The sequence below is a fragment of the Methylobacterium sp. CB376 genome, assembly GCF_029714205.1.
In the GTDB taxonomy this organism is placed as follows: domain Bacteria; phylum Pseudomonadota; class Alphaproteobacteria; order Rhizobiales; family Beijerinckiaceae; genus Methylobacterium.
Map to the genome: position 1 here is coordinate 3,659,008 of NZ_CP121648.1, position 115,343 is coordinate 3,774,350.

The 115,343-nt window shown below is 67.1% G+C and carries 92 protein-coding genes, 1 tRNA gene and 5 pseudogenes (2 of these 98 only partly in view); 53 read left to right on the forward strand and 45 right to left on the reverse strand.

What is annotated here, in order from left to right; translation table 11 throughout:
• Positions 1-757: the 5' portion of a molybdopterin-binding protein gene (locus QA634_RS16610; RefSeq protein ID WP_012333082.1), read on the reverse strand. 365 nt of this gene lie to the left of the window's left edge; only the first 757 of its 1,122 coding nucleotides appear in the window; it begins with the start codon at positions 755-757; its stop codon lies off the left edge, out of view.
• Positions 758-1,089: 332 nt separating this feature from the next.
• Between QA634_RS16610 and QA634_RS16615 the strand changes: the two genes are divergently transcribed.
• The 5 genes from QA634_RS16615 (at position 1,090) to QA634_RS16635 (ending at position 7,319) form a co-directional block, all read left to right on the forward strand.
• Positions 1,090-2,883, forward strand: a complete 1,794-nt coding sequence (locus QA634_RS16615) for an acyl-CoA dehydrogenase C-terminal domain-containing protein (protein ID WP_012333083.1) — start codon at positions 1,090-1,092, stop codon at positions 2,881-2,883.
• Positions 2,884-2,929: 46 nt separating this feature from the next.
• Positions 2,930-3,073 carry a hypothetical protein gene (locus QA634_RS16620; RefSeq protein ID WP_168169159.1) on the forward strand — a complete coding sequence of 48 codons (144 nt, stop codon included), beginning with the start codon at positions 2,930-2,932 and terminating at the stop codon, positions 3,071-3,073.
• Between the two features lie 97 nt (positions 3,074-3,170).
• Positions 3,171-4,379: an acetyl-CoA C-acetyltransferase gene (locus QA634_RS16625; protein WP_012333084.1), complete on the forward strand. Its 1,209-nt coding sequence runs from the start codon at positions 3,171-3,173 to the stop codon at positions 4,377-4,379.
• A 196-nt stretch (positions 4,380-4,575) separates the two neighbouring features.
• Positions 4,576-5,049: a hypothetical protein gene (locus QA634_RS16630; protein WP_012333085.1), complete on the forward strand. Its 474-nt coding sequence runs from the start codon at positions 4,576-4,578 to the stop codon at positions 5,047-5,049.
• Positions 5,050-5,117: 68 nt separating this feature from the next.
• On the forward strand, positions 5,118-7,319 hold the full coding sequence (locus QA634_RS16635; protein WP_012333086.1) for a 3-hydroxyacyl-CoA dehydrogenase NAD-binding domain-containing protein: 2,202 nt from the start codon (positions 5,118-5,120) through the stop codon (positions 7,317-7,319).
• A gap of 124 nt (positions 7,320-7,443) precedes the next feature.
• Here QA634_RS16635 and QA634_RS16640 read toward each other — a convergent pair whose 3' ends face one another.
• Entirely contained in the window at positions 7,444-7,824 is a 381-nt protein-coding gene (locus tag QA634_RS16640; RefSeq protein WP_012333087.1) for a RidA family protein, read from the reverse strand.
• Positions 7,825-8,647: 823 nt separating this feature from the next.
• Here QA634_RS16640 and oxlT point away from each other — a divergent pair.
• A complete protein-coding gene (gene oxlT / locus QA634_RS16645; protein WP_026190573.1) occupies positions 8,648-9,856 on the forward strand; it encodes an oxalate/formate MFS antiporter in 1,209 nt (402 codons plus the stop codon).
• A gap of 183 nt (positions 9,857-10,039) precedes the next feature.
• A complete protein-coding gene (locus QA634_RS16650; RefSeq protein ID WP_012333089.1) occupies positions 10,040-10,228 on the forward strand; it encodes a hypothetical protein in 189 nt (62 codons plus the stop codon).
• Positions 10,229-10,435: 207 nt separating this feature from the next.
• On the opposite strand, the gene QA634_RS16655 is transcribed toward QA634_RS16650, so the two are convergent.
• The gene (locus QA634_RS16655; RefSeq protein ID WP_012333090.1) at positions 10,436-12,025 is read right to left on the reverse strand and encodes a catalase; all 1,590 of its coding nucleotides are present in this window, start codon (positions 12,023-12,025) and stop codon (positions 10,436-10,438) included.
• 205 nt (positions 12,026-12,230) lie between these two features.
• On the opposite strand from QA634_RS16655, the gene QA634_RS16660 reads away from it, so the two are divergent.
• The 7 genes from QA634_RS16660 (at position 12,231) to QA634_RS16690 (ending at position 20,120) form a co-directional block, all read left to right on the forward strand.
• Positions 12,231-13,172 carry a LysR substrate-binding domain-containing protein gene (locus QA634_RS16660; protein ID WP_012333091.1) on the forward strand — a complete coding sequence of 314 codons (942 nt, stop codon included), beginning with the start codon at positions 12,231-12,233 and terminating at the stop codon, positions 13,170-13,172.
• Between the two features lie 88 nt (positions 13,173-13,260).
• The gene (locus tag QA634_RS16665) at positions 13,261-14,346 is read left to right on the forward strand and encodes an AbrB family transcriptional regulator (protein ID WP_012333092.1); all 1,086 of its coding nucleotides are present in this window, start codon (positions 13,261-13,263) and stop codon (positions 14,344-14,346) included.
• A gap of 94 nt (positions 14,347-14,440) precedes the next feature.
• Positions 14,441-15,985 carry a threonine ammonia-lyase, biosynthetic gene (ilvA, locus tag QA634_RS16670; protein WP_012333093.1) on the forward strand — a complete coding sequence of 515 codons (1,545 nt, stop codon included), beginning with the start codon at positions 14,441-14,443 and terminating at the stop codon, positions 15,983-15,985.
• Positions 15,986-16,091: 106 nt separating this feature from the next.
• Positions 16,092-16,982: a prolipoprotein diacylglyceryl transferase gene (lgt, locus tag QA634_RS16675; RefSeq protein WP_012333094.1), complete on the forward strand. Its 891-nt coding sequence runs from the start codon at positions 16,092-16,094 to the stop codon at positions 16,980-16,982.
• Positions 16,979-18,082, forward strand: a complete 1,104-nt coding sequence (locus QA634_RS16680; protein ID WP_012333095.1) for a class I SAM-dependent methyltransferase — start codon at positions 16,979-16,981, stop codon at positions 18,080-18,082. Before lgt ends, QA634_RS16680 begins: the two co-directional genes overlap by 4 nt.
• Positions 18,083-18,190: 108 nt before the next feature.
• On the forward strand, positions 18,191-18,958 hold the full coding sequence (pgeF, locus tag QA634_RS16685) for a peptidoglycan editing factor PgeF (protein WP_012333096.1): 768 nt from the start codon (positions 18,191-18,193) through the stop codon (positions 18,956-18,958).
• A gap of 271 nt (positions 18,959-19,229) precedes the next feature.
• Complete coding sequence (locus QA634_RS16690) at positions 19,230-20,120, forward strand: outer membrane protein (RefSeq protein ID WP_012333097.1); 891 nt, start codon at positions 19,230-19,232, stop codon at positions 20,118-20,120.
• A 146-nt stretch (positions 20,121-20,266) separates the two neighbouring features.
• On the opposite strand, the gene QA634_RS16695 is transcribed toward QA634_RS16690, so the two are convergent.
• Positions 20,267-20,701, reverse strand: coding sequence for a hypothetical protein (locus QA634_RS16695; protein ID WP_012333098.1), 435 nt, complete (start codon positions 20,699-20,701; stop codon positions 20,267-20,269).
• A gap of 139 nt (positions 20,702-20,840) precedes the next feature.
• On the opposite strand from QA634_RS16695, the gene QA634_RS16700 reads away from it, so the two are divergent.
• Together QA634_RS16700 and QA634_RS16705 are read left to right on the forward strand one after the other, a co-directional pair.
• Positions 20,841-21,332 carry a YciE/YciF ferroxidase family protein gene (locus QA634_RS16700; protein WP_012333099.1) on the forward strand — a complete coding sequence of 164 codons (492 nt, stop codon included), beginning with the start codon at positions 20,841-20,843 and terminating at the stop codon, positions 21,330-21,332.
• A 70-nt stretch (positions 21,333-21,402) separates the two neighbouring features.
• Positions 21,403-21,816, forward strand: coding sequence for a VOC family protein (locus QA634_RS16705; RefSeq protein ID WP_012333100.1), 414 nt, complete (start codon positions 21,403-21,405; stop codon positions 21,814-21,816).
• Here the strand turns inward: QA634_RS16705 and QA634_RS16710 are convergent.
• On the reverse strand, positions 21,810-22,808 hold the full coding sequence (locus QA634_RS16710; RefSeq protein WP_012333101.1) for a glucokinase: 999 nt from the start codon (positions 22,806-22,808) through the stop codon (positions 21,810-21,812). The genes QA634_RS16705 and QA634_RS16710 overlap by 7 nt on opposite strands.
• A gap of 74 nt (positions 22,809-22,882) precedes the next feature.
• A complete protein-coding gene (locus QA634_RS16715) occupies positions 22,883-23,833 on the reverse strand; it encodes a 3-hydroxyacyl-CoA dehydrogenase family protein (RefSeq protein ID WP_012333102.1) in 951 nt (316 codons plus the stop codon).
• Positions 23,834-24,133: 300 nt separating this feature from the next.
• On the opposite strand from QA634_RS16715, the gene QA634_RS16720 reads away from it, so the two are divergent.
• On the forward strand, positions 24,134-24,814 hold the full coding sequence (locus tag QA634_RS16720) for a GntR family transcriptional regulator (RefSeq protein ID WP_012333103.1): 681 nt from the start codon (positions 24,134-24,136) through the stop codon (positions 24,812-24,814).
• Between the two features lie 159 nt (positions 24,815-24,973).
• Here the strand turns inward: QA634_RS16720 and QA634_RS16725 are convergent, their stop codons facing one another.
• A complete protein-coding gene (locus QA634_RS16725; RefSeq protein ID WP_012333104.1) occupies positions 24,974-25,849 on the reverse strand; it encodes a LysR substrate-binding domain-containing protein in 876 nt (291 codons plus the stop codon).
• 95 nt (positions 25,850-25,944) lie between these two features.
• Between QA634_RS16725 and QA634_RS16730 the strand changes: the two genes are divergently transcribed.
• A complete protein-coding gene (locus QA634_RS16730) occupies positions 25,945-26,883 on the forward strand; it encodes a dihydrodipicolinate synthase family protein (protein ID WP_012333105.1) in 939 nt (312 codons plus the stop codon).
• 82 nt (positions 26,884-26,965) lie between these two features.
• Here QA634_RS16730 and QA634_RS16735 read toward each other — a convergent pair whose 3' ends face one another.
• Together QA634_RS16735 and QA634_RS16740 are read right to left on the reverse strand one after the other, a co-directional pair.
• Positions 26,966-27,757 (reverse strand): NAD(P)H-dependent oxidoreductase, encoded by a 792-nt coding sequence (locus QA634_RS16735; RefSeq protein ID WP_012333106.1) that lies wholly within the window; start codon positions 27,755-27,757, stop codon positions 26,966-26,968.
• Positions 27,757-27,885 carry a hypothetical protein gene (locus QA634_RS16740; protein WP_265576626.1) on the reverse strand — a complete coding sequence of 43 codons (129 nt, stop codon included), beginning with the start codon at positions 27,883-27,885 and terminating at the stop codon, positions 27,757-27,759. The genes QA634_RS16735 and QA634_RS16740 overlap by 1 nt, the downstream gene beginning before the upstream one ends.
• A gap of 223 nt (positions 27,886-28,108) precedes the next feature.
• On the opposite strand from QA634_RS16740, the gene QA634_RS16745 reads away from it, so the two are divergent.
• Positions 28,109-28,588 (forward strand): hypothetical protein, encoded by a 480-nt coding sequence (locus QA634_RS16745; RefSeq protein ID WP_012333108.1) that lies wholly within the window; start codon positions 28,109-28,111, stop codon positions 28,586-28,588.
• A 6-nt stretch (positions 28,589-28,594) separates the two neighbouring features.
• Here QA634_RS16745 and QA634_RS16750 read toward each other — a convergent pair whose 3' ends face one another.
• The 4 genes from QA634_RS16750 to QA634_RS16765 all read right to left on the reverse strand — a co-directional run bounded on the left by QA634_RS16750 (position 28,595) and on the right by QA634_RS16765 (position 34,497).
• Entirely contained in the window at positions 28,595-30,238 is a 1,644-nt protein-coding gene (locus QA634_RS16750) for a GMC family oxidoreductase (RefSeq protein ID WP_012333109.1), read from the reverse strand.
• A 347-nt stretch (positions 30,239-30,585) separates the two neighbouring features.
• Positions 30,586-31,614: a glycosyltransferase family 2 protein gene (locus QA634_RS16755; protein ID WP_012333110.1), complete on the reverse strand. Its 1,029-nt coding sequence runs from the start codon at positions 31,612-31,614 to the stop codon at positions 30,586-30,588.
• A gap of 236 nt (positions 31,615-31,850) precedes the next feature.
• Positions 31,851-32,861 (reverse strand): polysaccharide deacetylase family protein, encoded by a 1,011-nt coding sequence (locus QA634_RS16760; protein WP_265576627.1) that lies wholly within the window; start codon positions 32,859-32,861, stop codon positions 31,851-31,853.
• A 1-nt stretch (position 32,862) separates the two neighbouring features.
• Positions 32,863-34,497 (reverse strand): glycosyltransferase, encoded by a 1,635-nt coding sequence (locus QA634_RS16765; protein ID WP_012333112.1) that lies wholly within the window; start codon positions 34,495-34,497, stop codon positions 32,863-32,865.
• Positions 34,498-34,981: 484 nt separating this feature from the next.
• Here QA634_RS16765 and QA634_RS16770 point away from each other — a divergent pair, with 484 nt between their 5' ends.
• Together QA634_RS16770 and QA634_RS16775 are read left to right on the forward strand one after the other, a co-directional pair.
• The gene (locus tag QA634_RS16770) at positions 34,982-36,583 is read left to right on the forward strand and encodes an ABC transporter ATP-binding protein (protein WP_341850693.1); all 1,602 of its coding nucleotides are present in this window, start codon (positions 34,982-34,984) and stop codon (positions 36,581-36,583) included.
• 1,157 nt (positions 36,584-37,740) lie between these two features.
• Positions 37,741-38,121, forward strand: a complete 381-nt coding sequence (locus tag QA634_RS16775; RefSeq protein WP_150108671.1) for a hypothetical protein — start codon at positions 37,741-37,743, stop codon at positions 38,119-38,121.
• A gap of 489 nt (positions 38,122-38,610) precedes the next feature.
• On the opposite strand, the gene QA634_RS16780 is transcribed toward QA634_RS16775, so the two are convergent.
• From QA634_RS16780 to QA634_RS16790, 3 genes are read right to left on the reverse strand one after another with little or no spacing between them, the layout of a single operon-like run.
• Positions 38,611-39,699, reverse strand: a complete 1,089-nt coding sequence (locus QA634_RS16780) for an HlyD family secretion protein (protein ID WP_012333114.1) — start codon at positions 39,697-39,699, stop codon at positions 38,611-38,613.
• Positions 39,700-39,714: 15 nt separating this feature from the next.
• On the reverse strand, positions 39,715-40,839 hold the full coding sequence (gene wecB, locus QA634_RS16785) for a non-hydrolyzing UDP-N-acetylglucosamine 2-epimerase (RefSeq protein ID WP_012333115.1): 1,125 nt from the start codon (positions 40,837-40,839) through the stop codon (positions 39,715-39,717).
• Between the two features lie 22 nt (positions 40,840-40,861).
• Positions 40,862-42,190 (reverse strand): glycosyl transferase family protein, encoded by a 1,329-nt coding sequence (locus QA634_RS16790; protein ID WP_012333116.1) that lies wholly within the window; start codon positions 42,188-42,190, stop codon positions 40,862-40,864.
• A gap of 875 nt (positions 42,191-43,065) precedes the next feature.
• Between QA634_RS16790 and QA634_RS16795 the strand changes: the two genes are divergently transcribed.
• The 6 genes from QA634_RS16795 (at position 43,066) to QA634_RS16820 (ending at position 55,862) form a co-directional block, all read left to right on the forward strand.
• The gene (locus tag QA634_RS16795; RefSeq protein WP_012333117.1) at positions 43,066-44,151 is read left to right on the forward strand and encodes a methyl-accepting chemotaxis protein; all 1,086 of its coding nucleotides are present in this window, start codon (positions 43,066-43,068) and stop codon (positions 44,149-44,151) included.
• Between the two features lie 256 nt (positions 44,152-44,407).
• Complete coding sequence (locus QA634_RS16800) at positions 44,408-44,806, forward strand: hypothetical protein (protein WP_236728677.1); 399 nt, start codon at positions 44,408-44,410, stop codon at positions 44,804-44,806.
• Between the two features lie 383 nt (positions 44,807-45,189).
• Positions 45,190-45,540 (forward strand): helix-turn-helix transcriptional regulator, encoded by a 351-nt coding sequence (locus tag QA634_RS16805; protein ID WP_018260362.1) that lies wholly within the window; start codon positions 45,190-45,192, stop codon positions 45,538-45,540.
• Positions 45,541-46,295: 755 nt separating this feature from the next.
• A complete protein-coding gene (locus tag QA634_RS16810) occupies positions 46,296-47,984 on the forward strand; it encodes a type I secretion system permease/ATPase (RefSeq protein WP_445928386.1) in 1,689 nt (562 codons plus the stop codon).
• A complete protein-coding gene (locus QA634_RS16815; protein WP_012333122.1) occupies positions 47,984-49,327 on the forward strand; it encodes an HlyD family type I secretion periplasmic adaptor subunit in 1,344 nt (447 codons plus the stop codon). The genes QA634_RS16810 and QA634_RS16815 overlap by 1 nt, the downstream gene beginning before the upstream one ends.
• A gap of 55 nt (positions 49,328-49,382) precedes the next feature.
• Positions 49,383-55,862 carry a DUF5801 repeats-in-toxin domain-containing protein gene (locus QA634_RS16820; RefSeq protein WP_012333123.1) on the forward strand — a complete coding sequence of 2,160 codons (6,480 nt, stop codon included), beginning with the start codon at positions 49,383-49,385 and terminating at the stop codon, positions 55,860-55,862.
• Between the two features lie 488 nt (positions 55,863-56,350).
• Here QA634_RS16820 and QA634_RS16825 read toward each other — a convergent pair whose 3' ends face one another.
• The 5 genes from QA634_RS16825 to QA634_RS16840 all read right to left on the reverse strand — a co-directional run bounded on the left by QA634_RS16825 (position 56,351) and on the right by QA634_RS16840 (position 61,473).
• The gene (locus tag QA634_RS16825; RefSeq protein WP_083784688.1) at positions 56,351-56,563 is read right to left on the reverse strand and encodes a hypothetical protein; all 213 of its coding nucleotides are present in this window, start codon (positions 56,561-56,563) and stop codon (positions 56,351-56,353) included.
• Between the two features lie 452 nt (positions 56,564-57,015).
• On the reverse strand, positions 57,016-57,327 hold the full coding sequence (locus tag QA634_RS35560; RefSeq protein WP_322597460.1) for a helix-turn-helix domain-containing protein: 312 nt from the start codon (positions 57,325-57,327) through the stop codon (positions 57,016-57,018).
• A 203-nt stretch (positions 57,328-57,530) separates the two neighbouring features.
• Complete coding sequence (locus tag QA634_RS35565; protein ID WP_322597461.1) at positions 57,531-57,848, reverse strand: hypothetical protein; 318 nt, start codon at positions 57,846-57,848, stop codon at positions 57,531-57,533.
• Between the two features lie 112 nt (positions 57,849-57,960).
• Positions 57,961-60,882: an ATP-binding protein gene (locus QA634_RS16835; RefSeq protein WP_012333124.1), complete on the reverse strand. Its 2,922-nt coding sequence runs from the start codon at positions 60,880-60,882 to the stop codon at positions 57,961-57,963.
• Between the two features lie 396 nt (positions 60,883-61,278).
• The gene (locus QA634_RS16840) at positions 61,279-61,473 is read right to left on the reverse strand and encodes a hypothetical protein (protein WP_150108672.1); all 195 of its coding nucleotides are present in this window, start codon (positions 61,471-61,473) and stop codon (positions 61,279-61,281) included.
• 10 nt (positions 61,474-61,483) lie between these two features.
• Between QA634_RS16840 and QA634_RS16845 the strand changes: the two genes are divergently transcribed.
• Complete coding sequence (locus QA634_RS16845) at positions 61,484-61,822, forward strand: hypothetical protein (protein ID WP_012333125.1); 339 nt, start codon at positions 61,484-61,486, stop codon at positions 61,820-61,822.
• Between the two features lie 483 nt (positions 61,823-62,305).
• On the opposite strand, the gene QA634_RS16850 is transcribed toward QA634_RS16845, so the two are convergent.
• The 4 genes from QA634_RS16850 to QA634_RS16865 form a co-directional block, all read right to left on the reverse strand.
• Positions 62,306-63,037: a carbonic anhydrase gene (locus tag QA634_RS16850; RefSeq protein ID WP_012333126.1), complete on the reverse strand. Its 732-nt coding sequence runs from the start codon at positions 63,035-63,037 to the stop codon at positions 62,306-62,308.
• Positions 63,038-63,277: 240 nt separating this feature from the next.
• Positions 63,278-64,498, reverse strand: a complete 1,221-nt coding sequence (locus QA634_RS16855) for an HNH endonuclease (protein WP_043701294.1) — start codon at positions 64,496-64,498, stop codon at positions 63,278-63,280.
• 288 nt (positions 64,499-64,786) lie between these two features.
• On the reverse strand, positions 64,787-64,918 hold the full coding sequence (locus tag QA634_RS16860; RefSeq protein WP_012333129.1) for a hypothetical protein: 132 nt from the start codon (positions 64,916-64,918) through the stop codon (positions 64,787-64,789).
• Between the two features lies 1 nt (position 64,919).
• Positions 64,920-65,201 (reverse strand): hypothetical protein, encoded by a 282-nt coding sequence (locus tag QA634_RS16865; protein ID WP_150108673.1) that lies wholly within the window; start codon positions 65,199-65,201, stop codon positions 64,920-64,922.
• 134 nt (positions 65,202-65,335) lie between these two features.
• On the opposite strand from QA634_RS16865, the gene QA634_RS16870 reads away from it, so the two are divergent.
• The 6 genes and pseudogenes from QA634_RS16870 to QA634_RS16895 all read left to right on the forward strand — a co-directional run.
• Positions 65,336-65,569, forward strand: coding sequence for a helix-turn-helix domain-containing protein (locus QA634_RS16870; RefSeq protein ID WP_012333131.1), 234 nt, complete (start codon positions 65,336-65,338; stop codon positions 65,567-65,569).
• Between the two features lie 177 nt (positions 65,570-65,746).
• Positions 65,747-66,109, forward strand: a pseudogene (locus tag QA634_RS16875) (methyl-accepting chemotaxis protein); the annotation flags it as partial.
• A gap of 1,293 nt (positions 66,110-67,402) precedes the next feature.
• Positions 67,403-67,870 carry a hypothetical protein gene (locus QA634_RS16880; protein ID WP_168169160.1) on the forward strand — a complete coding sequence of 156 codons (468 nt, stop codon included), beginning with the start codon at positions 67,403-67,405 and terminating at the stop codon, positions 67,868-67,870.
• Between the two features lie 793 nt (positions 67,871-68,663).
• Positions 68,664-78,983 (forward strand): VCBS domain-containing protein, encoded by a 10,320-nt coding sequence (locus QA634_RS16885; RefSeq protein WP_012333133.1) that lies wholly within the window; start codon positions 68,664-68,666, stop codon positions 78,981-78,983.
• A 354-nt stretch (positions 78,984-79,337) separates the two neighbouring features.
• Entirely contained in the window at positions 79,338-79,727 is a 390-nt protein-coding gene (locus QA634_RS16890; RefSeq protein WP_012333134.1) for a hypothetical protein, read from the forward strand.
• Between the two features lie 147 nt (positions 79,728-79,874).
• Positions 79,875-80,204, forward strand: a pseudogene (locus QA634_RS16895) (helix-turn-helix domain-containing protein); the annotation flags it as partial.
• Positions 80,205-80,369: 165 nt separating this feature from the next.
• Here the strand turns inward: QA634_RS16895 and QA634_RS16900 are convergent.
• Both QA634_RS16900 and QA634_RS16905 read right to left on the reverse strand, forming a co-directional pair.
• Entirely contained in the window at positions 80,370-80,525 is a 156-nt protein-coding gene (locus tag QA634_RS16900) for a Flp family type IVb pilin (RefSeq protein ID WP_012333135.1), read from the reverse strand.
• Between the two features lie 692 nt (positions 80,526-81,217).
• Positions 81,218-82,429 carry a pilus assembly protein TadG-related protein gene (locus QA634_RS16905; protein ID WP_150108674.1) on the reverse strand — a complete coding sequence of 404 codons (1,212 nt, stop codon included), beginning with the start codon at positions 82,427-82,429 and terminating at the stop codon, positions 81,218-81,220.
• A 476-nt stretch (positions 82,430-82,905) separates the two neighbouring features.
• On the opposite strand from QA634_RS16905, the gene QA634_RS16910 reads away from it, so the two are divergent.
• The gene (locus tag QA634_RS16910; RefSeq protein WP_150108675.1) at positions 82,906-83,085 is read left to right on the forward strand and encodes a hypothetical protein; all 180 of its coding nucleotides are present in this window, start codon (positions 82,906-82,908) and stop codon (positions 83,083-83,085) included.
• A 447-nt stretch (positions 83,086-83,532) separates the two neighbouring features.
• Positions 83,533-83,682: a hypothetical protein gene (locus QA634_RS16915; protein ID WP_210161181.1), complete on the forward strand. Its 150-nt coding sequence runs from the start codon at positions 83,533-83,535 to the stop codon at positions 83,680-83,682.
• 435 nt (positions 83,683-84,117) lie between these two features.
• Here QA634_RS16915 and QA634_RS16920 read toward each other — a convergent pair.
• The 6 genes from QA634_RS16920 to QA634_RS16945 all read right to left on the reverse strand — a co-directional run bounded on the left by QA634_RS16920 (position 84,118) and on the right by QA634_RS16945 (position 91,041).
• A protein-coding gene (locus QA634_RS16920; RefSeq protein ID WP_085984467.1) for an IS3 family transposase occupies positions 84,118-85,259 on the reverse strand; the annotation gives its coding sequence in 2 pieces (ribosomal slippage) (positions 84,118-84,992 and positions 84,992-85,259; 1,143 coding nt in all).
• 791 nt (positions 85,260-86,050) lie between these two features.
• A complete protein-coding gene (locus QA634_RS16925; RefSeq protein WP_085984460.1) occupies positions 86,051-86,275 on the reverse strand; it encodes a hypothetical protein in 225 nt (74 codons plus the stop codon).
• Between the two features lie 343 nt (positions 86,276-86,618).
• A complete protein-coding gene (locus tag QA634_RS16930) occupies positions 86,619-86,825 on the reverse strand; it encodes a hypothetical protein (protein WP_236728750.1) in 207 nt (68 codons plus the stop codon).
• 748 nt (positions 86,826-87,573) lie between these two features.
• Positions 87,574-88,074 (reverse strand): DUF2165 family protein, encoded by a 501-nt coding sequence (locus tag QA634_RS16935; protein WP_012333142.1) that lies wholly within the window; start codon positions 88,072-88,074, stop codon positions 87,574-87,576.
• 418 nt (positions 88,075-88,492) lie between these two features.
• Positions 88,493-88,720 (reverse strand): hypothetical protein, encoded by a 228-nt coding sequence (locus QA634_RS16940; RefSeq protein WP_012333143.1) that lies wholly within the window; start codon positions 88,718-88,720, stop codon positions 88,493-88,495.
• Between the two features lie 1,829 nt (positions 88,721-90,549).
• Complete coding sequence (locus QA634_RS16945; RefSeq protein WP_012333144.1) at positions 90,550-91,041, reverse strand: MucR family transcriptional regulator; 492 nt, start codon at positions 91,039-91,041, stop codon at positions 90,550-90,552.
• A gap of 536 nt (positions 91,042-91,577) precedes the next feature.
• On the opposite strand from QA634_RS16945, the gene QA634_RS16950 reads away from it, so the two are divergent.
• Complete coding sequence (locus tag QA634_RS16950; RefSeq protein WP_012333145.1) at positions 91,578-92,282, forward strand: LuxR C-terminal-related transcriptional regulator; 705 nt, start codon at positions 91,578-91,580, stop codon at positions 92,280-92,282.
• A 361-nt stretch (positions 92,283-92,643) separates the two neighbouring features.
• On the opposite strand, the gene QA634_RS16955 is transcribed toward QA634_RS16950, so the two are convergent.
• The 7 genes from QA634_RS16955 to QA634_RS16985 all read right to left on the reverse strand — a co-directional run bounded on the left by QA634_RS16955 (position 92,644) and on the right by QA634_RS16985 (position 96,163).
• Positions 92,644-93,408 carry a CDP-diacylglycerol diphosphatase gene (locus tag QA634_RS16955; protein WP_012333146.1) on the reverse strand — a complete coding sequence of 255 codons (765 nt, stop codon included), beginning with the start codon at positions 93,406-93,408 and terminating at the stop codon, positions 92,644-92,646.
• Positions 93,409-93,696: 288 nt separating this feature from the next.
• On the reverse strand, positions 93,697-93,966 hold the full coding sequence (locus QA634_RS16960) for a hypothetical protein (RefSeq protein ID WP_012333148.1): 270 nt from the start codon (positions 93,964-93,966) through the stop codon (positions 93,697-93,699).
• Positions 93,963-94,313 carry a hypothetical protein gene (locus tag QA634_RS16965; RefSeq protein ID WP_150108676.1) on the reverse strand — a complete coding sequence of 117 codons (351 nt, stop codon included), beginning with the start codon at positions 94,311-94,313 and terminating at the stop codon, positions 93,963-93,965. The genes QA634_RS16960 and QA634_RS16965 overlap by 4 nt, the downstream gene beginning before the upstream one ends.
• Before the next feature lie 97 nt (positions 94,314-94,410).
• Positions 94,411-94,725 (reverse strand): SH3 domain-containing protein, encoded by a 315-nt coding sequence (locus QA634_RS16970; protein WP_012333150.1) that lies wholly within the window; start codon positions 94,723-94,725, stop codon positions 94,411-94,413.
• A gap of 44 nt (positions 94,726-94,769) precedes the next feature.
• Positions 94,770-95,006: a hypothetical protein gene (locus tag QA634_RS16975; RefSeq protein WP_018260331.1), complete on the reverse strand. Its 237-nt coding sequence runs from the start codon at positions 95,004-95,006 to the stop codon at positions 94,770-94,772.
• A gap of 242 nt (positions 95,007-95,248) precedes the next feature.
• Positions 95,249-95,524: a ribbon-helix-helix domain-containing protein gene (locus QA634_RS16980; RefSeq protein ID WP_012333152.1), complete on the reverse strand. Its 276-nt coding sequence runs from the start codon at positions 95,522-95,524 to the stop codon at positions 95,249-95,251.
• Between the two features lie 3 nt (positions 95,525-95,527).
• A complete protein-coding gene (locus QA634_RS16985) occupies positions 95,528-96,163 on the reverse strand; it encodes a ParA family protein (protein ID WP_012333153.1) in 636 nt (211 codons plus the stop codon).
• Between the two features lie 261 nt (positions 96,164-96,424).
• Between QA634_RS16985 and QA634_RS16990 the strand changes: the two genes are divergently transcribed.
• From QA634_RS16990 to QA634_RS17005, 4 genes are all read left to right on the forward strand, one after another.
• Positions 96,425-96,646 carry a hypothetical protein gene (locus QA634_RS16990; protein ID WP_012333154.1) on the forward strand — a complete coding sequence of 74 codons (222 nt, stop codon included), beginning with the start codon at positions 96,425-96,427 and terminating at the stop codon, positions 96,644-96,646.
• Between the two features lie 112 nt (positions 96,647-96,758).
• The gene (locus QA634_RS16995) at positions 96,759-96,992 is read left to right on the forward strand and encodes a hypothetical protein (RefSeq protein ID WP_012333155.1); all 234 of its coding nucleotides are present in this window, start codon (positions 96,759-96,761) and stop codon (positions 96,990-96,992) included.
• Between the two features lie 14 nt (positions 96,993-97,006).
• The gene (locus tag QA634_RS17000; protein ID WP_012333156.1) at positions 97,007-97,930 is read left to right on the forward strand and encodes a site-specific integrase; all 924 of its coding nucleotides are present in this window, start codon (positions 97,007-97,009) and stop codon (positions 97,928-97,930) included.
• Complete coding sequence (locus QA634_RS17005; RefSeq protein ID WP_012333157.1) at positions 97,930-98,205, forward strand: hypothetical protein; 276 nt, start codon at positions 97,930-97,932, stop codon at positions 98,203-98,205. Before QA634_RS17000 ends, QA634_RS17005 begins: the two co-directional genes overlap by 1 nt.
• Before the next feature lie 70 nt (positions 98,206-98,275).
• Here QA634_RS17005 and QA634_RS17010 read toward each other — a convergent pair whose 3' ends face one another.
• Both QA634_RS17010 and QA634_RS17015 read right to left on the reverse strand, forming a co-directional pair.
• The gene (locus QA634_RS17010) at positions 98,276-98,767 is read right to left on the reverse strand and encodes a DUF992 domain-containing protein (RefSeq protein WP_012333158.1); all 492 of its coding nucleotides are present in this window, start codon (positions 98,765-98,767) and stop codon (positions 98,276-98,278) included.
• Positions 98,768-98,846: 79 nt separating this feature from the next.
• Positions 98,847-99,176: a hypothetical protein gene (locus tag QA634_RS17015; RefSeq protein ID WP_198293003.1), complete on the reverse strand. Its 330-nt coding sequence runs from the start codon at positions 99,174-99,176 to the stop codon at positions 98,847-98,849.
• Between the two features lie 558 nt (positions 99,177-99,734).
• Here QA634_RS17015 and QA634_RS17020 point away from each other — a divergent pair.
• The 3 genes from QA634_RS17020 (at position 99,735) to QA634_RS17030 (ending at position 101,693) form a co-directional block, all read left to right on the forward strand.
• Positions 99,735-100,043 (forward strand): HU family DNA-binding protein, encoded by a 309-nt coding sequence (locus QA634_RS17020; RefSeq protein ID WP_012333159.1) that lies wholly within the window; start codon positions 99,735-99,737, stop codon positions 100,041-100,043.
• Positions 100,044-100,171: 128 nt separating this feature from the next.
• Entirely contained in the window at positions 100,172-100,423 is a 252-nt protein-coding gene (locus QA634_RS17025; protein ID WP_012333160.1) for a hypothetical protein, read from the forward strand.
• Between the two features lie 307 nt (positions 100,424-100,730).
• A complete protein-coding gene (locus QA634_RS17030) occupies positions 100,731-101,693 on the forward strand; it encodes an IS481-like element ISMtsp15 family transposase (protein WP_012333161.1) in 963 nt (320 codons plus the stop codon).
• A 540-nt stretch (positions 101,694-102,233) separates the two neighbouring features.
• On the opposite strand, the pseudogene QA634_RS17035 reads toward QA634_RS17030, so the two are convergent.
• Positions 102,234-102,529 (reverse strand): annotated as a pseudogene (locus QA634_RS17035) (recombinase family protein); the annotation flags it as partial.
• 294 nt (positions 102,530-102,823) lie between these two features.
• On the opposite strand from QA634_RS17035, the gene QA634_RS17040 reads away from it, so the two are divergent.
• The 6 genes and pseudogenes from QA634_RS17040 (at position 102,824) to QA634_RS17065 (ending at position 108,780) form a co-directional block, all read left to right on the forward strand.
• Complete coding sequence (locus QA634_RS17040) at positions 102,824-103,252, forward strand: potassium channel family protein (protein WP_012333162.1); 429 nt, start codon at positions 102,824-102,826, stop codon at positions 103,250-103,252.
• 177 nt (positions 103,253-103,429) lie between these two features.
• Complete coding sequence (locus QA634_RS17045; RefSeq protein WP_012330561.1) at positions 103,430-104,830, forward strand: IS30-like element ISMtsp4 family transposase; 1,401 nt, start codon at positions 103,430-103,432, stop codon at positions 104,828-104,830.
• 120 nt (positions 104,831-104,950) lie between these two features.
• Positions 104,951-106,063, forward strand: coding sequence for a PQQ-dependent sugar dehydrogenase (locus QA634_RS17050; protein WP_012333163.1), 1,113 nt, complete (start codon positions 104,951-104,953; stop codon positions 106,061-106,063).
• A 266-nt stretch (positions 106,064-106,329) separates the two neighbouring features.
• Positions 106,330-107,289 carry a hypothetical protein gene (locus QA634_RS17055; RefSeq protein ID WP_265576629.1) on the forward strand — a complete coding sequence of 320 codons (960 nt, stop codon included), beginning with the start codon at positions 106,330-106,332 and terminating at the stop codon, positions 107,287-107,289.
• Between the two features lie 284 nt (positions 107,290-107,573).
• Positions 107,574-107,750: pseudogene (locus QA634_RS17060) on the forward strand (IS256 family transposase); the annotation flags it as partial.
• Between the two features lie 64 nt (positions 107,751-107,814).
• Entirely contained in the window at positions 107,815-108,780 is a 966-nt protein-coding gene (locus QA634_RS17065) for an IS481-like element ISMtsp16 family transposase (protein WP_012333165.1), read from the forward strand.
• Here QA634_RS17065 and QA634_RS17070 read toward each other — a convergent pair.
• Together QA634_RS17070 and QA634_RS17075 are read right to left on the reverse strand one after the other, a co-directional pair.
• Positions 108,777-110,249: a glycosyltransferase family 2 protein gene (locus QA634_RS17070; protein ID WP_168169161.1), complete on the reverse strand. Its 1,473-nt coding sequence runs from the start codon at positions 110,247-110,249 to the stop codon at positions 108,777-108,779. The genes QA634_RS17065 and QA634_RS17070 overlap by 4 nt on opposite strands.
• 1 nt (position 110,250) lies before the next feature.
• Positions 110,251-112,020 carry an HlyD family efflux transporter periplasmic adaptor subunit gene (locus tag QA634_RS17075; protein ID WP_012333167.1) on the reverse strand — a complete coding sequence of 590 codons (1,770 nt, stop codon included), beginning with the start codon at positions 112,018-112,020 and terminating at the stop codon, positions 110,251-110,253.
• Between the two features lie 437 nt (positions 112,021-112,457).
• Here QA634_RS17075 and QA634_RS17080 point away from each other — a divergent pair.
• From QA634_RS17080 to QA634_RS17090, 3 genes and pseudogenes are all read left to right on the forward strand, one after another.
• Positions 112,458-112,532 (forward strand) — tRNA-Ile (locus QA634_RS17080).
• Between the two features lie 125 nt (positions 112,533-112,657).
• On the forward strand, positions 112,658-114,484 hold the full coding sequence (glmS, locus tag QA634_RS17085; RefSeq protein ID WP_012333168.1) for a glutamine--fructose-6-phosphate transaminase (isomerizing): 1,827 nt from the start codon (positions 112,658-112,660) through the stop codon (positions 114,482-114,484).
• 126 nt (positions 114,485-114,610) lie between these two features.
• Positions 114,611-115,343, forward strand: a pseudogene (locus QA634_RS17090) (IS6 family transposase); it runs 19 nt beyond the window's last position.

Consider the following 115,343-nt stretch of genomic DNA (forward strand, 5'->3'; position numbering starts at 1 on the left):
CGTGCGCCGCGACGGCGCCCGCCCGCGCCAGCCCCTCGGCGCTGCGGTCGCTCCGGCCGGGGCCGCTGCCGCCGACGAGGAAGGTCGCCGCGGCGCCCTCCGGCAGCGCCGCCGCGGCGCTGTCCGTCAGCGCCGCCGCCACCGCGCCCGGGTCGTCCGGCAGGCGCGCGGCGCGAACCACCCGGGCGCCCTCGCGGGCGAGGAGGGAGGCGAGGAGGGGCGAGAGCAGGTCGGGCGTCTCCGCCCCGGTGACCAGGAGGAGGACGGCCGGGCGGCGCACGGGCACCTCGGCGAAGCCGGCCGAGGCCAGGGCGAGCGCCTGCAGCGCGGTCGCGCGCTCGCCCGCCCGTCCCAGCAGATGGCCGGCCGGGATGTCTCCCCCGGCGGGGCGCGCGCCCTCGCCCGGGGCCGCGTCCGCCACGGCCTCGCCCTCCAGGACGGATTCGGGCGGCAGGACCGTGTCGCTCCCCTCCGGCAGGATCTCGCCGGCCTCGATCCAGGCGAGGCCGCGCGGGAGCCGCACCGGGGCCTGGGGCGCGGCGCCGGTGATCGCGGCCGCCTCGACCGCGTAGCCGTCGCGCAGGGCGAGGCGGCGCGCGGGGCGGCCCTCCGGCGCCGGGAGGTCGCGGGCGAGCGGGGCTCCGACGGCGTCGTGGACCGGCACGGCCTCGGGCGGCACCGGCGCGAGGCCGGCGAGCAGGAGGGCCCGCGCCTCGTCGAGGGGCATCAGCTGCGCGGAGGCGGAACGGCGCGTCATGGCTGCCGGCACCGGAGAGGGACGACCGTCGCGCGTCCCGTCGCGGACCCCGTCCGGGCGAAGGGGCTCGCCCGGATGCGGCATCGGCCGGCTGCGATCAAGCGCTGCGGCCCGCGCGCGGCCTCGGCGACGGCGTCGCGGGGCCCCGCGCTCATCGCTCGCCCGCGCGGCGCGGGGTGCGGGGCGCCGCCCGGAGGCGGGCCTGCGCGGAGCGGGCGCATCCAGGCGCCGCCGCAATCCTCCGCCCCTCCCCCTTCCGTTCCGCGCCGAGATAGTTTACATGTGAACTATCTTGCGGCGGGACAGCCGCGGGGGATCGCGGGAGAGGGTCCATGCCGAGCTACAAGGCGCCCGTGGAGGACGTCCTGTTCCTCCTCAACGACGTGTTCGGGTTCGAGCGCTACAGCAACCTGCCGGGTTTCTCGGACGCGACGCCGGACGTGGTGGAGGCGATCCTCAACGAGGGCGCGAAGCTCTGCGAGGAGGTGCTGGCCCCCCTCAACCTCCCGGGCGATGCCGAGGGCTGCACCCGCCACCCGGACGGCCGCGTGACGACGCCCAAGGGCTTCAAGGAGGCCTACGAAGCCTATGCGGGCGGGGGCTGGAACGGGCTCTCGATGCCGTCCGAGTACGGCGGCCAGGGCCTGCCCGCGACCCTCAACAGCGTGGTCCAGGAATTCATCTCCTCGGCCAACATCGCCTTCGGGATGTATCCGGGCCTGACCCAGGGCGCGATGGCGGCCCTGCTCGTCCACGGCACCGACGCGCAGAAGCGGACCTACCTGCCCCGGATGATCGAGGGGTCCTGGACCGGGACCATGAACCTGACCGAGCCGCATTGCGGCACGGATCTCGGCCTGCTCAAGACCCGCGCGGTGCCGAACCCCGACGGCTCCTACAGCCTCACCGGCACCAAGATCTTCATCTCGGCCGGCGAGCACGACCTCTCGGAGAACATCATCCACCTCGTCCTCGCCCGCATCGAGGGCGCGCCGGCCGGCACCAAGGGCATCTCGCTCTTCGTGGTGCCCAAGCTGCTGGTGAACGGGGACGGCTCGCTCGGCGCGCGCAACGGCGTGTCCTGCGGCTCGATCGAGCACAAGATGGGCATCCACGCCAACGCCACCTGCGTGATGAACTACGACGGCGCCAAGGGCTGGCTGGTCGGCGAGGCCAATCGCGGCCTCAACGCCATGTTCGTGATGATGAACGAGGCCCGGCTCGCGGTCGGCATCCAGGGCCTCGCCCTGTCCGAGGTCGCCTACCAGAACGCCGTCGCCTACGCCAAGGAGCGGCTCCAGGGCCGCGCCCTCACCGGCGCCAAGGCCCCGGACAAGCCCGCCGACCCGATCATCGTCCACCCGGACGTGCGCCGCACCCTGCTGTCGATCCGGGCCTTCAACGAGGCGGGCCGGGCCCTGGTGCTCTGGACCGCCCTGCAGGCGGACGTGGCGCACCGCTCGGGCGACGCCGCCGAGCGGCAGGCCGCCGACGACCACATGGGCCTGATGACGCCGGTGGTGAAGGGCGTGCTGACCGACCGGGGCTTCGCCAACGCGGTCGATGCCCAGCAGATGTTCGGCGGGCACGGCTACATCGAGGAATGGGGCATGTCGCAATTCGTGCGCGACGCCCGCATCGCCCAGATCTACGAGGGCGCCAACGGCATCCAGGCCATGGACCTCGTCGGCCGCAAGCTGCCGCGCGACGGCGGCCGCGCGATGATGCGCTTCCTCCAGGAGGTCGAGGGCTTCTGCAAGGAGAACGGCGCCGACGAGACCCTGAAGACCTACACGGCGCCCCTCGCCAAGGCCCTCGGCGACCTCCAGAAGGCGACGATGTGGCTGATGCAGAACGCCATGGCCAAGCCCGACAACGCGGGCGCCGCCGCCACCGACTACATGCACCTGATGGGGCTCGTCGCCCTCGGCTACATGTGGGCGCGCATCGCCAAGGCGGCCGCCGCCCGCAAGCGGGAGGGCAACGGCGTCGGGACGCGCATGGACGCCAAGCTCGCGACCGGCCGCTTCTACATGGAGCGCCTCCTGCCCGAGACCGCCACGCGGCTCGCCCGCATCTCGGCCGGCGCCGAGGCCGTCATGGCGGTGCCGGCGGAGATGTTCTAGGCTGCCGGCGGCCCGGCGCGCCGCGACGCCCGAACCCGGGACCCGCGTGCCGGAGCCTGGGCGGGCGATCCGCTCGGACGGTCTCGGGACGCGGCGCGACGGCCCGACGCGCACGGCCGCCGCCGGGTTCGGCGCCCTCGCCCGCCGCCGCGCCGCCCCCGGGGCGCGGGGCGAGGCCGACCGCGCCTGATCCGGGCCGCCCCGGCCCGCCGATCTCCCCCGCCGCCCGGCCCGCCCCGGACGGCCCGCGCCATCCTGGGAAGAAGCCCCCACTCGGAAGAAGCCCCATGCCCGACGCCTACATCTACGACCATGTCCGCACGCCGCGCGGCCGCGGCAAGCCCGACGGCGCGCTCCACGAGGTGACGGCGCTGCGCCTCGCCGAGACGGCGTTGCGCGCCCTCAAGGACCGCAACGGCCTCGACAGGGCCGCGGTGGACGACGTGGTGCTCGGCTGCGTCGACCCGGTCGGCGAGGCGGGCGGCGACATCGCCCGCGCGGCCGCCCTCGTCGCCGATTACGGCGAGCAGGTGCCGGGCGTGCAGATCAACCGCTTCTGCGCCTCGGGCCTCGACGCGGTGAACTTCGCCGCCGCCCAGGTGATGAGCGGCCAGCACGACCTCGCGGTCGGCGGCGGGGTCGAGTCGATGAGCCGCATCGGCCTCGGCGCCTCGGGCGGCGCCTGGCCGGTCGATCCCTCGATCGCCGTCAAGTCCTACTTCATGCCCCAGGGCGTCTCGGCCGACCTGATCGCCACCAAGTACGGCTTCTCCCGCGACGCCTGCGACGCCTACGCGGTGGAATCGCAGCGGCGCGCCGCCCGCTCCTGGGAGGAGGGCCGCTTCGCCAAGGCCGTGGTGCCGGTCAGGGACGTCAACGGCCTGACCATCCTCGACCGCGACGAGCACATGCGGCCGGGCACCGACATGCAGACGCTCGGGGCGCTCAAGCCCTCCTTCGCCCAGATGGCGCAGATGGGCGGCTTCGAGGCGGTGGCGGTCGCGGCCCATCCCGACGTCGAGGCCCTGAACCACGTCCACCACCCGGGCAATTCCTCCGGCATCGTCGACGGCGCCGCCGCGGTGCTGGTCGGCTCGAAGGAGGCCGGCGCGGCCGCGGGCCTCACCCCCCGGGCCCGGATCCGGGCCTTCGCCAATATCGGGTCGGACCCGGCGCTGATGCTCACCGGCCCGATCGACGTGACCCGCAAGGTGCTGGCGCGCGCCCGGATGAGCCTCGACGACATCGACCTCGTCGAGATCAACGAGGCCTTCGCCTCGGTGGTGCTGCGCTTCCAGCAGGCCTTCGACCTCGACCCGGACAAGGTCAACGTCAACGGCGGCGCCATCGCGATGGGCCACCCGCTCGGGGCGACCGGCGCCATGATCCTCGGCACCGTGCTGGACGAACTGGAGCGGACCGGCAAGGCGACCGCCCTGGTGACGCTCTGCATCGGCGCCGGCATGGGCACCGCCACGATCATCGAGCGGGTCTGAGCGTCATTCGCCGCAGCGATGGCCGGTTCGGCGGCGAACGCGATGGGAGACCGGGAGACCGAGCCGACTCGCGCCGTGCCGTTCTGCCCAGCGCCGGGTGCCGGACACGGCATCGTGTCCCAAGGGGGTGCTTGACGCTGGCGCCGCGGCCGGGCCTTCGGTCCCCGGCCTCAAGGCGCCTCATCAGGAAACGCTCATGACCCGAACCCTCCCGCTCCTCGCCCTCGCCCTCGCCCTCGCGGCCCCGGCGGCCCGCGCCGAGGAGCGCACCGACCTCGCCCGCAGCATCGTCGAGCGGACGGTGGCGCGGAATCTCGGCCTCGCCTTCAAGCAGGCCGAGGAGCGCTCGCTCGCCTCGCTCAGCAAGGAGCAGGCCGACAAGCTCCGGCCCGAACTCGACAAGGGCTTCGAGCAGGAGCGCGCCAAGCTCGTCGACGACCTCGCCAAGGAATACGCCCAGAAGTTCGGCGACGACGAGCTGAAGCAGCTGACCAGGATCTACGACGACCCGACCTACCAGAAGTTCCAGGCCCTCAACGCCGACCCGAACTCCCTGGTCTCCAGCATCACCAAGGATGCGGTGACCCGGATGATGAACATGCTGACGCTCGCGACCCTGTCGACGCAGCAGCCGCAGCCGGGCGCCGGCCCGGCCCCGCAGAAGCCCTGACCGGGGCGCCTCCCGCGGCCCGCCGCCGCGGGAGGCCGCACCCGGGATCCCGAGAAGAGGACGCCCCGATGGACCTCACGCATTTCCGCTTCGAGACCGATCAAGACGGCATCGCGCTCGCGACCTGGGACAGCCCCGGCCGCTCCATGAACGTGATCACCCCCGAGGTGATGGCCGAACTCGACCGGATCATCGACGCGGTCGCGGGCGACGCCGCCGTCAAGGGCTGCGTCATCACCTCGGGCAAGGAGGCCTTCTCGGGCGGGGCCGACCTCACGATGCTGCAGGGGCTGGGCGCCGAATACGCCCGGCTCAGCCGGGAGCGCGGCGAGGAGGAGGCGATGCGCTTCTTCTTCGAGGAGACCCGCCGCCTCTCGCTGCTCTACCGGAAGCTCGAGACCTGCGGGAAGCCCTTCGCGGCGGCGATCCACGGCACCTGCCTGGGCGGCGCCTTCGAGCTCGCGCTCGCCTGCCATCACCGCGTCGTCTCGGACGACGACAAGACCCGGGTCGGCCTGCCGGAGATCAAGGTCGGGCTGTTCCCCGGGGCCGGCGGCACTCAGCGCGTCGCCCGCCTGATGCAGACCGGCGACGCCCTGCAGATGCTGTTCAAGGGCGACCAGATCCGGCCGCTCATGGCCCGCAACATGGGCCTCGTCCACGCGGTGGCCAAGCGCGATTCCGTCGTCGCGGAGGCCAAGGCCTGGATCCGGGGCGGCGGCGCGGCGCTCGCCCCCTGGGACCAGCCGAAGTTCAAGGCCCCCTCCGGCAAGGTCTACTCGCCGGCCGGGATGATGACCTGGCCGCCCGCCAACGCCATCTACCGCCGCGAGACCCACGACAATTACCCGGCCGCGAAGGCGATCCTGCAATCGGTCTACGAGGGCCTGCAGCTGCCGATGGACCTCGCGCTCAAGGTCGAGAGCCGCTACTTCGCCAAGATCCTGCGCTCGCCGGAAGCCGCGGCGATGATCCGCTCGCTCTTCGTCTCGATGGGCGAGCTCAACAAGGGCGCCCGGCGCCCGGCCGCGATCGGCCCGGTCAGCCTCAAGCGGGTCGGGGTCGTCGGCGCGGGCTTCATGGGCGCGGGCATCGCCTACGTGACGGCGCAGGCCGGGATCGAGGTCGTGCTGATCGACCAGAGCGCGGAGGCGGCCGAGAAGGGCAAGGCCTACTCGCACAAGCTCGTCTCCGACCAGATCATGAAGGGCCGCGCCAAGACCGCCGACCGCGACGCGCTGCTCGCCCGCATCACCGCCACCGCCGACTACGCCGCCCTGTCCGACTGCGACCTCGTGATCGAGGCGGTGTTCGAGGACCCGAAGGTCAAGGCCGAGGTCATCGCCAAGGTCGAGGCGTCGATCCGCCCCGAGACGATCTTCGCCTCCAACACCTCGACGCTGCCGATCAGCGGCCTCGCCGACGGCTCCGCCCGGCCCGACCAGTTCATCGGCATCCACTTCTTCTCGCCGGTCGAGAAGATGCTGCTGGTCGAGATCATCAAGGGGCGGCAGAGCGGCGAGCGGGCGCTCGCCGCCGCCCTCGACTACGTGCGGGCGATCCGCAAGACGCCGATCGTGGTCAACGACGCGCGCGGCTTCTTCGCCAACCGCTGCGTGGGCGCCTACATCCTCGAAGGCCACCTGATGCTCGCCGAGGGGGTGCCGGCCGCCATGATCGAGAATGCCGGGCGGCAGGCCGGCATGCCGGTCGGTCCCCTCTCCCTCAATGACGAGGTCGGCGTCGATCTCGGCCTCAAGATCCTGAAGGCCACCAAGGCCCAGGCCGGCGAGGGCGCCGTGAACCCGCTCCAGGAGCGCCTGCTCGTCGCCCTCGTCGAGGGCGAGGGACGGCTCGGGCGCAAGAACCGCAAGGGCTTCTACGATTACCCGGAGAACGGGCCGAAGCGGCTCTGGCCGGGCCTCGCGGCGCTCGCCGGGACGCGCCAGGATCCCGACGCGGTCGACTTCCAGGAACTGAAGCACCGGCTCCTCGTCGCCCAGGCGGTCGAGGCGGCCCGGGTCTACGGCGAGGGCGTGGTGACGGATCCCCGCGAGGCGGATGTCGGCTCGATCCTCGGCTTCGGCTTCGCGCCCTTCACGGGCGGGGTGCTCTCCTACATCGACGGCATGGGCGCCCGCCGCTTCGTGGAGCTGTGCCGCCGCCTCGAGGCCAAGCACGGCGCCCGCTTCGCGCCCCCGGCGAACCTGCTCGCCATGGCGGAGACGGGCGAGCGCTTCTACGGCCGCGCGGAGGCCCGGGCGGCCTGATCCGGCGGGTCGCGGTCGCCCGCGGCGGCGCCATCGGGCTGCGACGACGCGCCGCCGGACTGCCCCTCCGGCGCCGCCGGGGGGGCGGCGACGGGCGGATCGGCCGGGGCGGCGGGGCGACCGCTCAGGGGAGCAGCGCCGTCACCTCGATCTCGACCTTCATCTCCGGCCGCAGCAGGCCCGCCACCACGACCAGCGTCGCGGCGGGCCGCACCGCGCCCATCACCCGTCCGCACACCGCCAGCACCGCCTCGGCCTCGGCCCGGTCGGTGACGTAGTAGGTCGCCCGCACCACCCGTTCCAGGGAGGCGCCGGCCTGCTCCAGCACCGCCGCGATCGTGCGCCAGCAGGCCTCGGCCTGCGCGGCGGCGTCCTCCGGCATGGTCATGGCGGCGTAGTCGTAGCCCGTCGTCCCCGACACGAACACGAAGCCGCCCTCGACCACGGCGCGGGAATAGCCGTAGGCCTTCTCGAAGGGCGAGCCGCCGTCGATCCGGCCCCGCATCCTGTCCTCCCGATTCGGTCCACCCAGTCCAGGCAGGATCGCACGGAGCAATCCTGCTGAGCCACTTGCTTGCGCATCGGCGGCGACCTCCTCGGACATGCGCCCGCGCGCGGCGGAGCCGACCGCCGCGAGGGGGCAGCGCTGCCCCACGCGCGCGGCGCCCGCTTAATCCCGATGACGGCGCGCAACGAACTCGCTGCTTCAGTAATCCCGGGCCACGATCAAGATTTGATGCGCGCTCACGCAGCAACCCTTCGCACCCGTCTCGCGGGCGACGTTGACAAAGCCGGGAAGGCGTGAGCACATTGTTATTGGTATACAGTCGACCTTAGAAGCAACCATCCCAGTTCCGCGTCGCCGTCGGCCCGACGGCGCGCGGTGGGGCAAGGTTCCGCCGCACCGGGATCGACGGCCAACACAACGAAGAACTGAGGAACGACCCATGCGCCGCCCCCGACCTGCCGCCCGACTGAGTCCGGCGCGGGCCCCGCCCCGCCTCCACTCGCCGCGCCATCGCTCGCCGAGACGCGGTTCGCCGAGCCGTGATTCACCGAGACTTGGCTCACCGAGACCTGGCTCACCGAGATCTGGCTCAGCGCGACACGCGCCCCGGCCGCCGGCCGGGGCCGCGCGGGCCGTCGCGCGGCCCGATTCGGGCCCGCGCCCGACACCTCACACGCCAATGACCGTCGCGCGCCGCCCGGAACCGGGGCGCCCGACACAGGAGGGAGGACTCCGCCCCATGACGTCCGTTGCCGCCACCCGGGCCCAGGCCCCCGCGATCGCGGGCCGCTGGCTCCAGCTGACCCTCGGGGTGATCTGCATGGTCGCCGCCGCCAACATCCAGTACGCCTGGACCCTGTTCGTCCCCGAGATCCAGAAGACCTTCGGCTGGGACCGCGCCGCCATCCAGGTCGCCTTCACCCTCTTCGTGGTCACCCAGACCTGGCTCACCCCGGTCGAGGGCCACTTCATCGACCGCTACGGGCCCAGCCGCGTCGTCATGGCCGGCGGCCTCTTCACCGGCCTGGCCTGGATCATCAACTCCTACGCCACGTCCCTCAGCGGCTACTACCTCGGCGCCGTGGTCGGCGGCATCGGCGTCGGCTGCGTCTACGCCACCTGCATCGCCAACGCCCTCAAGTGGTTCCCCGACCGGCGCGGCCTGGCCGTCGGCCTCACCGCGGGCGGCTACGGCGCCGGCTCGGCCCTCACCATCCTGCCCATCGCCAGCATGATCGCCGAGGGCGGCTTCCAGCAGGCCTTCTTCGTCTTCGGCCTGATCCAGGGCGCCCTGATCATCCTGGCCTCGGTCGGCCTGCGCGCCCCGGGCCGGAGCGAGGTCACCTACTCGGCGAGCGTGCTGCAGAGCCGGCGCGACTACACCCTGCCGGAGGCCCTGCGCACCCCGGTGTTCTGGGTGATGCTGCTGATGTTCACCTGCACGGTGACCGGCGGGCTGATGGCGGTGGCCCAGCTCGGGGTGATCGCGCAGGATCTCGGCGTCAAGAACTTCCAGGTCAACCTGTACTTCGTGACCATGGCGGCGCTGCCCTTCGCGCTGATGCTGGACCGGATCATGAACGGGATCTCGCGGCCGTTCTTCGGCTGGATCTCGGACCGGATCGGGCGCGAGAAGACGATGTTCATCGCGTTCTCGCTGGAGGGGCTCGGCATCGTGGCGCTGGGGTATTTCGGCTCGAACCCGTGGGCGTTCGTGATCCTGAGCGGGATCGTGTTCCTGGCCTGGGGGGAGGTCTACAGCCTGTTCAGCGCGACGGCGGCGGACACGTTCGGGTCGAAGCACATCGGGAAGATCTACGGGGTGCTGTACTGCGCCAAGGGTCTGGCCGCGCTGCTGGTGCCGGTGGGCAACCTGCTGATGCAGGCGACCGGGACCTGGGCGACGGTGCTGTACACAGTGGCGATCCTGGACCTGATCGCCGCGACGCTGGCGCTCGCGGTGCTGCGCCCGATGCTCAGGCGCCACCACGCCGCCAACGGGGTCGTGCTGCCCGAGGCCGCCCATTGAGGCCCGCGCCGCCCCGGACGTCCGGGGCGGCCTCCGAGGGGTCTATCGTGCGGGCCGCCCCGGGGCGGCCCCGTCCGTTCGGTCGGGCGCTCCCTGGCGGGAGGCTCGTCCCCGCCTCGACCACCACCGCCACGCAAGCCGAAAGCGCAACCACGTCCGTCGTCCCGCACAGAGGAGGTTCCGATGAGCATCGCCGCCGCGCTCGCCCTGCAGAGCATCCCCTTCGCCGGGCTGGTCATGGCGACGGGGTCCGGCCACCGCGACGTCTTTCCCCTCCTGTACGCCGCGGCACTCGGCCTCACCCTCTCCGCCATCGCCCTGATCGAGGGCCAGATCCCGATGTCGTTCGGGCCGCCCGAGACGCATCGCTGACCGGTCCGCGCCGAACGGAAACCCGCCCGGACGGGGTGCGTCCGGGCGGGCCCTCAGCGGAATTGCATCGGGCAAGTCTGGTTGGTCCCTTGGTGTCGCATCATGTCTCGCCGACGCGGTCCTTCGGTTCGCCGCCGAATCGGTGACCGCGTCGGCACCGGCCGGGACCGGCCGGCGGAATGATGCTGAGCGGCGCGGGGCGCCGGGTTACTCGGCCGCGACCTTGTGCGACGGCGAGCCGTCCGTGTAGGTCTCGGTCGCGAGCCGCTTGTGAGGGGCGGCGCGGCCCGGAAGCGGCGGCAGGGCCTTGGCCTTCTCGAGGTCGATGCCGGCCCCCTCGGCCACGCGCCGGCCGTAATCCTCGTCCGCGTGCCAGAAGTGCCAGACCATCCGCAGCTGGATCGGCTCGGGGCACTGCTTCATGTCGGCCACGAGGTTGGCGATCAGGTCCTCGCGCTCCCACGCCTCGAAGGAGCGGTAGCGCGCCCCGGCCTGGGCGTAGTCGTCCTCGGTCCGGCTCGTCTGGTAGCGGCCGAGATGGCCGGTCACCGGCTGGTGGTAGTCCCTGGCGGGCTTCGGCGCCTCGCGAACGCCCTCGGCCAGCGTGCTCGGCTCGTAGTTGATGTGCTTGTTCGGCCCGGTGCCGTCGACCGCGTAGGTCATCTGGCCGTCGCGCTGGTTCGAGAACACCTTCACGTCGGGATGCGGCGCGTTGATCGGCAGCTGCAGGTAGTTCGGGCCGACGCGGTAGCGCTGCGTGTCCGAGTAGGACAGGGTCCGGCCCTGCAGCATCTTGTCGTCCGAGAAGTCGATGCCGTCGACCAGCACGCCCGTCCCGAAGGCCGCCTGCTCGACCTCGGCGAAGAAGTTGTCCGGCACCCGGTCGAGCACCATCCGCCCGCACGTGAGCAGCGGGAACTGGTCCTCGGGCCAGCGCTTCGTGTCGTCGAGCGGATCGAACGAGAGCTGCTCGTTGGGCCCGTCCGGCATGATCTGCACGGCGAATTCCCATTCGGGGAAGTTGCCGGCCTGGATGTTGTCGTAGAGGTCGCGGGTGGCGTGACCGACGTCCTTCGCCTGGATCGCGGAGGCCTGGGCCGAGGTCAGGTTGCGCACGCCCTGCTTGGGGATCCAGTGGAACTTGCAGAGGACCGCCTCGCCCCGGTCGTTCACCAGCTTGTAGGTGTTGACGCCGGAGCCCTCCATCTCGCGGTAATTCGCGGGGATGCCCCAGGGCGACTTCAGCCAGGTCACCATGTGGATCGACTCGGGGTGCTGCGCCACGAAGTCGAAGAAGCGCCACGCCTCCTGGCGGTTCGTCACCGGATCGGGCTTGAAGGCGTGGATCATGTCCGGGAACTTCACGGCGTCCCGGATGAAGAAGACCTTGAGATTGTTGCCGACGAGGTCCCAGTTGCCGTCCAGGGTCTTGAACTTCACCGCGAAGCCGCGCGGATCGCGCTCGGTCTCGGGGCTCTCCTTGGCGCCGGCCACGGTCGAGAAGCGCACGAAGACCGGGGTCTTCACGCCGGTCTCGTTGAGGACGCGGGCGCGGGTGTACTTGGAGGCCGGCTCGTCGCCGATCTTGCCGTAGGCCTCGAAGTAGCCGTGGGCGCCGGCGCCCCGGGCATGCACGACCCGCTCGGGGATCCGCTCGCGGTCGAAATGCGTGATCTTCTCGATGAACTGGTAGTTCTCGAGGGTCGCGGGTCCCCGCTCGCCGACCGTGCGCAGGCTCTGGTTGTCGCGGACCGGGTGACCCTGGCGGGTCGTCAGGATCGGGCGTTGATCGCTCATGGAGCCTCCTCTCGCATCGAACAGCGCGGCGCGGGGTGCCCGGGGCACCACCACCGCGCGAGGACGTCAGACATAGGGTCGCCGGGCGCTCGCCCCAACCACGCGTGGACCCAACCACCCTTGGAACCGTTCTCGCTCGCCCTTATGACCCCCGCGTGACCTGCCGGCCAATGCATCGTTGCGAAGCTTGCGATAGACACAGCCTATGAATCTCGCCGGCCTGTCCCTCCGCGACCTCGAATACGTCGTCGCGGTCGCTGAGGAACACCATTTCGGCCGCGCGGCCGAGCGCTGCGCGGTGAGCCAGCCGACCCTGAGCGTGCAGGTGCGCAAGCTCGAACAGGCGCTCGGCGTCGTGATCTTCGAGCGCACCAACCGCCGCGTGCTGCTCACCCCCACCGGCCAAGCCGTGGTGCGCCAGGCCCGGGCGGTGCTGGCGGAGGCGCGCCGCCTGCTCCTGCTCGCCCGCGAGGGAGGCGGCGCGCCCCTGTCGGGCCGTCTCGTGCTGGCGGCGATCCAGACCCTCGGCCCCTACCTGTTCCCGCTGGTGCTGCGCCCGCTGCGGCAGGACTTCCCGCTCCTCGCCCTGGCGCTGAGCGAGGGGCGCACGGCCGGGATCCTGGAGGGCCTGCGCGAGGGGCGGCTCGACGCGGCCCTGATCTCCCTGCCGATTGCCGAGGCCGGGCTCACCGTGGCGCCGCTGTTCCGCGAGCCGTTCCTGCTCGCCTGCCCGGCCGACCACGCCTTCGCGGCAGGGGATCCGCCGAAGGCCGCCGACCTCGCCGGGCCGGACCTGCTCCTCCTCGACGAGGGCAATTGCCTGCGCGACCAGACCGTGGCGGCCTGCGGGGCCGGGCCCTCCGCCGGGCGCCACGCCACCAGCCTGGAGACCCTGCGCTCGATGGTGGCGGCCGGGGGCGGCTACACGCTGCTTCCCGCCCTCGCCGCGCCCAGCGGACCGGATCCGAGCGGCCTCACGGTCTGCCGCCGCTTCGGCGAGGAGGGTCCCTCGCGGGTGATCGCCCTCGCCTGGCGGGCGAGCGACCCGCGCGGCGAGGGTCTCGCGCGCCTCGCCGGGTTCTTCCGGGCCCATGCGCCCGCCGCAACCCTTCCTTGCGATCGGCCGGAGCGGCTCGCCCCGGCATGACAGGGCCACGATTCGCGGCTAGCGAGGCCCGTCACACGCCCTAACGCATTCGCCCGCGCGGCGCGCGGCCGCGCAACCGAAGCCTTCGATGAAGCCCGCCGATCTCGACCTCCGCCGCTCCACCGCCGTCGCGGCTCCGCAATGGGTCGGACTCGTCGCCGCCTCGGCGGCCCTCTCGGCGCTGCTGTCGGCGGCGGGCTTCCCGGCGGCCCTGCTCCTCGGGCCGATGCTCGCCGCGATCGGCTTCGGCGTCTCGGGCGCCGCCATCCGGGTGCCGAAGGCCGCCTTCCTGGCCGCGCAGGCGCTGATCGGCTGCCTCGTGGCCCACGCGGTCAACGCCTCGATCGTGCAGACCCTGATGGCGGACGGGCTCCTGATGCTCGCCGTCGTCGGCGTCACCGTGCTGGCGAGCGCGGCGGTGGGCTGGGTCCTCACCCGGATTCGGCTCCTGCCCGGCACCACGGCCGCCTGGGGCTCCTCGCCGGGCGCCGCCGCCGCCATGGTGGCGATGGCCGAGGAGTACGGGGCCGATCCGCGCCTCGTCGCCTTCATGCAGTACGTGCGCGTCGCCTGCGTGGCCCTCTCGGCCTCGATCGTGGCGCGGTTCCTCGTCGGCCACGCCGCGCCCGCCGCCCTGCCGGAACCGGTCGGGGCGCCGGAGCCCCTCGCCGTCCTGGTGACGCTCGCCGTGGCGGCGCTCGGCTCCTGGCTGGGGCGGCGCCTCAACATCCCCTCCGGCGCGATGATCGGCCCCCTGGTGATCGGGGCGACGCTCCACGCCGGCGGGCTCGCCAGCATGAGCCTGCCCGACTGGCTGCTCGCCCTCGCCTACGCGGCGGTGGGCTGGACGGTGGGCCTGCGCTTCACCCGCGCCACCGTGCGGGCGACGGTCTCGGCGCTGCCGGGCGTGCTCGCGGCGACGCTCGGGCTGATCGCGCTCTGCGGGCTCTGGGCCTTCGGCCTGACCTTCCTGCTCCCGATCGACCTGCTGACCGCCTTCCTGGCCACCAGCCCGGGCGGGCTCGATTCCGTCGCCATCATCGCGGTCGGCTCGAAGGCGGACGTCTCCTTCGTCCTCGCCGTGCAGACGCTGCGACTCCTCGTCGTGATCATCACGGGGCCGCTCGTGGCCAAGTGGATCTCGGCCAAGTGGAGCTCGCGCGCCGTCGCCTGATCCGCCACGGCCGCGCTCGCATCGCGGGCCGAAACCCGCTATGGGGCCGCCTCTGCGGAAGGCGCCAGCCCTCCCGCCATCCGGACCGCGCCCCGTGCACGACTACATCAGGAAGATCCTCACCGCCCGCGTCTACGACGTGGCGATCAAGAGCCCGCTCGATCCGATGCAGCGCCTCGCCGGGCGCCTCGGGGCGCCGGTCCTGCTCAAGCGCGAGGACCTGCAGCCGGTCTTCTCCTTCAAGCTGCGGGGCGCCTACAACAAGATGGCGGGCCTGCCGCGCGAGGTCCTCGACCGCGGGGTGATCTGCGCCTCGGCCGGCAACCACGCGCAGGGGGTGGCGCTCGCCGCCGCCAAGCTCGGCGTCGCGGCCACGATCGTGATGCCGCGCACGACCCCGGCCATCAAGGTCGAGGCGGTGCGGGCGCGCGGCGGCCACGCCGTGCTGCACGGCGACGCCTTCGACGAGGCCTACGCGCATGCCAAGACGCTGGAGGCGGACCGGGGCCTGACCTTCATCCACCCCTACGACGATCCCGAGGTGATCGCCGGCCAGGGCACGATCGGCCTGGAGATCCTGCAGCAGCATTCGGGGCCGATCGCGGCGATCTTCGTGCCGGTCGGCGGCGGCGGGCTCGCGGCCGGGATCGCCACGGTGGTCAAGTTCCTGCGCCCCGAGACCAAGGTCATCGGCGTCGAGCCGGAGGACGCGGCCAGCATGGCCGCCGCCCTCGCGGCGGGGGAGCGGGTGGTGCTCAACGCGGTCGGCCTGTTCGCGGACGGCGTCGCGGTGCGCCAGGCGGGGGCCGAGACCTTCCGGCTCTGCCGCGAGCATCTCGACGGGGTCGTGACCGTCGACACCGACGCGATCTGCGCGGCGGTCAAGGACGTGTTCGACGACACCCGCGCCATCTGCGAGCCCTCGGGGGCGCTCGCGGTGGCGGGCCTCAAGGCCTGGGCGGCGGAGCACGGGACCGGCGGCGGCGCGCTCGTCGCCGTCAACAGCGGCGCGAACCTGAACTTCGACCGCCTGCGCCACATCGCCGAGCGGGCCGAACTCGGCGAGCGCCGGGAGGTGCTGCTCGCCGTCACCATCCCGGAGCGGCGCGGCAGCTACCGGGCCTTCATCCAGGCGCTCGGCGCGCGGGCGATCACCGAGTTCAACTACCGCTACGCGGAGGGGGCGGACGCGCACATCTTCGTCGGCGTGCAGCTGCAGGGCCAGCCGGGCGAGAAGCGGGCGCTGATCGAGGGCCTCACGGCGCTCGGCTACCCGATCCTCGATCTCAGCGACAACGAGATGGCCAAGGTGCACGTCCGCTACATGGTGGGCGGCCGGGTGCCGGGCCTCGCCGACGAGCGCCTGTTCCGCTTCGAGTTCCCGGAGCGGCCGGGCGCCCTGCTCAGGTTCCTCGACAGCCTCGGCCACGCCTGGAACATCTCCCTGTTCCACTACCGCAACCACGGCGCCGATTACGGGCGGGTGCTGGCCGGGATCCAGGTGCCGGAGGCGGACAGGCCGCGCTTCCTCGAGGCGCTCGACGAGCTCGGCTACCCGTTCCACGACGAGAGCGACAACCCGGCCTACCGGCTCTTCCTCGACGGCAATGCCGCCGCCGAGGCGCCGGGGCCGGCCTGAGCGCCCGGAGCGCGAAGCCGCCGCGGCGGCGTTCGCCGCGTTGGCGTTCGCCGCGGCGGCGTTGCGGGTTGACGCGGCGCCCGGCCCGGTTCACCTCTCCGGCCCGATGCCGCCGCTCCTCGCCATTCCCTTCCCGGCGATCAACCCGGTCGCCATCGCGATCGGGCCGATCGCGATCAAGTGGTACGCGCTCGCCTACATCGCGGGCCTGCTCGGCGGCTGGTTCTACGCCAAGAGGCTGGTCGCGGCCGCCGCGCTCTGGGGGCCGGTGCGCCGCCCCAGCGGCGCCGACATCGACGACCTGATCGTCTGGGTGGCGCTCGGCGTCGTGCTCGGCGGGCGGATCGGCTACGTGCTGTTCTACAATCTCGGCGCCTATCTGGCCCACCCGTCCGAGATCCTGGCGATCTGGCGCGGCGGGATGTCGTTCCACGGCGGCTTCCTGGGCGCGGTCCTCGCCATCGTCCTCTTCGCCCGGGCGCGGGCGCTGAGCGCCTACGCGATCCTCGACCTCGCCGCCGTGGTGGTGCCGATCGGCCTGTTCTTCGGCCGCATCGCCAATTTCGTGAACGGCGAGCTCTGGGGCCGGCCCGCGCCCGACTTCCCCTACGCGGTGGTGTTCCCGAGCGGCGGGCCGCTGCCGCGCCACCCGAGCCAGCTCTACGAGGCCGGGGCCGAGGGCCTCCTGCTCTTCGCGCTGATGGCGCTGGCGGTGCGGCGCGTCGGCTTCCGCCGCCCGGGCCTGCTCGGCGGCCTCTTCGTCATCGGCTACGCGCTCGCCCGGACGGCCTGCGAGTTCTTCCGCGAGCCCGACCCGCAGCTCGGCTTCCTGTTCGGGACCGAGGTCTCGGCCCTCGGGGGTGGCATCACCATGGGGATGCTGCTCTGCATCCCGATGCTGATCATCGGGATCGTCGTGGTGGTGCGGGCCCTGCGGGGCGCGACGGCCCCGCGCGCGCACCTCGCCGACGAGCCCGCCGAGGCGCGGTCCGCGTGAGCGGGACCCCGCTCCTCGCGGAATTGCGGGCGCTGATCGCCCAGAACGGCCCGATCCCGGTCGAGCGCTACATGGCGCTCTGCCTCGGCCACCCGCTCCACGGCTACTACACGACCCGGGACCCGCTCGGCGCGGCCGGCGACTTCACCACCGCCCCGGAGATCAGCCAGATCTTCGGCGAGCTCCTCGGCCTGTGGGCGGCGGAGGTCTGGCACGGGATGGGCCGGCCCTCGCCCTGCCGCGTGGTGGAACTCGGCCCCGGACGCGGCACGCTGATCGCCGACGCGCTGCGGGCGATCCGCGCGGCGCTGCCGCCCTTCGCCGAGGCCCTCGATCTCCACCTCGTCGAGACGAGCCCGGTCCTGCGGGCCGCGCAGGCGGCGCGCCTCGCCGCGATCGGCCGGGAGGCCGCGTGGCACGCGCGGATCGAGGACGTGCCGGAGGGCCCCGCAATCGTCCTCGCCAACGAGTTCTTCGACGCGCTGCCGGTGCGCCAGTTCGCGCGCGGCGCCGGCGCGTGGCACGAGCGCCGGATCGGCCTCGACCCGGAGGGCGGGGGCCTCGTCGTGGGGCTCGACCCCGACCCGACGCCGGAGATCGCCGCCGCCGCGCCCGAGGGCGCGGTGCTGACCCTCCCCTCCGCGGCGCTCGCCGCCATGCGGGCGATCGCGGGCCGGCTCGCCCGCCAGGGGGGCGCGCTGCTCGCCATCGATTACGGCGAGGCGACGCTCGGCCTCACCGACACCCTGCAGGCGGTCTCCCGCCACCGCGCGGTCGGGATCCTCGACGCGCCCGGCGAGACCGACCTGACCGTGCCGGTCGATTTCGGCGCCCTCGCCCGCGCCGCCCGGGAGGCGGGCGCCGCGCTGCACGGCCCGGTGCCCCAGCGCGACTTCCTCCTCGCCCTCGGCCTCGCCCAGCGGGCCGAGCGCCTCGCCGCCCGCGCGACGCCCGATCAGGCGCGGGCCGTCGCCGAGGCCGCGGCGCGGCTGACCGATCCCGCGCCGACCGGGATGGGTCGGCTCTTCAAGGTTTTGGGCGTCTCTGATGCGGGGATGGCGGGCCTGCCCGCCCTGCCCCGCTCGACCCTGTCCCGTTGAGCAGGAGCGCGTGCTGCTCTCCTGCTTCGATCCTCGTTTCCGCATCATCCCTGCCACCGCACCGGTGCGCGTCGCGGCGGATGGTGCCCAGGCCCGAGAGGCGTCGCCATGCTCCTGGAAGCTCCCGCGCTGAGCGCGCTCCCCGGTCTCCGCCACGGCTTCTTCACGCGCGAGGGCGGGGTCTCGGGCGGGCTCTACGCCAGCCTGAACGGCGGGCTCGGCTCGGGCGACGACCCGGGCGCGGTCGCCGAGAACCGGCGCCGGATGACCGAGCGCCTCGGCGTCGCGCCGGACGCCCTGGTCAGCCTCTACCAGATCCACTCGGCCGAATGCGTCACCGTGGAGGCCCCCTTCCCCGACCGCCCGCGGGCGGACGGCATGGCGACCCGGGTCCCGGGCCTCGCGCTGGGCATCCTCACGGCGGATTGCGGGCCGATCCTGTTCGCCGATCCCGAGAACCGCGTCGTCGGCGCCGCCCATGCGGGCTGGAAGGGCGCCTTCACGGGGATCATCGAGGCGACGCTCGCCGCCATGGAGCGCCTCGGCGCCGAGCGCGGCCGCATCGTCGCGGTGCTCGGCCCCACGATCGGCCGCGAGAATTACGAGGTCGGCCCGGAATTCCACGCCCGCTTCGCGCAGGCCGGGCCCGCCCACGCGGATTTCTTCGCCCCGAGCCCGGGCCGCGCCGGCCACCACCTCTTCGACCTGCCCGCCTACATCGCCGCGCGCCTGCGCGCCGCCGGGATCGGCACCGTGGCCGATCTCGGCCTCTGCACCTACGCGGATCCGGACCGGTTCTTCAGCTACCGGCGCACCACGCACCGGGCCGAGCCCGATTACGGCCGCCTCGTCTCGGCCATTGCGCTGGTGCCATAGCGGGCATTCCGCCGGCGGGAAGCATTCGGGTCTAGGCGCAGCGAAAAATTTTTGTGGGCGCGTGAACCTTGGCCATACGGGCGCGTTGTCGGGGTAAGGAGCCAAGGGAGTCCGGGCGGCGAAACGCCGACAAGGCCGCGGTGAACCTCACCAGCGTTGTCGCCAGGACACAGCTTTCACAAGGCTGCCGGGATATGTCGAGGCACTGCTTCGGGAGAACGTTCGGCTGCGGCCGCAACGGCGCCGGGGCATCGTAGAGAGGACCAGAACCATGAAGTCGCTTCTCAAGAGCGCCACCGCCCTCGCGGGTGTTGTTATTGCCGGCTCGGCCATGGCGGCTGACCTGCCGCGTCGCGCGGCGCCGCCGCCGGTCTTCACGCCGGTGCCGGTCTTCACCTGGACGGGCTTCTACGCCGGTTTCAACGCTGGCTACGGGTTCGGCACCAGCGACAACAACAACTCGACCCTGATCGGCGTGAACGCCGCGACCGGCCTCGTGCCCCCCGGCACGACCGCGGTCCTCGGCTTCCGCAACCGCGACAACAACGACGGCTTCGTCGGCGGCGGTCAGGTCGGCTACAACTACCAGTTCACGCCGGGCGCCGGCGTCGTGATCGGCATCGAGGCGGACGCCCAGTACGCCGATTTCGGCCGTGAGCGGAACCGCTTCAGCCTCGTCACCAACAACCCGGCGGTGACCGGGCTGGCCGCCCAGCAGGTCTTCAACCCGAACGGCCTGTCGGGTCTGGACTACTTCGGCACGGTGCGCGGCCGGCTCGGCTACGCCTTCGACCGCACCCTCGTCTACGCCACCGGCGGCTTCGCCTACGGCGGCGGCGGCGGCACCAGCTTCGGCCTGCCCAACCGCGACGACTTCCAGACCGGCTGGACGGTCGGCGGCGGCGTCGAGTACGCCCTGCCCACCGACTCGTTCCTGAACTTCTTCAAGTCGAACGCGGTGACCCTGAAGGTCGAAGGTCTCTACGTGAACCTCGACCGCGGCAACGGCCTCAACGGCGCCTTCGCGGTCAACAACGCCGGCACCCTGATCACCGTGACCAGCCCCGGCGTGGTGCTGGTCCCGGGCAGCGGCCTGGTGCGTCGCGACACCGAGTTCGCGGTGGTGCGCGCCGGCCTGAACTACAAGTTCGGCACCTACTGAGCCTCGGCTCGGTCACCGGCCGGACTTGCCCCGGCCGGACTTGCCCCAGCCGAACCTGCCCCGGCCGAACCTGCCCCGTTCGAACCCGAAGCCCGGCCCACAGGCCGGGCTTCTTCCTTGTCGGTCGCCCCGGGCCGGGCGCGCGGTCAGTGCAGCGAGGCAGGATCGCCGGCAAAGCCGTTCGGCACGCCGCGGACGTCCGCCTCGCCCGGCGCCGACACGCCCGGCCCCTCCTGACCCGAACTCGCCTCCGCGAGGATCCGCCGCGCCCGGGCGATCCGCGCCTGCGACTCCGCGAGGCGGGCCTCCAGCCGGCGCACCCGCTCGCGCTCCGCGGCGAGCAGCGCCTCCGCAGCCCCGCAGCGCGCCCGCGCCTCCGCCGCCTCGCGCCGGGCCGCCGCCTCCCGGTCGGCCGCCTCGCGCAGAACCCTCTCCACCCGCTCCACCAGGGGCCGCACCTGCCCGGCGATGCGCCGCGCCCGCGCCTCGGCCGCCTCCGCGCGCGCCGTCGCGTGGCGCACCGTCTCGGTCGCCCGCCGCAGCAGGGTCAGGATCGTCTCGGGATCGGGCAAGGACGGCATGGCGGCACTCGGGACCGGCGGGGGATCGCCCTACGACGCCCGGCCGCGGCGGCGCGGTCAAGACGGCGGCGGGCGCCGCGCCCGGAACGATCGCGGCAGGCCTGGGTTTTCGGGGTGCGTGATACCGATCGGGAGTACCATGATGGCCGGGAAAGACCTCAGGACGCTGTTCCTGCACCAGCTCAAGGACACCTACTTCGCCGAGAACGCCATCCTGAAGGCGCTCCCGAAGATGGCCGAGGCGGCCCAGACCGACGCCCTGCGCGGGGCCTTCGGGGTCCATCTCCAGGAGACGCGCGAGCAGGTGAAGCGCCTCGACCAGGTCTTCCGCAGCCTCGGCGAGAAGCCCGAGGGCGTGACCTGCAAGGCCATCCAGGGCATCATCGCCGAGGGCGAGGAGGTGATGCAGGAATTCGGCGGCAGCGGCGCCCTCGATGCCGGCCTGATCGCCGCCGCCCAGGCCGTGGAGCATTACGAGATCACCCGCTACGGCACCCTGATCGCCTGGGCGCGCCAGCTCGGCCTCGCCGAGGCCGAGAGCCTGCTCAAGGAGACCCTGGTCGAGGAGGAGAACACCGACGAGGTGCTCTCGGAACTCGCCGAGGAGGCCGTGAACCCGGCCGCGGCGTGACGTGCGGGGGCCCGGCCCCCGCATCCCGGCCGGAGGGAGCCTCCCTCCGGCCTCCCTGGAGGGAAGGACGATGCCGGAGGTCGCGGGCGTCCTCGAGACCGTGCTCTACGTCGACGACCTGGAGCGGGCCGCCGCCTTCTGGGGCGGGCCGATGGGCCTGCCCTGCATCCACAGCGACCACCGCATGCGGGCCTTCGACGTGGCCGGGCGGGGCGTGCTGCTGCTCTTCCCCCGCGGGGGCTCCCTCCACCCGATCGAGACGCCCGGCGGCACCATCCCGCCCCATGACGGGCAGGGACCGCTTCACCTCGCCCTCGCGATCCCGGCCGAGGCCCTGGGCGCCTGGGAGGCCCACCTCGCCGAGGCCGGCATCGCGGTCGAGGGGCGGACGCACTGGCCGCGGGGCGGCACCAGCCTCTACTTCCGCGACCCGGACGGCCACCTCGTCGAGCTGGCGACGCCGGGCCTCTGGAAGGGCTACTGAGCGGGCGCCCGCCAGACCTGCCCGTCATAGGCGAAGCGCTCCGGCCTGGAGGCGAGCGCCGCCAGCCCGGTGAAGGCCGGATCCGCGATCGTGATCACGCAGGTCGGAATCCGCTCCATCATCGCCACGAAGGGCGGCTTGTGCACGAAGGCCTGCCGGAAAGCGCCCCGCCGCAGCACCGGCAGGAGGCGCGGCGCGATGCCCCCGCCGATATAGACGCCCCCGGTCGCCAGGAAGGTGAGCGCGAGGTCGCCGCACAGCCGCCCGAGCAGCTTGGCGAACAGCGCGAGGGTCTCAGCGGCGGCCGGATCCTCGCCGGACAGCCCGCGCGCGGTCACGGCCTCGGGGGCGAGCGCCCGCCCGCCGCTCACGGCGGCGTAGAGGCGGCACAGGCCGGGGCCGGAGAGCAGCGCCTCGACGGTGATGCGCCCCTCGATCCGCTCCAGGGCCGGCCAGAGGGCCGCCTCGGCGGCGTCGCTCGGGCCGAAATCGGTGTGGCCCGCCTCCGTCGACACGATCGCCAGCTGTTCGCCGAAAGGCACGAGCGCGGCGGCGCCGAAGCCGGTCCCCGGCCCGAGCACGAGGCGGCTGCCGCGCCCCGGTGCCAGGGCCGGCCCGACCGCGGAGAGCGCGGCCCCGTCGCCGTCGAGCGGGTCGAGCGCGGCGGCCCCGGCCGCGACCGGCACGTAGTCGTTGACGAGGACGCAGGCGCCGAGGCCGAAATCGCGGCCGATCCGCTCGCCCTCGATCACCCAGGCGGCGTTGGTGAGCGGCACCGCCGGGCCGTCGACCCGCCCCGCGATGGCGAGGATCGCCGAGCGCGGTGCCGCCCCGCCCTTGGCGAGGGCGTGCCGGATCGCCGCGCTCGGGTCCGGGAAGGCCCCGGTCTGCACGTGATCGAGCGGCAGGGGCGCGGCTCCCGGCCGCGGCACCAGCGCGAAGCGCGCGTTGGTGCCGCCGATATCGCCGATGAGGACGGGGAAGTCGAACATGGAGGGCCGCTTTCCGCCGGGTGAGGAGGGGAAACGGCCCCGTTATAGCGCCGCCCGCCCGGGAATCGACCGGGTCAGCGCCCCTCCATCCGCCCGATCTCGCGCATCGCCCGCTTCAGGGCGAGCAGCCGCCGGTCGCGGTCGCGAAACAGCTCGGCCGGGTCGCGCCCGCCCCAGTCGAAGAAGCCGTGCCCCGCCATCACGCCCGTGCGCCCCTCCGCCGCCAGCGCGTCGAGGGCCGGCGAGGCGGTGCGGGCCGGGGGCGGGCTGTAGCTCGCATTGGCCAGCGCGTGGCGCAGGAGCTCGATCCCAGTGAAGTCGGCCTTGGCGAGGTGGCCGAGGACCGGGATGCGCAGGGCCAGCCCGTGGATGATCGCGTCGTCGATGTCCCGCGGCGAGGCGAGCCCCTCGTCGAGGAGGTGGTAGACCTCCGCCGAGATCGCCGACTGGATACGGTTGGCGACGTAGCCCGGCACGAAGCGCTTGAGGACGATCGGGACCTGGCCGAGGCCGAGGACGAGCTCGCGCATCGTCTCGACCACGGCCGGATCGGTCCGCGGCCCCGGTACCACGTCGACGAGGTCGACGATGTAGGGCGGCGTGTACCAATGCGCGACGAGGGCCCGCGCCTGCCGGGCCTCCGGGATCAGCGGGAAGACGTCGAGGTAGCTCGTGTTGCTGGCCAGGATCGTGCCGGGGGCGCAGAGCCGGTCGAGTTCGGCGAAGAGCGCCCGCTTGGCCTCCGGGTTCTCGGTGATCGCCTCGATGACGAGGTCCGCCCCTGCCACCGTCCCGGCGAGGTCCGGCGACAGGCGCACGGCCGCCTCCAGCCGCTCGGGCGTCCACTCCGCCGCGACGGCCTGCGCCTCCCGCAAGGTGGCGAGGGCCGAGCCCATCAGGCCCGGCACCCGCTCCAGGGCCTCGGCCCGGCTGTCGGTCAGGCGCACCCCGTGCCCGCCGAGGGCCAGGACCAGCGCGATGCCGTGCCCCATCAGGCCGGCCCCGATCACCGCGATCTCGCTCATGCGTTCCTCCCCGGCGAGGTCTCCGCCGCGCTCCCGGCCCGCCGGGCACCGGCGCGGCGTCGGGGCGGTGGCGCGGTCCGCCCGTTCACCTCGCCCGCCCTGCCTCGCCCGCCCACCTGGCCCGAGCCGCCCGCCTCGCGCAAGGGGCCGCCTCGCGCAAGGACCCGCCTGGCGCAAGGGGCCGCTTGGCGCAAGGGGCCGCTTGGCGCAAGGACCCGCCTGGCGCAAGCGGGAATGCGGGCGCGAGCGCATCCTTGCGTGCGCGTTGACAGGTCCGGGGACCGATGCGACGGCTTGGCGATGAGCCGCACCGCCGACCCTGAGCGCAGCCTCGGCCCGACCCGCGCCGAGGAGATCCGCCGCCGGCTCGCGGACGAGATCGTCCGGGGCCTGCGCGCGCCCGGCACGCCGCTCGACGAGGCGGAGCTGGCGGCCCTGTTCGGCGTCTCGCGCACCCCGGTGCGCGAGGCCCTGCGGCAGCTCGAAGTGGAGGGCTTCGCCACCTCCCGCCCGCGCCGCGGGGCCCTGGTGAGCACGATCGCCCCGGCGGCGCTCGCCGAGATGTTCTTCGTGATGGCGGAGCTGGAGGCCCTCTGCTGCCGCCTCGCCGCCCAGGCCATGACCGCCGAGGAGGGCGCGGAGCTGGAGCGGGCGCGCCGCCTCTGCGAGGCGGCGGTCGCCGCCGACGCGATCGAGGAGTACCGCGAGGCCAACGACCGCTTCCACGACCTGATCTATCGGGCGAGCCACAACGGCTTCCTGATGGAGCAGACCCGGGCGGTGCGCCGCCGCGTGGCGCCCTTCCGGCGGGCGCAGTTCCAGTCCTCCGGCCGGCTGGCGAAGTCCCTCGCCGAGCACGAGCGCATCGCCGCCTCCCTGCGCGCCCGCGACGGCGAGACGGCGGCGCGCGAGGTGCGCGCCCACATCTTCACGGTGGAATACGCCTACTACCACCAGAAGGCCCAGGGGCCGGCCTCCTGAGCCTCATTCGCCGACGCGGTCGCCGGTTCGGCGGCGAGAATGATCGGCAACGAGACCCGAACGGGATCGCCCCGCGCCCCTCTGATACGCAACCCGACGGAGCGCTTCGCAATGCGGATGAGGGCGGCGCCGGCGACCCGCGGGGCGCGCTCCGTCCGCTCAGCCCGGACGCGCGCAGGAATCGCACAAGGCGGCGTGCAGCGCGTCGATCAGCGCGATCCGCGCGCCCCGGCGGTGCAGGATGCCGATCGACCGGACGAAGGCGCGATCCGCGATGGGGATCTTGCGGATCGGGCGATCGTCGCTCGACCGGAAGCCGTAATCCGGGAGCAGCGCGATGCCGAGCCCGAGCGAGACCAGGATGGTGATGGTGTCCGGCGCGTCCAGCTCGAACAGCTCGTTCGGCACGATCCGGCGGCTGTTCAGGTAGTCGGTGACGATGGCGCCGGTCGGCGAGCGGCGATCCATGCGGATCAGCGGCGCCGCCGAGAGATACGCGTCCGTCGTGTCGCGGCGGAGGCCGACCGGGCTGACCAGCGTCAGCGGCTCCCGCCGCACCGGCAGCCATCCCCAGCCCTTCGCGAGCGCGAAGCGCGGCTGGACGGTGAGGGCGCAATCGATCTCGCCCGCCTCCAGCATGCGCGCGAGCTGCGAGGAGGTGCCCGGTGCGATGTGGAGGGCGATCTCGGGGCTGCGCTCCGCCATAAGCTTCAGGGCCGGCGGCAGGATCGAGATCAGCGCGGTCGACACGGCCCCGACCCGCAGGCCGCCGCGCAGCCGGCCGAGCTGCGCGACCTGGGCCAGGTCCGCCACCCGCGCCAGGATGTCCCGCCCCGCGGCGACCACCGCGCGCCCCTCGTCCGTGAGGGTGACGGCCCGGCCCTGGCGCCCCACCAGCCGGACGCCGAGCTCCCGCTCCAGCGCCTGAACCTGCTCGGCCACCGTGGCGCTCGCCAGGCCGAGGGCGCGCGCCGCGCCGGCCAGCGATCCCGCCTCGGCGATGGCGCAGAGCGTGGCGAGGAAGCGGGTGTTCACGCGCCGGATTTTCCTGTTCCCGAACACGGGAGAACACGGGTATTTCCGCCGGCGCAAGTCCGTATCGTCCCGGGCAGGCCGCCAGGAGAGGAAGCATGTCGCTCACGCCGTCCGCGCAGGGTGTCTACCCGATCGCCCCGACCCCGTTTCACCCGGACGGCAGCATCGACGTCGCCTCGATCGACGGGCTGACCGACTTCTACGTGGGATGCGGCGCGACGGGCCTGACCGTGCTCGGCGTGATGGGCGAGGCGCCCAAGCTCGACCACGCCGAGGGGCTCGCGGTCGCCACCCGCTTCATCCGGCGCGCCCGCGGCCTGCCGGTGATCGTCGGCGTCTCGGCGCCGGGCTTCGCCGCGATGGCCTCGCTCGCCCGCGGCGCCATGGAGGCCGGGGCGGCGGGCGTGATGATCGCCCCCCCCAGCACGCTGCGCACCGACGACCAGATCGCGGCCTATTATCGCCAAGCCGTCGAGGCGATCGGGCCCGACGTGCCCTTCGTGATCCAGGATTACCCCCTCACCTTCTCGGTGGTGATGACGCCCGGGATCATCCGCCGGATCGTCACCGAGAACCCGTCCTGCGTCATGCTCAAGCACGAGGATTGGCCCGGGCTCGAGAAGATCTCGGCGCTGCGGGCCTTCGAGGCGGAGGGCGCGATGCGGCCCATCTCGATCCTGTGCGGCAATGGCGGCCTGTTCCTCGACTTCGAGTGCGAGCGCGGCGCCGACGGCGCCATGACCGGCTACGCCTTCCCCGACATGCTGGTCGACGTGGTGCGGCTGTCGAAGGCGGGCGAGCGCGACCGCGCCCACGACCTGTTCGACGCGCACCTGCCGCTCCTGCGCTACGAGCAGCAGCCCGGGATCGGCCTCGCCGTGCGCAAGTACGTGATGGCGCGGCGCGGGCTGATCGCCTCGGACGCGCAGCGCAAGCCCGCGGGCGGGCTCGGCCCGGCCGCGCGGGCCGAGGTCGAGTACCTGCTGGGCCGGCTCGCCCGGCACGATCCCCGCGCGCGGGTGCGGCCGCTCTGATACGGGATCCGCTTGGATCAACCGGATCCCGTGCGACGCGCCGCGGACGACCGGCCGGCCCCGCCGCGGGCGCGGCCGTGCCTCAGAGCGTCGTCGGCCGCGCGCTGCGCTCCGCCTCCGCGGTGCCGGGGACCCGGCCCTTCCCGGCGACGTGCCGGATGAACGCCGCCGCCCAGGCGTCGAAGCAGGCCATCGCGTCGGGCTCGCGAGCCATGTCGTCGGCCTGGTCGTCCGCGTAGGCCCTGCCCCGGCCCACCGTCGCGTGGCGCCAGAGCGCGTCCGGCACCTCGATCCCGCTGTAGCGGCACTGCCAGACGAGGCCCTGATAGGCCAGCCGCTCCTCGCCCTGGTAGGGCTGGGTCGCCGGATCGAACCACGCCTTGTGCCGCAGGATCCGGGGGCGGCCGTCGGCGTCGAGCTCGTCGCCGCCCTCGTTGCCGTAGCAGAAGAAGGCGGCGCTGCGCCCCTCCAGGTGGTTGCGGCTGAGCTCGCGCCAGAGCGGCGAGCGCTCCAGCGCCTGCGCCTTCGCGGTGCTCTTCTTGTCGATCAGGTCCGGGCGCGGGTTGCCGCCGCTCGCGCAGACGAGGCGGTCGAACAGCGCCTTGAGGTTCGTGGTGGGGCCGTACCACCAGACCGGCCCGATGATCGCCCAGGCGTCGGCCCGGGCGAGGCGCGCGTAGAGGTTCTCGTTCCAGAGCAGGTCCGGCTGGTGGTCGCTGCCCGGGGCGTAGCAGTTGCAGGGCCAGACGCAGAGCGCCATCGCGGAGCCGACGCAGCCGTTGCAGCCCTGGATCTTGGGCTTGCCGTGCTCGTTGCCGAGATCGACGTGGTCCGCCTGCCAGTCGGGCGGCAGCTGACCGAGCAGGCGGTGCATCAGGAAGCGCGCCTTGCCGTCGAGACCCGGGCAGCCGTCGAGCCGCGGGCCGAGCCGGCGATCACCAGCACGCGCAGCGGCCGCTCCTCCAGGGAAAGCGCGCCGGCCGCGGCCCTCAGCTCATCCATCGCGCCCTCCCCCCGGATGCGGGACCGCCACGCGCCGGCCCGGCAGGCGAAAAATCCCGGCCGCACCCGTTGTTCCCGGGGAGCTGTGCCGTGCGGCGCCCGGTCGCCGCGGCGGAACCGCCGTCCCGAGCGCCCATTCCCCCCACCGTCCCCGCAGGCCGGGGCGGGCGCCGCGTCGGCCGATCACGCGGCGCCGGACGGCTAGGAACCGGGAGATCCCCTCATGCGACGACTTGCTCTTCCCCTGCTGCTCGCGATCGGCGTCGCGACGTCCGCCGCGGCGCAGCCGCCCCTGTCCGGCCGGGAGCCGGCCCTCCTCTTCCACGGCAATTACTGCGGCCCGGGCAACAATGCCCCGCTCCTGCCGGTCGACGCGCTCGACCTCGCCTGCGCCCGCCACGATGCCTGCACGCCGGACGGAGGCCTGCCGTCCCGGGCCTGCAACGCGCGCCTCGCCCGGGAGGCCGAGGCGGTCGCCCGCGACGCGAGCCAGCCGCAGGACCTGCGGGCGCTCGCCGGGATGGTCGCGACCGGTGCCGCGCTCCTGCCCACCGCGCCGGGCGCCGCGCCGCGCCCGGCGCTGTCGATGCGGGCCGCGCCGCTCGCCGGTCCGGTCACCCTGATCGCGCCCCGGCCGGCCGCGGACCCGGACGCCCTGGAGCCGGATTCCCCGGACCTGGAGCCCGCGGACGAGGCCGAGTAGGCCCGGTCAGGCGCCGCGGGCATCCTCCAGGATCATCGCGGCCCCCTTCTCGGCCATCATGATGGTGGGCGAGTTGGTGTTGCCGGAGGTGATGCGCGGCATCGCCGAGGCGTCGACGACGCGCAAGCCCCGCACCCCCCGCACCCGCATCCGCGCGTCGAGCACCGCGCCGGGCTCGTGGTCCGGCCCCATCCGGGCGGTGCCGACCGGATGGAAGATCGTGGTGCCGAGGTCCCCGGCGGCGCGCAGCAGCCCCTCGTCGCTCGTCACCTCGGGGCCCGGCCGGTACTCCTCGGGCCGGTAGCGGGCGAGGGGCGGCTGCGCGACGATGCGGCGGGTGAGCTTGAGCGCGTCGACCGCGACGCGCCGATCCTCGTCCGTCGAGAGGTAGTTCGGCCGGATCGCGGGCGGCGCGGCCGGGTCGGGGCTCGCCGCGTGGACGCTGCCGCGGCTCGACGGGCGCAGGTTGCACACGCTCGCCGTAAAGGCCCCGAACGGGTGCAGCCCCTCGCCCCACTTGTCGAGGGAGAGCGGCTGGAAGTGGAATTCGAGGTTGGCGGTGGCGTAGTCCGGCGAGGACTTGGCGAAGACCCCGACCTGGCTCGGCGCCATGGTGAGCGGCCCGGTCCGGAACAGGGCGTACTCGATCCCCATCCAGGCCCGCTTGAACAGGTTCGCGTAGGTCAGGTTGAGGGTCGGCACGCCGGTCACCTTGTAGACCGGGCGGATCTGCAGGTGGTCCTGCAGATTCTCGCCGACCCCGGGGGCGTGGTGGACGAGGCCGATGCCGAGATCCCGCAGCCGCGCGCCGTCGCCGATGCCCGAGAGTTCGAGGAGCTTGGGCGAGGCCACGGCGCCGGCCGAGAGCACCACCTCGCCGCGCGCCCGGGCGAGGGCGCGCCGTCCGTCCGGCCGCGCGAAGACCACGCCCGCCGCGCGGCCCTCCTCGATCAGCACCCGCTCGACGTGGATCCCGGTCTCCAGCCGCAGGTTCGGCCGGCCGAGGGCGGGCTTGAGGAAGCCCCGCGCGGCGCTCCAGCGCCGGCCCCGGCGCTGGTTGACCTGGAAGTAGGACGAGCCCTCGTTGTCGCCGGTGTTGAAGTCCGGGATCTTGCGGATGCCGGCCGCCTCGGCGGCGTCCCGGATCGCGTCGAGCACCGCCCAGCGGATGCGGGGCGGCTCGACGCGCCACTCGCCGCCCGAGCGGTGGAAGGCGTTGGGCGGCGCGATGTGGTCCTCGTGCTTAAGGAAGAAGGGCAGGACGTCGTCCCAGCCCCAGCCGCTGAGGCCGAGCTGGCGCCAGCCGTCGTAATCGGCCGCCTGGCCGCGCATGTAGATCATGGCGTTGATGGCCGAGGAGCCGCCGATGACCTTGCCGCGCGGATAGGCGAGCTGGCGCCCGTTGAGCCCCGCCTCCGCCTCGGTGGTGAAGAGCCAGTCCGCCCGCTTGTTGCCGATGGCGAACAGGTAGCCGGCCGGGATGTGGAACCAGATCCAGTTGTCGCGCCCGCCCGCCTCCAGGACCAGGACCGAGCGGCGCGGATCCGCCGACAGGCGGTTGGCGAGCACGCAGCCCGCCGAGCCCGCCCCCACCACGATGTGGTCGTAGGTCCCGAAATCAACCGGAGCCTCGCCCTCGCTCGCTGTCATGTCTCCTCCCGGGCTTCGCGTCGTTTCCGCGCTGTGTAGCGCAAAGCGGGCGCGGGGCAGTAGCGGCTCCCGGCGGGGCCGGGCCGCTCCCGCCGCCTCGCAGGCCGGTCCGGCCGGTGTCTCCCGGGAGACTCCGCTCCGGGAGGCCGTCACGGAAGCGAAGCAAGCGCGAATGTGGTGTCATACCAAATCCGCTTGATCTCTTCGGGATGGCGGATTTGGGCTTCGCTCAGGCGCCGCGCGGGCTGGTGATCCGCTTGATCCCTTCGGGATGGCGGATTCGGGCTTCGCTCAGGCGCCGCGCGGGCTCGTGATACGGGACCCGCCTTGATGAAGCGGATCCCGGATCAGCTGCCCGGCTCGATCGAGCAGGTATCCGCTGCGCCCACCTTGAAGAATTGACCGATGAGAGGGCTCGTGGGGAGTTTTCGATCTTTGTTTCGACCGTGACCCTTAAATCCTCCGTAAACCACCCTATAATGTCTGAAAGATCGCACAACCGCGATCGGGGATCTCATCAGGAGAGAAAAAGCAAACTCCGCGGCCGTCAAGAACTTTCTGTCTCGTAGGGCAAGAGATAGCAGCCAGGAAAGAACATTAACGTTTGCTTCCCTCAGGAGCGCCGCGGAACCAGCATCACGTCTGAGGTGGTCCCGGGCGACAAGGAGGAACGATTTGTACATCCTCCTGTGATTGCTTGACATGTTGTCGGAGGCTTGCCTGTATCCGGTCAGAAACTCGGGAACCAGCGCGAAGTTGTACTTTCTGGAGATTGCCAGGTAGAGGGCCCAATCCTCGCATCCTTGGGCACCTCGGTCTCGCAAGCTCGCGTCGTAGCCCCCCACCTCACGAACGGCGGCGGTCCGCATCAGGGTGGCGCTTCCGTTGCCGATGAAATTCATCGTGCACAGCGCCTCGTAGACCCTTCCCTCGTGAGCTGGTTTCCAGTCGGCGACGATGATGATGCCCCGCTCGTCGATCTGGGCCGACCACGTATAGGCGAGCGCCGCATCGGCGCCGGCCGCCTCGATCGCGACCAGCTGCTTCGCGATGCGGTCCGGCGAACAGAGATCGTCCGCGTCGACGGGAGCGACGAAGGCGCCCCGGGCCTGCGCGATCCCCTCGTTCCGCGCCCGCGCAACCCCTCCGTTCGCCTGCCTGATCAACCGTATCCGTGCGTCGAGCGCCGCGTGACGCGCCACGATCGCGGTCGTGCGATCCGTCGAGCCGTCATCAACGACCAGGATCTCCAAATCACGATGGCTCTGTGACCTGACACTCACCAATGTAGCGTCGATCGTCTTCTCGGCGTTGTACGCTGGAATAACCACGGTGACCAAAGTGTGGCAGTTACACGAACTTGAATTCACGCTCATGCCACATCCATACAGCACGGAATCGCCTTATAGTGCACGATCTATGCGATATACCGGCAATCCGAACGGGCGCACTCGCCCCCGAGACGATACATTCACGTCTCGTATACATTGCGTGGTCGGATGAAGCAAATCGGCCGGCAATTCCGAGGTTGAAGCCTCGCCCGAACGGGCCGCGCTCGGTGTCGGCGGCGCCGAGAGCTGACCATGTGTCGGCCTGGACTGGGCGAGGCCTGTCATCCATCTCCGAGCGCCCGCGCGAGCACTGCCTTGCCGGCATTCGGTGCGGCGATCCTGGGCAGGGCGTAGCGCTGAAAGTCTGCGGGCTCCACCGCCGTCGCGACGGTCGAGCATGCCCACGCGAAGCCGCACGCGGCCACGGCGGCCTGAGCGGAGGCGTCCATCGCGCCGTACGGGTAGGCGAAGCCGTCGACGCGCTGCCCGCTCATCTCCTCCGCGGCGCGCTTGCCCTCCGCGATTTCCCATCGCTGCTCGGCGGGCGTGAGCGTCGGCAGCGCCGGGTGACTGAGCGTGTGGCCTCCGATGGTGAGGACGCCGCGCCGCGCCATCCCGCGGACCTCGTCCGGCGTCATCGCCCTCTCCTCCTCGCAGGCCGCCCCCGCTCCCCCCAGAGCCCGTCGCAGCGTCGCCATCGCGCCCTCGCGCTCGGGACGCGAGGCGTCGCGGATCACGCGCCAGAGGGCCTGGTAGGCCGCCTCCCGCGCCGTCCGGGGACTCTCCCACGCGCGCCACCTCCGCCGGTCGCGGTCGAGCCGGTCGGGTTCGCCGAATTGCAGGCGGTATCGCCCGTCCGCGATCCCGACCGAGAGGTCGGCCGGGGCGGAGCGGTCGAGGATCAGGTGGGCGAGCTCGTCCCACCAGAACGGCTCGGGACGCCCGATCGCGGCGGTCGTCAGGAAGAGGGTCGCCGGGATCCCGGCCGCCGCGAGCCTGGGCTCGGCCTGGCGCAGGTTGTCGACGTAGCCGTCGTCGAAGGTGAGCGCCACCGCGTCGCGCGGGAGGGTGCCGGCGGTGAGCGCGGCGACGAAGGCGGCGAGGTCCATGGGGGTCCGGGAGCGCCGGAGATGCTCCAGATGCGCCTCGAAATGGCGCGGGGAGACCGCGAGTTGCCAGGGATCGGAGTCGAGCTCGGCGACCCGGTGATACATGAGGATCACCGGACGCGGTCCCGAGCCGAACGGCCAGGCCCTGCGCAGCTGGCGCTTGAGGAAGCCCACGCCCCTCACCTCACGGCCTCCGCGCCGCCCGGGCGGCCACGATCACCGGGTAGGATGCGTCCGCGACGTCGAGCTTCGTCGGATCCACCTCCGAGAGGGCGAGCCCCTGGAGGAAGGCCGTCGCGGCGTAGACGTTGCCGTGGCTCCGGACCGTCGCCGCGCCGGCGCCGAACACCTCGTCGAGGAGGCGCGTCAGCGCGGCGGGGGTCAGGGACCAGAACCAGGTCCCGGACCACTCGCCGCGGTCGATCGGGCTGATGCCGGGCACGGTCAGCAGGAGCACGCCGCCGGGCCTGAGGGCGCCGTGCAGCTGGCGCAGGGCGCTCGCCATGTCGAAGATGAGGTGCAGCGTCTGGGTGAGGACGATGCAATCGAAGGCGGCCTGCGGCAGCGTGCCCGCCCGGCTGATGTCGCCGATGAGCGTCGCCCTGGGATTGCCGGCCTCGACGTGGAGGATGTCCTGCCGCTCGACCCGCGCGCCGCCGAAGCGCCGTGAGTAGGCGTCGTCGCCGATCTCGAGCACGCGGCCGCGGATGTCGGCGGCCGCCCCCTCCAGAAATCGCTCGATGTAGAACCTGTCCACCGGGAGCCCGCGATCCCAGCCGAAATCCTCGCTCACCGGCCAGGGCGTTCCGAAATCACCCCAATCAACCCGGCCGACCGGGGGCGAGGCGCGACCGACGAGGCGGCGGCGCAGCCGATAGCCCGCGCGGCGGGAGACGGCACCGCCGAGCCGGATCGCCGCCCGGCGCGCCAGCTCGCCCGCGGTCCACAGCGGGTCGAGACGCGCGGCGGCCGCCACGCCGCGCGGCGAGATGCGTCCGCCGGCCCGCAGCGCCTCGCCCGCGTAGTACCGGCGCCAGAAGCGGCGCCCCTCGGACCAGGTCTCCCTGCGCAGCGAGTCGGCCTCCGCCGCGGGCCGGTACCGCGCGTGGACGGCGAGGGCCGCGTCCCGCATCGCGCGGAAGTCGTAGGACATGTTGCTGTCGTGCCACCGATAGCGGGCGACGACCGTCGGGTGCGACGCGATCGCGTGGGCCTGCGCGAGGCGCAGGTAGACGTCGTAATCCTCGCATCGCCTCAGCCGGGTGTCGAAACCGCCCGCGGCCGAGAGGATGTCGCGGCGGTACAGGACCGTCGCGTGCATGCCGACGATGTTGTGGTGCAGCAGCGCGGCGACGGGATCACCGGCCATCGCGTGGTAGACGGCTCCTCCGAGGGGATTCCCATCGCGGTCCACCCTCTCGTGGGCACCGTACACGAAGGCGACGCCCGGCGAGCGGGCGAACGCGGCGAGGCCCTGCGCGATCGCGGCGGGGCGCAGCATGTCGTCGGCGTCCAGGAACAGGATGTAGGTCGTGCGGGCCTGCGCGAGCCCGGTGTTGCGGGCGGAGGAGAGGCCCTGATTGGGCTGACGGATGAGCCGCACCCCCGGCCACCGGGCCACGATCGCGGCCGGATCGTCGCTCGACCCGTCGTCGACGACGATCACCTCCTCCGGCACCCTGGTCTGCGCGGCGACGCTCGCCAGTGCCTCGCCCAAGAAGTGGGCGTGGTTGTAGGTGGTGATGACGACCGTGACGTCGCTCCCGGCGATGAGCTGGATCGACTTCTCATTCGACGGGGTGGTAATCGGCGCCTCCATGAGATCCTTGCTTCCCTTCATCCTGAGAGGCCCGCTCTGCATCGGCGCGCGTCGCGACGCGCGGACGGCGCCGGTCGTCGCCGGCCCGGGCACCCCGCGGCTGATCGTGGAACGGCGGCCCGCCCTCATCGCTGTTGCGCCGCCGGTCCGCGCGTTCGCGACGCCCCGCGCCGCGCCCGCCGCGCGAGGCGTCTTGGAGCGTCACTTCGGAAGCCCGCGTGATCGGGTACCGGCATGATGAGGGGAACGACCCGAGCCGCGGCGTCGGATCCGCCCATGCCTCCGTTCAAGATCCATTCGTCGCGACCGATCGAAGATTTGCATGTTTTTATTCGATAAGCATCGCCCGCTCGTCAACATCGCGCGCCGCTATCTGTGGTCGGTTCCAGCCGTCACGGTTCTCGGCCTCATCTCCACGGGACTCGAGGGCATCGGGGTCGGCCTGATCGCGCCCCTGGTCGTGAGCTTGACGTCGAGCGAGTCGGTGGCCTCGTCCGGCCCGTTCCGCGTGCTGATGCAGTTCGGGGCGGATTTGCCGGCGAATACACGCCTCGTTTACATCTGCGCAGGGATCGCGGGTCTCGTCATCCTGAAGAACGCGGTCGCGTTCCTCAACACGCTCCTGATCTCGTTCGTGGATGGTCGGGCCAGCCACGACGTGCGCGTCGCTCTCGCGCACCAGCTTCTCACGGTGGAGTACGGCTTCTTCCTGGTCGAGCCGCCGGGCCGGATCATCAACATCCTGGCCAATGAATCGTGGCGGGCGTCGGAGGCCATACGGGCCTTCTTCCAGGCCCTGTCCAGCGCCGCGTCCCTCATCCTGTTCGGGATCTTCCTGCTCTGGAGCGAGTGGCGGCTGGGATTGGCGGTCGGACTGGGCGTCCTGGCCATCCGGCACGCGATCGCCCGGATCACCCGTCGGGTGAACGACCTCAGCAGCCAGATGTCGGCGGAGAACGAGTCGCTGGCGAGCGCGATGATGATCAGCGTCCTGGCCATGCGCCCGATCCGCATCTTCGGGCAGGAGGCGCGGGAGGAGGCCCGCTTCCGCGACGCGTCCGAGAAGGTTCGGGCGCTCATCTTCGCGATGGAGCGGAAATCGGCGCTGATCCAACCCCTGAGCGAGAGCCTGCGGACCTGCGTGCTGGTCCTCCTGCTGGCCGGCACCGTCCGGGTCGCGGCCGACGTTCCCCTGCCGGTCCTCGCGACGTTTCTGGTCCTGCTCCAACGCACGCAGCCGCACCTCGCCACGTTCGAGGCCGCCCGCGCCAAGATCTCACAGACCTCCGGCGCCGTGCAGGAGGTGGAGTGGCTCCTGGCGGTGACGCGCAAGGCTGCGCCGCGATCGCTGGGCCAGGTCAAGCCCAGCTTCGACAGGGATATCCGTTTCGCCGACGTGAGCTTCCGGTATCACAGTTCCTCCGAGATCCGAACGATCGACAGTGCCTCTTTCGTCATCCGCGCCGGCTCATCGACGGCGCTGATCGGACCGTCCGGCTCAGGGAAGTCAACGATCATCAATCTCCTGTGCGGCCTGCTCGAGCCCACATCGGGTGAGATTCTGGTGGACGGGACCTCATTGGACCGGCTCGATCGTTCGGAATGGCTGAATCTGATCGGCATCGCCGGACAGGACACCGAGATCATCGAGGGGACGATCGCCGAGAACATCGCCTACGGCGCCCCGCATGTCGGCCAGGCCGAGATCGAGGAGGCCGCGCGAGTGGCGGACGCCGACGCCTTCGTCCGGTCCCTGCCGCTGGGCTACGCGACGAATGTCGGCAGCAGGGGACTCAACCTGTCGGGAGGCCAGCGGCAGAGGATCGGCCTCGCACGCGCCATCGTCCGCAAGCCCAGATTGCTGATCCTGGATGAGGCGACGAGCGCGGTCGACGGCCTGTCGGAGAGGACGATCATGGATCTCCTCGCGTCGTCGCGCCGGTCCTGCACGATGCTCGTCGTGAGCCACCGCATGAGCACGCTCTCGCGATGCGACAGCGCGATCGTGCTGGAGGGGGGCCGGGTGGTCCGGGCGTCACCGATGACCGACGTCATGCGCGACCGCGAGGCGATCCCGATCCCGTAGCGCGGCGGCGCGTCACCTCGCGTCCGGCCCATCCGGGCGGAGGGGTGCTCCGAAGGGCAGCTCCGCGGCGTGCCGGCGATCCACTCGACCGGGAGCCGCAGGCCCGGGCGATCGTCGCGGGCGGCGCGTCGCGCCCGGTGCCGGCCAGCAGTTCGGGGGCTCACGCTCCCTTCCGATCCCGCCCCCGCGCAGCGGTTGCTCGTTGAGACCAGCCCGATCGAGATCCTTGTCACGGCGCGAGCCGAGCGTCGAAGCGGGAGCCGCCAACGATCGGCCGGACCGACTCAGACCGAAGACATCGTTGCATCAGGGCTGCTACCAGCGGAACGGCGGCTCCGGTTTGTAGCAAACATACCCGTAGGGACCGTACCAGCGGCTTCCGACGGAGCAGGGTGGCAGCCCTCGCAGGCAGCGCCCCAAGCAGAACGGCGAAATGACGTCACCGTAAACCGGGCTCATGGAGGTGGCGCGGACGACGGCAACTCCTCGACCTCGAGCCGAGGCCGGCATGGCCGAAGAACTCATGGCAATCGCGATCAACAACGCAGCTGATCCTGTAGCCTTGCAGACTTTCATGGTCAGACCTTCCGTCGCAGACGTGCTGGATCCGCCCGTGTCGATTCAGCACGCACGTTCTGAACGTCTCAGAAGCGCAACGGTTCTCATGTACTCCACGCGGAGTGGCGCTGCCTCCGTTCCTAGAGCAGCACCCGGTCACGTTGCAATCGGGTACTGCTCTAGGTCTTTGATCTTGCCGCATTTTCTGCGACGAACCGGCATCCACTTCGTCGGAAAATGCTCTAGGATAACGGCTGCCGGCCTCCCGGCACCGCGCGCGACGACGGTGCGGCCGGAGTCGGGCCGAAGCAAGTGCCCAAAGCTTCCTCTGAGGCTCCTTGAGGGCCTCAGCCGGACGCTGCCGATGGATTCCTGCGACATCACGCATTCCGCCTGGCCGGCGAAGCGGGGAGACGATGGTGAGGGACCGGCAACGGACTCGGCACGAGGCGCGTCTGCATGATGTCGTTGCGCGGGCGGAGATGGACGAGGCGTGAACCGTCGCGTTCGCGGCAGACGCCTTCGGGCTCCCTCCTCCGGCACGCCCTCATCGCGTGACCGGCCCTCCGCCGCATCGGTGCCGCCGGATCACAAGTCGCTTGCCGGTTGAGGCGCTCCCCTATCCAAACAACCAGCCGCGCTTGAGTCATAAAGATAAATCTTCTACCGTTGCCACCTGCGATCCGTTCAGAATAAAGGCTCAGCTTCGGAGGAGAGATTTGACCTATTATCTAACATCAGTGCAAATCGCAAACATTCAAAATCAGAACAAAGAAGCCCCTCGCCGGCGCGCTGAGGTAGTATTTACAGTCGAAAACGACGAAGGTCACCCAACAGTCGCGACGACCATGCTTGTTGATATATCTTACGAGGATGGGATTACATTTGGCGAACTGAAGGAGGAGGCAATTGCGCAAGCCACTAAGATAATTGAGGTTATTCATGGCAACTTGAGCGCGAAAAGCGCTTCGCCGGCCTGACAAGAAATGCGCATCGACATTCTTGCGCGCTGAAACCTGCGGCGGTTCACGAGGTCCTTGCGAAGCGGTGCGGTGGCCTCGGATTGCGCGCCGGCCATGTGAAGCGCGCCATCGAACCCCGGGATCAAGCGTCGAAAGGCCGTCGGCATCCGGCGCTCGATCGTGATGAGGGCGCGACAGCGCTCACACGGGAGTTCAACCGCCCTCACGGATCGCGGTCGACCTTTCCATCCAGCCCTCGAGGCGGCTGGCTCGGCCGCAAGCCTCATTCAACGATTTGCGGCCACTGCCCTTGCCGGACCTTGGGAGCACGCGGCGCAGCGTCCGATCCCGCGCCCCGCTCACAGATGCGGCTGGAATGCGCCGCACGATCCTGCCACCGACGCGCCGGCGTGAACCTATTCACAGTCTGATAGAGGCGCGGGCTTCGATTTTCATCAAATATATCTTTCAAAGGATCGTATATTTCGCCCAACATGTATTGTCCTTTCATGGCTTTACTGATGCTTCTCGCTTAATCCGCTCAGCGTGAGCTGGGCTGGACAGCAAATTTCCGAATGTCAGGATCACGCGAGCCTTGGCCTGCTCGACGTAGCTCTCTTTACATCCGGTCACGATGCAACTTGAGACGCGAATTTTCTGATCCACCGCGAAGCGGTCAGCATCGTTCAATGAGATTTTGACGACCTGCCCGCGATCGCGCGCCCTGTTCGGGGGCTGAAACTCGGGGGGCAGCGCGTCGGTGACCGGAAGGATGCGGGCGATCTGGCCCGACACACTCTGGCGATGGGCGGAGACCTGCACCGACTGGCCCTCGGCAGCTTCGAAGAGATAGCTTTCAGGCATGTAGGCGAGCACGAAACTCGTGCCGGTGTAGATCGAGGCCAGCCGATTCGAGCCTGGCGTGAGGACCTCGCCGGGGCTCGCGATCGCGCTTCCGACGACGCCGGAGACCGGCGCGGTGAGCACGCCGTCCGCGTAGACCCTGCGCAGGTTGTCGGAAGCACTGGTGATTTCGGCGAGCGCCGCCCGGTTCGACGCGAGTTCCGTATCGAGCGAGATCTTCTCGGAGATCATCGTGAGCAGGCGCTCGGTCGCGGTGAATGATGCGGCGGTGACCTCATGCAGCGAGCGGTTGAGGGCAAGACCCGAACTCTTAGCCTTGTTCAAGTCGGCCATGAACTCGTTGGCCTGCTTCGCGCCGGCACGGGCGACAGGGACCATCGCGGCCACGATCGTCGTGCGGGCCTCGAGTTGAGCGACGCGCGAGGAGATCTTCGCGCGCTCAATGGAGAATTCCGCGAGCGTCTTCGAGATCGAGGGAGAGTCGACCACAGCAATCTTCTGGCCGGCGACGACCGTGTCGCCCGGGCGCACGAAGACCTCACGGACGCGGGCATCATAGGGCGTCGCCACGTAGACTCGGTCGCGCGTGACCAAACCGTCCGCATTCAGAACCAGAACGCCACTTGAGTAATAATAGAAGCCTATCGCTCCGCTGCCGATCACCGCAGTACCGGTCACGAGAACTCGGAACAGCTTGCCCCAGCTCATCTGGCTCACCTTGAGTTCAGACATCTTGCTCTCCCAAGCTCAGGCGGCAGCCGACCGACGGAGCGTGCGCGCGATCAGCGCGTCAGCGATCCGGACCGATGCATGCCCGTCACCGAACGGGTTCGGCCCGCCCAGCCGGTGAGGCGTCCTTCCGCGCGTGCGTTCGCGGGCCATCGCCGTGATGACGTCGTGGTCGGACCCGACGAGGCTTCCGAAGCCGGCCGCCACCACTTCCGGACGCTCGGTCGTCGTCCGGGTAATGAGGATCGGCAGGCCGAAGGTCGGCGCCTCCTCTTGCACACCTCCCGAATCGCTGATCACCAGCCACGCGCGGCTGAGGAGATGGACGAAGTCGAGATACTGAAGCGGCGCGAGCAGACACACATTCTCGATTCCACCGAGAATTGCTAAAACCTCGCGACGCACTTCGGGGTTGAGGTGAACCGGCAGCGCGACGACCTTGTCGCCGTCCTCGGCCAGCGAGCGGAGCGCCCGAAGCACCTCGCGCATCGGGCTACCGATGTTCTCGCGGCGATGCATCGTCGCGAGAATCAGCTTCTTGTTGAGCGGAATGCCGGCAATGCCCGAATCGACCGGCGCGTAGTTCGGGGCGGTATTCTCGCGAGCGTAGAGAAGCGCGTCCACCACCGTGTTCCCGACCGTGATCACAGACTTCGGATCAACGCCTTCCCTGAGCAGATTCGCCGCACTCTCCGCGGTCGGCGAAAAATGCAGGCTGGAACTCACCGAGATGACACGTCGGTTGTACTCCTCGGGCCAGGGTGACGAGAGGTCACCGGTGCGCAAACCAGCCTCGACATGGGCGACGGGTACCCTGGACAAGAACCCAGCGCTCGCGGCGGCGGAAGCAGTGGCCGTGTCACCCTGGACCACGATCCAGTCGTAATGGGTCGCTCGAAGCGCCGCGGCGATCTGGTTCGTCATCAAGCCGAACTTCTCGGCCAGGCCGGGTTCGCTCATCACCGCTTCGCCATGGTACCTGACGGTGATGTTGAACAACTGCAACAGGCCGGCCGCCAGCTCAATGTGCTGGCCGGTCCAGTATGCGTCCACCTGAATGCCAGGCTGCGCCACAAGGGCCCGATACACCGGTCCAAGTTTGATGATCTCGGGACGCGTCCCAAAGGCGATCAGAATACGCATGTACTTCTTCCTTTAATTTTTTTTACCGAGTGGCTTTCCCGAAATCCTCAGGAAGATCGTGCGCCGTTTTCGACCAGCCGATCGGCTTGGTCGCGAATTCCGACTCACCGATGTAAGTCTTCCACGCGCGGAAGACGGCTGCCGCGTTGATATAGAGTCCAACCGGCCAACGATACGCGATGCCGAGCAGATCATACGTACCGTAAACTTCGCGGCAAGCTGCGACCCTGACCACATAACGGGTGAACAGCGCAACGAGGTTCACGGTGACAGACGCCGACAAAAACGGCTCCAAAGACTCAGGTACACCAGAAAGATCGATGATGCCGCCTGCGATCAGGAGTAAGATCATCAGCGAGACAGGTGGAAGCAAATTCGTGACAACGCCCTTCCTGTCACGCACAAAAAAGTACTTATCCCAAGCATCACCCTTCCAGCCCAGCTTGTGCGTGGCTTCGAAGTTTATGCCGTATACCCAGCGCGTCTTCTGCTTTATACTTGCCGACAAGCTTTTTGGGAAAAACTCCCGTGTTGCGACGTAGTTCAGACCGCGCTCATCGTCGGCAGAAACCGCCGCGAAAGCCGATCTGAAGCCTGCGCGCTTGGCTTCTACGCCGAGGATGTAGTCTTCCGTGACCGTCCCGGACATGAGGACCTGACCCCGCGTTGCTAGGAAGTGCTGCAGCAGCTTCCTGGTCATCGCGGTGCCCACCCCGGCCGACGGGATGGCCGCACCCACCGCGTTCCTCACGATCATCTCGCGAGTGTGCCTTTCAGCGAATTCGTCCATGTAGGTCGACGCGACGGGAAGCCCCTCGCCCCGATCGAGCGAGAACACGGGGACCTGAATAAAGTCGTGATCTTTGCTATATTCGGCATAGATAGAAAAGGTGCGCGGATCAATGACATCCTCGCTGTCATGCAGGACGGCGATGTCCGGGCAGTCCTCGCGCTCGAAGACCTGTCGGAACATTTCATTCAGCATCTGGCCCTTCGAGGTCGGACCGCTGAGCGTATTGACGATGACGGTGACGCGACTCGGGTATTTGCACTCGAGTTCCCTGGCGACGCGCAAAGTACCCGTGTCGTTCGGGTAAACGCCAAGGTACAAGCTCACGTCGGGGCAGGTAATCCGCGCGAGATTGCCTTCGACCATCCGCCCGAGGACGTCCTCCTCATGCCAGTTTGCAACAAACACGGCGATGCGGGGGATAGCGGACTTCCCGGACAGGCTCGGGAGACCCCTTCTCGAAATCCCGAATGCCATCAAATCGATGAACGCATCGTCGAGTGAGGAGATATTGATCAATGAACTAACGGCAAACATAGCTATTGGAATGACTTCACTCATAGCACCACACTCAATACGCTCACGATAAGCGCTGCGCTCCGCGCGTCGCTGATCGGTGAAAAATGTCTTAACTGGCGTGCTTTGTAAATTCGAAGGGTATCGGTATGAGTACGTACGTCGTCTGATTTATAGTGAATAAGAGCAGTTACTCGGATCCAAGGCCCCCGTTAACCATCTATATTCGAATTGATAATGAGAAAAAGTTTCTGTCTTCGCTCCTGACAAGCGATTTCATATCCGACCTTGAGCCGGTTTTATGGTTAAGTTCTAGTTCATTTCGTGCATGCCTTGCGACGCTTGGAACCTCGTGCCAGCCGGTTCGTCGGTCACGACTTAAATCCCTGGTGACGCCCTCGAGCGCATACGGACCGGCCGGCCGGATGGTTGCCGGCTCGGCTTGGGTTCACTTGATCGGGGTCAGCCTGCGTTGCGCGCGGTCCGCCCCGAGGACCGGCTCTCGAACCTGTTGACGGCCTGCGGGTCTCAGTCGGGCCCGAGGGCCCGAGAGCGGCGCGCGACGGCCCTTGTTCACGGGCCCGACGGCCCCCGACAACGCCGCCGGGGGAGACGGTCGCTCCTCGCACGCCGTCCTGCTGCATGCGCAGTCGCTCCCGACGCCGCGCGGTGCGATCCGATCCGCGCGGCCCAGCGACCATCCGCCCCGCGGCACGAAACTCGATCTGGCGCACTCAACTTCGACGCGCAAAATCCAGCAAGGTTTCCGTCGTACCGGCGAGAGCCAAGAGCCTCGCCCCAACTGTCTCAGCACAATATTTAGGCAGCATCTGTCCTTACGGCATCTTTGTAGGATTTAATGCTTTCGCAATCCGCCCCAATCATATTGCCCGACATGCGAGCAAGGGGCGCGCGGCGCGATGAAGGCCAGGACGACGGAAATCCGACCCGGCGAGTCCGCCCGGGTTAGCCTGACGCAGGTCGCGGGCGAGACGGAGTCCGTCCGCCAGATCGTGACCGACAAGACGCGCGCCATCCAGGCGGTCACCGCGCAGGTCAAGATCCTCGCCCTCAACGCGCTGATCGAGGCGGCCCGGGCCGGCGAGCAGGGGCGGGGCTTCTCGGTCGTCGCGCAGGAGGTGCGGGCGATCGGCGCGCAGATCGAGGCGATCGCCGGAGCGCTCGACGCGGAGCTCGCCGGACGCATCACCGGCCTGCAGGGCATGATGAAGGACCTCGCCGACGCGGCCCAGGGCGAGCGCCTGGTCGATCTGGCGCTGAACGCCATCGAGCTGATCGACCGCAACCTCTACGAGCGCACCTGCGACGTGCGCTGGTGGGCGACCGATCCGGCGATCGTGGCCTGCGCGGAGGAGCCGACGCCGGAGCGGGTCGCCTACGCGACGGAGCGGCTGGGCGTGATCCTCTCGGCCTACACGGTCTATCTCGACCTCTGGGTCTGCGACGCGGCCGGTCGGGTCGTGGCGAATGGCCGGCCCGACCGCTTTCCCGCGATTCGCGGCGCGAGCGTCGCCCACGAGGAGTGGTTCCGGCGCGCGGCGGCCCTGCCGAACGGCGACACCTACGTGGCGGCCGAGGTGGCGACGCGCCCGCTCCTCCAGGGCGCGCAGGCCGCGACCTACTGCGCCAGCATCCGGACGGACGGGCGCTCCGACGGGCGGCCGCGCGGCGTGCTGGCGATCCACTTCGACTGGGAGCCGCAGGCCCGGGCGATCGTCGCGGGCGTGCGCGTCGCGCCCGAGGACCGGGAGCGGACGCGCGTCCTGCTGGTCGATGCCGGCGGGCGGGTTCTGGCCGCCTCGGACGGGCGCGGCCTGCTGACGGAGACGCTCCGCCTCGACGCCCGCGAGCGCACGGGCGGTTTCGACCAGGATGCCGGGGGCGCGGTGACCGCCTTCCACCGCACGCCGGGCTACGAGACCTATGCGGGGCTCGGCTGGTACGGCGTGATCACGCAGCATCCGGCCCGGCGGGCGGCCCGCTGAGCCGGGCCCGGACCCGGACCGGGCGAGGCGGCCGGGCGACCTCGGCGAAGCGGCCGTTGAGGACGGAGATGAAGCGCTGAAACCTGTGCCGGGGCCGGCGCCAGAACCGGGGCGCCCGCACGCGAAGGTTGTCCTGGGGAGAGACCCGCCGGGCGCGCACTCCGATTGGGCGCCGAGGGGCCGAACACCCGACATGTCCAGGCCGGCAGGGCGCTTCCTGCCCAGGCACCCGCCGCGCGTCTCATCATGGTGGTCGATGATCACCCTCAACGCCGACGCGGCCCGGAAATCCTCAGCGGAAACCCGCACTCTTGCCCGAATAATCCGTTTGGATGATGCTGGCCTTCTCCTGGCGTTTCTATGCTGCGGAAGCGGACGCGGCATTCGCGTGCCGTCTCCCAGGCTTCAGGTGAGCAAACCACTGATGTCGGTCCCGATCGAGGTCGCGCGCCCACAGGGCCACGAGGAGGCACGCCTGATCATGGTCAGGGATGTGCTGGCAGCGATCGTGGTGCGCGTGCATGCCGACCCGGATCTCGGCATCGACGAGGGATGGTTCCTGAAGGTCGGATTCGGACCGTGCGATCACGAAGGTGTCATTTTTAGCTGTGTTGAGGAGTCCCAATCCTGGGCCGAGAAGCTGCTCGGCGGGTGAATACATATGTATGTATGGTCGGGCACGGTCCGCGATGGATCGGTCGGCCTCCTGCTGCATTGCCTTATAGTTAAAACCGCATCCGGGATAGGCAGTTTATACGCACTTGTATGTCGGCAAATTTGATGCAAAGCTCATCACTAGTGAAGCTTTCATCTCTTGGTTGCATAATGTTGTCGGGAGAGACCCTCCTCCTCGTCCTACAACGACTCGGCTACTGCGCATTCCTTCTCGACGAATCTGGTCATGTGACGGCGGGCAATGCTCTGGGAGCAGTCCTCCTGAAACACGAGGCCGTGGGGAATGAGGAGATCTTTCGGCCGCCCCACGAAGGCAACGGGGCGTTGCGGCAGCTTCTCGGTCAGCCGACGAGACCCGCCGCGATGCCCAGGCGCCCCTGGATCGTCCAGGACGGGACACGTCGCCTGCTCTGCTCCTTCGAGCAGCCCGCGGGCGCAGAGAGCTCCTCGCCGCACGTTCTCGTCATCATTGACCTTGAGGAGCGTCAGCGGCCGAAAGGGACCACGCTGCAGGAACTGTTCGCCTTAACCAACGCCGAGGCGAAGCTCGCGCTGCAACTCGCGAAGGGCGGAACGCTCGAGGCCTGCGCGGAGGAGAACGGCACGAGCGTGAACACCGCTCGCGTTCAGCTCCGGTCGATCTTTGCCAAGACCGGCACGGCGCGGCAATCGGATCTCGTGGCCTTCCTCAACCGCGTCGCCATGCTCGGCTGACCCGTGAGGGCGGGCCCGTCGGACAGGGCGGCCTGAGGCCGGGCTCGACATCCGCTCGACCCGAGCGGAGGCGACGCCGGATCCTGTCGGAAGCTCGCCGCCGTGGCGTCGGCCCCAGAGGCATTTCGACCCCGACCCGGAGGCTTGGCGACACGCCGAGAGCGGCGCCAGAGGCTATGTCCACCGTTTCGATGATCTGGCCGGGAGGGCCGCCACACCCGCGCCCGCGCCGACCACGGGACGAGACCCGCGCGACCCCGTCGCGGACGCGCCGTCCGGCCAATACGGCCGCTGCGGTCCCCGACGAGAAGGCATCCGGGCCCCTGCCCGGCAGCTGCCGCACCGAGTTCGTCATCGCACCCGCGAGCAGGATTGCCGGACGCGAGCGGCTCCCCGGCCGAGCCTAATCCATTCGATCTAGTTCTTCACGGTTAAAAAATCGTTGCCGCATAATCAAAACCGATGATGTGCGCTCATGTTTGGCTGAGATATACGATGGTCATGTGTACCAAAAGCGCTTCGGGCAGAACGTACTTATACTGAAATCGAGCTGTACCACTTGGTGTTTTCAAACCCAAGACTTTGGCTAAAGATCTGCACATTGGACAGCAGTCGAGCGCTCATTCCACAAAGAGGCATCCATGAGTTCAGATGCTAACAATGCCTGCTCACCATCAGGAGCCGCACGCAGCATCCAGATGGATCCGGCATCTGCGCTGTCACGCTGCAAGTACGCGCTGTTAGGGGTCGCTCTGATGAGCGGTTTGGTCAACATCCTTTACCTGACCGGCTCGTTCTTCATGCTCGAAATTTACGACCGCGTCATTCCGAGCCGCAGCGTGCCGACGCTCGTCGGGCTGATGACGCTCGCCCTGGTCCTCTACGTGTTTCAAGGAATGCTCGAGACCCTGCGCTCACGCGTCCTGACCCGGATCGCGATGAGCCTGGACGAGTCGCTCTCGGATCGGGTGTTCGACCTGATGGTGCGTGCGCCGCTCAAGGGGGCAGCCCCGAGCGACGGCCTGCTGCCGATGCGCGACCTCGACCAGCTGCGGGGTTTCCTCGCCGGTTCGGGCCCAGGGGCGTTCTTCGACCTGCCCTGGATGCCGATCTACCTGGCGATCTGCTTCCTGTTCCACCCGCTCGTCGGCGTTGCCGCCGTTGCGGGGGGCGCCGTCCTGGCCTGTGTGACCCTGGCGACGGATTGCCTGACGCGCCGCTCCACGAAGAAAGCGATGGCGCACGCCTCGCAGCGCTACGCGCTCGCCGAGGCCGGTCGCCGCAACGCCGAGGTGCTCGCCGCCATGGGCATGCAGGAGCGCTTCGCGACGCGCTGGGCCGTGGCGAACCACGGCTACCTCGTCGAGCAGCGGCGTTTGGCGGACGTCACCGGCGGGTTCGGCGCGGGCTCCAAGGTGTTCCGGGCCGCGCTGCAATCGGGCGTGTTGGCGCTCGGCGCCTGGCTCGTCGTGAACAACCTGGCCACGGGCGGCATCATCATCGCGAGCTCGATCCTGGTCTCGCGCGCCCTCGCGCCGGTCGAGCTCGGCATCGCCAACTGGAAGGGCTTCGTGCAGGCGCGCCAGGCCTGGCAGCGCCTCGGCACGGCGTTCGAGCGGATCCCTGCGGTGCGCGAGCCCCACGGGCTCCCCGCGCCGCAGCAGGCGCTGAGTGTCGAGAGCGTCAGCGTCGCGCCGCCCGGCACGCCGCGGGTCGTGGTGCAGGACGTTTCGCTCGCCCTCGAGGCGGGCCATGGGCTCGGCGTGATCGGCCCCTCGGCCTCGGGAAAGTCCTCGCTGGTGAGGGCGATCGTGGGCGTGTGGTCGCCGCTGCGGGGCAAGGTGCGCCTCGATGGGGCCGCGCTTGACCAATGGACGAGCGCCGCGCTCGGCCGGCATATCGGCTTCCTGCCGCAGGAGGTCGAGCTATTCGCCGGCACGATCGCGGAGAACATCGCCCGCTTCGAGCCGCAGGCCGCCCCCGAGCACGTCATCGCGGCGGCGCGGGCGGCGGGCGTCCACGAGTTGATCCTGCGCCTGCCGGAGGGCTACGACACCCCGATCGGCGAGGGCGGGGCTGGTCTCTCGGCTGGACAGCGCCAGCGGGTAGGGCTCGCGCGCGCCCTCTACCGCGATCCCTTCCTCGTCGTCCTCGACGAGCCGAACGCGAACCTCGACACCGAGGGCGAGAACGCGCTGACGCAAGCGATTCTGGGCGTGCGCCGGCGGGGCGGGATCTGCGTGGTGGTGGCCCACCGGCCCAGCGCGCTCGCCGCCGTCGACATGGTCCTGATGATGACCGACGGCCGCGCCCAGGCCTTCGGCCCGAAGGACGAGGTGTTGAAGCGCGTGCTGCAGCCGGTCGCCGCGCCAGTGCAGGCCCCGGCCCAGCCTCACCTGCCCCGGGCGGTGCCACTCCCCGAGACAATGCGGGAGACTGCGTGATGGCCGCGAGCCTCGATCCCGTCAGGATCCCTCTGGTGCGCCCGCCGGCGACCGCCGACGCCTCGATCCGGCGGCACCTCCGAGCCTCTCTCCTCCTCGGCACCGTCCTGGTCGGCGGGGTCGGCGGCTGGGCAACCTTCACGCAGATCTCGGGCGCGGTGATCGCCCCGGGCCAGCTCGTGGTCGAATCGGACGTCAAGAAGGTGCAGCACCCGACGGGCGGCGTCGTCGGCGAGCTCCTGGTGCAAGACGGCGACCCTGTCAAAGCGGGCGACGTCCTCATCCGTCTCGATGAGACGCAGACCCGGGCGGGCCTCGACATCCTGCTCAAGGCCCTCGACGAGCTCAGCGCCCGGCGCGCCCGCAACGAGGCGGAGCGCGACGGAGCGGGAGGCATCACCTTTCCGGCTGACCTGCTGCAGCGCGCCAAGGCTGACGCCACGGCCGCCCGCCTGATCGACGGCGAGACGAAGCTGTTCACCTCGCGGGTGAACGCCCGGGAGGGTCAGAAGGCGCAGCTGCGCGAGCGCCTCGCGCAACTCCAGCAGGAGATCGGCGGGCTCACCCAGCAGGCGAGCGCGAAGGAGCGCGAGATCGCCTTCATCGGGAGCGAGCTCAAGGGCGTGCGCGAGCTCTACGCCAAGAACCTCGTGCAGCTGCCGCGGCTCAACGCGCTCGAGCGCGACGCAACCCGGCTCGAAGGCGAGCGCGGCCAGCTCCTCGCCTCGACCGCGGCCCAACGAGGCAAGATGTCGGAGATCGAGCTGCAGATCCTGCAGATCGACCAGGACATGCGCACCGAGGTCGGCAAGGAGCTCGCCGAGATCCGCAGCAAGTGGTCGGAACTCGTTGAGAAGCGGGTCGCGGCCGAGGACCAGCTCAAGCGGGTCGAGCTGCGCGCCCCGCAGGACGGAATCGTGCACCAGATGACGGTGCACACGATCGGCGGCCTCGTCACCCCGAACGAGCCCGCGATGCTGATCGTCCCCTCCTCCGACCGGCTGGCGCTCGAGGTGAAGATCCAGCCCCACGACATCGACAACGTGCGTTTCGACCAGAAAGCGGTGCTGCGCTTCTCCGCCTTCAACCAGCGCACCACGCCCGAAATCGACGGCCAGGTGACGCGCGTCTCGGCCGACGTGACCACCGATCCCAAGACGGGGGCGAGTTTCTACACAGCCCGCATCAGCGTGCCCGACGACCAAAGGGCACGCTTGGGCGCCGTTCGCCTCGTGCCCGGCATGCCGGTGGAGAGCTTCATCCAGACCGGCGAGCGCACCGTACTGTCGTACCTAACCAAGCCGCTCACTGATCAGATCACCAAAGCGTGGCGGGAGCGCTGAACGGCCTCAGCGCTGTTTCCGACTTCAGAAATAAATCCAAAAGGGAGTACGAGTCATGGCTATCTCGCTCACGTCCGGCATTCTGGAAGTCGATGAGGGCTCCTTCTCGACGGCGGACGAGCTTCTCTACGCGGGCAACACCGTGACGTTCTATGATACCGGCTTAGGCTCGCTTTACGCCAACTTGGCGGCTCAAGCGGTGACCGGCGCAGCAGCCCTGTCCACCCCCCAGAAGGCGGTGGACCAGGGCATGTTCAACATCGCGACGAACACCAAGGATCTGCTGCTCTCGTCGGCGGGCACGCTGTCGAGCGGCGCGGTCCAACAGTTCAGCACAAGCATCGGTGTCGACAGCGGCCTCACGACCGTCGACGGAAAGAAGATTTTCTTGTTCGCCGTGTCGGGCGACGACGACATCGTGGTCGGTCGCGTCGGTGCCGATGCGACCTCGGCGAAAGATGGCGGCATTGCCTTCTCGATCGCGCTCGACGAGCAGGTTGACCAGACGACCGGCTACGTCACGAAAGCTCAACTCTGGATCACACAATACGCAGCGATCACGAACGTGGGCGTTGACAAAATTGACGCCAATGATTTCCAGGCGCTGACACAGAAGCTGTTCGTCGCCTCCAGCGAGTCGGTCACTAACGAGAACACGACCTTCAGCACAGCGTCATCCGGCGCGCCCGTTTACGCCATCGTCACGCCGCCATCCAACTCACAGGACCTTAGCGTCCTGGTGACCGCGTTCAACAGCGACGACCCGAGCACAACCATCCATGAGGACTACCTGTCCCAGCGGTTGAACATCAGCACGACCGGCTTTGGCGTCGGCAGCCAATCGGTCACGGCACCACCCAACGGGGCCGGCATCCGACTCGACTACGTGCGAAACGGCGTCGCCGGCGCAGGATCGGACCCGACGGGTTCCTTCTCTAGCCACAATCACAACATCACCAACGCTGGATTTGGGATCACTCAGATCCAGGGCGGAGGCACCACGGCCGATGTCAAGGTGACGGCGATCCAGGCGAATGCGCCGGATGATGATGCAACCAATTTCTTCGCTGATCTTGGCAAGAACGACACGGTGGTTACGATCGAGGCGGTTCGCGTCAAGGACGCGAGCGGCAATGTCGTCTACCTGGGCGGCAATGTCGCCAATGCGAACGGCCTGACGATCTCCGGCGTCGGCTCGGCCTCGGCCGTGACCGTGAAGGGCGTTCAGCTGAACTGGACGGTCGAAGTCGTGAACAAGATCGGGACCTTCGACCGCCTTACGGTCGAAAATGTCGGCTCCAAGGGGTTCGATGTTGGCCACCTGATCTATACAGCACCGCCGACGGTCCAGAATACGGTCGTCGAACTCGGCTCGCATGTTCACTTTCTCGACGGGGGGCCGTCTGTCACGACCGACGCAACGCAGGTCGGCGCCTGGATCGTGGACGAAAGCACCCCGAATTCCAGTGATCACCACAGCGTTGCGGCGGCGTTCACCGCGAGCGGCGGCCCCGACGGGACCGATACGATCGCTTACGCGCTAAGTGCCACGGCCGGCAAGAGCGGCTTGAAGAGCGGCGGTGAGGACGTTCTGCTGCGCCTGTCCAACGGCGTCGTGGAAGGCTATACGGCGAGCAACAATAAGGTCATCTTCTCCGTCAGCGTGAATTCCAGCACCGGCGATGTGACGGTCACGGAGAGCGGTCATCTCGACCATCCGGGCACCAGCGATCCCGACGACGCCGTGGCGATGGCCGCCAGCCTGATTCAGGTGAGCCAAACGGTTACGGACAAGGACGGCGACCACGCGACCGGCTCCGTCTCGATCTCCGACAAGATAAGTTTCAAGGACGACGGTCCGACCGCGGTCGCGGGCTCCGACGTGAGCCTCTCCAGCACGGACGGCAGCAGCATCGCCGGCCAGGGGACCGCGTCGTTTACCATCGGATACGGCGCGGACGGCGCCGGCACTACGACCTATGCCCTTACGATCAACACGGCTGCTACCGGCCTGACGTCCGGCGGCAAAGCGATCACCCTGTCCATGAGCGGCGCCGACGTGGTCGGCAAGACCAGCGACGGCGTCCTGGTGTTCACGGTGTCTTCGACGGGCAGCGGTGCCTTGACACTCGTCCAGTCGGCCGCGCTCGACCACAGCGGCGGGACGGCGCGCACCCTGAATGGGGCGATCTCCCTGACGGCCACCGTGAAGGACGGGGATGGCGACGCGGCGTCGGCCAGCGACAAGATCAATCTGTCATTCGCGGACGGTGCTCCGACCATCACCGGCTCAGGGCCAGTCTCGCTCGCCACCAGCGATGCGAATCTCGGGCCCTCGGGCCACGACGTGAAGGCGGCCACGTTCACGCCGGACTACGGACCGGATGGAGCCGGCTCGGTCAGCTACAGCCTAATCGGCACGGGCAGCACGAGTCTCACGTCGGCCGGCAAGGCGATCAGCCTGTCGAAAGATGCCGGGGGCGTGATCCATGGCGCGACTTCGGACGGTAACGTGTTCACCGTGTCGGTCGATCCGTCAGGTCAGGTCACGCTCACGCAGTTCAAGGCCATCGACCATGCCGCGGGCTCCGACACGGCCAGCCTGAACGGCGCGATCAGCATCAGCGCCGTCGCGACGGACGGTGACGGCTCGACCTCAGCTCCTGCGTCGCAGGGGGTCAATCTGACCTTCGCCGATGACAAGCCGACGATCACGGCCGATGCGTCGGCCTCGCTGAGCACCAGTGACGCGACGCTCGGGACGGACACGAAGGCGGTGACCATCACGCCGGCTTACGGTGCCGACGGTGCGGGTGCGACCCACTCGGCGCTCGTCATCAATGCCGCCACCACGGGTCTGACGTCCCACGGCTCCGCGATCACGCTCGTGGCGGATGGCGCCGACGTGGTCGGCAAGGCCGACACGACCGAAGTCTTCCGCGTCTCGTTCAGCGGAGGGCAGGTTACGCTCAAGCAGTCAGCCACCATCGACCACCAGGTGGGCTCCGACACCGCATCGCTGACCGGTGCGATTTCGCTCTCGTCCTCAGCGACCGACTCGGACGGCGACGTCTCGTCGGCAGCCACGACGGCCCTGAACCTGGCATTCGGCGACGCAACGCCCACCGCGACGGCCGCCGCACCCTCGGTGACCCTGACCACCAGCGATGACAGCCTGGGCGGCGCCGGGGCGGCAAGCCAGGCGACGGCCTTCATCACCGCCTACGGCAACGATGGTGCGGGCAGCACGGCGTTCGCGCTGGCGCTGACCGGCGGCAGCAGCACCGCCCTGACCAGCGGCACGAAGCCGATCAAGCTGTCGATCGACGGGTCAGGGGTCGTCCACGGCGCGACCGCGGATGGGGACGTGTTCACCGTCTCGGTGGATGCTGGTGGCAAGGTCACCCTGACGCAACTCAAGGCCGTTGATCAGGCCGCCGACGCGGTTGATCTGACCGGTGCCCTCACCGTGACATGCACCGTCACCGATTCCGACGGCGATAAGGCCAGCGCCTCGGAAGGCGTGAACCTGTCATTCACCGACAGCAAGCCCTCGATCACCGCGACCGGCAGCACGGTTGCGTTCGCGGTGGATGAGTCGAGCTTGAACGTCGGCGACAAGCACTCGATCCTGGCCCTGTTCGACGGCAAGTACGGAGCCGACGGCGCGGGCACTACGACCTACGCTCTGACGGCCACCACCGGCACGGCGACCAACCTCCTGGACACGCTCACCGGGGAGCAGGTCACGCTGAAAGCCGTCAGCGGCACGGAGGTCGATGGCGTGAACGGGCACGGCGACGTCGTGTTCACGGTCACGCTCTCGGGCAGCGATGCCACCCTCACTCAGCTGCGCGCCGTCAAGCATGGGGACACGTCAAACCCGAATGACACCGTCACGCTGACCCCGCAGCTGATCACGGTCACGGCCACGATCACTGACGCGGACGGCGACGCGAAGGCGGCGGGCGCGGATCTGTCGGCGAGCATGACCTTCAGCGACGACGGTCCGTCCATCGCGCTGAAGCAAGGCGCGACGGCGGTGGCCCTGGCCAGCAGCGACGCGGCGCTCAACACGCCTTCCGTGTCGGCGAGCGACTTCGCCGCGGCCCAGTACGGGGCCGATTCCAACGGCACGACCACGTACAGCCTGACCTGCTCGGCCGGTGACAGCGGCTTGATGTCGGGCGGTGAGGCCGTCCAGCTCAAGACGGAGAACGGCAGCGTCGTCGGCTACACGTCGAAGGGCAGCGTGTTCACCGTGTCGGTCGACGTGACCGGCAAGGTCAGCCTGACCCAGGCGGCCGCGATCGACCACGACGCGAACTCGGATACGGCATCGCTGACTGGCAAGATCCAGGTCACCGCGGCGGCGACGGACGGGGACGGCGACAAAGCCGCGGCATCGGAGGCGGTCAATCTGACCTTCGCCGATGACAAGCCGACGATTGCGCTTAGTGGCACCAAGGTGTCGTTCATCGTGGATGAGAGCGGCCTCGGCACGGGCTCAACGCCGAACTCGGCTCTGGTCACCTCGCAACAGGACATCACCGGCCTGTTCATCGGCAAGCCGGGTGCCGACTCGATCGGGGCCACGACCACCTACAGCCTAGCGGCAGCGTCAGACGGGACCCCGACCGGCCTGGTCGATACGCTCACGCAGTCGGGTGTGGCGCTGAGGACCATCAGCGCCACGGAAGTCGACGGCGTCAACGCCAACAACGACGTCGTCTTCACCGTCACCCTGGCGAGCGGCAAGGTCACGCTGACGCATGCGCGATCGGTGGTCCAGAACAACAAGCTTGACCCGAACGATGGGGCGACGCTGGCGGCGGGCCTCATCAGCCTCTCCGCGACGATCACGGACGGAGATCACGACTCAGCCTCACGGACGATCTCAATCTCCGACCTCATGACCTTCAACGACGACGGCCCCTCGCTCGCCACGAAGTCGGGTACAGGCTCGGTGACCGCCGATGACGCTCAGCTGAAGCAAGCGTTCACAGGCAGCTTTGCCGACTACTTCGCCACCCCGACCTTCGGTGCGGACGGCGCGGGCTCTCTGGACTACAAATTCGCGATCAAGAGCACGAACAGCGGCCTCACCGATGTGAACGGAAAGCAAGTGTTCCTGACCCTGTCGGCGGATGGAAAGACCATCACCGGCAAGGAGACGGACGCCGCCGGCACCACGGTGTTCACCCTCGCGCTGGATAGCTCCGGAAACGCCTCGCTGACGCAGAGCATCGCGATCAAGCACGCCGTTAACACGTCCCTCGCCACGCTGTCAGCCAATGCGCTGCACCTCATTGCGACGGCGACGGATGGCGACGGCGACACCAAGACTCAAGAAATCGACGTGAGCGGCAACATCGGTTTCAAGGATGCGGCCCCAGAATTCATTGAGACAACGGTGGCTGGCGGCACCAAAGCCGTCGATGACATGATCTTGCAGTATAGAAATGGCATCCAAGGCAACGACACATTCAAAGTTGACTTCCACAACGACGTCCCTGGCACGAGCGTAACGATCTCGAGCTTCGATGCATCGTCGCACGAGGGCCTCCTTGCAAATCAAACGAGTGCAACTCACGTTGACTACGTCAAGAGCCTCGACCCCCTTACCAAGCCGATTTACTCACTTGATGTAACGGACACGGGATACACCGTCAGTGTTGTGAATGCACCGGACGGCCTGCCGCAGAAGATTGCCTTCGAGAAGCTGCCTTCAGGCTCCCCCACGGAGACCGTGACGGCTACCTTGACCGGCGACTACGGCGGCTCGGTCAAGATCGACGGTCTGATCTTCGACCCGAGCAAGGCGATCAAGGCAACGAGTTCGGTCGTCGGTGGCGTGACGGTCTGGAAAGCTGATTACACCGCCGCCCTGGACCCCAAGCAGAATGGCGCGGCCTCCGACGCGGATGACGTCAACACCAACAACATCGGCTTCGGTATCAAGGGAGGGCAAGCGTCCCAGATCAACCCCAATGAGGGGTTCCGGGTGGATTACCTGGCGCCGACGCACCCGGATCAGACAGGCGGTCTCGACCACCTGAAGCATCTCAGCTTCGATGTCTATGGCATCGGGAATATCCCTAACGTCAATATTCACTACTGGCTGTATCGCACCGACGGCAGCCTTGTGGACGAAGGCTGGCGGAAGACCTCGGAGCACATCACCAACGGCGCGGTCGACAAGACTGGGCTCACGCTGACGGACAACAAAGCGCACAACATCGACCTGTTCGATGATGGCACAGCAACTGGCACCGCAGGCCTGCAGGGGGCGAACGACTACTTTGATTACGCTGTCGTCCAGTTCGATTTCTCGCCCGCTGCAGCGAAGAACGGGTCCATCCCTGATAACATCGGTGTCCGAGTGGGCACGTTCTTCACCGAGATCATCCAAACGCCGGAGAAGGACAGCTTTAACTTTGAAGTAAAAGCCACAGACGTAGATGGCGATGTGGCGCTGGGTGGAAGCACGCACGTTGCGCTTGATCCCGCTCATAGCGGCTGGCACCTCGTCTGAAGACCTGCGGGGGAACTGCAATCGCGGCTCCCCCGCGACCACCTTGCGAATGAATGCTTCTTTCTGACAAGGTCTACGTCCCTGATGACCTTGCATGCACTTGAGTTGCAGGGCGCTTCTCGACGGCGTCCGCGAGCGCCGGAGCGTCGAGCCCATCCACGCCCTCGAACGCGGCGGGGCCGATGATCTCACCACCGTGGATCCAGCGCACGAAGCCGGCGGCCGCATCAAACTCTGGGATCAAACATCAGGGTGGCTCAAGAGAGACGGTCCTGCTTCGGGAAAGTGGAGAGCGGTTGAGGAGCCGCCTCTCGAACTGGACGGGGCTGAGGAAGCCGAGCGCGGAATGGCGCCGGCGGGGATTGCAGACGCCGTCGATGTCGCGGGTAGAGCGGCACCCGATCACGTTGCAACCGGGTGCCGCTCTCGATCTTTGATCTTGCCGCATTTTCTGCGACGAACCGGCATCCACTTCGTCGGAAAATGCTCTAGTGAACCGTCGCACAGTTGGTGATCATCCAAGTGGCGCGCTCGGCACGCAGGAAATCCATGATCTCCAGCGATGCGGCGAGCTGCGAGGCAACCTCAAGCGAGAGTCCTGTTTGAGGCTGCCCATCGAGCAGGACTGGTTTCCCCGTCCGAGAAGCACAAACGCTCCAACCTTCACGGTCCTTTTGTATACCGTATACCAGCGTCTGCATGGCGCTTCTCCGGCTGTGCTTTTCCTCTTAGTTTAGACATGACGAAGCGCGCAGCAACAGCAAGCTTCCCGGGCCAAATGGCGCCGGTCGCGCTTGGGGCGGAGGACCGGCGCGAGCCGAGCATGATGCGCCGGGGCTTCCCGCCCCCGCCAAAGCTCGGCACGCCGCCCGCCACCAAACGGTTGCCGAGCAGTTGGAGCGGTGCCGCACGGCAGGCCGGGGCAGGCGCCCCCGGAGTGGGCTCCGTCGAGGAAGCGCGGCCGGCCGCGGCGGCATCAAGGCCCGGTGCAGCTCGACCTGTTCGCCATGCTCTGACGCGAAGAAGGCCCCGCCGCGGGCGAGGCCTTCTCGACGTCGCTGTCTCTGTAGGTCCGGGACGTTGCCCGGCCGCCCCGGGTTCTGCCTCCCAGCCCCGAAGTCGTGAGGGCAGAGTAGGAGACCCGATGATCAGCCTACCGCGCCCCGGCAATACCCGTACTCGGTCTCGTCCTGGCGATCGCGTCCTCGCCGCTCAGGTGTAGGTAGTCAGGGCCGAATAGCGCGATGCGCTGAATCGCCTTGAAGTTTGGGATTGTGCGGGTCCGACTCCTCAGCACAATCAGCCCTCGTGCGCGCATTTTCCGCAGGGTGCGGTTCACGTGGATGTTGGTGAGCCCGAGCGCGTCGCCGAGATCGAATTGGGTCAGTGGCATTGAGCAGCTTGAGCCGTCCGTGAGACCAACGGAGCGTAAGCGCACGAATAGCTCGCAGAAGAGGTGGGCCATGCGCTCCGAGGCGACCCGCTGCCCCAGGCATAGCAGCCATTCGCGCCGAATATCCCCCCCTCGCCAACGTCTCGCGCCAGAGCGCCTCGAGCACTTGCGGGCGATCCCGTGTTGCTGCGCCGTCGATGTCGGTAGGGATCTCTGCCAGGGTCACAGCGGCAAGCGTCGCGAGGGAGTGTCCATCGGACGCAGGACTGGCACGTTCAGATCGCAGAGGTCCCGGGAAGGACGAACGCGACGGTCGCGCGTCGACCGTCCTCCAGCATCATGTAGCGGCACGCCCAGCCGGACAGCTCCAGACGCAGCACATTCGGTGGCTCGCCATCCCGGACGATGTCTACGCCTGGGGCATAGTCCCTCTGACGGAGGGACGCGAGATGACCGAGGACGGGCCCGTCCTGCGCCGAGAAGCGGCTGCCATTCGCAAGTTTTCTGGTCAGCGGGTTCACTGACCGGATCACCTCCACGATCGACCCGCCAGCGACGCTCACTCTTGCGTAAAGTTCATCGACATGGCTCAAGAGCACGATCGCCTCGCCGCTTGATTCTCGCTGCGGCCGCTACGCGCACCTCACGCTTCAAGGCCCTCGCGGCGTAGCCGCCGAATTCGCCAGAAGTGTCCGGTCGTTTTCATTACATTCCGATTTGCAAGTGAGGTGCAGGTGGCGTGTCTCGATTGGGCGCGGAACACAGCTGCTCAATGACATCGAACAGTTCCGTCCACTTGATCGGCTTGCCGACGTGGGCGTCCATGCCACCGGCCCGGCACCGCTCTGCATCCTCGTTCATGGCATTCGCCGTGAGCGCCACGATCGGCATCGGAGGCCGACCCTGCGCACGCTCCCACGCCCGCACCGCAGCCGTTGCACCAAGCCCGTCGAGCACCGGCATCTGCACGTCCATGAGCACGATGTCGAAGGCCGGTCCTGTCTTGATCGCCTCCACGGCTTGAGCCCCGTCCTCAACAAGCACGACCTCGTAGCCCCGGCGGCTCAGCACGGCGCGGATCACCTCCTGGTTTATCTCGTTGTCCTCGGCAACCAGGATCCGGTGGCCGCGGGCAACAGGACCCGCGAGGACTTGCGGCGCGGCCTGACCCTGTCGATCCGACTCGGCCAAGGGCAGCGGCAGTTCGAACCAGAAGGTCGAGCCTCGCCCAGGAACGCTCTCCACGCCGATCGTGCCCCCCATGAGTTCCACGAGACGCTTGCAGATCACCAGACCCAGGCCCGTGCCGCCGTAGCGACGGGTGGTCGAAGCGTCGGCTTGACTGAACCGCTCGAACAGCAGGGGCAGCTTGTCGGCCGGGATGCCGATGCCAGTGTCCGTGACCGCGACCCGCACTCGCCCGGTGCTCGCCGCGAAGCCAACCCGCATCGTGATCTCACCTCTCGGCGTGAACTTCACGGCGTTGCTGGCGAGGTTGAGCAGGATCTGGCGCAAGCGGGTCGGATCGCCGACGAACCGGTCAGGCGCGTCACCCTCGATGTCCGTGACCAGCCGGAGCGGCTTGTCCTTGGCGCTCTCCGCGACCAGGGCCCGACAGCTCTCGACGAGCGCCCGCAGAGAGAAAGGCACGCTCTCGATCGCCATCTGGCCGGCTTCGATCTTGGAGAAGTCCAGGATGTCGTTGACGATGGCCAGGAGCGAGCGCCCGGCCTCCTGCGCCAGCCCGACCAGGTGCCGCTGGGCGTCCGACAGCGAGGCGTCGCCGGCCAAGAGATCATGCACGCCGAGCATGCCGGTGAGCGGCGTCCTGAGCTCGTGGCTCATGTTGGCCAGGAACTCGGCCTTGGCCCGGGCGCCAGCCTCCGCCTCGACCCTGGCCCGCTCCAGATGGCGTTCCTGACGGACCCGCTGGGTGACGTCCCGGATGGCGGTGACGATGGTGACCTCGTCGGCGTCCTCGATCCGCTTGTACGCGGCCTCGACCCAGACGTAGTGCCCCGCCTTGTGCTTGAGGCGGAACACGACCGAGGCGGTCGGCCTCTCCCGGGAGAGGCTCGCTGCAGCCGCCGACACCCGGTTCAGATCATCCGGGTGAAGGCAGTCGCGCACCCTGATCCGGTGCGCCTCCTCGACCGCGTAGCCGAGCATGGCGTGCACCGAGGGCGAGATGTAGGAGCGGCGCCCGTCGGCGTGGCCGAGGACGATCAGGTCGGAGACGTTGTCGGCGAGAACCTTGTAGCGGGCCTCGCTCTCACGCCGGGCCCGCTCCGCGCCATGCCGGGCGGTGATGTCGGTGTAGGTTCGCACCGCACCACCGCCCGCCAGGGGCACGGTGCGGATCTCCAGAACGGTGCCGTTCGGACGCTCGCGCTCGTAGGTGTGCTCCCTGGGCTCGAGTCCCGCCGTGGCCACCCAGGTGCGGAAGGCCTCGTCGGAATGGGCGAACTCGTTGTGCGCGAGCTGGTGATTGCGCACCGCCGTGAAAGTTGGCTTTCGCGCCATGAAGGCAGGGGGTAGATCGAGGAGTTCCAGGGCGCGCCGGTTGCAGACCTGGACCCGATCGTCGGCATCGATCATCATCAGACCTTGGTCCATGTTCTCGAGCGTCACAGCGAGCAGGTCCGCGCTCGCGCGCGCCTCGGCTTCGGCGGCCCGCACGCGCCGGTCGCGCCGCCCGAGGCCGACACCGAGCCCGACGAGAGCGAGCACCGCCGTGCTGATCGCGCTGGCCTGGACGAGCGCCTCCCGCCGCCAAGCCGCGAGGGCGTCATCGGTCGCGATCCCGGCCGTGACCACCAAGGCGGGGTACTTCACCAGCCGCTCGTAGGCGACGATGCGCTTGACGCCATCGATGGGTGCCGGTGGCGCGTCGTAGACGCCGGTCGAGATGCGTCTCAGGTTGTGGAAGAGAGGCGTGGACGAGAAGTCCTTGTCCTGGCTCTCGGTCGGTGCCGCTGGGTCTCGCGAGAGGAGCCTGCCGTTCGAGCTCCACAACCCGATCGTCCCTCGCTCGCCTAGGCCGAAGGTCGCGTAGAACTGTGCGAAGTAGTCCGGCTCCAGTTCGGCCACAACGACGCCGGCGAACGAGCCATCGAAATTGTTCAGCCGCCGCGCGAGAGGGAGGATCGGCTTCTGATCGTAATGGCTGCGGATCAGCGCACCGATGAACATGGCCCGATCTTCCGGGTGATCTCGGAGCCAAGCGAAGTAAGGCCGATCGGCGCTGCTGAGGGGGGGATGCGGCGAGAGGGAGTCGGCAATCCACGAGCCGCTCGCATCGGTGATGGCGATATTGCGCACCTGCGCAATGGTCCCGGTGCGGCGGACGAGAAAACTCCCCAGGGTTGCTCGATCAGGGTTGCCCTCGACCCACTCGGTCGTGCCCGAGAGGATGAGGTCCACGGCCTCGATGGTGCGCTCGGCGTGCTGGGCCAGTGAACGGCTGAGATTGCGGGCGTCCTTGCGCGCGTCCGCGAGAGCAGCGTCGCGTGAGCGCATGATCTGCCACGCGCCGAGGGTCACCAGGAGCAAGGCAGTGAGCAAGGTGATGCCGACCGCACCGCGCAGGGGATAGGCAGAACGAGGACGGAGGGGCACGAACTGCATGGGGTGTCTCGAGGGACGCTGGACGATCCACGTACGACCGCGAGCATAGCCAACAGTGCTCTCCCAAGCTGAGGCCAGAGTGCGGTCCTACCCAGCTTACATCCCGCATGGCTCTCTCGGCCGCTCCACTTGCAGCGGGCGCGCAGCCGATCAGATTGGCACTTCGCTCAGCAAAAATCTCCCATTGTCCAGCGTATTTCGTAGGGTCAGACTCTCAATTTTGTAGATAAAGAGCCGAAATCTCAGGTGCACAGAGAATAATAGTGCCCATGTGCACATCCAGACAAGCGATTTCTAAATTAATTCTGGATGGACGGATCGATGTATTATCTATAAGTTTTTCCCTCGCTTGGGCACGGAACAAATCTCGTCGCAGGGTGCAGCCTCGCTTGAGGGCTAGTCTCGCGAAGCGGCGGACATGGCTGGTTCCATACGCCGCCCCGCTGTGGCTCCGGCTCTTCTCGCCTCAGCGCGCCGGGCGCGCTCTTTCGCCGCCTGCATGCGCTGCTCGCTGACTTTTCGAGCCTCGGTCAGCTCGTGCACGTTGCTGAGCGCCATCGACGAATCATAGCTCTCGTTCGCGTAGATCATGCCCGATTCGATGACCCACACCTCGGCGAGCACTGGTTGCGGGGCCTCACTCGCACCGTGGGAGGGGCTGTGGACCGCGCAGCAGGACCACTGCGCCACGGCCAAGGCGGGCGTCGCCACCCCAGACATCGCGGCGATCAGGATCACGTCGACCGAGGTGCAGGGGCACGACATGCGCTGCAGGGTCGCGAGCAAGCGCCCTCAGGGCGACGAGGTCGCGGTCACGATGCAGTGCGCCTCCGGTGCGGATCGCTGGAACCGCACTGCCCGCTGGCAAGTCGGCGCAAGCGGCACGATGCTCGTTCAGACCGAGGACGGGCAGAAGATGTTCTTCTATCGCTGCCGGTGACGAGGCGGTCCGTGGCATGCCCATGGCGTTGGACAAGGCCTTCGCCAAAAGACCCTGCTCGACAGTGTCGGCAGGGTAAGTCCTTTTGGGGCGCTCTTGCGAGCGGTTGGTGCATAGGCGCCTAAGCTTGTGCCAGGCTGAGGATCGAGGGCGTAAAAAGGTCATTTACACGCGGAGACAGCACACCAAGCGGTTGAGTTTCGCGGTTGTACTGTCCCATCTGCTGCCCGCCCCAGGTGGCGGAAACTGAACTCCGGCTTCGCCAGGAGGGGCCATTCTCCTAACGCGGTCGTCCTAAGAGGCCTGCCGCAGCCCCGCCGCGCCTCTGACGAGCGGGGCCGCGAGAGCCCGCCGCCTGTGATCGGCTGGCTTCGGTCTGAAGCCGGCCGCACAGCCTCAGAGCTCGGCCGGCGCTTCCTCCTCACCCCTGAAGTCTGACAAGCTGTCATTCTCGCCAGTGACGCTACGTCATTTACTCCCGATCTAGATGTCTTCCATCCAATCAACATCACCATCCGCCAAGCTATAGCGCGCGGCAACGATCTTCAGCTTGTTCTCCTGGCGGAGACGATCCTGTATGACCGTGCTCTGCGTCTTGAGGCGAGCGGCAACACGCCGTGCGTTCGAGCGCACGGCCGCATCCAGGAGGTCACTTGACTGGCCCCGGGCCGCGAGCACCGCTGGAATGATCGGCTGGACCATCTCGCCGATCACGCCCGGAAAGGTTGCGTTCTTCTCCACGACATCGACCGCCGCAGCGACAGCCCCGCATGACTGGTGACCGAGGACGACGATCAGCGGGCAGCCGAGCACGCCCACGCCGTACTCAATGCTGCCGAGCGCGGCCGTGTCGACGGTGTTGCCCGCGTTGCGAACGATGAACAGTTCACCCAGGCCGCGGCCGAAGAGCAGCTCGGGGGGAACGCGACTGTCAGAGCAGCCGACGAGCACACAAAACGGCGCCTGGCCGCGCGCGAGTTCGACGCGCCGCTCGCGGCCCTGCTGAGCACGGTAGGGCGCCTCGGTGCGGAAGCTGTCGTTGCCCTCCTTGAGGATCTGCAACGCTTGGTCAGGGGTGAGCGTGGTCTTCGAAACGGGATCCGCAGCGAACGCCGGCTTACCGCCTCCCGAGAATGTGGCAGCCGCGGCAATAGCACCGCCGAGGAAAGCGCGCCTGGCAAGCGGAATGCAACACGAGCATGAGGCCTTCAGCATTGAGCGCTCCTCTCAGGAGGCGGGCTTCTGTGTCCCGCCCTAATCGGGGTCAACACGCGGCGAGCCTCCACAGGTTCCTTGACGCGGCGCGGACTGCCTCGATCGCCAAGTGGCCGCCGGCTGGCCCGCAGTCCGTGCTTGCGGGCGTTCTGGCTCGCGCGCGCCTTGCCCTCCGCCGTGCGCGGGCCGCCGCCCCTCGGGGTCCCCGGCGTCGACTGCCCTGTCCGGCACGAGGTCATCTCAGCCTTGAGGGAGCGAAGCCCCCTCCCCCGCCACGGGCTCGACATTGAGCACGTCCGTCGAGGCGGCGCGCAGCTGTTGGCCAACGCTGGTGCGGCTGCGCTCGATCTCGCGAAGCAGGGCATCGCGCCGGTGGTCGGCTGCGGCTGCCATGCGGTCGATGCGCTCCATGTCGGAGAGCCGGAGGTGGAACGCCGCCGCGGTCACGTCAGCAGTCGTCGAGCCGCGTGATGCAAGTCTGTTGTCGACCTCGGCTCGGCTCTCTGCTTCGCCTCCGAGCCAGCCGAGCGCGAGCTTCCTGGCTCGGGCTTCCGCAGACTTGATTTCGAACGTTCCCCCATATTGGCTCCCCAGAAACGTCGGGTGCAGCAAGTTCGTTAGGGCCGCAAAGTGACCCTGCTTGAGGATCTCGAGTCGCATGCGCCGCAGGCGCTTGGCTTCCCAGATCAGGTCGACGACGTCTTTAACCCAGATCGCCTCGATTGCGTCCGCCGGTCTGACCTTCCGCACGATCTCGCGCAGGAGCGCGTCGTACTGATGCGGGCTCTCACCCGGGAGAACCGGCCGGTCGTCGAACATGAAACCGAGCTGGTGCGGGACGGCGGGCAGGATGTCGGTCGTGGGGGCCGTCTCGGACGCCTGTGCCTGTGAGGATGGGGTGGACGGCTGGTCGTGCGGGGCGGGCATGATCTGATCTGTTCGATGTTCGTTCACCATGCCAGGTGGGTTGTTGCCCGTGCAAGGAGGATGTGGATCAGATGGTTTGTTGTGCACGCGTGAGCGCGTCCCGGAGATCGGGGCCCGGCAGGCGACGGCGTCCGGGCTGTCCGTCTCGGGCTCCTCGCCATTTCGCATGACCACGCGGCCGTTGATCTTGCGCTTGAAGCGTGTGCCGCGCGAGCCGGGGACGGGGCGGCTCGGCTCTGCGGCCCCGAGGTGCTGGATCTTCTGCCGCTTGGCCTGCGCCGTGCGGGCGTGGTCGTCGCGGGTCTTGGTGCGCCCGCAGGCCTCGTGGGCTGGCCCCATGTTGGCGAGATCATCGGCCCCGCCGAGCTCGAGGGCCCGGATGTGCTCGACGATCCAGCGCTCGCGGACGCCGTCGATCGGCGCTTCGCAGATGACGCAGACGCCTCCGGTTCTCTCCCAAGCCTGCAGGCGGCGGTGGGCGGAGAGGGAGCGGCGGGGCATGGTGCCGACGTCCTCAGGGGCGACGTACGGCATGGCGGGACTCGGTGGCGGCGGGAGAGCGGCGGGAGAGAGCTCTAAGCGCGCGGTGGGAGAGACTCTCCCACTCGCAGAGGAGGCGCTCGTAGCGCTCGATGAGGGCGCGGAGCTCTGCGTCGTCCTCGCGGGCGACGAGGGTCGCCGCGAGTCCGAGGGAGGCGACAGTTGGGCGTGCGGGATCGGCCGCACGTGAGCGCGGTGCTTTCTTGGTCATCGGAAGCGTCGCCTGTCTCGTGAGAGCGAGGGGTGAACGGCTGAGAGCCTTTAGGTCCGGGCCGGGGATGGTTACGGCGGCAGCGCGCCCTCACCACAGCGGGCGAGCTTCAGGGCGAAGCGGTCGCGCAGCAGACGGGCGGCCTCGGTGGCAAGAACAGAGCAGGAGGCGGCGTGGTCGGTCTGGGCGGCGATGCCGACCATGTCAGTGCGCCCAAGCGAAGCGAGCAGCCTTGGCGACCTGCCAGACGCCCTTGAGGGCAGCAGAAAGACAGACGCTCCACGCCTCTCCCGTGCAGGCGCGGTGGCTGCGTGCCGCAGCAATGGCAGCGGTCATGAGGGCACGGCGATTGTAAGAGCCGGCGACGACAAGGGGGGCGGTGGTGCGAGCCCGATCAGCGGCCAGCTTGACGAAGACAGTAGCCCGCGCGATGGCCTTTCTCTCGCCCGGCCTAAACGCGCGGCGCGGCGCGTCGAGGTCGTGCATCACTTGTGACCACGAGAAGGAGCGCCGGGCGGACATTAACGAACCTCTAGCATCGCTTCTGCTACTATTCGGATCATAGCTCGTCTCGACGAGCCGTCAACCCATTACGCATCATTTTCGAGCCGAAAAGCATCATGTATCGATCGCAGCTTCGTGCCGCTCGAGCGCTCATTGGCTGGTCCCAAGACGCGCTGTCAGAAGCGTCTGGCGTGTCAGTCGCCACCATCAAGAGATTAGAACCGGGAGAGGGCTTATTGCAGACCCGTCTGGAGACGCTCGAGAAGCTGCGGCGTGCGCTTGAGGCGCAAGGCGTGGTATTCACCAACGGCGGAGAGCCAGGCGTCAAGCTAGTTAGAAGGTTAGAATGACACTGGTCAACATCTCTTGCCGAAGCGATCGACCGGTGAAATCTGTTAAGGTGGAGGCGTCGCATGGCCGAAGCTGCTATCTGACCGTGCGAGTTGGACGCCTTTGCACGGGACCTCGAACGTGTGGTCAGACGCAAGACGCTGGGGTCGAGATGCTCAAGAAAGCGCTGCCCGTAGCGCACCTGCGACATGCGCTGGTGGGCGACCGATCCGGCGATCGTGGCCTGCGCGGAGGAGCCGACGCCGGAGCGGGTCGCCTACGCGACGGAGCGGCTGGGCGTGATCCTCTCGGCCTACACGGTCTATCTCGACCTCTGGGTCTGCGACGCGGCCGGTCGGGTCGTGGCGAATGGCCGGCCCGACCGCTTTCCCGCGATTCGCGGCGCGAGCGTCGCCCACGAGGAGTGGTTCCGGCGCGCGGCGGCCCTGCCGAACGGCGACACCTACGTGGCGGCCGAGGTGGCGACGCGCCCGCTCCTCCAGGGCGCGCAGGCCGCGACCAACTGCGCCAGCATCCGGGCGGACGGGCGATCCGACGGGGGATACGCAGATCGGACCGCCCTCGCCGTCGCGGCTGCCCTCTGGTGCGCCTCCTCTCCGCTGGCGGGCGAGATCTGGCTCCATGACGTCGCGGCGACCAGCTTGAGCGAGCCGGGATCCGCCCGGTCCGGTGCCGGATTGCTGATCCGGCCCCCCTTCCTCAACAAGCGGTAGCGCCAGCGCAACGGTCCTTTTCGCCACCGGATCCAGAGGCAAGGCTCACGTGATCTCGTCCGGGACGAGACTGCGGGGTCCCGGCGACGGTCTCCCAATCGCCTCAACACGACAGAGGAGAGTCGTCGTCGGGCGCCCGGCTGCGCACTCCTGAAAGCAACCGGTCAGTTGTAATGCAGGAGGGCAAACACCTGCTGGTTATCGCCTTCCGAACAGGATCGCGGAACGCGGCAGATCTGCAACAGCGTGGCACGCGTGACACGGTCACCGCCCAGCAGAGCGGCGTTGGCAATCGCGTGGTTTCAGTGCAGATCGGTTCCGGCCGGTATTTGACGTTGCGTCATATCTAACGTGGCCGCATCAGTGCGCGAATTACGCTGGCCATTTAAAGCAAAAAGTCCGCATTTGGCACGACAAACGCACCAACCAGCAACATTGCATTATGGTTATCTGAACCGTAAAACGAGTTACAGAGCGTTGATACCAGCATGACAATCGTCAACGCACCGCTCGTGCGCCCATTATTCCTCGGTAAAAAACCGCATAATCCTAAATTTGCTAGCCCATATGTTGCTACAGAGGGTGATCAACGCCCCCGCCGGCCCTGTCATCAAATACACACATGTGGTCGAAAACGGCCGCTCCTTGCGCCCCAACACCACCATTGAGCGGGAGAGCGCCGCGGTTCCGACAGGCTGCATTTTAAGATCTGCCAGACGTCACCTGCCAGTTCCTGCTGCAAAAACTGCGATGCTCGGCCAGACATAACGGGGCCGGCGCGGACCTGCTGCTCAGCTTCAAGATAGCAACCGTGGCCGTTTCCCAGCGGCGAAGGCTTGCCCCAGGATGCCGAAATCGCTTGCCTGGCGATCTCGGGATCTTCCATGTCATTTGACCGACCCCCGATCTTATGAACGAATACAGGCGCAGACAGGCAACTAATTCAAATGCATTATGCGCATTAGCTACAATGCACAGCAGATTGCGCAGACCGAATTATCGTCCTCGACAGGCTGACAGATTGGGTTATGAAGTCGCTAAGGTCGCAGCAGGACGGCAGGCCCGCTTTGAGACCCCGCCGCGGTCGGATCAATCGGGTGATACCGATCCGGTTCCACAATGGAGAACAATGTGAGAAAGCATTTGTTCGCCCTGTCGAGTCACGTCCCTAGCTTCGCGCACGCGGCGGCGGCCTATGCGGACAAGAAATGCGCCTACACGGGCCAGAGCAGCTCTAACGGCGGCGATAGTCTGACGACTAACAGGAGTGACGACGGTAACGGAGCCTGCAGAGTGACCGCGGGTGCGGGCGGCGGTAACCCAGTCGGCGACGACGGGACCCCATTCCTGCAGGGTGAAGACGCTGGCAACGTGACCGTCATTCAGACCGGCACAGGAGATCAGCTCGGCGTCGCCGGGCGAGGCAAGCGGGCCGGTTCGGGCAACACCCCCAACGTGACGCAGGCGGGCCCGAATGGCCGCGACGAGCTGCAGGAGATCAGCAGCAACCATGGTGTGGCACCGGGTCCTGGGATGCTCTCGTATTTTGGGCGCGAACGACCACACCGGGCGGATCAGCGTGCCTGAGGACCGGAAGGCGCGGCGCGGGAGCTTTCGGCTTGTGCCCGCATGATGGTCGAGAGCTTCATGCAGCTCGAGCATCGCTTAGTGCTAGGTCATCTGGCAAAGCCGCTCGCTGAGCAAGTCGCAAAAGCGTCGAGCACGCGATGAGACGACGCAATTTCGCGCCGTGCGGACGCTGAAATGTCCGTGCTTCTTTGTGCTGCGGGATGTGCGGTATGACTTTTCTAGTGCCAAAGCATCAAAGGAGATGGGTTCAGGGCCGGGGCAAACTACGTAGCATAGTCCATCTGGACGATGCGTGATCGGTAGTCAGTCGTGTATGACACCGGAAAGCGGGGGGCAGACTGGAGTCTGCTTGCACAGAAGGCTGGTAGGGGGATTGAATGACATCTGATGCCGGCTGCATCGAGCGCCCTGTTCGGCAGGAGCGCTCCCCTGGCGTCCAGCTTGTTGGTCATTTGATATCTCAACCTGACGACAGCTGTGACATGCTTTCCGACCAGCAGGCGGCGCCGCGCTTCTCCGCTTTCTCCAGCGCACGACGCCCGACATCGGCGGCTAGGCAACGCGAGTCTCGGCTGATGTCGCCGCCGGCTATGACGTTCCGCGTCAGCGTGTCAGGCGCGCAGAGAGCCCGACTACGCAACGTGCCCGCGTCCTCGGCCTGTCCTTTGTGAATGTCGCGCAGCTCAGGAGCGATCCGTCCTGAGCTACCTCACCCAATCCTCGCCAATCATGCCGCCAAATCTTGGTGTGAGCACTGATCTGGCTTGAAGAATTTGATCGGAACAGCAAGATGGCTACCATCGCGAACACCTCGACCGCTTCGGTGACTTTTTCTAACTCCACGGCTGCCGCGAACATGGCGCAGTCTATTGTGGAGGATAATGCGCTTATATTCTCATTTGATGTTCTAAAAGCGAGCGGCGGCGGCACTAACACGACCGTGTATTCCGTTGATGACGGTATTAAGAACGATGATGGTGGGGCAGCCATCACTGTCACCAACACGGCGTTCGCGAATTACAACAAAGATCTTCTCATAGCTGATCAGGTGGGTGGCGCCTGGGAATATAAAGACGTAAATTGGAACGGCAATAAGTACACAATTGCATTCAGAATCGGATCCGACAACAAGATTGTCGTTGATGCACGCAGCATGGCTTCTGCAGTCGATGCTATGGCGGCAGGCGACATTTTCAGCGACTCGATCCAATATACAATAAAGATGGCGAACGGCACGCTGAGCGTTGGAACGCTCACGTATACGATCGTTGGTCAGAACGATGCGGCGGTGATTGGGAACGCGACCAACACGAGCGTGATTGAGGACGTGGGTGTCACCGCCGGCAAGTTGGTCGCGAGTGGCACCATCTCGGTGTCCGACGCTGATCACGATCAGTCTTATTTCCAGACCACCGTCACGCCTGGCGCAGTGACCGGTACCACGAATGGAGCGGCTGACACGGCTCCGCTGGGCACGCTCATCATCAGCGCGAACGGGAACTACTCCTACTCAGTGGACAACAGCGCGGTGCAATACCTGCGCAGCGGTGAAAGCCGGATTGAGAGCTTCACGATCAAGTCGGCCGACGGCACATCCAAGGTGGTGAGCTTCACCGTCAACGGCGCGAACGACGTGGCGGTGATCGGAAACGCGTCCAACACGAGCGTGACCGAGGATGCAGGTGTCACGGCCGGCAAGTTGGTCGCGAGTGGCACCATCTCGGTGTCCGACGCTGATCACGATCAGGCCTCGTTCCAGATGACCGTCACCAAGGCGGACGGCACGCTGGGCGATCTCGTCCTGAACACGGACGGCACCTACACCTACTCCGTGGCCAACAGCGCCGTGCAGTACCTGGGCGCCAGCGACAGCAAGGTCGAGACCTTCACGATCAAGTCGGCGGATGGCACCACCAAGGACGTGAGCTTCACGATCCACGGTGCCAACGATGCCGCGGTGATCGGCGACCCGACCGTGGCGGACGTCACGGAAGACGCCAACGTCAACGGCTCGGGCAACCTGACTGCCGCTGGCTCGATCTCGATCAGCGATGCGGATCAGAACCAGGCCTCGTTCCAGACCACCGTCACCAAGGCGGACGGCACGCTGGGCGATCTCGTCCTGAACACGGACGGCAGCTACACCTACTCGGTCGCTAACAGCGCCGTGCAGTTCCTGGGCGCCAGCGACAGCAAGGTTGAGACCTTCACGGTCACGGCTCAGGACGGGACGACCAAGCAGGTCAGCTTCACGATCCACGGTGCCAACGATGCCGCGGTGATCGGCGACCCGACCGTGGCGGACGTCACGGAAGACGCCAACGTCAACGGCTCGGGCAACCTGACTGCCGCTGGCTCGATCTCGATCAGCGATGCGGATCAGAACCAGGCCTCGTTCCAGACCACCGTCACCAAGGCGGACGGCACGCTGGGCGATCTCGTCCTGAACACGGACGGCAGCTACACCTACTCGGTCGCTAACAGCGCCGTGCAGTTCCTGGGCGCCAGCGACAGCAAGGTTGAGACCTTCACGGTCACGGCTCAGGACGGGACGACCAAGCAGGTCAGCTTCACGATCCACGGTGCCAACGATGCCGCGGTGATCGGCGACCCGACCGTGGCGGACGTCACCGAGGATGTTGCCATCAACGGCTCGGGTAACCTGACCGCCAGCGGCACGATCTCGATCAGCGATGCGGATCAGAACCAGGCCACGTTCCTGACCTCGGTCACCAAGGCGGACGGCACGCTGGGCGATCTCGTCCTGAACACGGACGGCAGCTACACCTACTCGGTCGCTAACAGCGCCGTGCAGTACCTGGGCGCCAGCGACAGCAAGGTTGAGACCTTCACGATCAAGTCGGCGGATGGCACCACCAAGGACGTGAGCTTCACGATCCATGGTGCCAACGACGCCGCCGTGATCGGCACGCCCACCGTGGCGGACGTCACCGAGGATGTTGCCATCAACGGCTCGGGTAACCTGACCGCCAGCGGCACGATCTCGATCAGCGATGCGGATCAGAACCAGGCCTCGTTCCAGACCACCGTCACCAAGGCGGACGGCACGCTGGGCGATCTCGTCCTGAACACGGACGGCAGCTACACCTACTCGGTCGCTAACAGCGCCGTGCAGTTCCTGGGCGCCAGCGACAGCAAGGTTGAGACCTTCACGGTCACGGCTCAGGACGGGACGACCAAGCAGGTCAGCTTCACGATCCACGGTGCCAACGATGCCGCGGTGATCGGCGACCCGACCGTGGCGGACGTCACGGAAGACGCCAACGTCAACGGCTCGGGCAACCTGACTGCCGCTGGCTCGATCTCGATCAGCGATGCGGATCAGAACCAGGCCTCGTTCCAGACCACCGTCACCAAGGCGGACGGCACGCTGGGCGATCTCGTCCTGAACACGGACGGCAGCTACACCTACTCGGTCGCTAACAGCGCCGTGCAGTTCCTGGGCGCCAGCGACAGCAAGGTTGAGACCTTCACGATCAAGTCGGCGGATGGCACCACCAAGGACGTGAGCTTCACGATCCATGGTGCCAACGACGCCGCCGTGATCGGCACGCCCACCGTGGCGGACGTCACCGAGGATGTTGCCATCAACGGCTCGGGTAACCTGACCGCCAGCGGCACGATCTCGATCAGCGATGCGGATCAGAACCAGGCCACGTTCCTGACCTCGGTCACCAAGGCGGACGGCACGCTGGGCGATCTCGTCCTGAACACGGACGGCAGCTACACCTACTCGGTCGCTAACAGCGCCGTGCAGTTCCTGGGCGCCAGCGACAGCAAGGTTGAGACCTTCACGATCAAGTCGGCGGATGGCACCACCAAGGACGTGAGCTTCACGATCCATGGTGCCAACGACGCCGCCGTGATCGGCACGCCCACCGTGGCGGACGTCACCGAGGATGTTGCCATCAACGGCTCGGGTAACCTGACCGCCAGCGGCACGATCTCGATCAGCGATGCGGATCAGAACCAGGCCTCGTTCCAGACCACCGTCACCAAGGCGGACGGCACGCTGGGCGATCTCGTCCTGAACACGGACGGCAGCTACACCTACTCGGTCGCTAACAGCGCCGTGCAGTTCCTGGGCGCCAGCGACAGCAAGGTTGAGACCTTCACGGTCACGGCTCAGGACGGGACGACCAAGCAGGTCAGCTTCACGATCCACGGTGCCAACGATGCCGCGGTGATCGGCGACCCGACCGTGGCGGACGTCACGGAAGACGCCAACGTCAACGGCTCGGGCAACCTGACTGCCGCTGGCTCGATCTCGATCAGCGATGCGGATCAGAACCAGGCCTCGTTCCAGACCACCGTCACCAAGGCGGACGGCACGCTGGGCGATCTCGTCCTGAACACGGACGGCAGCTACACCTACTCGGTCGCTAACAGCGCCGTGCAGTTCCTGGGCGCCAGCGACAGCAAGGTTGAGACCTTCACGGTCACGGCTCAGGACGGGACGACCAAGCAGGTCAGCTTCACGATCCACGGTGCCAACGATGCCGCGGTGATCGGCGACCCGACCGTGGCGGACGTCACCGAGGATGTTGCCATCAACGGCTCGGGTAACCTGACCGCCAGCGGCACGATCTCGATCAGCGATGCGGATCAGAACCAGGCCTCGTTCCAGACCACCGTCACCAAGGCGGACGGCACGCTGGGCGATCTCGTCCTGAACACGGACGGCAGCTACACCTACTCGGTCGCTAACAGCGCCGTGCAGTTCCTGGGCGCCAGCGACAGCAAGGTTGAGACCTTCACGGTCACGGCTCAGGACGGGACGACCAAGCAGGTCAGCTTCACGATCCACGGTGCCAACGATGCCGCGGTGATCGGCGACCCGACCGTGGCGGACGTCACGGAAGACGCCAACGTCAACGGCTCGGGCAACCTGACTGCCGCTGGCTCGATCTCGATCAGCGATGCGGATCAGAACCAGGCCTCGTTCCAGACCACCGTCACCAAGGCGGACGGCACGCTGGGCGATCTCGTCCTGAACACGGACGGCAGCTACACCTACTCGGTCGCTAACAGCGCCGTGCAGTTCCTGGGCGCCAGCGACAGCAAGGTTGAGACCTTCACGATCAAGTCGGCGGATGGCACCACCAAGGACGTGAGCTTCACGATCCATGGTGCCAACGACGCCGCCGTGATCGGCACGCCCACCGTGGCGGACGTCACCGAGGATGTTGCCATCAACGGCTCGGGTAACCTGACCGCCAGCGGCACGATCTCGATCAGCGATGCGGATCAGAACCAGGCCTCGTTCCAGACCACCGTCACCAAGGCGGACGGCACGCTGGGCGATCTCGTCCTGAACACGGACGGCAGCTACACCTACTCGGTCGCTAACAGCGCCGTGCAGTTCCTGGGCGCCAGCGACAGCAAGGTTGAGACCTTCACGATCAAGTCGGCGGATGGCACCACCAAGGACGTGAGCTTCACGATCCATGGTGCCAACGACGCCGCCGTGATCGGCACGCCCACCGTGGCGGACGTCACCGAGGATGTTGCCATCAACGGCTCGGGTAACCTGACCGCCAGCGGCACGATCTCGATCAGCGATGCGGATCAGAACCAGGCCTCGTTCCAGACCACCGTCACCAAGGCGGACGGCACGCTGGGCGATCTCGTCCTGAACACGGACGGCACCTACACCTACTCCGTGGCCAACAGCGCCGTGCAGTACCTGGGCGCCAGCGACAGCAAGGTCGAGACCTTCACGATCAAGTCGGCGGATGGCACCACCAAGGACGTGAGCTTCACGATCCATGGTGCCAACGACGCCGCCGTGATCGGCACGCCCACCGTGGCGGACGTCACCGAGGATGTTGCCATCAACGGCTCGGGTAACCTGACCGCCAGCGGCACGATCTCGATCAGCGATGCGGATCAGAACCAGGCCTCGTTCCAGACCACCGTCACCAAGGCGGACGGCACGCTGGGCGATCTCGTCCTGAACACGGACGGCAGCTACACCTACTCGGTCGCTAACAGCGCCGTGCAGTTCCTGGGCGCCAGCGACAGCAAGGTTGAGACCTTCACGGTCACGGCTCAGGACGGGACGACCAAGCAGGTCAGCTTCACGATCCACGGTGCCAACGATGCCGCGGTGATCGGCGACCCGACCGTGGCGGACGTCACGGAAGACGCCAACGTCAACGGCTCGGGCAACCTGACTGCCGCTGGCTCGATCTCGATCAGCGATGCGGATCAGAACCAGGCCTCGTTCCAGACCACCGTCACCAAGGCGGACGGCACGCTGGGCGATCTCGTCCTGAACACGGACGGCAGCTACACCTACTCGGTCGCTAACAGCGCCGTGCAGTTCCTGGGCGCCAGCGACAGCAAGGTTGAGACCTTCACGGTCACGGCTCAGGACGGGACGACCAAGCAGGTCAGCTTCACGATCCACGGTGCCAACGATGCCGCGGTGATCGGCGACCCGACCGTGGCGGACGTCACGGAAGACGCCAACGTCAACGGCTCGGGCAACCTGACTGCCGCTGGCTCGATCTCGATCAGCGATGCGGATCAGAACCAGGCCTCGTTCCAGACCACCGTCACCAAGGCGGACGGCACGCTGGGCGATCTCGTCCTGAACACGGACGGCAGCTACACCTACTCGGTCGCTAACAGCGCCGTGCAGTTCCTGGGCGCCAGCGACAGCAAGGTTGAGACCTTCACGGTCACGGCTCAGGACGGGACGACCAAGCAGGTCAGCTTCACGATCCACGGTGCCAACGATGCCGCGGTGATCGGCGACCCGACCGTGGCGGACGTCACGGAAGACACGAACGTCAGCAACGGCAACCTGACCGCCACGGGCTCGATCTCGATCACCGATGCGGATCAGAACCAGGCCACGTTCCTGACCTCGGTCACCAAGGCGGACGGCACGCTGGGCGATCTCGTCCTGAACACGGACGGCACCTACACCTACTCCGTGGCCAACAGCGCCGTGCAGTTCCTGGGCGCCAGCGACAGCAAGGTCGAGACCTTCACGATCAAGTCGGCGGATGGCACCACCAAGGACGTGAGCTTCACGATCCACGGTGCCAACGACGCCGCCGTGATCGGCACGCCCACCGTGGCGGATGTCACGGAAGACGCCAACGTCAACGGTTCGGGCAATCTGACCGCCACGGGCTCGATCTCGATCACCGATGCGGATCAGAACCAGGCCACGTTCCTGACCTCGGTCACCAAGGCGGACGGCACCCTCGGCAGCCTGACCCTGGCAGCCGACGGCACCTACACCTACTCGGTCGCTAACAGCGCTGTGCAGTTCCTGGGCGCCAGCGACAGCAAGGTCGAGACCTTCACGATCAAGTCGGCGGATGGCACCACCAAGGACGTGAGCTTCACGATCCACGGTGCCAACGACGCCGCCGTGATCGGCACGCCCACCGTGGCGGACGTCACCGAGGATGTTGCCGTCAACGGCTCGGGTAATCTCACCGCCAGCGGCTCGATCTCGATCACCGATGCGGATCAGAACCAGGCCTCGTTCCAGACCACCGTCACCAAGGCGGACGGCACCCTCGGCAGCCTGACCCTGGCGGCCAATGGCACTTACACCTACTCGGTCGCTAACAGCGCCGTGCAGTTCCTGGGCGCCAGCGACACCAAGGTCGACACCTTCACGGTCACGGCCCTGGACGGGACTACCAAGCAGGTCAGCTTCACGGTCCAAGGCGCCAACGACGCCGCCGTGATCGGCACGCCTTCGGTGTCGACGGTGACCGAGGATGTTGCCGTCAACGGCTCGGGCAACCTGACCGCCACGGGTACGATCTCGATCAGCGACGCGGATCAGAACCAGGCCTCGTTAAGCACCACGGTGACCGCGGCCCAGGGCACCCTCGGCAGCCTGAGCCTGGCGGCCAATGGCTCCTACACCTACTCGGTCGCCAACAGCGCCGTGCAATACCTAGGAGCCGGTCAGACCAGGGTCGAGACATTCACGATCAAGTCAGCTGACGGCACAACCAAGGACGTGAGCTTCACGGTCCAAGGCGCCAACGACGCGGCCGTGATCGGCACGCCGTCGGTGTCGACGGTGACCGAGGATGTTGGCGTCAACGGCTCGGGCAACCTGACCGCCACCGGCTCGATCTCGATCAGCGATGCGGACCAGAACCAGGCCTCGTTCAGCACCACGGTGGCTGCGGCCCAGGGAAACCTCGGCACCCTGAGCCTGGCGGCCAACGGCACCTACACCTACACGGTGGCCAACAGCGCCGTGCAGTTCCTGGGCGCCAGCGACACCAAGGTCGACACCTTCACGGTCACGGCCCTGGACGGGACTACCAAGCAGGTCAGCTTCACGGTCCAAGGCGCCAACGACGCCGCCGTGATCGGCACGCCTTCGGTGTCGACGGTGACCGAGGATGTTGCCGTCAACGGCTCGGGCAACCTGACCGCCACGGGTACGATCTCGATCAGCGACGCGGATCAGAACCAGGCCTCGTTAAGCACCACGGTGACCGCGGCCCAGGGCACCCTCGGCAGCCTGAGCCTGGCGGCCAATGGCTCCTACACCTACTCGGTCGCCAACAGCGCCGTGCAATACCTAGGAGCCGGTCAGACCAGGGTCGAGACATTCACGATCAAGTCAGCTGACGGCACAACCAAGGACGTGAGCTTCACGGTCCAAGGCGCCAACGACGCGGCCGTGATCGGCACGCCGTCGGTGTCGACGGTGACCGAGGATGTTGGCGTCAACGGCTCGGGCAACCTGACCGCCACCGGCTCGATCTCGATCAGCGATGCGGACCAGAACCAGGCCTCGTTCAGCACCACGGTGGCTGCGGCCCAGGGAAACCTCGGCACCCTGAGCCTGGCGGCCAACGGCACCTACACCTACACGGTGGCCAACAGCGCCGTGCAGTTCCTGGGCGCCAGCGACACCAAGGTCGACACCTTCACGGTCACGGCCCTGGACGGGACTACCAAGCAGGTCAGCTTCACGGTCCAAGGCGCCAACGACGCCGCCGTGATCGGCACGCCTTCGGTGTCGACGGTGACCGAGGATGTTGCCGTCAACGGCTCGGGCAACCTGACCGCCACGGGTACGATCTCGATCAGCGACGCGGATCAGAACCAGGCCTCGTTAAGCACCACGGTGACCGCGGCCCAGGGCACCCTCGGCAGCCTGAGCCTGGCGGCCAATGGCTCCTACACCTACTCGGTCGCCAACAGCGCCGTGCAGTTCCTGAACAGCGGTGAGAGCCGGGTCGAGACGTTCACCGTCAAGGCGCTGGACGGCACCACCAAGGACGTCAGCTTCACCATCAACGGTGCAGATGAAGCGGTCGTGGCAGGGACAGCCACGATCAACGCAACTCCTGGAACTCCAAGCAATAAAACAACGGTAACTGTTCAGTTTTCAAAGTCAGTCTTCGCGCCGGGCGAAAGCACAGATGCAAATTCTGTCTTCGACATTAACGATTTCAGATGGAATGGCCAAGCTCTGCCAGGCAATTTCAACGTAACTGGATCGCTTTCATCGGACGGCAAAACGTGGACTGGAACCTTCGACGTTCCAGAAAACGCAAACGATGCGGCAGGAACACTCTCGATCGCGTCGACATATAAATTTAAGGATGGGTCTGCCGGTGCGACCGCGAGCCAGGCAACCACAATTCAGCCCGCCGGAGCGACGGGGGAGCCATTAAATCTGGCTTTAATGGTCCCCTCAAGTGCGCAGGGTGAGGTTACAGTTACGATCAAGGGGATACCGTCCGACTGGACCCTGAGCAGCGGCATCAAGAACGCCGACGGCTCTTGGACCGTGACGACGACCGATGTCGCGTCCCTGAGCGTCACCACCCCTGCAACCTACGTTGGGGCCGCCGTCCTGAACGTGGCCCTGGCCTGGACCAACACGGACGGGACCACCGGCACGACGACCATCGCGGACAACGTCGAGGCCTACGCCAAGGGCTCGCCGATCTTCGCCTGGTCCGGACACGACACGCTCACGGGCAGCACCGCTGCGGACCTGTTCGTGTTCGGCAACCCGATCGGAGAGGACAAGATCTACAGCTTCGACGCCGCGGCGGATAAGATCGACCTGATCGGCTACGGCGGGTTCAAGAGCTTCACGGACGTCCAGGCCCACTTGGCCGACGACGCGACCGGGAGCGCCGTGGTCACGCTCGCCGACGGCCAGACGATCACGCTCGATCACGTCCACGCCTCGGACCTGAGCGCGGCGAACTTCGTGTTCGACCAGACTCCGGCGGTGACCAACAGCGCGGCCATGGTCCTCAGCGACGGCGCGATGCTGCCGCTCAGCGGGGCGGTGACCAACACCGGCACCATCGCGCTCAACTCGACCGGCGGCGGCACCCTCCTGCAGGTCATCGACCAGGGCATCACCCTCACGGGGGGCGGCACGGTCAAGATGTCGGACGACGATGGCAACACCATCGCGGGCACCAAGGGTTCGGTCACGCTCACGAACCTCGACAACACGATCTCGGGCGCGGGCCAACTCGGGGGCGGCGCCCTCACGCTGACCAACCAGGCGTCCGGCAAGATCACCGCCGACGGCAGCCACGCCCTCGTGATCGACACCGGCACGACCGTGGTCGAGAATGCCGGCACCCTCGCGGCGACCGGAAGCGGCGGCCTCGTGGTGAAGGGTGCGCTCGACAACACCGGCACAGTGTGGGCCCACGGCGGCAACGTGACGGTCGAGGGCGCGGTGACCGGCTCCGGCACCGCACTCATCGACGGGAACGCGACCATGGAGTTCGGCGCGGCCTCCTCGGCCCACGTCGATCTCGGCCACGGCGACGGCACGCTGAAACTGGACGACAGCCTCCACTTCAATGGCAGCATCACCGGCTTCGGCGCTGGCGATCACGTCGACCTCGCCGACCTGCTGTTCGGATCGAGCACCTCGGTCTCCTACGCGGCCAACGCGCAGGGCACGGGCGGTCTCCTGAACGTGAGCGATGGGGTGCACACGGCGGCTCTGGCTCTGCAGGGCACCTATGACGCCGCGGCCTTCTCGCTCACCAAGGACAGCGACGGTCATGCTCTGGTCTCCTATGACCCGCTGCATCACGGGCTGGCCTGAGGGTCTCCGCCACTCCTGATTTCATGATCGTCTGAAGAAGGGGCCCGGTTCGCCGGGCCCCTTCGCTTTTGCAATCCGCCCCGGGCCCGACGGACGCCACCGAGGGCAGACGGGCCGTCCCTCGACGAAGCGCGGGCTGCAGGAGGAGCACCGGCACGGTTTCCGAGTTCGCCGGACCCTGCCCAGTTGAGAGTCGGCGAGGGCCCCGCTAAAGGATTCCGTCTCTGGCGCTGCCGGTGGATGCGGGACCGACAAAGCGAAGTGGTCGCGCCGAGGGGGCGAGGGCCGCGGGGGCACAACGCGCCGGTTTGGGCTTGTTCCTCCTTGAGCCGGAAGTGAAGCGGCGATTGAGCCATGTCCGACGCAGACACACCCCAGGTCAGCTTCACGGTCGAGGTGGGCCCTCACGTCAGCCCGCTCATGAAGGTGCATGCGGGTGGCCGCGTGATCCCGATCGCCCTCACCGCGGCGCAGGCCGGCGAGCTGGGCCGGGCTCTTCTCGCGGTGAGTGCAGTGTGCAGCAGCACCGCCCCGCATCCCGAGGGCACCCGGGTCGACAACTGCCACTTCCCGGTCGAGGCCTGGGCCGCCGGCCAGTCTCAGAGCAACGGGTTGCCGATTCTGCTCATTCAGGTGACGGGCGGCACCCAGCTGGCGCTTCAGTTCTCCCCCACGGCGGCCGAGCAATGCGCGGCGAGCCTCGCCGGCGCTGCCGCCGCACGAGCGATCGCTCGCCCCTCATAGCGCTCGACGGCGGCGAACTGCTTCACGACAACAGCGATGCGCGCTTGGGGCTCTGCATCCCGAGCGGCTCGCACGAACAAAGGATGATCAGCCCCCACAGGGTGGCCCGAGTGGAACGTTAGTGGACCGTCGGCCGGGTCATGACCAGTGCACTTCCGCTCCCTCACCGAGCAGTTCGACAGCGACACCGCCCACGGCCGCTTCGCCCTGCAGTTGCACGAGGCCATGGCCGAGTACTTCCTCGACCTCAACCGCGCGCGGACCGTGGAGGGGCTCAGGGCCGCCCTGGCACGGGGCCGCAAGGGCGGGCGGCCCAAGGCCCTGTCCGCGGCGGACCTCGAGGTCGGGCGGGCGCTGCTGGCGTCGGGCACCGTCTCGGTGACGGCGATCGCCCAGCGGCTGGGGGTGAGCCGGATGACCTTCTACCAGTACTTCCCGCAAGCGCGGGCGCGCAGCCAGGTGGCGCGGGAGGGCTGAGGGGATGCCGATCGGTTCTCAGCACCGCGGCTTCTACCCGATCGACTGGCCCCAACTCTCGGCCGTGATCCGTTTCCGGCGCGCGGGCGGGCGCTGCTAGAGCGCTTCAAGGCAGTGATGCCTAGAACAATTTCTCCGGAGCCATCGTCCAGCACTGCCGTTTGATTACCTTAGATTACCGGCGACGTTCTGGAAGGCAGTGCCTAAGTTTGTTCCAACTGAAGAAGCAGCAGCAATAAGAGCAATAGCAATCAAGGCAGCAAGCAGTCCATACTCGATCGCCGTCGCACCCGACTCGTCGTAAAAAAAGCTCTTGATCATAGCTCACAACCTTGAACTGTATGCCACCTGATTAGGCAGGAGAGCGTAGTCCGAAGAGACACTTACTGCGGAGTTTTTGCAAGATGCGGTCTGTATAAATGGATAATACATGATTTATTTTGGACCATAGTATGTTGCGCACGAGCTGGTTGATGCACGCGGAGGGGCACCTTCGCATAGTGGCCCGATGGGGCCTCTGGGCGGTGTTCCGGAGATCTCGCGCGGGCCTAGAACTCACCGTTGGTCGAGAGGCAGGCTATCGGCCTTCGGCTAGGTCTTGCGGACCACTGCTTCGACTGTGCTAGTCTTCGGCCGTCCGCTCCAGGCCCGCACGCCCGGGGCAGGGCCGCGGGCTGGGTCCTCGTCCACTGCGGGGCCCGGCCCGCACTCGCGTCCAGTCGCGTTTAGCGTGGGTGACAGACGGCCGGCTCATCCAGGGGCACGCTTCGGGTGTGACTGCCTCCTGCCCCTCGACGTCGCCTTGGAGGCGCCACCCGCGGGCCGCGGCATCTTCCCGCCCTACCTGAAGCGCGGCCCGCGGCTCTCTTCGCGCACAACAGAAGCTCGCCGCGAGCCCCCATGGCGGGCTGTCGCCTGGGAAAAGCGGCGGCCGGGCACGTCGTGGGGGTGGAGCCTGGCCGCTGGCTGCAACGACCGACCACAGTAACGAGAGGACCAGGACGCTGAGGTGCCTAGTTCGCGAGCCTCGCGCTGCTGCGTCCGCGCGGCAGCGGGGCGGCCGGCTGCATGGCTCTCAGATCAGCTGACGCCATCGCGTTGCCCGAGAACGTGATCGTGTCGGCAATGATCGGCATGAAAGCACTCTGCTGCCCGAAGCTGCCGTTGCCGCGGATCTCGACCGACTGGGTGGGGGTGTAGATCGCACCCGTGAGCTTCAGGCTGGCCCCGCCATTGATCAGGTTGCCGGTGCTCCCGCTGACCTGCCGGTCCTGCATCAACAGGATGCCGGCGTAGCTGCCGGTTGACATGGCGCTCAGGTCGAGACTCGCTCCGCCGTTGATCGTGAAGTTCGCATCGCCGCCCGTCAGGTACAGCGTCACGCCTTGGCCCGAGACACTCGCCTGCGCGCCGATGTCGAGCGGTCCCTTGATGAGGTACAGGCCCGGGTTGAGCGTCACCGTGCCCTTCAAGGTCAGGCCGCAGTAGACCCCGGGGTCGAGCGTCTGCGTGCGGTTGGGTTTGTCCGCCTCGCCGGCATCCTTGCAGCCCGAGCCGGAGGCGAGTGGCAGGTTGCGGAACGGGTCGTCCAGCCGGGGACAGCCGCTCTGCGGACGGGGGGTCGTGCTCGTGGGCAGGTTGGTTCCGCCCACGGCGCAGTAGCCCGTCGCCTGCACGCTGGCGGAGCCTTGCCGCGTCAAGGCGTTGGCGGCCGACGAGTTGCTGTAGATCACGCAGTTGCTCGCGACGACCGTGGCATTGCCGCTGAACAGAATGGCGTCGGTCGCGGTCGGGTTGAGGGCCAGCACGCAGACCGGCGGACCGTCGTTGCCGGGGGCAGCCGTTGACCGGGCGGTGATCGGGATCTGGGCGACGCCGAGAATGCCGGTGAAGGCGGTCGCGACGTTCTGGGTGCTGGTGACCGTGACCGTGCTCCCTTCCACGGTGACGGTCGCGGTCGGAGCGAGCCTTCTCTGATCCGGATCGCTGGGCTGGGGGAAGAACGTCTGTACCGTGTCGGCGGGGTCCTGCGAGGCCGAGCTCGAGGTCACGGCCGAGAGGGCAGCTTGGTCAGTGAGTGCCTGCAAGCGGGCCCGCTCCCGGAGAGTGCGGCTGAGGTCGACCGAGGATCCGAGGAGGAACATGAGGGGCAGGAGCGTCAGGCCAAAGATCGCTGCGACGTTGCCGGACACGTTGGTCCGAAAAGCAGAGAGGGAGACCCACATGGCATGGTCCATCGGTTGACCCGGTCATTTGAGCGGATCTACGTTAATGAGATGCACTGCAAATACCTGCAGGATAGTTAGGCGCATGGTAGGCTAAACAACTTGTTACCAGATTCTAGAAAGACGTCTATTCTGCGCGGAGAAACTGCCGGAGTGGAGAGCGCCGCCTGAGTGCATCTTGCACCTCTCTTGGCCCGCGCTGCGTGACACCTCCCCCCGCTCAGGAAGCCGTCTCGTTCGCATAAAGGCCAGTATGGAAGCCTTGATGCGGGCTGCGCGGGGGAAGCGTTGGCGTCTCGAGGGGCATGAGCAAGCCCCCCGTCACTGACGCGCTCTGGGCGGTGGTGGAACCGCGTGCCGCTGAACCGGCTCTGTGCGGCAGTGCACAGATTTCTGGTTCGCACGGCTTTAGGCTGTCCTCAACACCACGGCGGAGCCCCGCCAGAGAGGCATCCAACCCGTGAGGGAGACGCCCCATGAACACGTACCACCAGGACCGCGCTTTAACATCAAAGGAAATCAGAACGTCAGAGGAGATCGGGCTCTTGACCGATGAGGAACTTGATGGGATTGCGGGCGGTGCTACGGCAGGACAGAATGACCCTGCGCAGATGTTTGAACAAATATTAAAGCAACTAACCAAAGATCAATACTGAGCAAAACAGTTGCAATAGCAGCAGTTCCCATGGCGTGCCCGAGCGCAACACGAACAAGACACCCGTGAGCACGGTCCGTTCGCATGAGCGCAAGTATGGGGCGAGAAGCGTCCGCTACGGCGAAACGGCACCGGTCGCGTGATGGCGCAAATCTGCGGCCGGATCAACGAGCCCTGTCAGGCCTTCTCACGCGCGCGAGGGCATGCCGGACGCGTAAGCGCGTTTATGAAGCCGCTTGCTTGGCGATCTTGGCGAGGTGCGCCCGGCTGCACCCCGTCGCCGCCTGGATCTGCGACCACGTCATTCGGCACGGCCGATCGAGGCCTGTAGCGTGCCCTGGAGCGGTTCCGGCGGGGATGGGCGAACCGGGATTGAGCAAAGCGGGATCGGTCCGTGCTGTGCCCGTAGCCATGCCGCAACCGCCAGGAGTGCGGCACGGTCGAGGCGATGCGCCAGCTCGTCCTCACGCTGCTGCCGGGCCCGGGCGCTCAGGCCAGCAAACCGCAGCAGCAGCTGCTGGGGCACGTCGTCGAGCAGCAGCCCCGGTGGAGCGATATCGGCCGGCAACGGCTCGCCGAGTTCGCTCCGGCTGGCTGAGCTTGCTGAAGCCACGCTGCGGCGACACCGGGTCAGGAGGGAAGACGAACGCGGCGGTAAGCGCGCCGACCGGGCGCCTTAAAATTTGGTTAAAACTGAGACAAGCTGCTGCCGTGCTTAGTGCAGAAGCAGCATTATTATAGCGAAGCTTGCGCTCGCCGCGCCAATAAGGCCGACACTTGCCATTGTTTCCGCAATCATCGCCGCCCTCTCTTATTTATTGAGGCTGGCCATATCGAGTGTTGGGTGATTTGGCAACTCGGATAGGCGGCTTAGGGCTTGCTCAGACCGCATCCATCTGAGGCCGGTAATTAAGTTGTGCACGCTGCAAATAGCGGCCGTAAGTGCCTCGGAATGCTAACGGTCAAGCTGTCCGGAGCATGCACGGACGTTGCAGTGACCTGACCGGTATTTTGGACCGGGCCGATTGAGAGGCTACTGCATGGCGGCAGCCATGGATGGGCGGAAGGCCAGATCCGGGACGGTGACCGGCGCAGGCGACCGATAGCCCAAGGATGAGTGTGGCCGGATGCGGTTGTAGGTGGTCTGCCAGCGGCCGATCACGACCTGCGCCTCCTTGAGCGAGTAGAAAATCTCCTGCTTCAAGCATTCGTCTTTCAGCTTGCCGTTGAAGCTCTCACAGTAACCATTCTCCCACGGCGAGCCTGGCGCGATGTACTGGATCTGCGGACCGGTCCTGGCGACCCACTTGCGCAGCGCCTTCGAGATCATCTCGGGGCTGGTGTCGCAACGGATATGCTCCGGGATGCCGTGCAGGCACATCGCGTCGGCCAGCGCCTCGATCACGCCCAAGCTGTTGATGCGGCGAGCGACCTTGAGAGCCAGGCAAGCCCGGCTGTGCTCGTCGATCAGCGCCAGGACACGCAAGCTCCGCCCGTCGTGGGTCTGCGCCTGCACGAAGTCGAAGCTCCAGACATGATTACGGTGGAGCGGTCGCAACCGCACGCACGATCCATGGTTCCGCCAGAGCCGTCTGCGCGGTCGGGGCTTTTGCGAGACCTTCAGCCCCTCGCGACGCCAGATGCGCTGAACCCGATCCTTGCCCACCTGCCGGCCGGCGGTCTGCAGCAGCGCGGTGACACGGCGGTAGCCGTAGCGCCCGTACTCGGAGGCCAAGGCGATGACGGCGCGGGTCAGCCCATCCTCGTCAGCCGGCACGGTGGGCATGTAGCGTTGCGTGCCCCGGTGCTGGCCGACGATCCGGCAGGCGTGACGCTCCGAGAGGCCGTATTTCTCTCGGATGCCGTCGACCGCCTGCCGGCGTCGCTCGGGGGCTACAAGTTTCCCGAGGCGACGTCCTTGAGCACCTGCTTCTCTAGGGACAGATCGGCGACCAGTCGGCGCAGGCGGACGTTTTCGCGCTCAAGATCCTTCATCCGACGTGCCTGATTGACCTGCAGGCCGCCGTACTCCTTGCGCCACCGATAATAGCTCTGCTCGGAGATCTCCGCCTCCTTGCAGGCGAGCGCGAGGCTCTTGCCGTGCGCCGTCAGCACCTCGATCTGGCGCAGATTCAGCACCACCTGCTCCGCGCTCGTCTTCTGACCTCGCTTCATCCCCAACTCCTCTGGTCCTGGCCGATCCTCTCAATCAGCCCGGCCCAAAGCCAGCCGGTCAGGTCAGGCAAGGAGCCGCTGATCACTGACTCGAACTACGAGAGCAGCATACGCCGATGTGCGGCGTCGGCAGGCGCCCCCAATCTGCGGCAGCCGCCGCACCATGATCTGCCGGATTAAGCAAGTATGCTCGTGGAACTTAAGCCAAAGCAAAGCGTATCCACTTTGGCCTCCTCCGCCATGCACGCTTGTTGCAAGTCTCCATGCAAGATGGCGTGAAGCTGTCCCATTCCGAGTTGGCCTCCTGCCGGCGGTGCCAAAGTGGATCAGATGCAATCGTCCTCAGACGCGGCTCCGGCGGTTGTACGCACACCCGAGGAGGTCGCAGCCGTCCGTGCGCAAGCAATCAGGCATGCTCATCAACTGCGGGCGCTAGCCTTCATCGCTCTGCGCGATGGCATGCCAAAATCCGATCTGCGGGCCGCCAATGCCCGTGCGGCGGCCCGGAGCGTGATCCGTGCTGCAAGGCGCGTTTCCGAAGACGCCAAAGCGGCAGTGCGCGCGCGCGCCCTGGAGGTGGTGTCTGACACGGCAGATCACCTGGAGCCCGCCTAGCGGGCGGTACAAGCGCCGGCCCCGCGGCCGCTCGAACACGGCGCGACGACAGACTCCGTTAGACCTCTGCTGACACTTCCCGACATGCATTTTGCCGGAATACCACTTCCAGGGATCTGACGCGGGTTAGGGCGGCCCTGCATCTCTCAATGAGAGCCGCCCGGCTTCAGAGTGCCTTAGCGGGAATAGCAGACACGCGAGTAGCCCCAGCCGTAGCCACAACGGTCGTAAGAACCGCTGTAAAAGCCGCCGAACCGATGGAAGCCACCACCGTGGAAGCCGTGATGGAAGCCGTGTCCGCTGAACCCGCGCCCACCGAAGCCACGTGCTTCGGCAGATCCGGCCAGGGCGACAGCGGCCACGCCGGAGATGATGGCAGCGCTCAGAATGGTCTTGATCATGTCCTGCTCCTCTTCATGTCAGGTGAGAGCAGGATGGCGTCGGCTGAGATCGGCTTCCGTGAGGCGGATCACACAAACCTTGTGGCAGAAGGCCGATGACGGTGCTCTGCGAAGGCCGGGAGGAGAAACGGAAAGCCTGATGGCCGCCGCGCTGCCGGAACCTACCGCGGCCCCGCGCGATGACGCCTTGATCTCATCGGACCTCGCGCGCCGGCCGGGCTCCGGCGGGCAGGGCGCGGACTTGATGCTCGGTCGGGAGAGGCATATCGGATCTCGCCTTCGGGATGGACGACGGCCGAGCAGGTGTTCAGGGCGTGGTACCCTGATGGATCCATGAGGCGCCTCAGCCCGCGATCCTCTCGTTCGCGAACCGGGCTCGCGCGGCGCCATCGGCTTGCAATCCGTGCTCGTTGCACCCGGCGGCGAACTCATCGGGCTCGACGAGGACGCGGACCATGGTCACGCCGCTGCGCGTCACCTCGCCCTCCACCTGCTCCGCCGAGATCCGCCAAGCTTCGTAGCTGGTGGGTAGCCGGTCTGCGTCCTGCATGAAGGCTCGCATCCGGGCGTAGTCCTCGGACCGGTACCAAGCCATGCCGACGCGACGTGGACGCTCCATTACAGAAACCCTGCCCCGAGTGCCCCTTGAAGGCATTGGCTCGCCGGATGGAGCCCACCACTGTCCGCGGATCTCGATAGCCGCTCTGGTCCATGATCCGGGCCATGTCGGCCCCGCGCTCCGCGGCCGTGGTGATGTAGCCGGCCCGCAGCGCGTGCGCTCCGAACGATGAGGCGCCATGGCATCGCGTTCGCGAGCCCAGCAGGGCGGCTCAGGCGGCCCGTGGCGCCCGTTCTGCCGATCGCCGGCCACACACAGGCTCCCACCTGCACCGCCGCGTCCATCCACGGCCCTCCAGATCGGCCGAACCGCTGTCGTCCCTTAATCCAACTCTGGAGGGCTATGCCGAGGGACTGGTGCATGAGGTGCGGCGGCAAGCGGAACGGTCGTCAAGCTGCCGGGACGGCGCTCGGCGGCATCACCTGCGTCTTCTCCGGCGCCGTCGCGCCCTGCACCAGCCCTCGATGCGGCTATCGAACGGCTGCGGCAGGGCGTGGAGCCGGATGCGTAACCGCAGGCAACGGTAGGTGGACCAAGACGACACGGCCAGTCAGCGGGTCGAGGATGCGGATCTGCGCCATGCACGCCCCCTCGGGAGGAACAACCAGGGTGTGCCGATCGAGGTAGAAATCCGTAAACGGCCCGACGTGCGCCAGGGCACACGTCGAAGGTGCTGACTTCATTCTAGCCTGTCTGCATCTGGTAAGCTGATGTAGATCAGCGCGCCTAAGGTCATGACAAGGAACCGGAATGCGCTGTCGATACCATTCCATTCATGTGACATCCACATGCCGAACCACTCACCTCCAACAATGATCAGCCCAACCTGCCAGAGTAAGTAACCAATTGTTAATCCAGCAACGGCGCTGTTTTTGGCTCGACCGAATGTGATCGCATCACTTTTAAGATGTTTAAAAAGTTGAACAGCCCCAACCCAGCACAGTGCAGCAGAGATCACCTCAGTTGAGATAATCATCAAATAAGCTGCATGGTGCAGGGCTTCAACATTGATAGCGCGATAGCGGATGCTCGCGGCCGGGAATGTTGTGTCCATCATCAGTACATGCTGTACGAAAGGCAAGTTCGTGCTGTAATCTGTGATATTACCAAACGCGACAAGGCTAAAAAGCAGTGCGATGGCCGCAACTGTCAATGCTTTGGATAGACGAACAATGATCATCACATTGGCTCCCAAGCCCCTGCTTTCGAATTTTCGGCGCGCCACTCCGAGCGGCGAGACACCAGCCGGGACGCTCTCACACCACCTAGGGAGCAGTGTAGTAGGTCGGCAGCAAACTCCGGAGCAACATAAGATTCTCTTTAGAAGAGCACAGACCGCCACTGCTCAATCGGGTGCGTTGACGGTGCCCACAGTCCTCACGGCTGAGCTAGCGCTGCATTCCTCGTGCGACATGCCGCGCGAGAAGGAGAAGCAGGACTGCCAATGCCGTGAGAACAAGGACAATTATATAAATATCCGCCTCTTGTTGACTGTCGGCCACCCTTAAACCCTAAGCGACCACCACGCCTCGCCAACCAGTACAGCGATGAGCAGGGCGTTGCGGAAGCGCATCTTGAGAGTTGCTGGCCGGATCAGATTACAATGCGCTCTCGATTGAGATTTCAGGCTCAACCACGTCTGTGCGGTCGTGTAGAAGAAGCTCGGCGCGGACGATCGCGACCACCAGCAGCGTGGCTGCTAGCAGGACCGCCACGAATGTGAGCAACGGCGTGATGCCTTGCGCATGCCGTCTGAAAGCTCTGAGCAGCGCGCACCCGAGCAGAAAACTAAGGGCCGAAATGACCGGTGGCGTTTGAGTGATCATATTTTCCCGGGCCGATTGCACACAATCTTATTGTTTCAGGGAGGAGCCGCGGGAGCATCACCCGTTTGAGGGACGCCCGTGGAATGAGTCACGGCGGCCCGGCAGCTGAACAGAGCGGAGCAACATGGTGCTAAAGTACTGCCGGAGGATTGCCACTACCGACTGCGTGGTCAGGCGCTCTTCACCCCGCACCCGGCCCGAGCGCGACACCGGCCGGAACACCGGCCCGGAGGTGATACGGGCCGCCTCCAGCCACTCGCGGACGAGGGCGACCGACCGCACGAACCGGCCGTGCGGGATCGCCTTCTCGAACCCCGCGCCCTCCTGGTCCGTCTTCGCCGCACCAGCACCCGCAGGCCCTCCGGGTGCTCCTGCAAATCCTCGACGTCGAGGGCGACCAGCTCGGACCGCCGGAACGCGCCCGCGAAGCCGAGCGCCAGCAGCGCGCGATCGCGCTTGCCGGTGAGCGTCTGCGGCACGTGCACGAGCATGGCCGAGACCACGTCCACCGTGGCCACCGCCTTTCGGGTCGGGGCGGTGCCGATCCTGCACCGGATCCCCTTCACGGCCGCACGCACCGCCTCGTCCTCGGACGGGTACCTTGGCGAGCTCCGACAATGGTCGTCAGCCACGCGGATTTCCGCGGTAGTCATAAGGCCCGCACCTGATGGAAATTTTGGCCTTGCCGCGCTCCAACTGGTGCAGATGAGTGCCGAGGACACGCCAGACGACCCGCCGCGTTGCCTCCCTCCCCTCGTTCGCGCACGCCAGGGTCGCGCGAACTGCCCCCTCCCCCGTTCGGGCGGTGCGCCGAATTTCGCACTGCCACGAGCTCCCAAAGCTCGCATCACGAGCGATGACGAAGGCCGCGTCCTCAGTTTTCCTGGGGTCGGCCTTGCACGTCTTCGGACTCGACGCCCAAACGCCGACGTGGAGTTCAGCCCCGACCGCCGGAGTGATGATGACACCGGCTAGTGCACTGACGCCTTCAAAACGTACAAAGCTCAGCGCGATTTCTCGGGCGTTTGCAGACGTTTAGCAAATGAGCGCGTGGTGCGTTCGTCAGTGTCTGTGCACTAGGATGGAGATCAGGGCACGCATACTGATCCACTTCGTTGCAAAGTCCACTCTCCAGCGGAGCCCACCTCACCGTTGAGCGGACCGGGGGACCGGTCCACAAATTTACTTCGTGGGGTTCGGCCAATTGTGCTTCTCGAACTCCCGGCCGATCATGGTCTCGACGTATTCCTGCACCGTCGTGCCTTTGAGTGCGACCATCGCCTTAAATGAGTTGAAGGTGGGCGCGTCGAGCCAGACAGATAGAGCTCGCCACAGCGCTGCTGTCCGCGCACCACATCGCCGACCGCGACCAGCTCGCGGCCTTTATCCTCGACGAGGCCACCGGCTTCGGCAGCAATCCCTTCGCCACCACGACGGCCGGCGCTGCGCACCAGCTCTGGAGCACGCGCGCGATCGAGTTCCCTGCCCTCCAGATCGCCTCGCTCGGCCTACCCTGCCTGCTGGTGGCCCTGGCGCGCCTGCCTACTGGCGAGCGGCTGCAGCAGGAGGTTCTGCGGGCAGGTCCGCACGTCCTGTATGTGCTGCGCCAAAGCGACGGCCCCCACGTGGTCGGCGCCGTGCTGCATGGTCGGCCGGGCCAGGCGCTCCCGGGATACGTTCTGCCGAAGAGGCGTGCGCGGTCGCGGCGGTCCCAGGGCACGGCGCAGCTCGACCTGTTCGCGATGCTCTGACACGAGGGGCTCCGCTGCAGAGCGAGGCCCTCTCGATGTCGCTGTCGATCCGGGACGTTGTCCGGCCGCCTCGCTCCCTCAGCTATCAGCCTTCCTCGGCCGCCCACGCCCCTTCTTCGGCTCGGCGCGGGCGCTCACCTTGGCATCGGAGGCCGCCCGCTTCTCGGCCGCGGGCTTGCGGCTCTGCCCAAGGCCGATCTGCTTGGCCAACTCGGAACGTGAGGCCGCGTAGCTCGCCGCCACCATCGGGTAGTTCGGCGGCAGGCCCCACTTCTCCCGGTACTGCTGAGGCGTGAGTCCCCGCCCCGTCAGGTGCCGCTTGAGCGACTTGTAAGGCCGCCCGTCCTCCAAGCTGATGATCGCGTCCGGGGTGATGGTCTTCTTGATTGGCATCAATGGCGTGAGCTTCACCGGCTCCGGCTCCGCCGGCTTCCCAAAGCTGCTCAGTGTCCCATGGATGCTCTTGATCAGGTCCGGCAGGTCAGCAGGTCGGACGTTGTTGTGCGACACGAAGGACGAGACGATGTCGCTGACCAGCTCGATATGGCCAGGGGCGGCTTCTTCACTCATCAAGTGTTCCTATGCGAGAAAACTCGGACAGAGTGATACTTAATCGTCTGCCTGTCAACTTGCCTGACAGGTCAGCGCAAAATTCTCGCCTGCATCGGCGCCGTGCCCACTAAGTACAGTGCTGATGTGGGGCGGCAGAAAGGGGCAGAGCTTGAGGCCCTGTTTCCTCCTCGGGAGCACGGTCGCAAGCCGGGCGGAGAGGCGTCGGCGGCACCTTCCGCCCAACCACGAGGGAGGGGCCGCACGATGCCAATGCTCCTCAGGCCGCGGGCGGCGCGGCGGGGATGCACGGCGATCTCAGGAAACGGCAGGTCGGCCGAGAGGCGCTCAGTCGGGATGACAGGCCGTGGCGACTGCGGGGCGGTTCACGTTCGGCAGAGACTACGTAGGCCTAGGAACGGTCAAGATTGTTGGAAGTTGATGGCCCGTTGCGCGATCGCACGTGTGATTGGCCGGAAGCACACTCCTGCCCATCCAACCGCTGCGCCTCGGCTTGGCATCAAAGTTAAGGAAAACAAGCCGTGCCAAAGATATTGATGATCGACGAGCACAGCGTTTATAGGTCCGGACTTCGCACCCTTATTCCAATCAAGATTGAGGCGGCCACCATATTTGATGTTCCGTCGATCAAGAATGTTGACGATCGAGCGGGATTTGATCTTGTTCTATTAGACGCCGGAATATTCGATCGCGAATGCGCCCTGTTCATGAAGGAGGTGCGAACAGCAAGTCCCAATACCCGCTTCGCTTTGATGTCGCAGTCACGCGCCCGTTCCGATGTGATTGAGGCTATCTCAACAGGATTTCACGGCTTCATTTGCAAGATGGATCCCGAAGCAGATTTATTCGCAGCCATTAAGGACCTGCTTTCAGGTCGTATTTATGTCCCTCGGTGGGTTGCTGATGATGACGGCGGCAATAATGAAATTTTAGCTCTTGAAATCTCACCAATGGAGCGCCTAAAGATCACAGCTCGTCAACGTGAGATCTTGTATTTGCTAGCTCAAGGAATGTCAAACAAGGAAATTTCTAGAATTCTCCAGATTGCCGAAGGGACGGCGAAAATTCATACGACTGCACTCCTGCGGGCACTCGGGGCGCGCAACCGAACTGAAGCGGCAACCGTGGCCGTAAAGCTGCTCGGCTCGGCGCCGCAGGCGATGAAAACAGCCGGCGGTCGCATCGCTCTTGATAAAGTGCAGAATGTACGCGCAAGGCCATGGTCTCACATATTTGGGTGAGCGTTGGTTCCTGAGAGGCGAGAACCGCTGAAGCCCCGCCTTCGCCGCCTTTTAGCTCACCGTCAGCCTGGACGGTCGCTCTAGCACTACTTTGGCAGGTTGAAGGAACGAGCGGCCGGAGCGGAGGGTTTGCCTGGTAGGATGGTCCAGCGCGGATGGTCGCGATGGCAGCAGGCGACTGGCATGGAGACCTGTCCCGCTGGCTCCAGCCGTTCCTGACGGCCCTGTCGCATCCCGCCCGCCGCGCGATGTGCCCGCAGTGCTAGGGCGTGTCTGATCCATCATGGAAGCGAGGAGCGGCGGCACCTCCTGCCTGTACTCAGCCAGTACCTGCCTCGCCTTCGACAATGTGATTTCGGTCTCATTGCATTGCCGTTCTCTTCGTCAATGAACAGCTGTGATCTAGTACCTTTTCCGCGGCGCTATATTTCTGGCGGTAAGCTAGGAGGTATAAATCACCTCGTACGCCATTCGTTGCACTCACAGCAGCGAAGGTCACATCACTGAGAGAACCTGAACTCCCTGGCAGCTTTGTAAGCTCTGCAAAAGGGTTGAAGATTTGCACATCCGGGGCCTCAACCCTCATGGCATACAAAGGGCTTCCTTGAACTATCATCGGAAGGCGCGTCCAGGCTCTTCGAATGCCCTGAGCATACCGTTGAAGCGCTACCTGTATGCTCGGCTTGAGGCAATCCACGTGGATGTGGAGCTGATCCTGACTGCGTCCGCTTGTCGAGTTCACGGCCAGACCAACGTCGTCGATCGGCAGCTCACCCTTGAGGACCTCAGTCACGGTACTGCGAGCCGTCAGCGCAGCTCGCCAGTAGGCGTTGCCCGTAGAGGTTTGCAGCTCAGGTGCCTCGAGGCCAACGACACTCGCAGTCGGCATAACGACGAGGTGAGTGCGCTGGCCGGGCGCACGCAGAACCGCCGTCCCGGGCCGGGCTCCATCGCCGAGATCGACAGAGAGGCAGGGGAACGCTCCGCCCGTGGTCTTCTTGGCAAGGATGCAGCCCTGCAGGGCAACCCAGAGAACGTCACGCGGAGCACCGGCCGCCGCGCCTACTCCCGCCGTTATCAGCGCGACCGCGAGCAGGGCGGCCTGAAGCGAATGTGCAGGTTTCACTTGGGGCGGCTCTCGGATCTAAGACGGTCAGCGTGGTTCATGCGTGGCCGCTCTGCTCCGAGAAGATGCGCCGGGCCTCAGCCCGCAACACGTCCAGCTCATCCTGCAGCCCGTTGATCTGCCCCTCCAGCTAGTCGAGCGTTACGCACTCTGCGGTCAGGCAGACAACCTCTTCGTTCGGTCCTGAAGTGCCGGCGACGGCAACGGACACACGAGCTGGCATCGTCGTCGTGGCAGGCTCAACGTAGAGAGTGACAGTCCCGAGCTGGCGCATGGTGCAGTCTCCGTTCATTGCTCGTCCTGAGTGCCGTCTGCACGCTCGCGCGCTTCACCCTCGCCGGCCGTTCTGGCTCGGATCTGATCCATGATGGGAGCCAGCAGCGAAGGCACCTCTTGGCCGTACTCAGCCAGGAGCTGGCTGGCTTTGGCCAAAGCGTGAATGTGCCCATCCGGAATGGGCCGTTCGGCCATGTGGTCGCTCAGCACGCGCTCGGCGAGCTGGTTCGCGAGCCGGGAGACCTCGGCGAGGCGCTCTGGCGGGGGCTGTCCGTCCGTCATTGCAGGCTGCCTCCGCTTCTCGGTCCTGCGGCTCGCGTCAGCTCGATCATCTTTTCTCGATACCCGCGCTCCATCGCGCTCCAGAGTTCGCTCCAGTGCTCACCGTCGGGGTCAGCACCTCGTGCCCTGATCATATCCCGCGCGGAAAGATCTATCCGGCTCAGCGCAGCATCGGCTTTCGCCTCGACACCGGCGATCGACCAATCAGGGGCAGCCGTGATCCTGTGAAAGGTATCCTCCGCCACCTGTGCCGCGAGCCCACGCCCTAAGAGGACGAATTCTTCAAGAGTTTCGGGCTCCATCGGCTCGCCTGGGGTGCCCTGAGTCTTATCGCGGCGGCCGCTCATCAGCGCCTCAGTGCTCGTTGCGAGTGTCATCCTCACGATTGCGGAACCGGATCCCGGCGCCGCCGCCATTCTCGGAGATGAACTACAGGCCGGATGGTTACTCATCCTCGTCTAACGCTCGGCCGCGCCGGACTGGTGGGGCTTCAGGGTAGACGAAGCGGCGCGACACCCAACCTTCGACCTTCCTGTAGCGCACGAAGATCCAGTTCCCGTTCACCTCGCCCGTGGGGACGATGCCGCGGCCGTTGGGCGGTATCACGCCAACGATCCTGGCTTCTGCCGTCGGGTACTCGCGCACGTTCAGGACGTCGTTGGGTGCGGTGTCTATCACACGCAGGGTCTGCTGAGCGTGTGCCATCTCAGGCGCAATGAGGGCGCTTACTGCGACCAGCGCCTTCAAAGAGGCTTTCATTCGTTCCGCCCTCCAATCACCGTGTCACTGTTCAGCAGCGTCCCTCATGCGTGGCCGCTCTGCTCCGAGAAGATGCGCCGAGCCTCAGCCCGCAACACGGCCAGCTCATCCTGCAGCCCGTTGATCTGCCCCTCCAGTTCGTCGAGCGTCACGCATTTCGCGGTTAGGTAGACGACCTTTCCGTCCGGTTCCGATGTGTCCGCGACGGCAACGGACAGGCGAGCCGGCGCCGAGGATGTGGACGGCTCCACGTGGAGAATGATGGCGCCGAGCTGGCGCATGGTGCGCTCTCCTCGCTTTGCTCCCTGGGTCAGAGCTCCACTATGAATGCTCGTCGCGAGCACCATCCTTTCAAAGGCGAAATCGCAAGCGCCGTACTCCAGCCTAGCGAGCAGTCCTGAAAGCTTGGCGGCTTATCATTGAGACGGCGTCAGAGCGAGATTTCCAGCCCTCAAGCTAGTTTGACACCAAGGCACCGAGACGGAAAGGCGGCCTGCCATCAAGCCGTCTCCCCGTCCGCTTATCAGTGTCCGTGACGGCGCAGAACGTCACGGATCGCCTCCTCCGCGAGCGCCTGGGCGGTCGTATCCTGGTCAAGGGCGATCTGCCGGAGCGCTTTCCGCTCGGCCGTGGTCATGCGGACGATGATCTGCACCCGTCCATCTGACACCTTCCTGCCCATCGGGGCTCCCCCGGTCTCGGCCTTGGTCTCCTCTGCCGGTGCGGGCGCCTCCGCAGGACCGACCTTGCGGGACAGCCGGTCCGACAGGCTGGTGAGCTTCGGTCGTTCGTTCGCCATGTCCTACCCCTCCAACCGGCTCTTCACTTCGCGCCAGAGGGCAAGCATCTCGGCCGCGGCCCTGCCCTCCGGCTCGTACTCGTTCACGGTCTGCCCGCCGATCACGGCGCGGCTCATCGCGACCCGCTGGGAGACCACGGCCTCGGCGACGGTCGCCCCCATCTTGGTCAGCGTCTCCCGCGCCTCCGCCACGATCGCAGGTTCGGCCGCCCCGGTGCGCGGTGGCGCGTGATTGATGACGGCGAGCGGCTGCTTCCCGACCCGTTGTGCGAATTCCAAGGTGGTCGCCACGGCCGCGAGGTCGAACCGCCCTGGTCGGGTTGGGACCAGCACGAGGTCAGCGACGCGCATCGCGTCGGCGATTGAATTCTCCGCGTGGGGCGGCGTGTCGACTATCGCGAACGCCACGCCCTCGTCCCGGGCGGCCGGCAGGATCCGCGGCAACTCCCGCGCGTCGCACTCCACGAGGGCGGGTGTGTCGCCCGGCCGGAGCTGCCACCACCAAGCCAGGGATTGCTGGGGGTCGGCGTCGAACAGCAGCACCGGCTTCTCGCCCTCGGCCGCGATCACGCTGAGGTGCGTCGCCAGGGTCGCCTTGCCGACACCGCCCTTGCGGGCCGCTATCGTGATGGTTTGCACGGAAGCCGTCTCGCGGTGTCGAGGTCAGGACGTCGAGCATGAGAGACGGCTGGGTAACACGCGGTCTCTGCGGCTCGCCACCAGGACGGCTTGAAGCCTAGCCGTCGTGCGGCTTCGCGTTCAAGACGGAGGAGCGGCAAGCCGGCTGGACGGCTCACCATCTCGCCATGTAGATAACGAGACGTCTTGCTATCAGAACCGCTTGCTGGCTCATCTGAGTCCTCATAATTTTCGATAACCGTTCTTCTCGATGGTTTCAGCATGGCCGATCCGACCCCCGACCCTTACCACTCCGGCGAGTGGCTCGCCGCCGCCCAGGAGGTCGCGCGCAACCTCGGCTTCGGGTCGCTGGCCATGGCGCCCGCCGAGCACTGGCAGAAGGTGCTCGCCTGCGTGCGCGACAAGATGCGGCTGCGCGGCGTCACCCCACCCTTCGGCTGGGACCGGGACCTCGCCGAGCAGGCCGGCCGCACCGGCCGCTGACCTCGCGCTCCAAGGGGGCTCCGCCGTGATACCTCCCGACCCTTTCGCCTCGCCTCTCGGCCCCGTGCACCACTCCGTGGAGCGGGCGGTCCAACTCGCCGTGCAGAACCAAATGGACCCGCACCCCGACGTCGCCGAGGGCGTCGCGTGCTACCTCGCGGGCATTCGGGCGCAGGCCCTCGTGCTCGCGGGTGAGGGCGGCAGCGACCGGTTCCTGGGCGCCGTGCGCGCGCAACTCCGGCTGATGATCCCGTCCGACCCGAAGGCGCTCGCGGTCATCGCGGACGACGCCGGATCGGTGCGCCGCCTCGACACCCTCACCCTGATCGCCGACGGGCTGCTGTAGGAGGCCGACGCGCGATGCCGACCATCCCCGACCGCCTCGCCCTGCCGGCGCCGCAGCGCGCCACGGTAGCGCACATCCCGGATGAGGGCGCCCTGCCGGCCGAGTCCGTGGCCCTGGTCCAGGTCTACCAGCGCGCCAGCAAGGCGGACGCGACCGTGCGCGCCTACCGGGCCGACGCCGCCGCCTTCGAGGCGTGGTGCACCCGCTACGGCCTCTGCGCCCTCCCGGCGAACCCGGGGGCGGTCGCGGCCTTCCTGGTCGCCGAGGCCGAGGCCGGCAAGGCCGCCTCCACGATCGGCCGGCGCTGCGCCGCAATCTCGTACGCACACAAGCTCGCCAAGGCGCCCGACCCGACCGAGGACGAGGCCGTGCGCGCGGCCGTGAAGGGGATCCGGCGCAAGATAGGGACGGCCCCGGCCCGCAAGGCCGCCGCCACCGTCGACGTGGTCTCGGCCATGCTCGTGCACGTGCCGCAGACGCTCGCTGGGAAGCGCGATCGCGCGCTGCTCGCGCTCGGCTTCGCGGGCGCGTTCCGGCGGTCCGAGCTGGTCGCCCTCGACGCCGAGGACCTGCAGGAGCACCCGGAGGGCCTGCGGGTGCTGGTGCGGCGGTCGAAGACGGACCAGGAGGGCGCGGGGTTCGAGAAGGCGATCCCGCACGGCCGGTTCGTGCGGCCGGTCGCCCTCGTCCGCGACTGGCTGGGGGCGGCCGGCATCACCTCCGGGCCGGTGTTTCGACCAGTCTCGCGCTCGGGCCGGGTGCGGGGCGAGGAACGGCTGACGACGCAGTCAGTGGCCGCGATCGTGAAGCGGTACGCCACGGGGGCCGGCATGGCCCGGATCATGGATCAGAGCGGCCATCGGGACCCGCGGACGGTGGTGGGCTCCATCCGGCGAGCCAATGCCTTCAAGGGGCACTCGGGGGCGGAGTTTCTGTGATGAAGCGTCCACGCCGCGTCGGCATGGCTTGGTACCGGCCCGAGGATTACGCCCGGATGCGAGCCTTCATGCAGGACGCAGACCGGCTACCCACCAGCTACGAAGCTTGGCGGATCTCGGCGGAGCAGGTGGAGGGCGAGGTGACGCGCAGCGGCGTGACCATGGTCCGCATCCTCATTGAGCCCGATGAGTTCGCCGCCTCGTGCAACGAGCACGGATTGCAAGCCGATGGCGCCGCGCGAGCCCGGTTCGCGAACGAGAGGATCGCGGGCTGAGGCGCCTCATGGATCCATCAGGGTACCACGCCCTGAACACCTGCTCGGCCGTCCTCCATCCCGCGAGAGCTCAGCGCGTCAGGCTCTCGGTCGAAGCTGCGAAGGCCACCTGCGGGTTGTTGAGCGCGAAGTTGATCACCCGCTGGCCAGAATGACTGACAAGCTTCAGGCTGATGGGGCCTCTCTTCAGGCTGGTGCTCTCCCCCGATGAGATGATCTCAGGCCGGTCCGCCTGGGCAGCGAATGCACCGGTGAGCATGCTCGGGCGGCTGTAACCATCCTTCGTCATCACTCGCCACGTCATCGTCTCGGCCGTCGAGAGGTCCCCTTTGCGACGCACGGGAGAAAACATTGCCATGTAGGTCTGCTTGAAGCCGCCCCGGTCCGCCACGAACGTGCACTCGGCCACGGGCGTCCGGCCGAAGACAAGCGTCACGTTCGGCTGGGTGGTGCAGGTCAGGGTGCCGGCTTGCTGAAGAGCTGCGCTCGACAGGGAGCTGTGGGCGTAGGCAGCGCCGGCCGCGAGAGCACCGGCAGCAAGAGCGATAGCAATGGAGCGCATGGAGCGAAACCTTGGGCTTGCTAACCCCTGGTGGGCAGCTCTCGAAGATTGCCAGAGCGTTTGATGCTCGAGCTTGGTGTTAACCAATGCTGTCCATTCGTTTCGGGCGTATTGCTTCATCTGTTACGTGCAGGCTTTTGGTGCGAAGCCGCACACAACACTCCGGAAAGCGCGAGCCGCGCGAGATGAGCGAGCCTGAACTCAGGCCAACCCCATCCTGGTACCGGACCGCGTACCGCTCAAAGCCGGCCTTCGTGTTCATGGTCTCGCATAACGACCGGGCGACCGACCATTGAAAGAGAGTCAGGCGGACCACCGCAGGGCGGAAGCTGCAATCGATGATTTGCCAAGGCTTGCCCGCTGCCCTCGCCAGCTGCAACGCTTCGATCCGTGCATCGCTCTCGGCCATCGCGGTCCTCCGACACAGAGCGCCGCACGGGTCTCACACCGCCAAGCTCATACCAAGAAAAGCTCGCCGCAACAGCACTTAGGACCCAAGCTAAGCTGTGTTGTAGCTTCGGCAACGCCGCAAGAAAAGCCCGCCGCGGCAGGACCGGGCGGGTTGAAGTACAGCTCAAGACGCTCACACCAGAGCACGATATCCTCGGCAACGAAACTATAATCGTGCTGGGCTGTGCCAGATCGTCTGGTTTCAGACACTTTAAGCGGTGCGGTTATAGCCACGAAAGCCCACGTTTCAACCTACGCTAACGGATTGCCCGCTGCACGTTCCTCAGGCCAGGGCCGTCTGCACATTGTGCAGGCTGAGCGCCGTCGTGTCGGAGAAGCCAGCCGTTTGCATAAGCGTCAGTATAGAAACGAAAGAAGCCCGCCACGGCGATGGGGGTGCCGGGTGGGCAGAAAGAGAGTGGGATCGATAAGGATCGGCGTCACTCGACCACAGCCGTGGAGAACGCGCCCTAACCTATGCTATGTTGAAGGTGTCCGAAGGTCCCATCGTACCCGCATGCTCAGAGCGCAGCTCATCCAGCGCGTCGCGGAATTGAACCCGCATCTTCCCTATAGCCAAGCTGACGCAGTCGTGCGCGCGATCCTGGACCGGATCACCGAGGCCCTGATGGAGGGTGACCAGATCGAGCTGCGCGGCTTCGGGGCGTTGAAGACGACGGCGAGAGAGGCGCGGCGAAGTCGCAACCCTCGCACGGGCGAAGCGGTCGAGGTCCCGGCCAAGCGCGACGTGGCGTTCAGGGCCTCGCGTGAGATGAATGGGCGGCTGAATCCCACGCCCAGTCAAAAGCTGCGCGCGGCGGAGTGAGGGTTGGGCCAGCCTTCACGCGTGTGAGGACGTCCAGCGGCGCGTAAGCCCCTGTACGGTCCGTATGATATCAGGGCGGCTTTTCGTTAACATGGGTGAACGCTGCGCGTTGCCGTGCAGAGGTGCCCATGCTCGACGACCAGCTTGCCCGGGCAGTCCGCGCGATCGAAGAGGCCCGCTGCCTCTGTGAGCAGGCAGAGCGCGAGAGGGCGCTGGCCCGCGAGCTTGCCCGTCGGCTCGACCTGAGCCGTGCCGAGTTCAAAGCGTTCCAGCACAACAGCGAGATCGTCCTCCGGGCCGCCGTGAGGGCCGCCCTGACCCCCGGCCCCGCGCCGGACACCGTCGTCCGGCCTCGCGCGCGAGGCGGTGCGGGGGCGTAAGTGCGTGTATGGAAACGGTTTCGGGGCCTCCGGACAGTCTTCCGAAGGTCTCGCCCGGGCCTCAAGCCGGCCGCCAGTCGAGGACCAGTTGATCGGCCTCCGGCGGGGCCTCGTGCGCACTGGCCTAGACTATGCTTTGCTCGCTGCGCTTGCCGCGCCATGATCTGTGAGGTTCGGCGACATCGTTTCAATCTCGCCGTCCGCGCTCCCGGCCGATCTGGCATTCCGATTGCTGCTTCTGCTGTGGAGCTGTGGGCAGCGCGGCACGCGCTGTCCATCAGATCCCCAGCCAACGCGAGACACGGCCATGGATCTGACGAAGGCGCGTCTGGGATGGATTGAACTCTATGCCCAGACCGGCGACGCCGGCCTCGTTTGCCGCCGCTGCGGCATCTCACGCCCGACGTTGCGCAAGTGGTGGCGGAGGTATCAGGCCGCTGGTCCAGCTGGGCTGGTGGAACACAGCCGCCGTCCGCGACGCTTGGCAGCTCAGAAGGTGTTTGCAGAGCACGAGACGCTGATCCTCAGCCTCCGACGCGACCGCAAGCTCGGGATCAAGCAGCTCCGCAATGAGCTCGTCCGTCAGCACGATCTGACGCTGTCGCTCGACACCATCCATCGCGTGCTCGTCCGTCACGGCGAGCAAGTGCTCAAGCGACCGCGGCGGCGCGTCAGAGGGAAGCTCCGCTATAGTCGACCCGTGCCGGGCGATCGGGTGCAGATGGACGCCTGCAAAATCTGCCCGGGTGTGTACCAGTACACCGCCATAGATGACTGCTCGCGCTACGCCGTGTTGGGGATCTATCCACGCCGGACCGCCGCGAACACTCTCGATTTTCTCGACCGCGTGATCGAGGAGATGCCGTTTGCCATTCAGCGGATCCAGACCGACCGCGGACGCGAATTCTTTGCCGAGGCTGTGCAGCAGCGGCTGATCGACTGGGGCATCAAGTTCCGCCCGATCCCGCCACGATCGCCCCATCTGAATGGCAAGGTCGAGCGCAGCCATCGCGCCGCTCTTGAGGAGTTCTGGACCACTGTGGATCCGAAATCCGCGGACATCGCCGACCGCGTGGCCGAGTGGCAGCATCACTGGAACTGGAGCCGCCCCCATTCGGCGCTTGATGGCGCATCTCCCATCGACCGGGTGGCTGAACGCTCGGACCAGACGCCGCTCCGAGAAGAGGTGGAAGCCCTCTTCGACCCCGCTAAAGCGCGCATCCGTCATCCGGACTACCGCATCGATCAGGCCTTGGCCGCGGTGAAATGATCTCCCCAGACCCTACACATGATCCCCTTCGCGGCGAGCCGCGGGCCGGGCTTGAATGAGGGCTTCGGGGCCCGGCCCGCACTCGCGTCCAGTCCCGTTTAGCGTGCGTGACAGACGGCCGGCTCATCCAGGGGCACGCTTCTGGTGTGACCGCCTCCTTGCTCCTCAGCATCACTGGGAGGCGTCACCCGCGGGCCGCGGCATTCCTCCCCAACCTGAAGCGCGGCCCGCGGCTCTCTTCGCGCGCGGCACCGGGCGCTTCCGGCCTTCCAGAAGGGGGCCGCAGGCTCCTCGCCTTCACACCTTGAACCCGCTCGCGCCCCTCCAGGACGTTCAGGTTCTCACAGCAGGCGCGCGCCTGCGCCTCGACCACGCAGCTCGCCTCCAGGTGCCAGCAGTCCTCGCGATCCCCCGGCTTGTCGCAAACACGAACGCGCTGCCGTTCACGGGTCGTTAGCCATAGCCGCCCAGCTTGCCGCCTCCTCTCCGGAGCCGGCCCATGATCCTCCACGCCCTCGCCCTCACGCTGAAGCGACAGGCCCGCACCGCGACGCCGCGGCCCATGAACTCGCGGATGGTCTCGCACACGTCGGCGTAGTAACGGCCGAGGCGGTCCACCCACCGGACCACCAGGGTGTCGCCACGGCGCGGCTTGTCGAATTGTCGAACAGCCGGCGCCCACCGGGTCTGTCAGCAAGGCGGGTGCTGACACCTGACACGCCCTCGTCAGTCACGACGTCGTTGATGTGGAAGCCTGCCGCGGCAGCCTGCTTCTCCTGATGCGCGGTGGTCTGCTCGTTGGTGCTGACCCGGGTGTAGAGGATCGTCTGCGACATGGCCGGATTCCATCCTTAAGGATGGAACCCGTATAGACAGATGTCCGTAGACGGAAAGCAACCTGTACGGACACGATTTTTTACCCCTCTCCCGAGCGTCCGCAGGGGTATACTACTCATACGGACAGCGCAGCCCCTCCGTACGGCGCTCTGATACTTGGCTAGATCTTAACAGTGGAGGCGGCGCGCCCGCAACACACTGCTGCTGCTGGCCTTCATATCGAGGCGTCGCGAGCCAGAAATCAGGATTGGTGGTATGAGCGCTCATGCATGATTGCTCAAAGGAGCTAGGTTATGCTGATTCAACTGGCAGTTGGCACATTCGGTAGCATGTGCAACATAGTCTGCCATTCTATTATGATGACTGCCCTCATTAAAGTTGCTCGCAACCGTGCCCATTCGACCTATTACGGCGCCTTTGCATTATCTTGTATCATGGTTCCTAGTATGTTTGTGCTCATAATTGCACATGTATTGGAAGTATTGATCTGGGCCATTATCTATAATGTATTTGGAGTCATTGCAAATGATTCCGAAGTAGTTTATTTTGCGTTCGTAAACTATACCACACTTGGGTATGGTGACGTCACGCCACTTCAGCGGTGGCGCCTTCTCGGTCCGATTGCTGCCATGAATGGTATCCTTCTTTTCGGTTGGTCCACGGCTGTTATCTTCGAAATCCTTCGGCGCGCCCTGATCCGCATGGATGAACTTGCGCTGTAGGACATGTGCTCTCATACCGGCGCGGCTTTGATCTGATCCGTTCATACAAACCATGGTGCGCGGAGATGCGGGTGAGGAGCAGAGCGCGTCAGCATAGTTCGACATTCCGGTTGTCCGGTGGGGTATACCTGGTGGATTCAAGTGGTCGTCGCAACGGCTTGGCGGAGGGCGGTTGTGATGGCAGGTCGGCGGCGTTCGGATCGGGCACTTCGCGAGAAGCTGCGGTCACCGGGTCGTCCCGGGGTCGGTCTGCGCGAGACGCGGCGGGGGTTCTGGGCGTTCCTCGCGCAGGGTCTCTCCAGCGAGGTCGCAGCGATGAAGCTCGGGATCTCGCCACCGGTCGGCTCGCGGTGGTTCCGGACAGCAGGCGGAATGGCACCTTCCCACCTGTCACCATCATCCAAGTCGCCTTCTGCGCGCTACCTGTCGTTGGCTGAGCGGGAGGAGATCGCGATCCTACAAGCGCAAGGTCACGGGGTCCGGGACGTCGCTCGGCGTCTGGGACGGGCGGCGTCGACCATCTCGCGGGAATTGCGCCGCAATGCGGCGACCCGCAGTGGCGGCCTGGACTATCGCGCCACGACCGCGCAGTGGCACGCTGAACGCGCGGCACGCCGGCCCAAGCCAGCAAAACTGGCGGGGAACGCAGCGCTGCGGACGTACGTGCAGGAGCGGCTCGCCGGAACTGTCGCGACACCGGGCGGGAGCGCTCTGCCTGGCCCTAGCGTTGCCTGGAAGGGACGGCGGCACGGGCGACGCCAGAGCCGGCGATGGGGTCGATCCTGGAGTCCGCAGCAGATCGCCGAGCGCCTACGGCTCGACTTTCCGGGCGATACGACGATGCGCATCAGTCACGAGGCGATCTATCAGGCGCTCTACATCCAGGGCCGGGGCGCGCTGAAGCGTGAGCTGACCGCGTGTCTTCGCACAGGACGGGCTTTGCGTGTGCCGCGGGCCCGCAGCCTGGGCCGAGGCAGGTCGTTCGTCACCCCCGAGGTGCTCATCAGCGAGCGTCCGCCCGAGGTGGAGGACCGCGCGGTGCCGGGGCACTGGGAAGGAGATCTGATCCTGGGTCTGAAGAGTTCGGCGATCGGGACCCTGGTCGAGCGCACGACGCGCTTTACGATGCTGCTGCATCTTCCGCCGATGGACGGCCATGGGGTGACACCGCGTGCGAAGAACGGCCCGGCGCTGGCGGGGCACGGGGCCCAGGCGGTGCGCGAGGCGATCGCCGGCACGATCGCGCGCTTGCCCGAGCAGCTGCGGCGCTCGTTGACCTGGGACCAGGGTACCGAGATGGCCGAGCACGCGCGCTTGCGGATCGACGCGGGTCTGCAGGTCTACTTCTGCGATCCACGCTCACCCTGGCAGCGGGGGACGAACGAGAATACGAACGGGTTACTGCGACAGTACTTCCCGAAAGGAACGGATCTGAGCGCCCACAGCGCGAACGATCTTGCTGCTGTGGCCGCAGCCCTCAACAGCAGACCGCGCAAGACGCTGAACTGGAAGACGCCGGCAGAGGCGCTCGACGCTGTGCTGGCTGCCGTGCAAGATGGTGTTGCGACGACCGCTTGAACCCAAGCCTCACCGGACAATCAAAACACCGAACGGGGCACCAGTTCGCCCGACTCCAACCTCGTTGATCCTCACCAGAGTTGCCGCGTTGCCGAGTGAGGTGCCGGCCGGAGTAGTGCTGTGATCCGACCTGTCGTTCTCGCCATTGCCGCGCTCGTGGTGGCTTCCCTCCCTGTCGCGGGTCAGCCGGCACAGCGCCTCGGAACAGAGAAGGCCGAGATCATCGTCGAGACCGTCGCGGGCGGTCTCGAGCATCCCTGGGGCCTCGCCTTCCTGCCGGATGGACGCATGCTGGTCACCGAAAAGCCGGGGCGCCTGCGTATCGTCTCGGCTGACGGCAAAGTCTCACCCCCGATTGCCGGGACGCCCCAGCCGCACGTCCAGTTCCTGGATGTGGCACTCGATCCCGACTTCTCTGAGAACCAGCTTGTTTACCTCAGCTATGTCGAGTCGCGTGGGGGCGGCTTGGCCACGGTGGCTGGACGTGGGCGGCTCAGCACGACCGGTACGACTTTGGAGGGCTTCGAACTCATCTTTCGGCAGCAACCGACCTCGCCGATCGAGGATCACTTTGGATCACGCTTCGCGTTCACGCCAGACGGCAAGCTCTTCATCTCGACGGGGGACCGTGACGAGCCTGACTCGGCTCAGGATCTCTCGACCGACATGGGCAAGCTCATCCGCGTTAATCCGGACGGCACCGTGCCGGCCGACAACCCATTCGTGCATCGTGCAGGAGTTCGGCCAGAGATCTGGTCTTATGGTCACCGGAACATCGAGGGCCTCGCCATCCAGCCAGGGACCGGGGTCCTCTGGGCGGGGGAGTTCGGACCGACGGGCGGTGACGAGATCAACGTTCCCAAGCCGGGCTGCAACTACGGTTGGCCCCTGGTGAGCTGGGGTGATCACAAGGACGGGCGCGCAATTCCGCGGCCGCCGACACGGCCTGACCTAACGGACGCCATTTATCACTGGACACCATCGGTCTCGTTCTCTGGTATGACGTTCTACACGGGGTCTGCGTTTCCGGCCTGGTATGGAAACCTGCTCCTGGCCGGACTGGCTTCACAGGCCTTGATCCGTCTGACGCTCGCCGGGGCACGTGTCACCGGGGAGGAGCGCATCGCGATGGACGCGCGCATCCGGCACGTTGCCCAAGGACGAGATGGCCTTCTCTACCTTCTGACCGACGAGGACCAGGGGCGGATCCTACGTTTCAAGCCGGGCGGTTGAGCTCAGTTCCGACTGGTGGGTCTCCTCTAGGGAATGAAATTTGAAGTATCTAAGCTAGCCGCTCACCAGTGGAGACGCAGGGGCTGGCCCATGCCGCAGCGGCAATATCCCCGCTGGCATTCAGTCACTCACAATCCAGCCGCCGTCAATATGCACCGACGAGCGTGGTGAACGGCCGGCACGGACCCCGCGCAGACCCGAGTTGACGTGTCTCGATAGGGTATTCCCTCGTTCAACGGCTAAGCTATGGTGGGTCGCCGCGCAGGATGGTGCTGCGATTTGATGATCCGACCGGTGATCGGGGAGACAACCTGCCGAACTCGACCGCCCCACTGATCAACTTGTTTGAGCGTAGCGGCTCCGCTCGAGCGGGGTACGCGATGCCGCACATCCTGTGGCTTAAAACAGTGATTGCGCTCCTCGCCCTGCTGTCTTGGTCAGGAGTTGCTGTTGCGCAGGACGCATCGATCACATTGGCCGACGATCCCTTCGAGATCACCGATCCGCGCGCGAATGCACCGGGCGAGGCAAACCTCTCCATCATCGGATCGTACGAGCGCGCGGCTCAAGGACGGGTGCGAAGCACGTTCGGAGCCGAGAGCGAATACAGCATCGGTATCGTCCCGGATCTGGATTTCCGAGTGGGGCAGACAGGTGCCTACGGCAATCTCGACATCCGCCGCAGGCTTGGCACCGTGTCGACGGACCCGCAGAGCGCAGAAGGTACTAGCGAGCGTGCGGCGCTTGGCGGAACGACACGGTTTGGCGCCCTCTACCAGTTGAGCAAGGAGAGCGGCGCTCTGCCCACCATCGGCTTGGTTGGCCGTGTGCGGGCCCTGTATGGACCAGGGCGCGTGGCATACGACGCTGAGGCTGTTGTGTTGTTCGGCAAGACCCTCGCGCCAGGTGAACTGCCGCTCGGTATCAGCCTCAATCTAGGCTGGGCCGGCCGCCTCAACCCACAGCAAGGGGAACGGCCAAACCGCTACTTGGTGAACGCCTCTGTCGGACAAGCGGTTACGCGCGACACGGCTCTGGTGGCGACCTACGCACGCGAACAGCAGGACCGCGGCGACGCGGATTTCAGTTTGGTGCAGGTCGGCGTCCGCCATCGTTTGCGCGAACAGCGGGCGATCTTAGGCATAGCTGCTGGATTTGGCCTGAACCGGGATACGCCGCAGTTCCAGCTTGCGGTAGCCGTGCAATGGGAACTAGGAGGCTTGTAAGGTGTGACTGGCTAATGCTCCGATGAATTTTGCCCGTGTGGATGCCTCAATTTTACAAAGAGCGATCTCCAAGCGGGAACTCCCCGATTAGGAATGCGGGTGCGAGCCGGGCGGGGCTGCGTTGGCAAGCTTGGTCGGTTGCCCCTCGGTCTCCTCGATCTCGGGACCGTCTTCCTGCGGGATGGAAGAGCTATGCGGGAGAATGGGTGACGCGCTCGGCGTGAGGGCGGCGTATCGAGGCGGGTGTCGAGCCTGCCAGGACCTCTCATCGAGAGCGATACGCCATGGACAGCCCTACCAATATCGTCCGCCTTCGTCAGCCTGAGGAAATCGACGATCCCCTGACGGAGGTGCTGCGCGCCGGCGCCCGCCGCCTGCTCGCCCAAGCCGTCGAGTTGGAGGCTGAGGCCTTCCTCACTGCCATGCAGGATCTGCGGCTACCGGACGGACGCGCTCGCCTAGGTGTGCAGTCCCGGAGTGTGATGGTGCATCATCGGCGCTGACGCGTTTGGTGGAGGATGCACTATGGCAGGAGTTCTTCACGGCAGCGCCCGAACGACGCCGCGTGTTCGAGCCGAGCTCCAAGCGTCGAAAGAAAGTAGCCGCGCCCTTGCCGCCCAGTACGGCTTGAACCCGAAGACGGTCGCCAAATGGCGCAGGCGGGCGGTGACGACCGATGCGCCGATGGGGCCGAAGAAGCCCAGGAGCACGGTCATGACGCCGGCCGAGGAGGCGATCGTGGTCGAGTTCCGGCGGCGGACGCTGCTGCCGCTCGATGATGTCCTGGGCTGCCTGCGCGAGACTATCCCCAGCCTGAGCCGCTCTGCCCTGCATCGATGCCTGCAACGGCATGGCATCTCCCGCCTCCCGGCAGCCGAGACGGCGCTGACACGCAAACGCTTCAAGACCTACGACATCGGCTACGTGCATATCGACAGCTGCGAGCTGCGCCATGCCGACGGCAAGCTGATCATGTTCCTGGCCATCGACCGCGTCTCGAAGTTCACCTACGTCGAGTTCCACGACAGCGCGGGTAAGATGGAAGGATCAGCCTTCCTGAGGAAGGCCGTGGCAGTCTTTCCCTACAAGATACACACGGTCCTGACCGACAATGGCATGGCTTTCGCCGACCTGCCGAAGAACAGGACTGGGCCGAGTCGGCGCTTTCTCGGTCCACATATCTTCGATCGCGTCTGTCTCGAGCACGGCATCGAGCATCGATTGACCAAGCCCTACCATCCTTGGACGAACGGTCAAGCCGAGCGCATGAACCGGACCATCAAGGATGCGACCGTCAGAGTCTTCCACTATGAAGATCTGGAGAGCTTGAAGGCACACGTCCTGGCCTTCGTCACAGCCTACAACTTCGCCAAGCATCTCAAGTCGTTGCGCTGGAAGACCCCGTTCCAGAGCATCTGTCATGCCTGGACCAAAGACCCAGACCGCTTCAAAATCGACCCGCACCACCTCATACCGGGACCATACACCTAGGCGTTCCAGCGCATGCCGGTGCCGCGCACCTCATCGACAGCGGCAATGACCCAGGCGCTGTTGATCAAGATGCTCTGGTAGAGATCGAGGACGGGTACGAGCGGCAGCAGGGCGATATCGTCATCCTGTTCGAGGATGTAGACCATCGCTGTCATGACGTTCATCAGCAAGACCGAGCCGATCCAGGCCAATATGAAGTTCATTGACTGGCCCGAGGCCATCGAGACGGCGATGGAGATCCAGAAGAAGAAATTCAGGATCGGCACGAGGAAGATATCCGCTGGGTAGAGCACCGTCATGACGGTGTTGAGGAGTGATGATTTATTACCGCGGTTGGTGAGCTTGCTCAGCGTGCGCACGTAAACAATGTATACCTGCCATGTGCCACGGATCCAGCGGTAGCGCTGGCTCATCAGAGTCGCCACATCGTCTGGGCACTTGGTGTAGGCGTAAGCGCGCGGCTCGTAGACGATGCGCCCGCCCAGCGCCAGCGCCGACAGGGAGAGTTGGAAATCCTCCGCGAAGGTTTCGCCGGAAAGCGGCCCATTGACCGCGCCCGGGCCCGAATGGGTCACCGCCGCGGCGGCGGAGAGCTTGCGCGGAATTTTGGTGATCTCCTCCAGAATAGCGCGCTTGTAGAGCCCGATCGGGCCTGGCACGACCGTCACAACGCCCATCAGGCTGAGCGCCATGCGCATGCCGCCGTTGCCGAGAAGGTACTCGGCGGCCTGGAGCTTCGTCAGGAAGTTGTTGCGGTTGCGGATGGTGACCTGCCCGGCGCAGCCGACGACGCCCTTCTCGGACATCCGGGGCACCATGACGCGCAGCGCGTCCTTGGCGAGGCCGGAATCCGCGTCGACGCAGAGCAGCAGGTCGCCCTTGGCCTTCTTGTAGGCGAAGTTCAGGCTCGACCACTTGCCGCCGTTGGGCTTCGTGTAGACCCGCAGCGTGCAGTTGCCGTACTGACCCGCAAGCGGGAACGCCTTGATGAAGGTGTCATCCGTCGAGCCGTCATCCACGAAGATGATCTCGTAATTCGGGTAGTCGAGAGTCATCAACGAGGTGGGCGCGCCGATCACGGTCTCGGACTCGTTGAAGGCCGGGACCAGAATTGACACGAAGGGGGCCGGGTTCGGCAGTTCGGCGGGCGGCTTCCGGCGGACCCGGTCGTGCTCGTAGAAGGCCATGGCCTGGATCACCAGCCAGCGCGCGATGATGCTCGCCCCGATGACGATCAGGAAGATGCCCCAGGCCGTCGTGAACGGCCCCTTCGAGGTCAGCCCCGAGGCCGGGTCGAACAGGGTCTGCTGGATCGTCCAGGGCAGCGTCACGCCGAGGACAAGCCCGTAGGCGAGGGTGATGATCGCCAGAAAGTTGACGATCCAGCGCGGGTAGGAGCGGACTTTCGCGCGAAATTCGCCCGTGGGTACGATTTCTCCCGCGGGCACAGGTGCGGTCATTGCGGTCATGTCAGGCGTACTGAATGGTGAGGGGAGCATTACGCACCTTGTTGATCAGTCCCATCAAAGCCGGGTCGTCTCGGTGGCGGCTGAGCGCGCGCTCGAACTCCTCGTCGAAGACGATCTCCTCGCGCAGGGCATCGACCACAGGCTCGCCCATGCGCTCGACCAGATGGACCACGCCGCGGGCGAGGTCGGGGTCCTCGTCGAGGGTGCCGTCGCGAAGCTGCTTGTGTAGGTCTCGGGCCATCTCGCGCAGTTGGGTTTCGTGGGCGGGGGCGTGGTGAGCCACCGCAGGCACATCGGCCGGGGCGCGACGCAGGCCACACGTGACCGCGCCGATGCAGCCGAGCGTCATCAGCGCGAGGCTGCACTGAAAGGCAAAGCTCGCCGTCAGGTCGGGCCGCCACAGTAGCTTGACCTGCACGGGATTTCCGGCGCTGGCTAGCAGGGTGATGGCTTCGAGCGGCAGCTTCGCGTCGAAGTGTGCGATGACCCTGTTTTTCTCGTAAGGAGCTTCCTCGTAGGAGCGGTAGGAGCCTTCAAAGAACCGGTTCAAGATTGGCTGCTCCAGGGCCAACTGGACCTTCTTCTCCCGCTTCAGCGCATCAAGGTCCCCGGTTGGCACCCAGACGCGGGCGACGAAGCCGCTGCCCTTCGAGACCGCCAGGACCGGCGTGCTCTCGGGCGCGAAGCCAGGCGCGGGATGACGGTAGACTATCTCGCCGGAGAACGGCGCCTTGACCTGGGTTGCCGAGAGCAGGGCGACCCGCTCGGCCTTCAGACCTTCGAGTTCGTGCACAGCCGCTTCGCGCTCGCGCGCCGTGGCGTCGGCGGCGCGGGCGCGGTCCTCCGTCACGGCCTTCTCGATCTTGGCCAGTTCCCAGTTCAGGCCATCCATGGTCTGCTGGGTCAGGCTCATGTCGCCGTCGAGCTTGCTAATCTGTATCGCTAGCGACTTCAGCGTGCGGCCGTAGCTCTGGTCGAGTGCGGACCGGTATTTCTCCAGCGAGGCGAGGTTCGCCTGCGCGCGGTTGCGCGAGAGCGTGTAGTTCAGCAAGGTCGCAGTGCGATCCTCCACCGCCACGAGCGTGCCCGTGCCGGTGCGGTGCAAGTTCTCGGCGCGACTGGCTGCGCTCGTCGCGATCTCGATCTGCGAGGCCGCGGTGGCGAGCGCCTGCTTCTCGGCCGCCCCCTGAAGGTCGGACTGGCTGATCTTCTCGGCATACTGCGTCTGAGCGTCGAGCTGCGCCCGCTCGGCCTCGCGGCGCGACTTCTGGATGTCGAGCAGCATCTGCTTGGCCTGATCGATCTGCTGGCGAAGCTGCGCTTGGCGTTGCAGCAGCATGGAATCGACCGGCAGCGCACGCAGATTGAAGTAGGCGATCTTCGCTTCCGACTGCTTGATGTGGCTGTCGATCACCGCCAACTGTCCATCGATTGCAGGCGGCAGGAACTCGATCAGTCGCTCGCCCTGCTCGATCCGACCCTCCGGCGCCAGCTTATCGGTAGTGACGTTGCGCTTGGCATGAACGACAAAGAGATCCTGGCCACCGACAATGCCGGTGCGGCTAGAAAACTCATTGTACGCCCAATTCCCAGCGGCGCCGAAGATACCCAACACCAATGCCAAGAAACTCAGGCGCGCGGAGCGATTTGGCTTTGCGCGATTACGACGAAACCATACGGCGAGGCTGAACGAAGCGCAGAACACGCCGAATCCGATGAGCCCGCTGATCACTGCAATTCGCAGTACATCGCTAGCTTCGATACCGGTCATTTGCTTGCCTTTCTGTGATATACAGAAGATACTCGCACCAGATGTTCTATCTGTATGGGTTCCAATGACAGTATGGGTCGTTGATATCAAGAATTGGCCGAGACCATGGTCTGCATACACAAATCTGCCACAGCGTGAGCGACCGGCACTCGCGTTGGAAGTTCAGCCTGGACGGCCGACGCGGTGATGGTGCCGAGCAGTCGCGTCCCATCGTGGTATCCTTCTCTGCGCCAACCGTTCATCAATTCCTAACCCTGGATAGGTGGCGTTTTCCTCAAATCAAAGTCAGTTTTGCGGGTAATATTAACAGCTGATACAAGCCCTCGCTGAGCGGGACTCAGACTGGGTAGCGGCGGGCGACGGCTCGTGCTTCTGTCCTCTGGCTTTTCGCCAGAGGAGACGAAGCCTAACCGGCTATCTGTCCGTCCCGCTCTCTCGTGCCCGTGGCTCAACGGTTAGAGCCGGCCGCTCATAACGGTCTCGTTGCAGGGTCACGTCTTGCCGGGCCACCATCCACGAGAGCGCGGCAGTGGAGCACAATTGTGAGGCGGGCGGTCCAGTCCTTGCGCCGGCCGGGATACGGATTGCGGGCGGGCGTGCCGGAACGGGACGCTCCGGTCAGATTGGGGCGGACAGCATGTGCGGCATCGTGGGAATCGTCGGGCGGAGTGCCGTAGCGGGACAGGTGGTCGACGCCCTGCGGCGTCTCGAATATCGCGGCTACGACTCGGCCGGCATCGCCACCCTGGAGCACGGTTGCCTGGAGCGCCGCCGCGCCGAGGGCAAGCTGTCGAACCTCCAGCTCAAGCTGGTCCAGAGCCCGCTCTCGGGCGCCATCGGCATCGGCCACACTCGCTGGGCCACCCACGGCCGGCCGAACGAGACCAACGCCCACCCGCACGCCACGCCCCGCCTCGCCGTCGTCCACAACGGCATCATCGAGAATTTCCGCGAACTGAAGGCCGCGCTCCAGGCCCAGGGCTGCGTCTTCGAGACCGAGACCGACACCGAGGTCGTCGCCCAGCTCGTCAGCCGCGGCGTGGACCAGGGCTTGAGCCCCCGCGAGGCGGTCGCTGCGGCCCTGCCGCGCCTGCGCGGCGCCTTCGCGCTCGCCTTCCTGTTCGCGGGCGAGGAGGACTTCCTGATCGGCGCCCGCCACGGCGCGCCGCTCGCCATCGGCTTCGGGGAAGGCGAGACCTACCTCGGCTCGGACGCGCTGGCGCTCGCCCCCTTCACCGACGAGATCACGTATCTCGACGAGGGCGACTGGGCCATCCTGACCCGGGAGGGCGCCGAGATCCGCGACCAGACCGGCGCGATCGTCGCGCGACCCCGCCAGCGGATCGCCACCCAGTCCTTCCTGGTCGACAAGGGCAATCACCGCCACTTCATGGCCAAGGAGATCCACGAGCAGCCGGAGGTGGTGGGGCGCACGCTCGCCCACTACGTCGATCTGGCGAACGGGCGCGTCGCCCTCCCCGAGGCGCTGCCCTTCGACTTCGCCTCGCTCACCCGCCTGTCGATCACCGCCTGCGGCACCGCCTACTATGCCGGGCTGGTGGCCAAGTACTGGTTCGAGAGCTTGGCGCGGCTGCCGGTCGAGATCGACGTCGCCTCCGAGACCCGCTACCGCGAGCCGCCGCTGGAGACGGGCGGGCTGACCCTCGTCATCTCGCAGTCCGGCGAGACCGCCGACACGCTGGCCTCGCTGCGCTACGCCAAGGCCCAGGGCCAGCACACGCTGGCAGTGGTGAACGTCCCGACCTCGACCATCGCGCGCGAGGCCTCGGCGGTCGCTCCGACGCTGGCCGGACCGGAGATCGGGGTGGCCTCGACCAAGGCCTTCTCCTGCCAGCTCACCGTGCTCCTGTGCCTCGCCATCGCGGCGGGGCGCGCGCGCGGGACGCTGGACGCAGCCCAGGAGCGCCGGCTCGTCGACGCGCTGATCACGGTGCCGGGCCTGATGGCCGAAGCGGTCAAGCAGGAGGGCGCGATCGAGGGGCTGGCGCGCGAGATCGCCAAGGCGCGCGACGTGCTCTACCTCGGGCGGGGCACCGCCTACCCGATGGCGCTGGAGGGGGCGCTCAAGCTCAAGGAGATCTCCTACATTCACGCGGAGGGCTACGCGGCGGGCGAACTGAAGCACGGCCCGATTGCGCTGATCGACGACGCGGTGCCGGTGATCGTGATCGCGCCGCACGACCCGATCTTCGAGAAGACGGTGTCGAACATGCAGGAGGTGGCGGCGCGCGGGGGCCGGATCGTGCTGATCGGCGACGCGCGCGGCGCGGAGGCCGCGGGGCTCGACACGCTGGCGACGCTGATGATGCCGGATCTCGACCCGGTGGTGGCGCCGATCGTCTACGCGGTGCCGCTGCAGCTGCTGGCCTATCACGCCGCCGTCGTGCTGGGGAAGGACGTCGACCAGCCCCGCAACCTCGCCAAGTCCGTCACCGTGGAGTGACCCGTCACGGTCGAATGGCCCTGGACGCGGCAGTTCCGGCGGGCTTGTCGCAAACGCGGATGGGCCGCCGTTCACCGGTCGTTAGCCATAGCTGCCCAGCTTGCCGCCTCCCTCCGGAGCCGGCCCATGATCCTCAGGGCCCTCGCCCTCACGCTGAAGCGCCAGGCCCGTGGCGACTTCCGGGGCCGGCACTTCGAAGCCGCCCTCATCGTCCAGGCCGTCTCCTGGTACCGCGCTACGCGCTGAGCTACCGCGATATCGAGGAGATGTTCCTGGAGCGGGGCATGGAGGTGGATCACTCCACCATCAACCGCTGGGTGCTGGCCTGCGCGCCCGCCATCGAGCGCCGCCTGCGCCGGTTCCGCCAACCGCACTGCGGCTCCGTGCGCGTCGACGAGACCTACGTCCGGGTGCGCGGCCAGTGGCGCTACCTATACCGCGCCGTCGGCAAGCACGGGCAGGCGGTCGACTTCCTGCTGACCGCCAACCGCGACCTGGAGGCCGCCAAGCGGTTCTTCCGTAAGATGCTCTCGGCCGAGCCGCTGCTCGCTCCTGACCGGATCGGTACGGATGGTGCTGGCCCGTACCCGCCGGCGATCACCGAGAGCCGCAAGGAGGGTCTGCTGCCGCGCACACCCATTCATCACGTCAGCAAGCACCTGCAGCAAGGGATCGAGAGTGACCACTTCCGGGTGAAGCGGCCGATGCCGCGGGTGGGCGGGTTCCGGTCGTTCGCGACGGCGCGGCGCTCGATCCAGGGGCTCGAGGCCATGCTGTGGCTGCGCAAGGGCTTCGGGTTCTCAGGGGCGTGGACGGTGCGGGAGCAGAACCAGCTGCTCGCGTCCTGCTTCGGCCTCGC

What these genes read in the sequence shown, in the direction of transcription:
- QA634_RS16615 (WP_012333083.1), top strand. Translation starts at nt 1,090, where the DNA reads ATGCCGAGCTACAAGGCGCCCGTGGAGGACGTCCTGTTCCTCCTCAAC.
- QA634_RS16625 (WP_012333084.1), top strand. Translation starts at nt 3,171, where the DNA reads ATGCCCGACGCCTACATCTACGACCATGTCCGCACGCCGCGCGGCCGC.
- QA634_RS16630 (WP_012333085.1), top strand. Translation starts at nt 4,576, where the DNA reads ATGACCCGAACCCTCCCGCTCCTCGCCCTCGCCCTCGCCCTCGCGGCC.
- QA634_RS16635 (WP_012333086.1), top strand. Translation starts at nt 5,118, where the DNA reads ATGGACCTCACGCATTTCCGCTTCGAGACCGATCAAGACGGCATCGCG.
- QA634_RS16640 (WP_012333087.1), bottom strand. Translation starts at nt 7,824, where the DNA reads ATGCGGGGCCGGATCGACGGCGGCTCGCCCTTCGAGAAGGCCTACGGC.
- oxlT (WP_026190573.1), top strand. Translation starts at nt 8,648, where the DNA reads ATGGTCGCCGCCGCCAACATCCAGTACGCCTGGACCCTGTTCGTCCCC.
- QA634_RS16650 (WP_012333089.1), top strand. Translation starts at nt 10,040, where the DNA reads ATGAGCATCGCCGCCGCGCTCGCCCTGCAGAGCATCCCCTTCGCCGGG.
- QA634_RS16655 (WP_012333090.1), bottom strand. Translation starts at nt 12,025, where the DNA reads ATGAGCGATCAACGCCCGATCCTGACGACCCGCCAGGGTCACCCGGTC.
- QA634_RS16660 (WP_012333091.1), top strand. Translation starts at nt 12,231, where the DNA reads ATGAATCTCGCCGGCCTGTCCCTCCGCGACCTCGAATACGTCGTCGCG.
- QA634_RS16665 (WP_012333092.1), top strand. Translation starts at nt 13,261, where the DNA reads ATGAAGCCCGCCGATCTCGACCTCCGCCGCTCCACCGCCGTCGCGGCT.
- lgt (WP_012333094.1), top strand. Translation starts at nt 16,092, where the DNA reads ATGCCGCCGCTCCTCGCCATTCCCTTCCCGGCGATCAACCCGGTCGCC.
- pgeF (WP_012333096.1), top strand. Translation starts at nt 18,191, where the DNA reads ATGCTCCTGGAAGCTCCCGCGCTGAGCGCGCTCCCCGGTCTCCGCCAC.
- QA634_RS16690 (WP_012333097.1), top strand. Translation starts at nt 19,230, where the DNA reads ATGAAGTCGCTTCTCAAGAGCGCCACCGCCCTCGCGGGTGTTGTTATT.
- QA634_RS16695 (WP_012333098.1), bottom strand. Translation starts at nt 20,701, where the DNA reads ATGCCGTCCTTGCCCGATCCCGAGACGATCCTGACCCTGCTGCGGCGG.
- QA634_RS16700 (WP_012333099.1), top strand. Translation starts at nt 20,841, where the DNA reads ATGATGGCCGGGAAAGACCTCAGGACGCTGTTCCTGCACCAGCTCAAG.
- QA634_RS16705 (WP_012333100.1), top strand. Translation starts at nt 21,403, where the DNA reads ATGCCGGAGGTCGCGGGCGTCCTCGAGACCGTGCTCTACGTCGACGAC.
- QA634_RS16710 (WP_012333101.1), bottom strand. Translation starts at nt 22,808, where the DNA reads ATGTTCGACTTCCCCGTCCTCATCGGCGATATCGGCGGCACCAACGCG.
- QA634_RS16715 (WP_012333102.1), bottom strand. Translation starts at nt 23,833, where the DNA reads ATGAGCGAGATCGCGGTGATCGGGGCCGGCCTGATGGGGCACGGCATC.
- QA634_RS16720 (WP_012333103.1), top strand. Translation starts at nt 24,134, where the DNA reads ATGAGCCGCACCGCCGACCCTGAGCGCAGCCTCGGCCCGACCCGCGCC.
- QA634_RS16730 (WP_012333105.1), top strand. Translation starts at nt 25,945, where the DNA reads ATGTCGCTCACGCCGTCCGCGCAGGGTGTCTACCCGATCGCCCCGACC.
- QA634_RS16735 (WP_012333106.1), bottom strand. Translation starts at nt 27,757, where the DNA reads ATGCACCGCCTGCTCGGTCAGCTGCCGCCCGACTGGCAGGCGGACCAC.
- QA634_RS16740 (WP_265576626.1), bottom strand. Translation starts at nt 27,885, where the DNA reads ATGGATGAGCTGAGGGCCGCGGCCGGCGCGCTTTCCCTGGAGGAGCGG.
- QA634_RS16745 (WP_012333108.1), top strand. Translation starts at nt 28,109, where the DNA reads ATGCGACGACTTGCTCTTCCCCTGCTGCTCGCGATCGGCGTCGCGACG.
- QA634_RS16750 (WP_012333109.1), bottom strand. Translation starts at nt 30,238, where the DNA reads ATGACAGCGAGCGAGGGCGAGGCTCCGGTTGATTTCGGGACCTACGAC.
- QA634_RS16755 (WP_012333110.1), bottom strand. Translation starts at nt 31,614, where the DNA reads ATGAGCGTGAATTCAAGTTCGTGTAACTGCCACACTTTGGTCACCGTG.
- QA634_RS16765 (WP_012333112.1), bottom strand. Translation starts at nt 34,497, where the DNA reads ATGGAGGCGCCGATTACCACCCCGTCGAATGAGAAGTCGATCCAGCTC.
- QA634_RS16780 (WP_012333114.1), bottom strand. Translation starts at nt 39,699, where the DNA reads ATGTCTGAACTCAAGGTGAGCCAGATGAGCTGGGGCAAGCTGTTCCGA.
- wecB (WP_012333115.1), bottom strand. Translation starts at nt 40,839, where the DNA reads ATGCGTATTCTGATCGCCTTTGGGACGCGTCCCGAGATCATCAAACTT.
- QA634_RS16790 (WP_012333116.1), bottom strand. Translation starts at nt 42,190, where the DNA reads ATGAGTGAAGTCATTCCAATAGCTATGTTTGCCGTTAGTTCATTGATC.
- QA634_RS16795 (WP_012333117.1), top strand. Translation starts at nt 43,066, where the DNA reads ATGAAGGCCAGGACGACGGAAATCCGACCCGGCGAGTCCGCCCGGGTT.
- QA634_RS16800 (WP_236728677.1), top strand. Translation starts at nt 44,408, where the DNA reads ATGATCACCCTCAACGCCGACGCGGCCCGGAAATCCTCAGCGGAAACC.
- QA634_RS16805 (WP_018260362.1), top strand. Translation starts at nt 45,190, where the DNA reads ATGCCCAGGCGCCCCTGGATCGTCCAGGACGGGACACGTCGCCTGCTC.
- QA634_RS16810 (WP_445928386.1), top strand. Translation starts at nt 46,296, where the DNA reads ATGAGCGGTTTGGTCAACATCCTTTACCTGACCGGCTCGTTCTTCATG.
- QA634_RS16815 (WP_012333122.1), top strand. Translation starts at nt 47,984, where the DNA reads ATGGCCGCGAGCCTCGATCCCGTCAGGATCCCTCTGGTGCGCCCGCCG.
- QA634_RS16820 (WP_012333123.1), top strand. Translation starts at nt 49,383, where the DNA reads ATGGCTATCTCGCTCACGTCCGGCATTCTGGAAGTCGATGAGGGCTCC.
- QA634_RS16825 (WP_083784688.1), bottom strand. Translation starts at nt 56,563, where the DNA reads ATGCAGACGCTGGTATACGGTATACAAAAGGACCGTGAAGGTTGGAGC.
- QA634_RS35560 (WP_322597460.1), bottom strand. Translation starts at nt 57,327, where the DNA reads ATGGCCCACCTCTTCTGCGAGCTATTCGTGCGCTTACGCTCCGTTGGT.
- QA634_RS16835 (WP_012333124.1), bottom strand. Translation starts at nt 60,882, where the DNA reads ATGCAGTTCGTGCCCCTCCGTCCTCGTTCTGCCTATCCCCTGCGCGGT.
- QA634_RS16840 (WP_150108672.1), bottom strand. Translation starts at nt 61,473, where the DNA reads ATGATCTACGCGAACGAGAGCTATGATTCGTCGATGGCGCTCAGCAAC.
- QA634_RS16845 (WP_012333125.1), top strand. Translation starts at nt 61,484, where the DNA reads ATGACCCACACCTCGGCGAGCACTGGTTGCGGGGCCTCACTCGCACCG.
- QA634_RS16850 (WP_012333126.1), bottom strand. Translation starts at nt 63,037, where the DNA reads ATGCTGAAGGCCTCATGCTCGTGTTGCATTCCGCTTGCCAGGCGCGCT.
- QA634_RS16855 (WP_043701294.1), bottom strand. Translation starts at nt 64,498, where the DNA reads ATGCCGTACGTCGCCCCTGAGGACGTCGGCACCATGCCCCGCCGCTCC.
- QA634_RS16860 (WP_012333129.1), bottom strand. Translation starts at nt 64,918, where the DNA reads ATGGTCGGCATCGCCGCCCAGACCGACCACGCCGCCTCCTGCTCTGTT.
- QA634_RS16865 (WP_150108673.1), bottom strand. Translation starts at nt 65,201, where the DNA reads ATGCACGACCTCGACGCGCCGCGCCGCGCGTTTAGGCCGGGCGAGAGA.
- QA634_RS16870 (WP_012333131.1), top strand. Translation starts at nt 65,336, where the DNA reads ATGTATCGATCGCAGCTTCGTGCCGCTCGAGCGCTCATTGGCTGGTCC.
- QA634_RS16880 (WP_168169160.1), top strand. Translation starts at nt 67,403, where the DNA reads ATGGAGAACAATGTGAGAAAGCATTTGTTCGCCCTGTCGAGTCACGTC.
- QA634_RS16885 (WP_012333133.1), top strand. Translation starts at nt 68,664, where the DNA reads ATGGCTACCATCGCGAACACCTCGACCGCTTCGGTGACTTTTTCTAAC.
- QA634_RS16890 (WP_012333134.1), top strand. Translation starts at nt 79,338, where the DNA reads ATGTCCGACGCAGACACACCCCAGGTCAGCTTCACGGTCGAGGTGGGC.
- QA634_RS16900 (WP_012333135.1), bottom strand. Translation starts at nt 80,525, where the DNA reads ATGATCAAGAGCTTTTTTTACGACGAGTCGGGTGCGACGGCGATCGAG.
- QA634_RS16905 (WP_150108674.1), bottom strand. Translation starts at nt 82,429, where the DNA reads ATGTGGGTCTCCCTCTCTGCTTTTCGGACCAACGTGTCCGGCAACGTC.
- QA634_RS16910 (WP_150108675.1), top strand. Translation starts at nt 82,906, where the DNA reads ATGAACACGTACCACCAGGACCGCGCTTTAACATCAAAGGAAATCAGA.
- QA634_RS16915 (WP_210161181.1), top strand. Translation starts at nt 83,533, where the DNA reads ATGCGCCAGCTCGTCCTCACGCTGCTGCCGGGCCCGGGCGCTCAGGCC.
- QA634_RS16925 (WP_085984460.1), bottom strand. Translation starts at nt 86,275, where the DNA reads ATGATCAAGACCATTCTGAGCGCTGCCATCATCTCCGGCGTGGCCGCT.
- QA634_RS16930 (WP_236728750.1), bottom strand. Translation starts at nt 86,825, where the DNA reads ATGCAGGACGCAGACCGGCTACCCACCAGCTACGAAGCTTGGCGGATC.
- QA634_RS16935 (WP_012333142.1), bottom strand. Translation starts at nt 88,074, where the DNA reads ATGATCATTGTTCGTCTATCCAAAGCATTGACAGTTGCGGCCATCGCA.
- QA634_RS16940 (WP_012333143.1), bottom strand. Translation starts at nt 88,720, where the DNA reads ATGATCACTCAAACGCCACCGGTCATTTCGGCCCTTAGTTTTCTGCTC.
- QA634_RS16945 (WP_012333144.1), bottom strand. Translation starts at nt 91,041, where the DNA reads ATGAGTGAAGAAGCCGCCCCTGGCCATATCGAGCTGGTCAGCGACATC.
- QA634_RS16950 (WP_012333145.1), top strand. Translation starts at nt 91,578, where the DNA reads ATGATCGACGAGCACAGCGTTTATAGGTCCGGACTTCGCACCCTTATT.
- QA634_RS16960 (WP_012333148.1), bottom strand. Translation starts at nt 93,966, where the DNA reads ATGACGGACGGACAGCCCCCGCCAGAGCGCCTCGCCGAGGTCTCCCGG.
- QA634_RS16965 (WP_150108676.1), bottom strand. Translation starts at nt 94,313, where the DNA reads ATGAGCGGCCGCCGCGATAAGACTCAGGGCACCCCAGGCGAGCCGATG.
- QA634_RS16970 (WP_012333150.1), bottom strand. Translation starts at nt 94,725, where the DNA reads ATGAAAGCCTCTTTGAAGGCGCTGGTCGCAGTAAGCGCCCTCATTGCG.
- QA634_RS16975 (WP_018260331.1), bottom strand. Translation starts at nt 95,006, where the DNA reads ATGCGCCAGCTCGGCGCCATCATTCTCCACGTGGAGCCGTCCACATCC.
- QA634_RS16980 (WP_012333152.1), bottom strand. Translation starts at nt 95,524, where the DNA reads ATGGCGAACGAACGACCGAAGCTCACCAGCCTGTCGGACCGGCTGTCC.
- QA634_RS16990 (WP_012333154.1), top strand. Translation starts at nt 96,425, where the DNA reads ATGGCCGATCCGACCCCCGACCCTTACCACTCCGGCGAGTGGCTCGCC.
- QA634_RS16995 (WP_012333155.1), top strand. Translation starts at nt 96,759, where the DNA reads ATGGACCCGCACCCCGACGTCGCCGAGGGCGTCGCGTGCTACCTCGCG.
- QA634_RS17000 (WP_012333156.1), top strand. Translation starts at nt 97,007, where the DNA reads ATGCCGACCATCCCCGACCGCCTCGCCCTGCCGGCGCCGCAGCGCGCC.
- QA634_RS17005 (WP_012333157.1), top strand. Translation starts at nt 97,930, where the DNA reads ATGAAGCGTCCACGCCGCGTCGGCATGGCTTGGTACCGGCCCGAGGAT.
- QA634_RS17010 (WP_012333158.1), bottom strand. Translation starts at nt 98,767, where the DNA reads ATGCGCTCCATTGCTATCGCTCTTGCTGCCGGTGCTCTCGCGGCCGGC.
- QA634_RS17015 (WP_198293003.1), bottom strand. Translation starts at nt 99,176, where the DNA reads ATGGCCGAGAGCGATGCACGGATCGAAGCGTTGCAGCTGGCGAGGGCA.
- QA634_RS17020 (WP_012333159.1), top strand. Translation starts at nt 99,735, where the DNA reads ATGCTCAGAGCGCAGCTCATCCAGCGCGTCGCGGAATTGAACCCGCAT.
- QA634_RS17025 (WP_012333160.1), top strand. Translation starts at nt 100,172, where the DNA reads ATGCTCGACGACCAGCTTGCCCGGGCAGTCCGCGCGATCGAAGAGGCC.
- QA634_RS17030 (WP_012333161.1), top strand. Translation starts at nt 100,731, where the DNA reads ATGGATCTGACGAAGGCGCGTCTGGGATGGATTGAACTCTATGCCCAG.
- QA634_RS17040 (WP_012333162.1), top strand. Translation starts at nt 102,824, where the DNA reads ATGCTGATTCAACTGGCAGTTGGCACATTCGGTAGCATGTGCAACATA.
- QA634_RS17045 (WP_012330561.1), top strand. Translation starts at nt 103,430, where the DNA reads ATGGCAGGTCGGCGGCGTTCGGATCGGGCACTTCGCGAGAAGCTGCGG.
- QA634_RS17055 (WP_265576629.1), top strand. Translation starts at nt 106,330, where the DNA reads ATGGTGCTGCGATTTGATGATCCGACCGGTGATCGGGGAGACAACCTG.
- QA634_RS17065 (WP_012333165.1), top strand. Translation starts at nt 107,815, where the DNA reads ATGGCAGGAGTTCTTCACGGCAGCGCCCGAACGACGCCGCGTGTTCGA.
- QA634_RS17070 (WP_168169161.1), bottom strand. Translation starts at nt 110,249, where the DNA reads ATGACCGCAATGACCGCACCTGTGCCCGCGGGAGAAATCGTACCCACG.
- QA634_RS17075 (WP_012333167.1), bottom strand. Translation starts at nt 112,020, where the DNA reads ATGACCGGTATCGAAGCTAGCGATGTACTGCGAATTGCAGTGATCAGC.
- glmS (WP_012333168.1), top strand. Translation starts at nt 112,658, where the DNA reads ATGTGCGGCATCGTGGGAATCGTCGGGCGGAGTGCCGTAGCGGGACAG.